The organism is Neobacillus sp. GCM10027624 (genome assembly GCF_042675345.1).
Lineage (GTDB): Bacteria > Bacillota > Bacilli > Bacillales > Cytobacillaceae > Neobacillus > Neobacillus cucumis_D.
In genome coordinates this window covers 115,343-230,685 of record NZ_JBHTHD010000011.1, presented here as the reverse complement: position 1 = coordinate 230,685, position 115,343 = coordinate 115,343, and the positions used below count along the sequence as shown (strand labels likewise).

Annotated in this window: 110 protein-coding genes, 1 tRNA gene, 1 other RNA gene, 1 riboswitch and 3 other annotated features (2 of these 116 running past the window's edge); of the genes, 15 read left to right on the top strand and 97 right to left on the bottom strand. The window is 39.4% G+C overall.

What is annotated here, in order from left to right; all coding sequences use genetic code 11:
• The 4 genes from ACFQZ9_RS17315 to ACFQZ9_RS17300 all read right to left on the bottom strand — a co-directional run.
• Positions 1-229, bottom strand: the 5' portion of a protein-coding gene (locus ACFQZ9_RS17315) for an SPOR domain-containing protein (protein WP_498944735.1). 848 nt of this gene lie to the left of the window's left edge; only the first 229 of its 1,077 coding nucleotides appear in the window; the start codon lies at positions 227-229; its stop codon lies off the left edge, out of view.
• A gap of 168 nt (positions 230-397) precedes the next feature.
• The gene (locus ACFQZ9_RS17310) at positions 398-1,156 is read right to left on the bottom strand and encodes a prepilin peptidase (protein WP_498944734.1); all 759 of its coding nucleotides are present in this window, start codon (positions 1,154-1,156) and stop codon (positions 398-400) included.
• A gap of 700 nt (positions 1,157-1,856) precedes the next feature.
• On the bottom strand, positions 1,857-3,167 hold the full coding sequence (locus ACFQZ9_RS17305; protein ID WP_498944733.1) for a bifunctional folylpolyglutamate synthase/dihydrofolate synthase: 1,311 nt from the start codon (positions 3,165-3,167) through the stop codon (positions 1,857-1,859).
• Positions 3,168-3,227: 60 nt separating this feature from the next.
• A complete protein-coding gene (locus ACFQZ9_RS17300) occupies positions 3,228-5,873 on the bottom strand; it encodes a valine--tRNA ligase (RefSeq protein WP_498944732.1) in 2,646 nt (881 codons plus the stop codon).
• A gap of 63 nt (positions 5,874-5,936) precedes the next feature.
• Positions 5,937-6,169, bottom strand: a binding site (T-box leader).
• 190 nt (positions 6,170-6,359) lie between these two features.
• Here ACFQZ9_RS17300 and ACFQZ9_RS17295 point away from each other — a divergent pair.
• Positions 6,360-6,554, top strand: a complete 195-nt coding sequence (locus ACFQZ9_RS17295) for a YszA family small membrane protein (protein ID WP_327834721.1) — start codon at positions 6,360-6,362, stop codon at positions 6,552-6,554.
• Between the two features lie 19 nt (positions 6,555-6,573).
• On the opposite strand, the gene ysxE is transcribed toward ACFQZ9_RS17295, so the two are convergent.
• From ysxE to hemA, 8 genes are all read right to left on the bottom strand, one after another.
• The gene (gene ysxE / locus ACFQZ9_RS17290; RefSeq protein WP_498944731.1) at positions 6,574-7,611 is read right to left on the bottom strand and encodes a protein kinase family protein; all 1,038 of its coding nucleotides are present in this window, start codon (positions 7,609-7,611) and stop codon (positions 6,574-6,576) included.
• 77 nt (positions 7,612-7,688) lie between these two features.
• Complete coding sequence (gene spoVID, locus ACFQZ9_RS17285; RefSeq protein WP_498944730.1) at positions 7,689-8,777, bottom strand: stage VI sporulation protein D; 1,089 nt, start codon at positions 8,775-8,777, stop codon at positions 7,689-7,691.
• A gap of 422 nt (positions 8,778-9,199) precedes the next feature.
• Complete coding sequence (gene hemL, locus ACFQZ9_RS17280) at positions 9,200-10,489, bottom strand: glutamate-1-semialdehyde 2,1-aminomutase (RefSeq protein WP_498944729.1); 1,290 nt, start codon at positions 10,487-10,489, stop codon at positions 9,200-9,202.
• A 22-nt stretch (positions 10,490-10,511) separates the two neighbouring features.
• The gene (gene hemB, locus ACFQZ9_RS17275; RefSeq protein WP_498944728.1) at positions 10,512-11,492 is read right to left on the bottom strand and encodes a porphobilinogen synthase; all 981 of its coding nucleotides are present in this window, start codon (positions 11,490-11,492) and stop codon (positions 10,512-10,514) included.
• Positions 11,493-12,266, bottom strand: coding sequence for a uroporphyrinogen-III synthase (locus ACFQZ9_RS17270; RefSeq protein ID WP_498944727.1), 774 nt, complete (start codon positions 12,264-12,266; stop codon positions 11,493-11,495).
• A complete protein-coding gene (hemC, locus tag ACFQZ9_RS17265; protein WP_498944726.1) occupies positions 12,263-13,198 on the bottom strand; it encodes a hydroxymethylbilane synthase in 936 nt (311 codons plus the stop codon). Before hemC ends, ACFQZ9_RS17270 begins: the two co-directional genes overlap by 4 nt.
• 15 nt (positions 13,199-13,213) lie before the next feature.
• A complete protein-coding gene (gene ccsA, locus ACFQZ9_RS17260; protein ID WP_026572279.1) occupies positions 13,214-14,047 on the bottom strand; it encodes a cytochrome c biogenesis protein CcsA in 834 nt (277 codons plus the stop codon).
• Between the two features lie 11 nt (positions 14,048-14,058).
• On the bottom strand, positions 14,059-15,402 hold the full coding sequence (hemA, locus tag ACFQZ9_RS17255) for a glutamyl-tRNA reductase (RefSeq protein WP_498944725.1): 1,344 nt from the start codon (positions 15,400-15,402) through the stop codon (positions 14,059-14,061).
• A gap of 215 nt (positions 15,403-15,617) precedes the next feature.
• Between hemA and ACFQZ9_RS17250 the strand changes: the two genes are divergently transcribed.
• Positions 15,618-16,106: a LiaI-LiaF-like domain-containing protein gene (locus ACFQZ9_RS17250; protein ID WP_498944724.1), complete on the top strand. Its 489-nt coding sequence runs from the start codon at positions 15,618-15,620 to the stop codon at positions 16,104-16,106.
• Between the two features lie 152 nt (positions 16,107-16,258).
• Here ACFQZ9_RS17250 and yihA read toward each other — a convergent pair whose 3' ends face one another.
• The 19 genes from yihA to ACFQZ9_RS17155 form a co-directional block, all read right to left on the bottom strand.
• Positions 16,259-16,843: a ribosome biogenesis GTP-binding protein YihA/YsxC gene (gene yihA, locus ACFQZ9_RS17245; RefSeq protein WP_198309349.1), complete on the bottom strand. Its 585-nt coding sequence runs from the start codon at positions 16,841-16,843 to the stop codon at positions 16,259-16,261.
• On the bottom strand, positions 16,840-19,167 hold the full coding sequence (gene lon / locus ACFQZ9_RS17240; protein ID WP_198309350.1) for an endopeptidase La: 2,328 nt from the start codon (positions 19,165-19,167) through the stop codon (positions 16,840-16,842). The genes yihA and lon overlap by 4 nt, the downstream gene beginning before the upstream one ends.
• Before the next feature lie 195 nt (positions 19,168-19,362).
• Positions 19,363-21,030: an ATP-dependent protease LonB gene (lonB, locus tag ACFQZ9_RS17235; protein WP_198309351.1), complete on the bottom strand. Its 1,668-nt coding sequence runs from the start codon at positions 21,028-21,030 to the stop codon at positions 19,363-19,365.
• A 172-nt stretch (positions 21,031-21,202) separates the two neighbouring features.
• Positions 21,203-22,459, bottom strand: a complete 1,257-nt coding sequence (clpX, locus tag ACFQZ9_RS17230; RefSeq protein WP_026572273.1) for an ATP-dependent protease ATP-binding subunit ClpX — start codon at positions 22,457-22,459, stop codon at positions 21,203-21,205.
• A 410-nt stretch (positions 22,460-22,869) separates the two neighbouring features.
• Positions 22,870-24,147, bottom strand: a complete 1,278-nt coding sequence (gene tig / locus ACFQZ9_RS17225; RefSeq protein WP_198309352.1) for a trigger factor — start codon at positions 24,145-24,147, stop codon at positions 22,870-22,872.
• 165 nt (positions 24,148-24,312) lie between these two features.
• Positions 24,313-25,344: a tetratricopeptide repeat protein gene (locus tag ACFQZ9_RS17220; RefSeq protein ID WP_498944723.1), complete on the bottom strand. Its 1,032-nt coding sequence runs from the start codon at positions 25,342-25,344 to the stop codon at positions 24,313-24,315.
• Between the two features lie 105 nt (positions 25,345-25,449).
• Positions 25,450-25,526, bottom strand: a tRNA-Arg gene (locus ACFQZ9_RS17215).
• A gap of 106 nt (positions 25,527-25,632) precedes the next feature.
• On the bottom strand, positions 25,633-26,151 hold the full coding sequence (locus ACFQZ9_RS17210; RefSeq protein WP_498944722.1) for a metallophosphoesterase family protein: 519 nt from the start codon (positions 26,149-26,151) through the stop codon (positions 25,633-25,635).
• Positions 26,148-26,759, bottom strand: coding sequence for an XTP/dITP diphosphatase (locus tag ACFQZ9_RS17205; RefSeq protein WP_498944721.1), 612 nt, complete (start codon positions 26,757-26,759; stop codon positions 26,148-26,150). Before ACFQZ9_RS17205 ends, ACFQZ9_RS17210 begins: the two co-directional genes overlap by 4 nt.
• Positions 26,756-27,511: a ribonuclease PH gene (rph, locus tag ACFQZ9_RS17200; RefSeq protein WP_498944720.1), complete on the bottom strand. Its 756-nt coding sequence runs from the start codon at positions 27,509-27,511 to the stop codon at positions 26,756-26,758. Before rph ends, ACFQZ9_RS17205 begins: the two co-directional genes overlap by 4 nt.
• 173 nt (positions 27,512-27,684) lie before the next feature.
• Complete coding sequence (locus ACFQZ9_RS17195) at positions 27,685-28,743, bottom strand: GerMN domain-containing protein (protein ID WP_498944718.1); 1,059 nt, start codon at positions 28,741-28,743, stop codon at positions 27,685-27,687.
• A gap of 644 nt (positions 28,744-29,387) precedes the next feature.
• A complete protein-coding gene (gene racE, locus ACFQZ9_RS17190) occupies positions 29,388-30,182 on the bottom strand; it encodes a glutamate racemase (protein ID WP_498944717.1) in 795 nt (264 codons plus the stop codon).
• A 16-nt stretch (positions 30,183-30,198) separates the two neighbouring features.
• Positions 30,199-30,648, bottom strand: coding sequence for a MarR family winged helix-turn-helix transcriptional regulator (locus tag ACFQZ9_RS17185; RefSeq protein ID WP_026572265.1), 450 nt, complete (start codon positions 30,646-30,648; stop codon positions 30,199-30,201).
• Positions 30,649-30,891: 243 nt separating this feature from the next.
• Entirely contained in the window at positions 30,892-31,116 is a 225-nt protein-coding gene (gerE, locus tag ACFQZ9_RS17180; protein ID WP_026572264.1) for a spore germination transcription factor GerE, read from the bottom strand.
• 128 nt (positions 31,117-31,244) lie between these two features.
• A complete protein-coding gene (locus ACFQZ9_RS17175) occupies positions 31,245-31,709 on the bottom strand; it encodes an acyl-CoA thioesterase (RefSeq protein WP_498944716.1) in 465 nt (154 codons plus the stop codon).
• 251 nt (positions 31,710-31,960) lie between these two features.
• Positions 31,961-32,566: a class D sortase gene (srtD, locus tag ACFQZ9_RS17170; RefSeq protein ID WP_498945181.1), complete on the bottom strand. Its 606-nt coding sequence runs from the start codon at positions 32,564-32,566 to the stop codon at positions 31,961-31,963.
• A gap of 126 nt (positions 32,567-32,692) precedes the next feature.
• Complete coding sequence (gene sdhB / locus ACFQZ9_RS17165; protein ID WP_026572261.1) at positions 32,693-33,454, bottom strand: succinate dehydrogenase iron-sulfur subunit; 762 nt, start codon at positions 33,452-33,454, stop codon at positions 32,693-32,695.
• A gap of 21 nt (positions 33,455-33,475) precedes the next feature.
• Positions 33,476-35,227, bottom strand: coding sequence for a succinate dehydrogenase flavoprotein subunit (sdhA, locus tag ACFQZ9_RS17160; RefSeq protein WP_327835543.1), 1,752 nt, complete (start codon positions 35,225-35,227; stop codon positions 33,476-33,478).
• Positions 35,228-35,282: 55 nt separating this feature from the next.
• On the bottom strand, positions 35,283-35,891 hold the full coding sequence (locus ACFQZ9_RS17155; protein WP_498944715.1) for a succinate dehydrogenase cytochrome b558 subunit: 609 nt from the start codon (positions 35,889-35,891) through the stop codon (positions 35,283-35,285).
• Between the two features lie 451 nt (positions 35,892-36,342).
• Here ACFQZ9_RS17155 and ACFQZ9_RS17150 point away from each other — a divergent pair, with 451 nt between their 5' ends.
• The gene (locus tag ACFQZ9_RS17150) at positions 36,343-36,798 is read left to right on the top strand and encodes a YslB family protein (protein ID WP_198309365.1); all 456 of its coding nucleotides are present in this window, start codon (positions 36,343-36,345) and stop codon (positions 36,796-36,798) included.
• Positions 36,799-36,888: 90 nt separating this feature from the next.
• On the opposite strand, the gene ACFQZ9_RS17145 is transcribed toward ACFQZ9_RS17150, so the two are convergent.
• The 13 genes from ACFQZ9_RS17145 to zapA form a co-directional block, all read right to left on the bottom strand.
• Positions 36,889-38,112 carry an aspartate kinase gene (locus ACFQZ9_RS17145; RefSeq protein WP_498944714.1) on the bottom strand — a complete coding sequence of 408 codons (1,224 nt, stop codon included), beginning with the start codon at positions 38,110-38,112 and terminating at the stop codon, positions 36,889-36,891.
• A 108-nt stretch (positions 38,113-38,220) separates the two neighbouring features.
• Positions 38,221-38,403: riboswitch (Lysine riboswitch) on the bottom strand.
• A 65-nt stretch (positions 38,404-38,468) separates the two neighbouring features.
• Positions 38,469-40,241 carry an excinuclease ABC subunit UvrC gene (gene uvrC / locus ACFQZ9_RS17140; protein WP_498944713.1) on the bottom strand — a complete coding sequence of 591 codons (1,773 nt, stop codon included), beginning with the start codon at positions 40,239-40,241 and terminating at the stop codon, positions 38,469-38,471.
• Between the two features lie 133 nt (positions 40,242-40,374).
• Positions 40,375-40,689 (bottom strand): thioredoxin, encoded by a 315-nt coding sequence (gene trxA / locus ACFQZ9_RS17135; protein ID WP_198309368.1) that lies wholly within the window; start codon positions 40,687-40,689, stop codon positions 40,375-40,377.
• Between the two features lie 198 nt (positions 40,690-40,887).
• Positions 40,888-41,865 carry an electron transfer flavoprotein subunit alpha/FixB family protein gene (locus tag ACFQZ9_RS17130; RefSeq protein WP_327835549.1) on the bottom strand — a complete coding sequence of 326 codons (978 nt, stop codon included), beginning with the start codon at positions 41,863-41,865 and terminating at the stop codon, positions 40,888-40,890.
• Between the two features lie 100 nt (positions 41,866-41,965).
• Positions 41,966-42,739 (bottom strand): electron transfer flavoprotein subunit beta/FixA family protein, encoded by a 774-nt coding sequence (locus ACFQZ9_RS17125; RefSeq protein WP_198309370.1) that lies wholly within the window; start codon positions 42,737-42,739, stop codon positions 41,966-41,968.
• A gap of 110 nt (positions 42,740-42,849) precedes the next feature.
• Positions 42,850-43,623 carry an enoyl-CoA hydratase gene (locus tag ACFQZ9_RS17120; RefSeq protein WP_498944712.1) on the bottom strand — a complete coding sequence of 258 codons (774 nt, stop codon included), beginning with the start codon at positions 43,621-43,623 and terminating at the stop codon, positions 42,850-42,852.
• An 18-nt stretch (positions 43,624-43,641) separates the two neighbouring features.
• Complete coding sequence (gene fadR / locus ACFQZ9_RS17115; protein ID WP_026572251.1) at positions 43,642-44,232, bottom strand: fatty acid metabolism transcriptional regulator FadR; 591 nt, start codon at positions 44,230-44,232, stop codon at positions 43,642-43,644.
• Between the two features lie 212 nt (positions 44,233-44,444).
• A complete protein-coding gene (locus ACFQZ9_RS17110) occupies positions 44,445-46,145 on the bottom strand; it encodes an AMP-binding protein (RefSeq protein ID WP_498944711.1) in 1,701 nt (566 codons plus the stop codon).
• Positions 46,146-46,403: 258 nt separating this feature from the next.
• Positions 46,404-46,811, bottom strand: coding sequence for a DUF350 domain-containing protein (locus ACFQZ9_RS17105; protein WP_498944710.1), 408 nt, complete (start codon positions 46,809-46,811; stop codon positions 46,404-46,406).
• A gap of 71 nt (positions 46,812-46,882) precedes the next feature.
• Complete coding sequence (locus tag ACFQZ9_RS17100) at positions 46,883-49,240, bottom strand: endonuclease MutS2 (RefSeq protein ID WP_498944709.1); 2,358 nt, start codon at positions 49,238-49,240, stop codon at positions 46,883-46,885.
• 21 nt (positions 49,241-49,261) lie between these two features.
• Entirely contained in the window at positions 49,262-50,980 is a 1,719-nt protein-coding gene (gene polX, locus ACFQZ9_RS17095) for a DNA polymerase/3'-5' exonuclease PolX (protein ID WP_498944708.1), read from the bottom strand.
• 240 nt (positions 50,981-51,220) lie between these two features.
• Positions 51,221-51,775, bottom strand: a complete 555-nt coding sequence (locus ACFQZ9_RS17090) for a CvpA family protein (RefSeq protein WP_198309377.1) — start codon at positions 51,773-51,775, stop codon at positions 51,221-51,223.
• A 7-nt stretch (positions 51,776-51,782) separates the two neighbouring features.
• Positions 51,783-52,043, bottom strand: coding sequence for a cell division protein ZapA (gene zapA, locus ACFQZ9_RS17085; RefSeq protein WP_498944707.1), 261 nt, complete (start codon positions 52,041-52,043; stop codon positions 51,783-51,785).
• A gap of 145 nt (positions 52,044-52,188) precedes the next feature.
• Between zapA and rnhC the strand changes: the two genes are divergently transcribed.
• Positions 52,189-53,148, top strand: coding sequence for a ribonuclease HIII (gene rnhC, locus ACFQZ9_RS17080; RefSeq protein WP_498944706.1), 960 nt, complete (start codon positions 52,189-52,191; stop codon positions 53,146-53,148).
• A gap of 24 nt (positions 53,149-53,172) precedes the next feature.
• Here the strand turns inward: rnhC and pheT are convergent, their stop codons facing one another.
• The 3 genes from pheT to ACFQZ9_RS17065 all read right to left on the bottom strand — a co-directional run bounded on the left by pheT (position 53,173) and on the right by ACFQZ9_RS17065 (position 57,832).
• Positions 53,173-55,587: a phenylalanine--tRNA ligase subunit beta gene (gene pheT, locus ACFQZ9_RS17075; protein ID WP_498944705.1), complete on the bottom strand. Its 2,415-nt coding sequence runs from the start codon at positions 55,585-55,587 to the stop codon at positions 53,173-53,175.
• Between the two features lie 48 nt (positions 55,588-55,635).
• Positions 55,636-56,673 (bottom strand): phenylalanine--tRNA ligase subunit alpha, encoded by a 1,038-nt coding sequence (gene pheS / locus ACFQZ9_RS17070; protein ID WP_026572242.1) that lies wholly within the window; start codon positions 56,671-56,673, stop codon positions 55,636-55,638.
• A gap of 95 nt (positions 56,674-56,768) precedes the next feature.
• Positions 56,769-57,014: a binding site (T-box leader), on the bottom strand.
• A gap of 62 nt (positions 57,015-57,076) precedes the next feature.
• Entirely contained in the window at positions 57,077-57,832 is a 756-nt protein-coding gene (locus tag ACFQZ9_RS17065) for a TrmH family RNA methyltransferase (RefSeq protein WP_498944704.1), read from the bottom strand.
• A 105-nt stretch (positions 57,833-57,937) separates the two neighbouring features.
• Between ACFQZ9_RS17065 and sspI the strand changes: the two genes are divergently transcribed.
• Complete coding sequence (sspI, locus tag ACFQZ9_RS17060) at positions 57,938-58,147, top strand: small acid-soluble spore protein SspI (RefSeq protein WP_498944703.1); 210 nt, start codon at positions 57,938-57,940, stop codon at positions 58,145-58,147.
• 95 nt (positions 58,148-58,242) lie between these two features.
• Here sspI and ACFQZ9_RS17055 read toward each other — a convergent pair whose 3' ends face one another.
• Both ACFQZ9_RS17055 and dut read right to left on the bottom strand, forming a co-directional pair.
• Positions 58,243-59,328: a M42 family metallopeptidase gene (locus tag ACFQZ9_RS17055; RefSeq protein WP_498944702.1), complete on the bottom strand. Its 1,086-nt coding sequence runs from the start codon at positions 59,326-59,328 to the stop codon at positions 58,243-58,245.
• Positions 59,329-59,544: 216 nt separating this feature from the next.
• Entirely contained in the window at positions 59,545-59,979 is a 435-nt protein-coding gene (dut, locus tag ACFQZ9_RS17050; protein ID WP_498944701.1) for a dUTP diphosphatase, read from the bottom strand.
• Positions 59,980-60,106: 127 nt separating this feature from the next.
• On the opposite strand from dut, the gene ACFQZ9_RS17045 reads away from it, so the two are divergent.
• Entirely contained in the window at positions 60,107-60,466 is a 360-nt protein-coding gene (locus ACFQZ9_RS17045; RefSeq protein ID WP_498944700.1) for a sigma-w pathway protein ysdB, read from the top strand.
• Here the strand turns inward: ACFQZ9_RS17045 and ACFQZ9_RS17040 are convergent.
• The 23 genes from ACFQZ9_RS17040 to ACFQZ9_RS16930 all read right to left on the bottom strand — a co-directional run bounded on the left by ACFQZ9_RS17040 (position 60,463) and on the right by ACFQZ9_RS16930 (position 83,499).
• Complete coding sequence (locus tag ACFQZ9_RS17040; RefSeq protein ID WP_232489986.1) at positions 60,463-60,738, bottom strand: DUF1294 domain-containing protein; 276 nt, start codon at positions 60,736-60,738, stop codon at positions 60,463-60,465. The genes ACFQZ9_RS17045 and ACFQZ9_RS17040 overlap by 4 nt on opposite strands.
• A 59-nt stretch (positions 60,739-60,797) precedes the next feature.
• Positions 60,798-61,157, bottom strand: coding sequence for a 50S ribosomal protein L20 (gene rplT / locus ACFQZ9_RS17035; protein WP_498944699.1), 360 nt, complete (start codon positions 61,155-61,157; stop codon positions 60,798-60,800).
• A 35-nt stretch (positions 61,158-61,192) separates the two neighbouring features.
• The gene (gene rpmI / locus ACFQZ9_RS17030; protein ID WP_026572234.1) at positions 61,193-61,393 is read right to left on the bottom strand and encodes a 50S ribosomal protein L35; all 201 of its coding nucleotides are present in this window, start codon (positions 61,391-61,393) and stop codon (positions 61,193-61,195) included.
• Positions 61,394-61,410: 17 nt separating this feature from the next.
• Positions 61,411-61,914: a translation initiation factor IF-3 gene (gene infC, locus ACFQZ9_RS17025; RefSeq protein ID WP_198309577.1), complete on the bottom strand. Its 504-nt coding sequence runs from the start codon at positions 61,912-61,914 to the stop codon at positions 61,411-61,413.
• Positions 61,915-62,061: 147 nt separating this feature from the next.
• Positions 62,062-62,194 (bottom strand) — a sequence feature (ribosomal protein L20 leader region).
• A 162-nt stretch (positions 62,195-62,356) separates the two neighbouring features.
• Positions 62,357-64,291, bottom strand: a complete 1,935-nt coding sequence (gene thrS, locus ACFQZ9_RS17020; protein ID WP_198309391.1) for a threonine--tRNA ligase — start codon at positions 64,289-64,291, stop codon at positions 62,357-62,359.
• Between the two features lie 434 nt (positions 64,292-64,725).
• Positions 64,726-65,607 (bottom strand): putative sporulation protein YtxC, encoded by an 882-nt coding sequence (locus ACFQZ9_RS17015; protein ID WP_232489987.1) that lies wholly within the window; start codon positions 65,605-65,607, stop codon positions 64,726-64,728.
• A 127-nt stretch (positions 65,608-65,734) separates the two neighbouring features.
• The gene (dnaI, locus tag ACFQZ9_RS17010) at positions 65,735-66,664 is read right to left on the bottom strand and encodes a primosomal protein DnaI (RefSeq protein WP_498944698.1); all 930 of its coding nucleotides are present in this window, start codon (positions 66,662-66,664) and stop codon (positions 65,735-65,737) included.
• Positions 66,665-66,677: 13 nt separating this feature from the next.
• On the bottom strand, positions 66,678-68,075 hold the full coding sequence (locus ACFQZ9_RS17005) for a replication initiation and membrane attachment family protein (protein WP_498944697.1): 1,398 nt from the start codon (positions 68,073-68,075) through the stop codon (positions 66,678-66,680).
• A gap of 69 nt (positions 68,076-68,144) precedes the next feature.
• Entirely contained in the window at positions 68,145-68,606 is a 462-nt protein-coding gene (gene nrdR, locus ACFQZ9_RS17000; protein ID WP_198309394.1) for a transcriptional regulator NrdR, read from the bottom strand.
• 99 nt (positions 68,607-68,705) lie between these two features.
• Complete coding sequence (locus ACFQZ9_RS16995; protein ID WP_498944696.1) at positions 68,706-69,104, bottom strand: hypothetical protein; 399 nt, start codon at positions 69,102-69,104, stop codon at positions 68,706-68,708.
• Between the two features lie 116 nt (positions 69,105-69,220).
• Positions 69,221-69,595 (bottom strand): adenosylmethionine decarboxylase, encoded by a 375-nt coding sequence (speD, locus tag ACFQZ9_RS16990; protein ID WP_026572226.1) that lies wholly within the window; start codon positions 69,593-69,595, stop codon positions 69,221-69,223.
• Between the two features lie 314 nt (positions 69,596-69,909).
• The gene (locus tag ACFQZ9_RS16985) at positions 69,910-70,941 is read right to left on the bottom strand and encodes a glyceraldehyde-3-phosphate dehydrogenase (RefSeq protein WP_198309396.1); all 1,032 of its coding nucleotides are present in this window, start codon (positions 70,939-70,941) and stop codon (positions 69,910-69,912) included.
• A 217-nt stretch (positions 70,942-71,158) separates the two neighbouring features.
• Positions 71,159-71,761 carry a dephospho-CoA kinase gene (gene coaE / locus ACFQZ9_RS16980; protein WP_498945180.1) on the bottom strand — a complete coding sequence of 201 codons (603 nt, stop codon included), beginning with the start codon at positions 71,759-71,761 and terminating at the stop codon, positions 71,159-71,161.
• A 22-nt stretch (positions 71,762-71,783) separates the two neighbouring features.
• Complete coding sequence (gene ytaF / locus ACFQZ9_RS16975) at positions 71,784-72,419, bottom strand: MntP/YtaF family protein (protein ID WP_498944695.1); 636 nt, start codon at positions 72,417-72,419, stop codon at positions 71,784-71,786.
• 90 nt (positions 72,420-72,509) lie between these two features.
• Complete coding sequence (gene mutM / locus ACFQZ9_RS16970) at positions 72,510-73,337, bottom strand: Fpg/Nei family DNA glycosylase (RefSeq protein WP_498944694.1); 828 nt, start codon at positions 73,335-73,337, stop codon at positions 72,510-72,512.
• Between the two features lie 16 nt (positions 73,338-73,353).
• A complete protein-coding gene (gene polA / locus ACFQZ9_RS16965; protein WP_498945179.1) occupies positions 73,354-75,993 on the bottom strand; it encodes a DNA polymerase I in 2,640 nt (879 codons plus the stop codon).
• Positions 75,994-76,271: 278 nt separating this feature from the next.
• Entirely contained in the window at positions 76,272-77,687 is a 1,416-nt protein-coding gene (pnpS, locus tag ACFQZ9_RS16960) for a HAMP domain-containing sensor histidine kinase (RefSeq protein WP_498944693.1), read from the bottom strand.
• Entirely contained in the window at positions 77,684-78,397 is a 714-nt protein-coding gene (locus tag ACFQZ9_RS16955; RefSeq protein ID WP_498944692.1) for a response regulator transcription factor, read from the bottom strand. Before ACFQZ9_RS16955 ends, pnpS begins: the two co-directional genes overlap by 4 nt.
• A gap of 161 nt (positions 78,398-78,558) precedes the next feature.
• Positions 78,559-79,035, bottom strand: coding sequence for a hotdog family protein (locus ACFQZ9_RS16950; RefSeq protein WP_498944691.1), 477 nt, complete (start codon positions 79,033-79,035; stop codon positions 78,559-78,561).
• Between the two features lie 78 nt (positions 79,036-79,113).
• Positions 79,114-80,052 (bottom strand): malate dehydrogenase, encoded by a 939-nt coding sequence (gene mdh / locus ACFQZ9_RS16945; protein ID WP_198309403.1) that lies wholly within the window; start codon positions 80,050-80,052, stop codon positions 79,114-79,116.
• A 94-nt stretch (positions 80,053-80,146) separates the two neighbouring features.
• Positions 80,147-81,415, bottom strand: coding sequence for an NADP-dependent isocitrate dehydrogenase (icd, locus tag ACFQZ9_RS16940; RefSeq protein ID WP_026572216.1), 1,269 nt, complete (start codon positions 81,413-81,415; stop codon positions 80,147-80,149).
• Between the two features lie 145 nt (positions 81,416-81,560).
• On the bottom strand, positions 81,561-82,679 hold the full coding sequence (gene citZ, locus ACFQZ9_RS16935) for a citrate synthase (protein WP_198309404.1): 1,119 nt from the start codon (positions 82,677-82,679) through the stop codon (positions 81,561-81,563).
• Between the two features lie 358 nt (positions 82,680-83,037).
• Positions 83,038-83,499: a DUF441 domain-containing protein gene (locus ACFQZ9_RS16930; RefSeq protein ID WP_498944690.1), complete on the bottom strand. Its 462-nt coding sequence runs from the start codon at positions 83,497-83,499 to the stop codon at positions 83,038-83,040.
• Positions 83,500-83,645: 146 nt separating this feature from the next.
• Here ACFQZ9_RS16930 and ytvI point away from each other — a divergent pair, with 146 nt between their 5' ends.
• Complete coding sequence (gene ytvI, locus ACFQZ9_RS16925; RefSeq protein ID WP_498944689.1) at positions 83,646-84,761, top strand: AI-2E family transporter; 1,116 nt, start codon at positions 83,646-83,648, stop codon at positions 84,759-84,761.
• Between the two features lie 29 nt (positions 84,762-84,790).
• Here the strand turns inward: ytvI and ACFQZ9_RS16920 are convergent, their stop codons facing one another.
• The 8 genes from ACFQZ9_RS16920 to dnaE all read right to left on the bottom strand — a co-directional run bounded on the left by ACFQZ9_RS16920 (position 84,791) and on the right by dnaE (position 95,713).
• Complete coding sequence (locus tag ACFQZ9_RS16920) at positions 84,791-85,177, bottom strand: FxsA family protein (RefSeq protein ID WP_498944688.1); 387 nt, start codon at positions 85,175-85,177, stop codon at positions 84,791-84,793.
• A 79-nt stretch (positions 85,178-85,256) separates the two neighbouring features.
• Positions 85,257-87,020, bottom strand: a complete 1,764-nt coding sequence (pyk, locus tag ACFQZ9_RS16915; protein WP_498944687.1) for a pyruvate kinase — start codon at positions 87,018-87,020, stop codon at positions 85,257-85,259.
• Between the two features lie 28 nt (positions 87,021-87,048).
• Entirely contained in the window at positions 87,049-88,008 is a 960-nt protein-coding gene (gene pfkA, locus ACFQZ9_RS16910) for an ATP-dependent 6-phosphofructokinase (protein WP_498944686.1), read from the bottom strand.
• A 308-nt stretch (positions 88,009-88,316) separates the two neighbouring features.
• A complete protein-coding gene (accA, locus tag ACFQZ9_RS16905) occupies positions 88,317-89,294 on the bottom strand; it encodes an acetyl-CoA carboxylase carboxyl transferase subunit alpha (RefSeq protein WP_198309409.1) in 978 nt (325 codons plus the stop codon).
• Complete coding sequence (gene accD / locus ACFQZ9_RS16900; protein ID WP_498944685.1) at positions 89,288-90,163, bottom strand: acetyl-CoA carboxylase, carboxyltransferase subunit beta; 876 nt, start codon at positions 90,161-90,163, stop codon at positions 89,288-89,290. The genes accA and accD overlap by 7 nt, the downstream gene beginning before the upstream one ends.
• A 187-nt stretch (positions 90,164-90,350) precedes the next feature.
• The gene (locus ACFQZ9_RS16895) at positions 90,351-90,935 is read right to left on the bottom strand and encodes a FadR/GntR family transcriptional regulator (RefSeq protein WP_198309580.1); all 585 of its coding nucleotides are present in this window, start codon (positions 90,933-90,935) and stop codon (positions 90,351-90,353) included.
• Between the two features lie 56 nt (positions 90,936-90,991).
• Positions 90,992-92,230 carry an NADP-dependent malic enzyme gene (gene ystJ, locus ACFQZ9_RS16890; RefSeq protein WP_026572206.1) on the bottom strand — a complete coding sequence of 413 codons (1,239 nt, stop codon included), beginning with the start codon at positions 92,228-92,230 and terminating at the stop codon, positions 90,992-90,994.
• Positions 92,231-92,347: 117 nt separating this feature from the next.
• Entirely contained in the window at positions 92,348-95,713 is a 3,366-nt protein-coding gene (dnaE, locus tag ACFQZ9_RS16885) for a DNA polymerase III subunit alpha (protein WP_498944684.1), read from the bottom strand.
• 191 nt (positions 95,714-95,904) lie between these two features.
• On the opposite strand from dnaE, the gene ytrH reads away from it, so the two are divergent.
• Together ytrH and ytrI are read left to right on the top strand one after the other, a co-directional pair.
• Positions 95,905-96,240 (top strand): YtrH family sporulation protein, encoded by a 336-nt coding sequence (gene ytrH, locus ACFQZ9_RS16880; RefSeq protein ID WP_498944683.1) that lies wholly within the window; start codon positions 95,905-95,907, stop codon positions 96,238-96,240.
• Positions 96,237-96,740 carry a sporulation membrane protein YtrI gene (gene ytrI, locus ACFQZ9_RS16875; protein WP_198309412.1) on the top strand — a complete coding sequence of 168 codons (504 nt, stop codon included), beginning with the start codon at positions 96,237-96,239 and terminating at the stop codon, positions 96,738-96,740. The genes ytrH and ytrI overlap by 4 nt, the downstream gene beginning before the upstream one ends.
• A 47-nt stretch (positions 96,741-96,787) precedes the next feature.
• On the opposite strand, the gene ACFQZ9_RS16870 is transcribed toward ytrI, so the two are convergent.
• Positions 96,788-97,729, bottom strand: coding sequence for a DHH family phosphoesterase (locus tag ACFQZ9_RS16870; protein ID WP_327835581.1), 942 nt, complete (start codon positions 97,727-97,729; stop codon positions 96,788-96,790).
• 100 nt (positions 97,730-97,829) lie between these two features.
• Between ACFQZ9_RS16870 and ACFQZ9_RS16865 the strand changes: the two genes are divergently transcribed.
• On the top strand, positions 97,830-98,135 hold the full coding sequence (locus tag ACFQZ9_RS16865) for a YtpI family protein (protein ID WP_198309414.1): 306 nt from the start codon (positions 97,830-97,832) through the stop codon (positions 98,133-98,135).
• A gap of 50 nt (positions 98,136-98,185) precedes the next feature.
• Here the strand turns inward: ACFQZ9_RS16865 and ACFQZ9_RS16860 are convergent, their stop codons facing one another.
• The 3 genes from ACFQZ9_RS16860 to ACFQZ9_RS16850 form a co-directional block, all read right to left on the bottom strand.
• On the bottom strand, positions 98,186-99,505 hold the full coding sequence (locus ACFQZ9_RS16860; protein WP_198309415.1) for a CBS domain-containing protein: 1,320 nt from the start codon (positions 99,503-99,505) through the stop codon (positions 98,186-98,188).
• Positions 99,506-99,791: 286 nt separating this feature from the next.
• Positions 99,792-100,028: a hypothetical protein gene (locus ACFQZ9_RS16855; RefSeq protein WP_198309416.1), complete on the bottom strand. Its 237-nt coding sequence runs from the start codon at positions 100,026-100,028 to the stop codon at positions 99,792-99,794.
• A gap of 80 nt (positions 100,029-100,108) precedes the next feature.
• Positions 100,109-100,789 carry a metal-dependent hydrolase gene (locus tag ACFQZ9_RS16850; RefSeq protein WP_198309417.1) on the bottom strand — a complete coding sequence of 227 codons (681 nt, stop codon included), beginning with the start codon at positions 100,787-100,789 and terminating at the stop codon, positions 100,109-100,111.
• A gap of 225 nt (positions 100,790-101,014) precedes the next feature.
• On the opposite strand from ACFQZ9_RS16850, the gene ACFQZ9_RS16845 reads away from it, so the two are divergent.
• Positions 101,015-102,112 (top strand): M24 family metallopeptidase, encoded by a 1,098-nt coding sequence (locus ACFQZ9_RS16845; RefSeq protein WP_498944682.1) that lies wholly within the window; start codon positions 101,015-101,017, stop codon positions 102,110-102,112.
• Positions 102,113-102,166: 54 nt separating this feature from the next.
• A non-coding RNA gene (ssrS, locus tag ACFQZ9_RS16840) (6S RNA) lies at positions 102,167-102,362 on the top strand.
• A 48-nt stretch (positions 102,363-102,410) separates the two neighbouring features.
• On the opposite strand, the gene ald is transcribed toward ssrS, so the two are convergent.
• Both ald and ACFQZ9_RS16830 read right to left on the bottom strand, forming a co-directional pair.
• Positions 102,411-103,532: an alanine dehydrogenase gene (ald, locus tag ACFQZ9_RS16835; protein WP_198309419.1), complete on the bottom strand. Its 1,122-nt coding sequence runs from the start codon at positions 103,530-103,532 to the stop codon at positions 102,411-102,413.
• Positions 103,533-103,692: 160 nt separating this feature from the next.
• Positions 103,693-103,842, bottom strand: a complete 150-nt coding sequence (locus ACFQZ9_RS16830) for a hypothetical protein (protein ID WP_165976245.1) — start codon at positions 103,840-103,842, stop codon at positions 103,693-103,695.
• A 103-nt stretch (positions 103,843-103,945) separates the two neighbouring features.
• Between ACFQZ9_RS16830 and ACFQZ9_RS16825 the strand changes: the two genes are divergently transcribed.
• Together ACFQZ9_RS16825 and ACFQZ9_RS16820 are read left to right on the top strand one after the other, a co-directional pair.
• Complete coding sequence (locus ACFQZ9_RS16825; RefSeq protein ID WP_498944681.1) at positions 103,946-104,395, top strand: universal stress protein; 450 nt, start codon at positions 103,946-103,948, stop codon at positions 104,393-104,395.
• Between the two features lie 121 nt (positions 104,396-104,516).
• Positions 104,517-104,831: a hypothetical protein gene (locus ACFQZ9_RS16820; protein WP_498944680.1), complete on the top strand. Its 315-nt coding sequence runs from the start codon at positions 104,517-104,519 to the stop codon at positions 104,829-104,831.
• A 27-nt stretch (positions 104,832-104,858) separates the two neighbouring features.
• On the opposite strand, the gene ACFQZ9_RS16815 is transcribed toward ACFQZ9_RS16820, so the two are convergent.
• The 9 genes from ACFQZ9_RS16815 to sppA all read right to left on the bottom strand — a co-directional run bounded on the left by ACFQZ9_RS16815 (position 104,859) and on the right by sppA (position 112,320).
• The gene (locus ACFQZ9_RS16815) at positions 104,859-105,374 is read right to left on the bottom strand and encodes a MogA/MoaB family molybdenum cofactor biosynthesis protein (protein ID WP_498944679.1); all 516 of its coding nucleotides are present in this window, start codon (positions 105,372-105,374) and stop codon (positions 104,859-104,861) included.
• Positions 105,355-106,212 carry an EcsC family protein gene (locus tag ACFQZ9_RS16810; RefSeq protein WP_498944678.1) on the bottom strand — a complete coding sequence of 286 codons (858 nt, stop codon included), beginning with the start codon at positions 106,210-106,212 and terminating at the stop codon, positions 105,355-105,357. The genes ACFQZ9_RS16815 and ACFQZ9_RS16810 overlap by 20 nt, the downstream gene beginning before the upstream one ends.
• 101 nt (positions 106,213-106,313) lie before the next feature.
• Positions 106,314-107,507, bottom strand: coding sequence for an acetate kinase (locus tag ACFQZ9_RS16805; protein WP_198309424.1), 1,194 nt, complete (start codon positions 107,505-107,507; stop codon positions 106,314-106,316).
• 219 nt (positions 107,508-107,726) lie between these two features.
• Positions 107,727-108,719, bottom strand: a complete 993-nt coding sequence (locus ACFQZ9_RS16800) for a class I SAM-dependent methyltransferase (RefSeq protein ID WP_498944677.1) — start codon at positions 108,717-108,719, stop codon at positions 107,727-107,729.
• A gap of 61 nt (positions 108,720-108,780) precedes the next feature.
• Positions 108,781-109,281 carry a thiol peroxidase gene (gene tpx, locus ACFQZ9_RS16795; protein ID WP_198309426.1) on the bottom strand — a complete coding sequence of 167 codons (501 nt, stop codon included), beginning with the start codon at positions 109,279-109,281 and terminating at the stop codon, positions 108,781-108,783.
• A gap of 170 nt (positions 109,282-109,451) precedes the next feature.
• Positions 109,452-109,943 carry a GerW family sporulation protein gene (gene ytfJ, locus ACFQZ9_RS16790; protein ID WP_498944676.1) on the bottom strand — a complete coding sequence of 164 codons (492 nt, stop codon included), beginning with the start codon at positions 109,941-109,943 and terminating at the stop codon, positions 109,452-109,454.
• A gap of 17 nt (positions 109,944-109,960) precedes the next feature.
• Positions 109,961-110,653: a DUF2953 domain-containing protein gene (locus tag ACFQZ9_RS16785; protein WP_498944675.1), complete on the bottom strand. Its 693-nt coding sequence runs from the start codon at positions 110,651-110,653 to the stop codon at positions 109,961-109,963.
• 84 nt (positions 110,654-110,737) lie between these two features.
• Positions 110,738-111,235: an RDD family protein gene (locus tag ACFQZ9_RS16780; RefSeq protein WP_498945178.1), complete on the bottom strand. Its 498-nt coding sequence runs from the start codon at positions 111,233-111,235 to the stop codon at positions 110,738-110,740.
• A 74-nt stretch (positions 111,236-111,309) separates the two neighbouring features.
• Entirely contained in the window at positions 111,310-112,320 is a 1,011-nt protein-coding gene (sppA, locus tag ACFQZ9_RS16775; RefSeq protein WP_498944674.1) for a signal peptide peptidase SppA, read from the bottom strand.
• Between the two features lie 163 nt (positions 112,321-112,483).
• Between sppA and ACFQZ9_RS16770 the strand changes: the two genes are divergently transcribed.
• Positions 112,484-113,284 (top strand): NAD kinase, encoded by an 801-nt coding sequence (locus ACFQZ9_RS16770; RefSeq protein ID WP_498944673.1) that lies wholly within the window; start codon positions 112,484-112,486, stop codon positions 113,282-113,284.
• 44 nt (positions 113,285-113,328) lie between these two features.
• Here the strand turns inward: ACFQZ9_RS16770 and rarD are convergent, their stop codons facing one another.
• Together rarD and mbcS are read right to left on the bottom strand one after the other, a co-directional pair.
• Entirely contained in the window at positions 113,329-114,258 is a 930-nt protein-coding gene (gene rarD, locus ACFQZ9_RS16765) for an EamA family transporter (protein ID WP_498944672.1), read from the bottom strand.
• A 358-nt stretch (positions 114,259-114,616) separates the two neighbouring features.
• On the bottom strand, positions 114,617-115,343 hold the 3' end of the coding sequence (gene mbcS / locus ACFQZ9_RS16760; protein ID WP_498944671.1) for an acyl-CoA synthetase MbcS. 857 nt of this gene lie beyond the right edge of the window; only the last 727 of its 1,584 coding nucleotides appear in the window; its start codon lies beyond the right edge, outside the window; its stop codon occupies positions 114,617-114,619.

Here is a 115,343-nt window from a genome sequence, read left to right as displayed (position 1 = left end):
CTGCGGTTTCAGGGATAATCCATTCAAAACTTTCATCCATCGACTCTTGGGCAGCAGCCGTTTCCAAGATAACATCCGTTTCTTCATTTTCAGACACTACATCTATCACTTCTGACTGTGGGTGCTGTGCTTCTATCTTCTCCTTATCTTTTACTTTTTCTTCGAACGTATGGGGTTCACCATTTAATTTAATTGTGATGGTACGGCCATTTTTATTGGGGTTGTCCACTTTTTTGTACACCTCTCTCTACCAAACTGCTAATTTGTTCCATCCTATCATATTGACACAAAAAAATAACAAGACTTTTGTCGTCTTGTTATCGTAGACTTTCGTCAAATTTTTTACTTATGTTCTGTTTTTACCAAACATGAAATTGATCGCCATTTTGAATACTCCTTACATCATGGATCGATACCAATAAAAAATTTGATTGCCAAAAAAATAAGCTGCTAATGCACCTAGTGCAATAAAAGGTCCAAAAGGTATAGGTTTTCCTTTTTTTGCCTTTCCGATTAGCATTCCAATAATACCACAAAATGCTCCAAAAAACGTTGCTAGGAAGAAGGAAATCAATACAAGCTTGACCCCCATCACGAAACCAATTACGCCAAATAACTTAATATCACCGCCACCCATACCGCCTTTACTCAAGACTGCAATAATTAAAAGCAAAGTAAACCCGACTAGCGCCCCTAAAACTGAGTCCCACCACGTTAAAAGCGGAAAAAACCCTCTCTCTAGAAAAAAAAGAGCGGAGAATACAAGGAGAACTTTATCAGGAATAATCATATAGTTAATATCTGAAACGGAGATAATAACCATTAATGAGATAAGGGTCCATGCAATGATTAACCCATATGACCAGCCCATTATAATTGGTGCACACATAAAAAGAATTCCTGTTATCATTTCAACAATTGGATAGAAGAGAGAAATGGGCGCCTTACAACGCCGACATTTCCCGCTTAATACTACATATGAGAATACTGGAATTAAATCTATCGGGGATAAAATATGATTACAATTTGGACAATGTGATCTTGGTTTTATGATTGATTGATTTAATGGAATCCGTAGACCGACTACGTTATAGAAGGAGCCAAGACATAAACCTAAGAAGAGAATATATGAATATATAAATATTTCCACTATCAATTTACTCCCCTCTCTTATTATCTGTATTAGCTCGATGTGCAGGCGATCTGGTAAAATAAGGAATCCAACGTAAATATGAAACCTACATCGGAATTACTCCCGAAGCCATTAGAAAAAAGCTTAATTTTTTTCAATGTAAGTATACTTGCCATTGAAAATCCTTGAGTCCTAATACTACTTATTGGCTATGGAACAGTTTGAATTCCTTGTGCATTTTGCCCTTGGGTTTCCACAATACACTTTGAGCATGTTTTACACTAAAATCTATATTTGGTGCAATTATTTGTGGTTTAATCAATAATTCCCACTCCACCAAGCTAAAAAATAAACACCACTACGCCAATACTCTTTCCATTGTTTTTACCCGTTTCTTTTGGACTGTTTTAAATTTTTGAATCTTGTTTTGGTTAATCTTTTTTTATTATATCAAATTACCTATTATATCAATATACAAATAATACAAAAAGAACCCTATTTTGGGTTCTTTTTGTGTTTTTTCATTTTTATCAGCACGGTTACTCTTTTCAAATATTCCCCAGAGTAAAATGCGATTCAAATTATCAAAATTAACGCATTATCTTACGGTGCTCTGCAGCAGTTGCAACCTCGATTAAAGCCACTTTGATGGCCATAAATATTTTGAACTACTTGATTCAGGGTGAAATTATTTTATTAAATCAAAATCTCATCGAAACAAAATCTACATATTTTTTAAATACTTGCATAATAAAATTTTTGCTTCTGAAATAAAGTAAAGCGAACCTGTTACTACTAACAATCCATCGAATGGCATAGCTTGAATTGCTTCGTTTAAATACTCCTGCCAATTCTCTACAATTTCCTTATTTTGCGAATTGCTTTTCTCATATAAAGCTTGGGCAGTTGCTGCGCGGGGATAATCAAAGGAAACGAAAGATATCTGGTCAGCCACCTGGTCAAGCTGTTCAATCATTTTATCAAACTTTTTATCCTTTAATGCTGCAAAGACAATGTGGATGTTTCGATTTGAGTAACGGTTTTTTAACTCGGTTACAAGCGTGGCAATTCCTTCATCATTATGCGCACCATCAATAATGACCAGCGGACTTTCAGAAAGAATTTCAAATCTTCCCGGCCAATACGCCTTTTTTAATCCCTCACTGATCGATAGCTCCGTTATTGAAATCAATCCCTTTTGATTTAAATATTGAGCTGTTGTAATAGCCAGAGAGGCATTTTCGGTTTGATGTCTGCCAATCATACTAATTTCAATTGCCTCTAATGAATCAAATGCATTTTTTATTGAAAAGATTTCTCCTTTCGATGTTGACTCGTGTCCGCTTATGCCAATTTCCTGAGCGAGACGGTAAATCGGCGCATCCTTTTTCTTCGCCTGCTCCTCAATCACTTTTAATGCTCCCGGGTGTTGGACAGCAGTAAAAATAGGGGTTTGATTTTTTATAATCCCCGCCTTTTCAAAGGCAATTTCCTCATAAGTATCCCCTAAAATATTTGTATGATCTAGACCAATATTTGTAATTATAGATGCAATCGGTAAGATGATATTCGTTGAATCAAAGCGGCCGCCAAGCCCCACTTCATAAAGGGCAATATCTACCGGATTTATTTCAGCAAAATAATAAAAAGACATGGCTGTAATCACTTCGAACTCTGTCGGACCGCCAAGCTCTGTTTCTTCCAATTCATCTGCAAGCGGGCGGATTACATTGGCAAGCTGCAATAATTCATCGTCACCGATTGGTTTTCCATTGATGCTAATCCGTTCATTAAACTGCTCAATATAAGGAGATGTAAAGGTTCCGACTTTGTACCCTTGTTCTTGGAGCATGGAACGCAAAAAGGTGACTGTTGAGCCTTTACCGTTTGTCCCGCCAATATGAATCGCTTTTAATTTATTTTCTGGATGCCCCAGCTTGTCCATCATCCATTCCATTCTTTTTAAGCCGGGTTTAATCCCAAGTCTTAACCTTGCATGGATCCAGTCAAGGGCTTCTTGATAGGTTGCAAACATTTTTGACACCCCGTTTTTGTTATGTAAAAGACGAATCCAGTGACGGATTCGTCTTATTTATTATAATCCTTTTAGTTCATTTAATCTCGCTTCAACAACTGCTCTCTTTTCAAGATAATCCTGTTCTTTTGCCCTTTCTTCGGCAATAACATTTTCAGGAGCTTTCTTAATAAAGCCTTCATTGCTTAATTTCTTTTGAACTCGGTCTACTTCTTTTGTGAACTTATCGAATTCTTTCTGAAGACGTGCGATTTCTTCCTCAATATTGATTAAACCTTCAAGCGGAAGCATGATTTCTAAACCAGTGATAACAGCTGTCATCGCTTTATCCGGTGTTTCAATTTCAATACCCATTTGAAGCTCTTCAGGATTACAGAAACGTTCGATATAAGCACGATTTTTTTCGAGCGATTTTAGAACCGATTCGTCTTTTGCTTTTACAAGCATTTTAATCTTTTTGCTCATTGGTGTATTAACCTCAGCACGGATATTCCGTACAGAACGAATCATTTCCACTAACATTTTCATTTCTTGTGCTGCTTCTTCGTCTGTAAACGATGGGTTTACCTCTGGCCACTGAGAAGTTGTAATCGATTCGCCACTGTGAGGAAGGTTTTGCCAAATCTCTTCCGTGATAAATGGCATAAACGGATGAAGTAAACGCATCGTGTTATCCAGTACATAGGCAAGAATGGATCGTGTTGTTTTCTTTGCTGCTTCATCTTCTCCATATAAAGGAAGCTTCGCCATTTCAATATACCAATCACAGAAGTCATCCCAAATGAAATTGTAAAGGGCACGGCCTACTTCACCAAATTCATAGCGTGCAGAAAGTCTTGTTACCGTTTCAATGGTTTCATTCAATCTGGTTAAAATCCACTTGTCCGCTACTGATTTTTCACCACTAAAATCGATTTCTTCAAATTTAAGACCATCCATGTTCATTAAAGCAAAGCGGGATGCATTCCAAATTTTATTGGCAAAGTTCCAGGTTGCTTCAACCTTTTCAGTGCTATAACGTAAATCCTGACCTGGTGAGCTTCCAGTGGATAGGAAGTACCGAAGGGAATCGGCACCGTATTGGTCGATCACATCCATTGGGTCTACACCGTTACCTAACGACTTACTCATCTTGCGTCCTTGTGCATCACGAACCAGTCCGTGAATTAAAACATCTTTAAATGGACGCTCTCCTGTGAATTCAATGCTTTGGAAAATCATTCTAGATACCCAGAAAAAGATGATGTCATAGCCAGTTACTAATACATCTGTTGGGAAGTACCGTTTGAAATCAACCGCTTCTTTATCAGGCCAGCCCATTGTTGAGAACGGCCATAATGCAGAACTAAACCATGTATCAAGAACGTCATTATCTTGATCCCAATTCTCGATATCAACCGGCGGCTCATGGTCTACGTAAACCTCGCCTGTTTCCTTGTGATACCAAGCAGGAATGCGGTGGCCCCACCATAGCTGTCTGGAGATACACCAGTCACGAATGTTTTCCATCCAGTTCATATACGTTTTTTCAAAACGGTCTGGAACAAAGTTTACTTTGTTTTCCTTGCTTTGTAGAGCAATCGCCTCATCTGCAAGTGGCTGCATTTTTACAAACCATTGGGTTGAAAGATATGGTTCAACGACTGCCCCACTTCTTTCTGAATGGCCAACCGAATGAAGATGGTCTTCAATTTTGAAAAGAACGCCCTGTTCTTGCAAATCCTTCACAATTTGCTTGCGGCATTCAAAGCGGTCCTGGCCTTTATACTTGCCGGCATTACCATTCATTGAACCATCTTCGTTCATCACCAAAATACGTTCAAGATTATGACGGTTGCCGATTTCAAAGTCGTTCGGATCATGTGCAGGAGTAATTTTAACCGCCCCTGAACCGAATTCCATATCAACATAATCATCGCCAACGATTGGAATTTCACGGCCTGTAATTGGCAGGATAACTGTTTTACCAATTAAATGCTTATAACGGTCATCTTCCGGATGAACGGCAACCGCGGTATCCCCAAGCATCGTTTCCGGACGGGTTGTTGCGATTTCGATATGTCCAGAGCCATCGGCTAATGGATATCTCATATGATAAAACGCACCTTGAACATCCTTATAAATAACTTCAATATCAGAAAGAGCCGTTTTTGTGGACGGATCCCAGTTAATAATGTATTCACCGCGATAAATTAATCCTTTTTTATAAAGCGTAACAAAAACTTCACGAACAGCTGCGGATAAGCCTTCATCAAGGGTAAAACGCTCGCGGCTGTAATCTAGGCCAAGACCTAATTTTGCCCATTGCTGGCGGATATGGGAAGCATATTCTTCCTTCCACTTCCAAGTTTCCTCAACAAATTTTTCACGGCCCAAATCATAACGGCTTTTGCCTTCTTCACGTAGCTTTGCTTCTACCTTTGCTTGTGTGGCGATACCAGCATGGTCCATTCCCGGTAACCAAAGAACATCGTACCCTTGCATCCGTTTCATTCGCGTAATGATGTCTTGAAGGGTAGTATCCCACGCATGACCTAAATGAAGCTTTCCTGTTACGTTTGGCGGAGGAATGACAATCGTATACGGTTGTTTCTCTTCATCATCCTTCGCCTCAAAAAATTTGCCTTTCAGCCACCAATCATAACGACCTTGTTCAATGGATTGCGGATCGTATTTGGTCGGCATTGTAATTTCTTTTGTTTCCATCTAAGTTTTGCCTCCTTTAATAACCTGTTTTGTACCGTAAAAATAAAAAAACTCCATTCGTCATAAAAGGACGAATGGAGTTGCTTCGCGGTACCACCTTTTTTCCAATCAAATTACGACTGGCTCTTCATCGGATAACGGATTTGATCCGTCTTCTACTAATGGGATATGTAAAATCCTTTCACAGAAGAAGCTCAAGGGCGACCTTCCAATGTTCGGCTTAGGAAATCTTCCAGCTATTGATTTCCCTCTCTAAAAGCAGATTGCATCGTACTCTTCCCTGTCAATGCTTACACTAATTAAATTATATTGTTATACTACCCAAAATAGGGTGATGACGTCAATAATGATTGCCTATTTTTTAAAATTTTATACTAAAATAGACCTTTTTAAGGTATTGGAAGGATTTTGGTATTTTTTTGGGGAATTTGAACGGGGTCAAGAATATACATAAAGAAAGTCAGTTAAAAAGGGAGGACTCTTTCGGTGAAAAGGAGAAAATTCAGCAAATTTACCTACCATCCCTGGTTCAGAGCCTGCCGCAGAATTGCAGCGCAATTCATTGTTCCGTTCATTATTTTTCAATTTATTCGAACACTATTCTTACCGACGGTCTTTGATGTTTTGTTATTGTCATTTTTTATCGTCGTCGGCCTTTCACTTATGTTTGAAATTATTTAAAGGAGCCTTTGTAGCAAGATTATTGCTGCTGGGCTCCTTCTTTTGCTTGTTGCTGCTGTTTATCCATTTCAAACATACTTGTCACTACATATTCCGAGTTTTTCAAATGCCAATAGCGGCGCTGCAGCTGCCTGACAAACTTTAATTCATTTTTTGCATCCTGCCTGCGATAGTAACCTTCCACACCCTGGATCATTGGGACCGGATAAGCTAAATAGCTGTAAAAAAGTAATTTTTCATCCTGTTTAAAAGGAAAATATTTAAAATAGTGCTGGACCAACTCAATTGCATCATTATTCCGTCTTGGCAAGGTTTCTAAGGATCTTGATAGGTATGGCAGCATGTCATGGATGGGCGACCCATAACGGGCATTTTCAAAATTGATAAAATGGCCATATCCTCTGTCATCATATAGAAAATGCTCTGATGATAATTTTCCATGGATAATGACCATCCTGGCTTTTTCTTTGTCCTTCGTTTCTTCATACCAATCTTCAAATCGATCCTTTGAAAAACGCAGGGCCAGACTAATTTCGTTGTAATACAGGCAATACAATAATTCAAACGGCGACATATAGGTCTTATTTTCACACTCTTCAATGAAGCCTTCTAGAAATTCCTGATGTTTTTCCAACTGCTGAATAGTCTTTTCATAATGCTCAGTTCGCTCTTCCTTGCTCACATCGATTTCTTTTGCCGATAGTGTATGAAGCCTGGCCAGTTCACGGAATAATTGCTGATTTCGGTGAACACGGTCTTCTTTTAACTCGTTTGACATCCACGGCATCAAATAATACAGCTCATCGTTATGAAGAACAGCATACCGGCCATCCATGGTTGGATAAATTGGAACGATGCGGTTATAGCCCTTTTGGTATAAAAGATGGACATGGCGGATAAAATCCGTTCCTGTTGTGGGAGTGATTTTTTTAAGGGCAAAGGTTCCTTTATTGGAATAGACCTTCAGGACACTGCCGAAATCCTCTACAAAATAAGGCTTAATCTGATAATTTTCAAGAATGGGAGAAAGCCTTTCAAGCCAATTTGAGTCATTCATGTTACTCAACTCACTTTGTTTTTCGGATTTTACAACAAGGTGAGCGGGTATAAAACCCGCTCATCTGTTAAATATTTCTAATATTTTTTTGCAAATCCAACCGGTATATATAATACCTGCCCTTCGTATACATCCTGACTTAGTTCAAGGTTGTTAACACGAAGGAGATTTTGCACGGTCACATCATAACGATCCGCAAGGCTTTCGATTGTTTCTCCTTTTTGAACAATACAAACCTTAAGTTTTGCTTGTTCTGCACCATCTTCCTTGCGTGCAAAAAATTCTGTTAACGTCATGCTTTTCTTTTTGGCAGGCTTTTTCTTTTTCGCTTGCTTTGGAGCCTGTTCAGAGGATGAGGAGCTTTCCTCAATAATGGCTACGTCTTCTTCGTATTGAGTATTTTCCGTTTGAACTTCCGTAATTTCTTCAACCACTTCAAATGGATGGTTGCCTTCACTGCGTGATTCTTGGAAGCTCCAGGAAGGCTGGTATTGCTCTACCGGCTCATAATCTTGTGCTTGGTAGGAAAAGTTCGGGAATTGCGGAAATGCTTCTGGTTTCTCTTCCTCTTCGCGTGGCTTTCTTGCTTCTGCTTCGAATAGGAAGGATTCCGCATATGGATTTGCCTGTACTGGCTGTTGGTATATTTCTTCATCCTCTTCGTTTTCATCTTGAATACGATGGAGAACTTCCAACTCAGGCTGTTCTTCCTCAATTTGCGGTTCAAGCTGCTCTTCATTGCCATATAAGCCGCTAATCGTCAGCTCAGCTGATAGTTTTAGACAACTGCGCTCTGGAAGAGAATAATCAAAGGATTCGACAAGGACGTCAATATCGTAGATGCTTTGAATCCGATTGTTTGGGATGGTAATGTCCACTGGAAAGCGGTGTGCAAATTGGCAGACGCCTTCGTCCTGTTCATCTACCCTTTCAACATATTTCTGACTGGCAGCTTGATCTTGCCCGCTTGCATCACTCTCTACGAAACTCTTATATTCGCCGGTTAATTCCAACGAACCACGGATGATTACGTATTGATCATTTTCCTGGATGGTAATATCCGGGTCTAGGGAAATCGATACAAGTTCTGCGACTTCCTGTCCCTTTCTAAACCACAAAGATTCCTCCAAGGAAAATCGTAGGCTCGATTGATTCTCCTGAGACAAAGCGACTCCTCCTTTCGTTTCCTTCACGTAAAATCACTATGTCACTTACACTCTATGAGGGATGATAAATAAATATGATAAAAAAGCGTTTGTATTACGCAAAACTTCGTCAATGTCGTTTTCTTTTCGTCTTTCTTAATAGATGTTTTTTTAGGATTGTTGTTTTTTTAATAGGTTTTGATAAGGAAAACTGTTTAGAAAGAGGGTGATTGGAGCGGAAGGTGCGAGACTCCGGCGGGAGCAGCGGGACAGGTGAGACCCCACAGGAGCAAAGCGACGAGGAGGCTCACCGCCCGCCCCGCGGAAAGCGAGCAACCTGGAGTGGAAATCAACCATTCTTGTTAAATAGCAACAAAGTTTACGAAAACAGCGCTTTAATAAGAAAACACCCACCAACAATGGTGAGTGTCCTAGAAAAAAGATTATTTTCTAAGCTTCGAAAAGGCATTTTCTGCAGCTTGGATGGTTTTTTCAATATCTTCATCCGAATGCTCTGTGGATAGGAATAGTCCTTCGAACTGGGAAGGTGGTACGAAAATTCCTTGATCCGCCATTTGACGGAAATATTCCGCAAAGAATTCTAAATTCGATGTTTTCGCTGTTTCATAATTGATAACATCTTCATTCGTAAAGAAGAAACCAATCATGGAACCTGCGCGGTTAAACGTAATTGGAATATCGTATTTTTCCGCTGCGGCTTTAAAGCCTTTTTCAAGCAGATCGCCTTTACGGATAAACTCTTCATAATGCTCCGGCGTTAACTGGCTTAATGTTTCATAGCCAGCAGTCATGGCAAGCGGATTTCCAGACAATGTTCCAGCCTGATAAATCGAACCGCTTGGAGCGATTCGCTCCATGATCTCCGCTTTACCGCCGTATGCCCCAACAGGAAGTCCGCCACCGATTACTTTACCAAGAGTCGTTAAGTCAGGAGTAATATTAAAGTAACCTTGTGCACAATTATAGCCCACCCTGAAACCTGTCATTACCTCATCAAAAATCAACAATGCCCCGTATTGAGTAGTGATTTCACGAAGACCTTCTAAAAATCCTGGTAGTGGCGGCACAAGACCCATATTACCTGCAACTGGTTCAACAATCACACAGGCAATATCCTCGCCAAATTGCTCAAATGCGTAGCGCACGCCTTCAAGGTCATTATACTGAACCGTTACCGTATTTTTCGCAATACCCTCAGGAACCCCTGGGCTGTCAGGCAAACCAAGAGTAGCCACACCGGAACCGGCTTTAATCAACAATGAATCGCCATGACCGTGGTAGCAGCCTTCAAATTTTAAAATCTTGTCACGGCCGGTATATCCGCGCGCTAAGCGTAAAGCACTCATCGTTGCTTCTGTTCCGGAGTTAACCATACGGATGATTTCAATCGAAGGTACACGTTCTTTTACAAGCTGGGCTAATTGGTTTTCCAATAAGGTCGGTGCGCCAAAGCTTGTACCCATTTCTGCTTGTTTTTTCAAAGACTCGACCACTTGATCGTTTGAGTGGCCAAGAATAAGCGGCCCCCACGATAAAACATAATCAATGTACTCATTACCATCAATATCATAAACTTTTGACCCTTTGCCCCGCTCCATAAAAATCGGATCCATATTGACCGATTTAAAAGCGCGCACAGGGCTGTTTACGCCGCCGGGCATGAGCGTTTGGGCTTCTTTAAAGGCTTCAATCGATTTTGTATACGAACGCATTGTAATCCCTCATTTCACGTGATTATTCTTCTTCTTTTAACCAGCGAATCGCGTCTTTTGCTGCATAAGTGATAATTAGGTCAGCTCCTGCCCGCTTCATGCCGTATAACATTTCAAGAACAGTCTTTTTCTCGTCAATCCAGCCGTTTAATGCTGCTGCTTTAATCATCGAATACTCACCGCTGACGTTATAAACAACCACTGGTAGATTGAAGTTATTTTTAATATCACGAACGATATCAAGGTATGGCATACCTGGTTTTACAATTAAGAAATCGGCACCTTCAGCAACGTCCGATTCTGCTTCTCTAAACGCTTCCATACGGTTTGCCGGATCCATTTGATACGTTTTACGATCACCAAATTGCGGTGCACCTTCTGCTGCCTCACGGAAAGGTCCATAAAATGCAGATGCGTATTTAACGGCATAGGACATGATTGGGATTTCTGTGAAGCCTGCTTCATCTAGCCCAGCACGAATGGCTGCGACAAATCCATCCATCATATTGGAAGGAGCAATAATGTCCGCTCCGGCCTTCGCTTGAGCTATCGCTGTTTTTACAAGTAAGTCCAGCGATTGGTCATTTAGAATTTTTTCCCCTTCGACCACACCACAGTGACCGTGGCTGGTGTATTCACATAAGCATGTATCGGCAACAACAAGTACATCAGGGTATTTTTCTTTAATAAAACGAGTTGCTTCTTGAACAATCCCATGATCATGGAATGCTTGTGTACCGCACTCATCTTTTTCAGCCGGAATTCCAAATAATAGAACCGCTTTAATACCATGAGCAACGATATCTTCCATTTCCGCTTGAAGATTGTCCATTGAAACCTGGAATACACCCGGCATCGAAGAAACCTCTTTGCGAATGTTTTCCCCTTCATAAATAAACAGTGGGTAAATGAAGTCTTCCGCCTTTAAGTGATTCTCTCTCACAAGTGCACGCATACTCGCACTTGAACGCAGGCGGCGGTGACGTGAAAATTGTAAATCCATTTATAATTCCTCCCTCTCAATATAGGCAATTGTACTTTTTATCATTTCCTTAACCGTGTATTCCTCCGGAGATACATGAACCGGCAATCCATACGAAAGTAATTTTTGTTCGGTGACAGGGCCAATACAGCCAATTAGGCAGCCCGTTAATTTCTCTCTCAATTCAAAGTCATTAACGACACTCATAAAATTGTCCACGGTTGAAGGACTGGTAAACAATAAAATATCCAATTGTTTTTCCGCAAGCATACTCGCTAACTTCATTCGGTTCTCTTTGGGCATAAATGTTTCATAAATGACGACTTCATCAACTATTGCACCCGCATTACGTAATGAAGCAGCAATATAATCTCTGGCCAAATTTCCTTTAGGAATCAGAACCCTCAAACCCGGATGAACGATCGGCAAAAATTCTTCCACAAATGTCTCCGCAACAAATGCGGAGGGAACAAATTCAGCCGTCAGTCCCTTAGCATCCAATCCCTCAGCGGTCTTTTTTCCAATTACAGCAATCTTCGGCAACCGCCGGTTTGGTAAAAACGAGAAGAATGTTTCTACCGTCACATTGCTCGTAAAAATAATCCAGTCATATGTATCAAGATCCTTCAAGCAGGCTTGGAGGCATTGATTGCTTTCAATCGGCCGAAAGGCAATCAGAGGAATTTCAACAGGAATCCCTCCATAGTTTTCGACAAGCTGTGAAAAGGGTTTTGCTTGATTTTCACCCCTTGGAACAAGAACCCTTTTTTCAAGCAAAGGGGAAGGCTCAATCATTTCCCCTCAAGCTCCCGCTTCACCCGGTCAATCAAGTCTTTAGCCCCTTTTTGAATTAATAGGTCAGCTGCGTGAACCCCTAACTCTTCCGGATTTTTTCCGCGAAGCTCTTCTTTAAATACGTCCCTTCCTTCAGGGGATGCGACTAAAACTTTTAGGACGATTTCATCGTTATCTTCAACAGTTGCAAAGCCGGCAATCGGCACCTGGCAGCCGCCCTCCATTTTTTGCAGGAAGGCACGCTCAGCGCGGACAGCAAGCTCTGTTTTTTTACAAGTGAATTTCTCAAATAATTCGAGAAGCTCATGGTCATCTTCACGGCATTCAATCGATAAGGCACCCTGGCCAACAGCCGGAATACATTTATCGGCATCCAAAAATTCCGTTACCGTTTCACTTGCCCAGCCAAGGCGGGAAAGGCCAGCCGCTGCTAGAATAATCGCATCATATTCTTCTTCCTTCAGCTTGCTTAATCTTGTATCGACATTGCCGCGAATCCATTTAATTTCCAAATCAGGGCGCTGGACTAAGAGCTGGGCACTGCGTCTTAAACTACTTGTCCCAATAATCGCACCCGGTTTTAAATCGTTTAACTTAATATGGTCTCTGGAAATGAGCGCATCGCGGTGGTCCTCACGGAAAGGAATGCAGCCAATCGTAAGTCCCTCCGGCAGCACGGCGGGCATATCCTTCATGCTGTGGACGGCCATATCAATCTCTTTGTTTAGCATGGCTTGCTCAATTTCTTTAACAAATAACCCTTTTCCGCCAACCTTTGAAAGGGTTACGTCCTGAATTTTATCACCCTTGGTCACGATTTCTTTTACTTCAAATTCAAAGGGTGCACCAAGTTTTTTTAGCTGATCGATGACCCAATTAGTTTGAGTTAACGCTAGTTTGCTTCGTCTGGAACCTACGATAATTTTTCTCATGATTGCCTCCTAAAATTACGAGTACCACAAATGAAATGATGATAATCGACCAAATAAGAAAAAATTTATTAATACGATTAAAAAGGATGCGACATTCCATAAGGCTAAATTTTTCCCATGGATGTTTTTTACAGTCCGTAAATACAAAAAGATGCTATAGGCTGTCAGCAATAAAAATGACCCGATGATCTTCATATCATACCAATCCATCCCGGGAAGCTTGAGAAACGCCCACTGCAGACCTAAAATTAAGCCTAGCAAAAGCATTGGAACACCAATAATTGCAGTTATGTATGACAGTCTCTCCAGTTTTTCCAAATCTGCAAGCCTTAATAATCGCTTGCCCCATTTCTTTCGTTTCAATAAATCATATTGAAGCAAATATAAAAGGGAGAAAACGAAGGATAATGAAAATGCACCATAAGAAAGTATGGCCATCGTGATATGAATCAGCAGCAATTCGGAAACCAGCCGATTTGCCATCACATGCGAATGGTACTGCATCGGGGCAAAGGTATGAATCGCCATGACAATAAAGCCAAGGATATTGGTAAAAAAGACGATAAAGTCAATCCGTAAAAAACGATTGATCCCAAGTGATAATGTGACTAATACCCAGGCATAAAAATAAAGCCCCTCAAAAATGGTGAGTACAGGGAATCTTCCTGTTTTAACCATATAGAAAAATAAAAAGACAGTTTGCAAAATCCATACAAACGCAAGTAACCAGAAGGCAATACGGTTTGCCTTCCGGTTATGGTGAATGAAGTCGAAAAAATATAACAACACACTGAAGGCATATAGAACAACGGTAAGTTCGTGCAGCCTTGTCATTAAGACACTAAACATCGAACGGCCCCTTAGACTTCAAAGGCAGCCTGCACTTTAGAAACGGGTGAAGGATTTGATTCAGCTGCTTTCAATTGTTGTTCCTTTGCAAGCTCTTCAATATTAAATATTTGTTTAAATAACGCCATCGCCTGTTCTGCATCTGGTCTTGCAGCCAATTCTTTTGCTGATAAAATTGGATCTTTTAGGAGCTGATTAATAATGCTCTTTGTATGCTTATTTAATACTTTTATGTCTCGGTCTGATAAGTTTGGAAGCTTTCGTTCCAAGCTAACCATTGTGTCAGCCTGAATCGCAAGGGCTTTTTCTCTAAGTGCTGAAATGACCGGTACGACACCAAGCGTCCCAAGCCATTGCTTGAATTCAACGATTTCCTTTTCAATCATCAGCATAATCTTCTCAGCAGCTCTTTTGCGCTCCTGCAGATTCGCTTCTACAATGCCTTCTAGGTCATCAATATCGTAAAGGAAGACATTTTCAAGCTCAGCAATTTGCGGATCTAGATCACGCGGCACCGCAATATCGACCATAAATAAAGGCTTGCCCTTCCGAGCTTTTTCGACCTTTGCCATCATTGACTTTGTGATGACAAAATCCTTTGCCCCTGTTGAGCTAATTAGAATATCTGCTTCTACAAGTGCTTTTTGAAGTTCTTCATGTCCTCTTGCCTCACCGCCAAAGCGTATAGCAAGCTCTTGTGCTTTTTCAAATGTTCGGTTGATTACCGTTACTTTTTTAACCCCATTGCCATGTAGGTTTTGAGCAGCTAATTCGCCCATTTTTCCCGCACCAAAAATTAAAACATGCTTTCCTGATAGTGAACCGAAGATTTTCTTCGCTAATTCAACCGCAGCATAGCTGACAGATACGGCATTTGCCCCGATATCCGTTTCAGAATGCCCCCGTTTTGCTACTGTTACTGCCTGTTTAAATAGGTGGTTAAACACACTGCCGGTAATATTTTCTTCTTGTGCAAGCATAAAGCTTGTGCGTACCTGTCCAAGAATTTGCGTCTCCCCTAAAACCATGGAATTTAATCCGCATGTTACATTGAACAGATGCTCCACTGCACCATCTTCTTCATACACAAATAAATACGGAGAAAACTCCGCTTGGTCAAGTCCGAACCATTCTGACAGAAATTCCTTTATATAATAGCGGCCTGTATGTAATTGATCGACAACCGCATAAATTTCCGTACGATTACATGTAGAAAGAATAATGTTTTCCAGGATGCTTTTCTTTGCGTTTAATTTTTTCATGGCATCCACAAGATCGGATTGATTAAATGTCAACCGCTCACGGATTTCTACAGGGGCAGTTTTATAGTTTACACCGATCACTAATATATGCATTGATTCATACACCCCCACGTAAGATTACAAAATTAACTAGTATGATTATACCATGGGTAATTTGTTTATTTACCCGAAAAATGTGAACAGAAAATGAAACTATATGATATGATTATGAATTGATAAGGATTGTATTTCGACAAATTCCTTCCTTATGTACACTATCAAAAAAACGAATGATATTCAAGTGAACCTTTCTGGAAGTGGTGGTTTAGATGAAAAATCAACGAATTTTTCCTGGAATTATTCTGATTGGCTTTGGAGCCTATTTTTTACTACAGCAATCTCATATCACACTTTTTAAACAATTTTATACGTGGCCGACCTTGCTTCTTATTGTTGGCGCAGCTTTCCTTGGTCAAGGCTATGCTGCTAAGGACCATGAGGGAATTCTTCCCGGGGTGATTATGTTTGGTTTTGGTTTGCATTTTCATCTTGTTGGACATGTATCTTTTTGGCCGCAGAACACGATTGGAATGCTAATGCTGATTATTTCATTAGGATTTTTTCTTCGTTTTCAAAAAGCAAATACAGGTTTATTTCAAGCCTTTTTATTTTTAATTTTAGCTGTTTTGCTGCTGTTTTATGATAAAATTGCCGGATATTTCGGCTTTTTGCAAAACGGTTTGTCCGTTGTTTGGAAATATTGGCCCGTCCTCTTAATCATTGTTGGTTTTTATTTTATACTGAAACGCAAAAAATAAACGCCCGGTATCGATACCGGGCGTTTGTTTTTGTCTAGCTCCAGCGCCTAGCCCCTCTAGGTTGCTTCGGCCCTGGCGATGAAGTCAAAGAACGACTTCACCGCCAGGGCCTCCAGCACTTGTCGGGGCTGAACAAGGCGCTTCCGCTTTTCTTATTTCATATAGCTTTGCAACAGCGACCAGACTTGGTCTTTTCCTAAACCAGTTTCTGATGAAAAAAGAACAATATGGTCATTTGGGTCTAGATCCAGGGTTTCACGGGTTACCTTTAAATGCTTTTGCCATTTCCCTTTTGGGATTTTATCCGCCTTCGTGGCAATGATGATGCAGGGGATTTCGTAATGCTTTAAAAAATCATACATCATGATATCATCCTGTGTCGGCGGGTGTCTTAAATCAACAATCAGCACAACGGCTTTTAATTGCTCCCGGCTGGTTAAATAGGTTTCAATCATTTTCCCCCAAGCAGCACGCTCAGTTTTTGAAACCTTAGCATAGCCGTAACCGGGAACATCAACAAAATGGAGTACCTCATTTATTATAAAAAAGTTTAAGGTTTGTGTTTTTCCCGGCTTGGAAGAAATTCTTGCTAACGCTTTTCGACCCAGCATGCGATTAATAAAGGATGATTTTCCTACATTGGATCGCCCGGCTAAGGCGAATTCTGGTATATCTGTTTCAGGATATTGCTCTGGCTTTACAGCACTAATAACAATATCTGCACTTGTTACTTTCATTTTACGACTCCTTCAAGCAGAGCATGTTTTAATACCTCATCTACATGCGATACAAGCACAAACTCAATTTCATTTCGAATACTTTCTGGTATATCCTCAATATCCTTTTCATTATCCTTCGGCAGGATGACCTTTGTTAATCCGGCTCTGTGAGCACTTAAGGTTTTTTCTTTCAATCCGCCAATTGGAAGAACACGTCCTCTTAACGTGATTTCTCCCGTCATTCCCACCTCACGGCGAATTGGTCGTCCGGATAAAGCCGAGACAAGCGCTGTGGCAATGGTGATCCCTGCAGATGGCCCGTCTTTCGGGACCGCACCTTCCGGAACATGGATATGAATATCATATTTTTCATGAAAATCTTCCTCAATGCCAAGTTCCTTCGCCTTTGACCGAACATAACTGAATGCCGCCTGCGCCGACTCCTTCATAACATCACCGAGTTTACCTGTTAAAACTAGCTTGCCTTTTCCCGGTGCTAATGAAACTTCAATTTGCAGCGTATCCCCGCCAACGGTTGTGTACGCTAATCCGGTTGCAACACCTACCTGGTCTTCAGCTTCAGCCTGACCATAACGGAATCTTGGCTTGCCTAAAAATTCCTCGATGTTTTTTTCGGTAATAATGACTCGTTTTTTCTCACCGGAAACAACGATTTTAGCCGTTTTCCGGCAAAGGGTCGCCATTTGCCGTTCAAGACTCCGAACCCCTGCTTCACGTGTATAATAACGGACAACCTTTAAAATCGCATCATCACGAACCTGAAGAATTCCCTTGGAAAGTCCATTTTCTTTAATTTGCTTTGGTAACAAGTGATCTCTTGTAATATGAACTTTTTCAATTTCGGTATAGCCGGCAATTGTAATAATTTCCATTCTGTCTAACAACGGCCCCGGAATAGTAGACAAATTATTGGCCGTGGCAATAAACATGACCTTTGATAAATTGTATGGTTCTTCAATATAATGGTCGCTGAAATTATGGTTTTGCTCCGGGTCAAGCACTTCTAGCATGGCTGCCGAAGGATCGCCGCGGAAATCACTGGACATCTTATCGATTTCATCCAGTAAAAAGACTGGGTTAATCGTGCCTGCCTTTTTCATTCCTTGAATAATTCTTCCCGGCATAGCCCCGACATAGGTTCTTCTGTGGCCGCGGATTTCCGATTCATCACGGACACCGCCAAGAGAAATCCGAACAAAATTACGATTAAGTGAGGTCGCAATCGATTTTGCCAGACTTGTTTTCCCTACCCCTGGAGGTCCAGCTAAACAAAGAATTGGCCCTTTTAACGAATCGGTCAGCTTTTGAACAGCTAAATATTCAAGCACCCGCTCTTTCACCTTTTCAAGACCATAATGATCTTCATTTAAGATTCGCTCCGCACGATTGATATCAATATCATCGTCCGTTGCCTTTGACCATGGAATCGAAATTAACCATTCAATATAATTACGGATCACAGCACTTTCAGCAGAGCTGGACGGAACCTTTTCGTAACGATCCAATTCTTTTAATGCTGTTTGTTTTACATGGTCCGGCATTCCAGCCTTTTCAATCTTTTCAGTAAGTTCGGCAACCTCACCAGTTTTGCCTTCCTTATCACCTAATTCTTTTTGAATCGCCTTCATCTGTTCACGCAAATAATATTCCTTTTGCGTTCTTTCCATTGAGCGCTTTACTCGCTGGCCGATTTTCTTTTCAAGATTAAGGACTTCTTTTTCATTATGGATGGTATCGATGACGAGGCTCATCCGTTCTTTAACGTCAATCGTTTCCAGAATCGTCTGCTTATCCTTTAGTTTAATCGGTAAATGGGAGGCAATGATATCTGCCATTCTTCCTGGTTCTTCAATATCAGTAACGGATGCAAAGGTTTCAGCAGAGATTTTTTTCGATAATTTTATGTATTGCTCGAAATAATCAAGCATTGTTCTCATCAAGGCTTGATCTTCCACATCTTTTGTATCCGGGTCATCGTATGTTTGAATGACGACAGAATAATAATCTTCTTCGTCATGGAATGTTACGATTTCAGCCCTGCTTAGTCCTTCCACCAGCACACGGATGGTCCCATTCGGGAGCTTCAGCATTTGCTTTACTTTTGTTAAAGTCCCAATCTTATATATGTCCTCTTCCAAAGGCTCATCTATTGACACATCTTTTTGGGTTGTTAAAAAAATTAAGTGGTCATCTACCATCGCTTTTTCTAGGGCTTGAACCGATCTTTCCCGTCCTACATCTAAATGAAGGACCATTGTCGGATAAACCAGCAACCCCCGAAGCGGCAGGAGGGGGACGATTATTTCATTGTTTTTCGCCAAATTACTGCACCTCCAAAAATCAAAATTTCCATTAGTGAATTAGAATTCATCTTTGTACAATTCTATCCTATTTAAAAAAAAGTGTCTAATATAAGCTAATAACTACAATAATTCTATTTTCCCCAATCCCCTAGTTTTCTTCCATGCCAATAAAAAACTTCGGTTTGTTTTGGTTTACAAACCGAAGTTTATTTTTCAAATAGATTCTTTCTTTGAAAGTTCGATGGATGCCGGAATGACTTTGTTCCGGGCTAACTCATTAACTAAGGCAATCTCAAATACTTCATGTAAATGAGTGACTGGAATTATATTGATGCCCTCAATTTCATTTAAAATCGACTGCATGTTTTCTTCCGGGATAATAACCGTTTCTGCACCGGCCTTTTTCGCTGCCTTCACCTTTGGATAAACACCGCCAATTGGTTTGACGTTCCCGTGAATGCTAATTTCCCCAGTCATGGCTACCTTGTTATCGATTGGGATTTTATAAATGGCCGAATAAATTCCGGTTGCCATCGCAATTCCCGCTGACGGTCCGTCAATTGGAACTCCACCTGGGAAATTCACATGGATATCGAAGTCATCAGCAGGAACTCCCATCGAACGTAATACGGTGATCACATTTTCAATCGAACCGCGTGCCATACTTTTGCGGCGAATCGATTTGCCTTGACCGCCAATACTTTCCTCTTCCACAATACCGGTAATATTAATCGAACCCTTTTCCTTTGCCGGAATTACCGTTACTTCAATTTCCAGGAGCGCACCGGAATTAGGGCCGTAAACAGCAAGCCCGTTCACAAGGCCAACTTGGGAATCATCATTAATTTTTCTTTCCATTCGCGGTGACATTTGACTGGAATGAATCACCCATTCAATATCTTCATCTTTTAAAAAGTCTCGATCCTCTTGGATGGCGAGCCCGGCAGCAATTTGCACCAAATTAACTGCTTCCCGCCCGTTTCTTGCATAGTTTGAAAGTGTTTCAACACCGTTTTCACTTATCGATAGCTTCACTTTATCTGCCGCTTTTTTTGAAACCAAACTAATTTCTTCCTGGCTTAATTCACGGAAAAAAACTTCCATACAGCGCGAACGAATCGCCGGGGGAATTTCATTCGGTGTTCTTGTTGTTGCCCCAATTAGCCGGAAATCGGCAGGAAGTCCATTTTTAAAAATATCATGGATGTGTGTTGGGATTTGATTATTTTCCTCATGATAATAGGCACTTTCCAGGAAAACCTTCCGATCCTCTAACACCTTTAACAATTTATTCATTTGGATAGGATGCAATTCACCAATTTCATCAATAAATAATACGCCGCCATGTGCATTTGTTACGGCTCCTTGCTTTGGCTGAGGAATACCAGCTTGTCCCATTGCCCCAGCGCCTTGATAGATCGGGTCATGGACGGATCCGATTAATGGGTCGGCAATTCCCCGCTCATCAAAACGGGCGGTTGTCGCATCAAGTTCAATAAAAACAGATGCCGGTTTGAATGGTGATTTACTATTTTTTTTCGCTTCTTCAAGAACTAGGCGGGCAGCAGCTGTTTTCCCTACACCGGGCGGTCCGTAAATGATGACATGCTGTGGATTAGGACCGCATAATGCCGCCTTTAATGATTTAATTCCATCCTCCTGCCCAACAATATCTTGAAAGCTGGTAGGACGTACTTTTTCTGATAATGGTTCGGTTAAAGAAATGGATCTCATTTTGCGAAGCTGCTCCATTTCCTTTCTTGATTCTCTATCGATGGATACTTTTTGTGTTCGCTGATTTCTAAGCAAATTCCAAAAATATAGCCCAATGATGATTCCAAAAAAGAGCTGTATAAATAAGGCAATCCCCGTCCAACTCATACTATCCCCTCCTGCAGATTAATTCTGATAGATATTTTCAGTATTTCCTGCGATTGGGTGGAATAAACCACAAATTGTGCGGTTTGGTAAGAAAAAAAGAACCTGGCGACGAGCCAGGTTCTTTGATTGTTTAGCTAAAGTGCCTGTATTTAGGTACTTCAACGCTTTTTCATTATGCAGATTTTTCGTTGGCAACAGTTCCGTCTTCTAGAATCAGTTTCGGTTCGCTGTTATCTAATACCGTTTCCTGCGTGATGATACACTTCGTGATATCATCCCTTGATGGAAGATCAAACATCACATCAAGCATGATTCCTTCAATAATAGAACGTAAACCGCGGGCACCTGTTTTTCGTTCAATCGCTTTTTTCGCGATTTCCACTAGAGCGCCTTCTTCGAATTCAAGATTTACATCATCAATTTCAAGCATTTTTTGGTATTGCTTCACCAAAGCATTCTTCGGCTTCGTTAAGATTTCAATTAAAGCACCTTCATCTAATTGCTCCAGGCTTGCAATAACAGGCAAACGTCCGATAAATTCTGGAATTAAGCCAAAGCGAAGCAAGTCCTCAGGCAATACTTTTGAAAGAAGCTCTTTTTGTCCAATTTCTTGGGTCTTAACATCTGAGCCGAATCCAATGACTTTTTGCCCTAAACGGCGTTTAATGATTGGTTCGATGCCATCAAATGCACCACCGCAAATAAATAGAATATTCGTTGTATCAATTTGGATAAATTCTTGATGCGGATGTTTTCTGCCGCCTTGCGGAGGAACACTTGCAACCGTACCTTCAAGAATTTTTAATAATGCCTGTTGAACACCTTCACCGGAAACATCTCTTGTAATCGATGGGTTTTCCGATTTACGGGCAATTTTATCAATTTCATCAATATAAATGATGCCCTTTTCTGCTTTTTCAACATCATAATCAGCAGCTTGGATTAATTTAAGCAAAATATTTTCAACATCTTCACCAACATATCCAGCCTCGGTTAATGAAGTTGCATCGGCAATCGCAAATGGTACGTTAAGAATGCGCGCTAAGGTTTGTGCCAATAACGTTTTCCCACTACCAGTTGGTCCAATCATACAAATATTACTTTTTGCAAGCTCAACATCATCAATCTTACTATTGGAATTAATCCGCTTATAGTGATTATAAACGGCTACCGATAATGATTTCTTAGCCTGATCCTGGCCGATGACATATTCGTCAAGAATTTCACAGATTTCTTTTGGCTTTGGAACATCTTTAAATTCTACTTCTTCTTCTGTTCCAAGTTCTTCCTCAACAATCTCTGTGCAAAGCTCGATACACTCATCACATATATAAACTCCTGGACCCGCAACCAGCTTTCGAACTTGATCCTGTGTTTTACCACAGAAGGAACATTTTAATTGCCCTTTTTCATCATTAAATTTAAACAATCTTTTCACCCCTTGATACTTGTTGTCACACAATTTTAAAGCTGCGAATCCCAAATAAATCCGAATCTTTTTTCTTCTATTTTTAGTGGTATGTATTGCATTGTAACACATGTTGCCGATGGACTGGAAATAAAAAGCCTTATGTTTGCTACTGTTAAATTTACTGGGATCCGCCATCATAACAGAAACTTATGTACCCATTAAGCATAACCAAAATTTTGAAAAATCAACCTTAAATCCGTTTGGTTTAATTTAATTCGATATGTAATTCCATTTTTCCTGCCCATCTGCAAAAATGTCTAAGGCTTTTCATAAGGTTTAATAAAAAGGTTTCCCTACCCCTATTATAATATGTAATCGATAAAATGTATAAAACAAGGCACGATGGAATCGTGCCTTGCCGAAATTAATTATTTTTTGTTTTCAACAAGAAAGTCAACTGCTTTTTTAAGCTGAAGATCTGCTTTAATTCCTTCAACTCCGCCAAGTGCTGCTTTGATATTGTCAACTGTCATGTTGTACATGCCAGCCATTTTTTCAAGTTCAGCATTAACGTCTTCATCAGTTGCTTCAAGATTTTCTGCCTTCGCAATTGCTTCAAGCGTTAAGTTTACACGTACACGCTTTTCAGCTTCTTCTTTCATTTGCTCGCGCAAAGCATTTTCATCTTGACCTGAGAATTGGAAGTAAAGCTCAAGGTTCATACCTTGCATTTGCAAGCGTTGTTCGAACTCTTGAAGCATACGGTTTACTTCGTTATCAACCATAACAGCTGGAATTTCTACTTCAGCATTTTCAGCCGCTTTTTCCACTACAGTATCACGTAGGTGATGCTCTGCTTCATGCTTTTTGCTGTCTTCTAAACGAGTTTTGATTTTTTCTTTTAATGCATCCAATGTTTCAACTTCATCGTCTACATCTTTTGCAAACTCATCATCCAGTGTTGGAAGTTCTTTTCCTTTAATTTCGTGAACAGTTACTTTAAAGACTGCTGGTTTACCAGCAAGCTCTGCAGCGTGGTATTCTTCTGGGAAAGAAACTTCTACGTCTTTAGATTCGCCGGCTGCAACTCCAACTAATTGCTCTTCAAAGCCAGGGATGAAAGAGCCTGAACCTAACTCAAGTGAGTGATTTTCAGCTTTTCCGCCTTCAAATGCTTCTCCGTCAACGAAACCTTCAAAGTCGATGATCACTGTATCACCGTTTTCAGCAGTACCTTCTTCTTTTACAACAAGCTCTGCTTGACGATTTTGAAGTGTTTCTAATTCTTTTTGTACGTCTTCATCTGTAACATTTGTGTCTTGTTCTTCTACTTCTAGGCCTTTATAATCGCCTAATTTCACTTCAGGCTTTACTGTAACAGTAGCTTTGAAGATTAGCTCTTTGCCTTTTTCCATTTGCTCAATATCGATATCAGGACGATCAACTGGCTCGATGCCTGTTTCATCGATTGCATTTCCATATGCTTCTGGAAGAATGATATCTAAAGCATCTTGGTATAATGATTCAACACCAAAGCGCTTTTCAAACATGCCACGAGGCATTTTCCCTTTACGGAATCCTGGAACATTTACTTGTTTCACAACTTTTTGGAATGCTGCGTCTAATCCTTTGCTTACCTCGTCGGCACTTACTTCAACTGTAAGTACACCGCGGTTTCCTTCTAATTTTTCCCACTTAGCTGTCATACCGTTTTTTCCCTCCAACATCTATTCTCATTTCATTCGTAACGAATTGTATGAATATGTCTTGTTCTATCAAGTCATTATCCACTTTTTGTTGTAAAATATCGAATTTCTACAGAATGCGACCCCTACATTATATCATAGGATTGATTTCTTTCAACACACTGCCTAAAAATTGGGGTAAGAAATTTCTTCTATTTCTCGTATTTTAACGATTGCTAGATTGATTTCTTCGCTGGAAACCCCGTATTCTTCCGCTCTATCAATTATTTCTAAATCGTTTCCCATATATTCCTCTGCTAGAACATGAAAGGCTGCTGCCCATGCTTTAGCATTCTTCGGCTCTAGCTCGAAAGGATAGCTGATAAAAAAGATTCGTTCTACCATACCTATTATATCAGCCAATAAAACCGGGTTACTATTTTCTAAATAATCTTCTAAATGTTCTATGATTTTTTCCATCCTGGGCTGGGCATGAACTTCAGGCAATTTTGTCGGGATAATCTTTATGACCTGATGAAACTTTTGAACCTCAATTTCCTTGTCATATTCCTGCTCTTTTAGAAGAGTTAGCAGGGTTGTTTTAAAAAAGGACTGTCCTGTTTCTGCGATTAAATAGGCATTAATTTCCTCTATATAAGGCCTGATGTTCCTCTCAGCCAGTTTAGATAGGAGCAGCATTTGTTCGGTTGTATTTTGTAAGGAAAAAAGGTTCAGGCTTTTGTTCGTTGGACCGGTTTCATACGAATTGTCATTTTCCACATCTGCTTGATCCTGTTCCGCCATCCTTCTGCTAAATTGCAGGATGGTGATAAAATGATCCTGTTTTTCTGGTGGGATTTCTTTTTCATCCAATAAGACTTCAATCGTTGAAACGATTTCTTGATATTCGTGCAGCTGGATCAGAATGGTCAAATATAAATCGACCATCTGATAATAATCACCGATTCCTTTTAGTAAAAGTTCGTTTGCAAGTTTTTTTGCTTTTCGGTAAGCACCTGCTTCAAAATAGGCTAAGACTAATCCCATTAGCACATCGCCATTTTCTGGGTCAAGTTCCTTCGCCCCTTCTAAAAGTTCGATGGCTTCTTCATATTTTTTTAATTGCAGGCTTTCTAAGCCCTTTTCCGTTAATCGCTGTTCAAGCCCGGGAAAGAAAATTACATTCTCTTTTCTTTTAACTCGTTCCCGTTTTTTCATAAAATTCCGCCCTTTTGGTTGATGAAAATTAGTGTAGCACGAATTAAGTAAAAAACAAAAAAACTCACCTTTTTCTGGGTGAGTAAAGTTCATTTGGTATGTAGATGGCGTCCCAGGAGAGATTCGAACTCCCGACCGTACGCTTAGAAGGCGTATGCTCTATCCGGCTGAGCTACTGGGACATAGTCATTTATCAAAGACAAGATTTATTATATAGTCCTAAAAAATAAAAGTCAATAATAAATTTGTTGTTTTTAAAAAACAAGAAATGGGAAGATAAACTCCCCATTATCTTTTCGGCAAGGTAAATTCATAACCTAAATCGACTACTTCACGCCCGTTCAATTCAAAAACGGTCATCTTTATTTTTTCATCTGCTAGGTCTAGCATAACGTACGTTTTTTCAAAGCGCTCTCGGGGCAGACGGAGGCTTCCGGGGTTCAAAAACAGCGTTCCACCGATGACTTCCGCCCCTAATATATGGGAATGCCCGAAACAAACAATATCGGCGTTTTCCTCTTGTGCCTTATACTTTAAATTCATCAAAGATGACTTAACCGAATACTTATGCCCGTGAGTAACGAAAATTTTCCGGCCATTTACCTCTTCAATTACTTCTAAAGGATAACCGCCAAAATCACAATTCCCTAATACGGTGACAAACCCTGAAATCGCTTGGTCATCCGGCATTAATTGCGAATCCCCGCAATGAATCATTAAATCAACATCTTTCATATGTCTGTCCCGCACGATTTCAAGCTCTTTTGTCATTCCGTGACTATCGCTGACAATCAAAATTTTGCTCATGATTGATTTGCTCTTTCTAAAATTGAATCCAGCACCGTATCAAGCTTCTTTATGGCGTTTGCGCGGTGGCTGATTTTATTTTTTTCCTCTGAAGGAAGCTCAGCCATTGCAAGTTTCAAATTTGGAACATAAAAAATCGGGTCGTATCCAAAGCCGTGCGTCCCTTTTCTTTCTGTTAAAATCCGGCCCTCACAAGTTCCCGAAACCGTCATCGTTTCTTGATTCGGCACAGCCACCGCCAGTGCACAATAAAATCTTGCCGTCCGCTCTTCCTCAGGGACATCCTTTAACTCAGAAAGAACTTTATCAATATTGTCCTGATCATTTTTATGTTCTCCAGCATATCGGGCTGAATAGATACCAGGTCTACCTTCTAATACATCCACAATCAAACCGGAGTCGTCTCCAATGACCATTTTATTCAATGCCTTTGAGATCGCTTCTGCCTTAAGGATTGCATTTGCCTCAAAAGTAGTTCCTGTTTCCTCTACATCAGGGATCTCAGGAAAATCTAATAGTGTTTTGACTTCGATTCCCCTTTTAGCAAAAATACTTTCAAATTCTCTCGCTTTTCCGGGGTTTTTAGTAGCAATAATAACTTCTCTCATTTATTCTTTCTTCTTTCTTCAATTTTTTCGGTTATGTCTGCACCAAGAGCAATTTTTTGATGCTCAAAAAGCTCACTCAATCCGGCTTGTGCCGCATGAAGTAATTCTTGAAGCTGGTTATAGGAAAAGGTAGCTTCCTCACCTGTTCCCTGCAGTTCAACAAATTCGCCGCTTCCGGTCATGACTACATTCATATCAACCATAGCACTGGAGTCCTCCGGATAATTTAAATCGAGGATGGTTGTGTTCTCTTCTATAATTCCGACACTGGTCGCCGCCAGGAAATCAGTAATGGGGAATTTTATCGCTCTTTTTTCGGCCAATTCATTTAAAGCAAGCGTCATCGCGACAAATGCTCCTGTAATAGCAGCTGTACGGGTTCCACCGTCAGCCTGAATGACATCACAATCAATCCAAACTGTTTTTTCTCCCAAAGCCTTTAAATCTACAATAGCCCTTAAGGCACGGCCAATCAGCCGCTGAATTTCCATTGTGCGCCCGGACACTTTCCCTTTAGAAGATTCTCGGATATTCCTTGATGCCGTCGCTCTTGGGAGCATCGAATATTCCGCTGTAATCCAGCCCTTGCCTTCTCCCCTCATAAAGTGCGGCACCCGGTCTTCAATTGTAGCCGTACAAATTACTTTTGTGTCCCCAACAGAAATGAGCACCGAGCCTTCCGGATGCATTAAATAGTTTGTTTCAATATGTATGGGTCTTAACTGCAATGGTTCACGTCCATCAACACGCACTAATCTTCCTCCTTTATAATCAAGCTCGCCTTGTTGGTATAAGCCGGCCATCTGGCAAATAGAAAAGCATAAGCGTCTTTTTTAAGGACGCTTTAGAGCCAGACAAATAAAGAAGAGGCGGCGGGAAGCCAACCTCTTTCATGGTCATTATATAGTATAACAAAAAACTTTTTTTAAAAACTACCTGTATTTACTTTTTCCGGACGAGTTACAGGCTCAGATATTTTTTTACCCTGTTCATTTTTGAGCCCTGCTTTCCCTTTCACTTCGATTGCCACTTTTTCAATTCCCGGCTGTTCTGTTAATGATAATACAAGAGTGTTTAACACGGCCTGCGAAATCTCCTTTTCTTCGAAGCTTCCATAAATATTCTCATTAAAGTTCAATGTTACCTGTCCATTTTCCACTTTTGGCGCTTCAAGAAGTTTCGCATCAGACATAAACTCTGAAAGAAGGTTTGACTTCTGACTTGGCCCTTCAATTAATTCATTTACAGCTGCAATAATATTATCGGTTACCTTATTGCTAACCCGGCGTGTTACCGGTACATAGTAGTACGAGCCTTCTTTTTCACCGCCAATATAGTATACGGTTACCGGTTTTGTATTGGTTATGTCCACAACATCCGTTGTATCAATATTGATTCCGATGGATCTCGTTAAGTGATCACTGATTGGTGTACCGTTTACCGGCATTTCGGTTAATGGATGCCCGGTCATGGATAACTGTACGGACTTAACGGAGTCAAATTGGGTTAATGTCCAAGTAATGGATTGAAGAATTTTCAACTCATCTTCAGGCTGATAGTTTTTAAATTCCTTTGAAAAATCAACATGTGCTACGCCATCCTTAATGTTAACGGACAATGAGGTTTCTGCCGGGATGACTGCTCTAAATCCGTTTGGCAGCATATCTTCAACTGGTCCGTTATCTACTAAGTATTCGAGAGCTTGTGTTGCGGTAGAGGTTTTTTTCGGCAGTGCTATTGTCTGCGGCACTACATAGCCATTTTTATCGATGAGGTATAGTTCTGTTTTGATGGTGTTTTTAGCATCTTCTGTTTTAGCCATCGTATCTTTGCTTTCCTTTTTGCCTGTGTCTACGGAAACGGATTTTGGCGGGTCGATTTTCTTTTCCGTTTCAGTATTAAATAAGCCACATCCGGATAAAAGAACGCTCGATGCAAACATAGCCGAAACAAGGATGACTGCTTTATTTTTATTTTTAGACATAAAATTCCCTCCCAAGACAGTTTGTACTACCATGTATACGAGCCATCCGGGAATTTAGACCGTCTTGAAAAAAAAATTTGGACATTCTCTAAAAAAACTTTGTTTTGGGGTAGTTGTGTGGAATCTCCTTTTACTATGAAAGGTCTATTTTTCTTATTTAGGGCAAAGGATAGGGGTTCCTTTTACCTCTTGAGTACTTTTTTCCTCCTAAAAGGGTAATGCAACGACTTTCCTTTTACCTCTTATGCGATTCTTTCCTCCCAAAGGGTAATGCAACGACTTTCCTTTTACCTCTTATGCGATTCTTTCCTCCCAAAGGGTAATGAAACGACTTTCCTTTTACCTCTTATGCGATTCTTTCTTCCCAAAGGGTAATGCAGCGTCTCTCCTTTTACCCCTTATACGATTCTTTCCTCCTAAGGGGTAATGCAGCGCCTTTCCTTTTACCTCTTATGCGATTCTTTCCTCCCAAAGGGTAATGCAGCGCCTTTCCTTTTTACCTCTTATGCGATTCTTTCCTCCTAAGGGGTAATGCAGCGCTTTTCCTTTTACCAAAAAGCTTTTTTTCCTCACTAAAGCACAGGACCCCTCACCCGATTCTTCAAAAGTACCAAAAAGAGCTCCTAGAAACTAGGAGCTCCAACTTATAATTTAATTTTTTGTACATTGTCCACCGGCATGTCTAGCCATTCGGAGGCGATTTTGGAAAAGATGCCTCTTGATCCGGTTGTAATAAACTCGTGCTCCGGCTCGTCCTCAGATTCTTCGAGCTGGCCGTTGAATTGGAGGATGGCGCTGATTTCTCTCGCAGTTTCATCACCGGAACTAATCACGTTTACCTCCGGGCCCATTACTTTTTTAACAAGCGGTCCAAGCAGCGGATAATGCGTGCACCCTAAAATTAATGTATCTAAATTTAAATTTAACACCGGCTGCAAGGATTGCGTAACAATTTTTTCCGCAATCGCCCCGTCATATTCACCGCTTTCCACAAGCGGAACAAATTTAGGACAGGCATGGGCTTTTACAAACAGCCTGCTGTTTAACGATTTTAATGCCTTTTCATAAGCACCACTTTCTACGGTAACCTGGGTGCCTATAATGCCAACCCGATAGTTTTTCGTTCGCTTAATCGCGGCCCGTGCTCCTGGATATATGACACCAATCACTGGAATTTTTAATTCCCTACGAATTTCATCCAGAGCAACAGCTGTTGCCGTATTGCAAGCGATGACCAGCATTTTAATCTGCTTTTCTAATAAAAAGGTTGTTAATTCCCAAGTGAATTTTCTAACTTCCTTTGTTGGTCTTGGTCCATAAGGACAACGTGCCGTATCTCCCAAATAAATGATTTTTTCATTTGGCAGCTGCCGCATCATTTCCTTTGCAACCGTTAAACCCCCAACACCGGAATCAATTACACCTATTGGTTGTTTCAAGCTTCTCGCCTCATTCTTAACGCATTTCCTGATGCAGTTTACTTAAATTGTTTTGGACCAGAAGAATCTCGTCTGTGGTAAAGTTTTTTAAGATTTCCTCTAAATAAACTTGACGTTTCTTGATTACCTCATTGATAATTCGTTCGCCTTCCTCGAGCAAATGAATTCTCACTACTCGACGATCATTCGGATCTTTAACCCGAACAAGGAGTTGATTCTTCTCCATGCGATCGACTAAATCTGTAGTGGTACTACAGGCAAGAAACATTTTATTAGATAATTCTCCAATTGTCATATCTCCATCTTCAAAAAGCCACTGCAGGGCAACAAACTGGGGAGGAGTAATTTTATAATTACTTAACATTTCTCTTCCTTTTTGTTTAATAATCCCGGATATGTACCGTAAATCTTTTTCAATATTCGCCACTATTTCCCCGTTCACTTTTTGTGAATTTTCGAGTTTCATGTATTATACACTCCTATAATATGCTTTCCCCTCAACTTAAAGCGCCGCTAAACGAATTGTTATCTCTAAAATATCGTTAAGCTTGTATATATTTTCTACTTTTTTCACTTAAATTTCAAGCAGGAACATGAACCGTTCGTTTTTTCACATAAAAAACAGTACGGCGTTTCACACCTACATCTACTTTGATTATATCTTTATTAAAAAATATGAACCGGCCTCCCAAAAGGATGCCGGTCATGATTAAAGTTCTAGCTCTCCCATTCGAAGGAGCTCTACAACGGCTTGTGAACGCCCCTTGACACCAAGCTTTTGCATGGCATTGGAAATATGATTCCTAACCGTTTTTTCGCTTATAAATAATTCACCAGCGATTTCCTTCGTTGTTTTGTCTTGTACTAACAGTTCGAATACTTCTCTTTCGCGTTTGGTGAGTAATGGCTTGTGAGTATAATCATTCTCCTTCAAGTATTGTGACCCTCCTTGCCTTCGCCAGTTATGAACCGTGGGGTGGGTATATATTTAGTCACCATATCTTATGTGAACTCTACAAATGTAGTGACTATAAATACTATCTGAAAAATGATTTTGTTTCGTTATATTTTAACATCGATATGCTGTACTAGCAGATTTCGCATTTCCTCTGTCCAAGGGACGCCTTTCCCTGCCTTTTTTGAGATTTGAACAAGCGTTCCTCTTCCTACAAATCCAACAGAACCGTCTTCTTTTTTGCCCATATAATGAAGATCAACAGACGAATTTCCAACTGTAGCGGCTTTTACATATATCTTTAAATTTTCACCGAAAAAAATTTGCTGTAAAAAATCACATTGGAGATCCGCAACAACCGGAAATGTCTTACTTTCAGGCTTTACCCATTCATCCATAAAACCAATGGATTTCAAAAATTCAGTCCGAGCCTCCTCAAAATAAACGAATGGAACTGTATTATTTAAATGCCCAAACATATCCGTTTCGGAAAACCTAACCCTAATTGGGAGAAAATATTTAAATTCGTCCTGCCACTTATGAAAATCATCTATATAATTTGCTTTCACCATATTATTTGTCACGCTCCTTTTCATAAAAAAATGAATTGTCATTCAGTACTCTTTAATCCTATTATAATTTAAAAGTTTGCTGTGTTAAAGGACATTGCCGATTTTTATCCCTGTTGATTGGAGCGAAGCGACGAGGAGGCTCCCCGGCACGCCCGCGGAAAGCGAAGTGCCTGGAGCGGAAATTCACTAGATATGTTTAACACAGCCTAAAAGTTAAAAAATAAAAAGTTCCGATAATGATCCGGAACTTTTTACGATTTAGGCTTGGCATAAATGATATATCGTTTTGGAGCATTTCCTACATAACTGAAAGGATAACACGTGGTCAAAATCAATTCCTCATGTTTATTTTGCAAAGTAATAATGCTAGTGTCATCTGCTTTAACAATTTTCATATGGGTGATTTCATATTTAAAATTACCCTTTGAATCGTTTACCTTTAAGGTATCGCCTTTTTTTAATTCTCCCAGATGGCGAAAAACGGTATCTCGATGTCCTGATAAAACAATCTGCCCGTGATTACCAGGCAGATAGGAACCTTTATAATGACCAACCCCTTTTGCCAGATCATCGGGGTCTGTTCCTTCAACAATCGGTAATTCCGCACTGATTTTAGGGATAGAAAGCAAGCCAATGGTATCGCCAATATTCGGAGCTTTATTTTTTTTGCTAACTTTAAGTTTATTTTTCCCATTAGATTTTTGATTTGAATCAATTGGCTGCTGTTCTGAGACGATTTCTTTTGCCTCTTTAAGTGATGCCTTTGTTTGCATTTTTACATCAATAAACTGCCAAACTCCAATCCCTATTAAAATAAGACCGACTAAAATAAACAGTAGTGGAATCTTTGACTTCACCTTTACCGTACCATCCTTTTTCAAATTTCCTTCATTATAACAAATGGAGGATGATAAAAACTCGTATTTGGAACGAAACATAAAAAAACCTTCCTTTCCGTTAAGAAAAGAAGGCTTTTAATTTGATTAATCGTTGTCGCTTCCAAAGAAGTTTCTGAATGATTGCATGGTAGCGTCACGGTTAACAGCTGCGATTGAAGTAGTGATCGGAATCCCTTTCGGACAAGATTGCACGCAGTTTTGTGAATTACCACAGCCTTGCATTCCGCCATCTTCCATAAATGCATTTAAACGCTCAGATTTATTCATCGCACCAGTTGGGTGAGCATTGAACAAACGAACTTGGTTAAAGGCAGCAGGACCCATAAAGTTTGTTTTGCTATTCACATTTGGACACGCCTCTAAACATACACCACATGTCATACATTTTGAAAGTTCATATGCCCATTGACGTTTTTTCTCAGGCATACGTGGTCCAGGACCTAAATCGTACGTACCATCGATTGGAATCCAAGCCTTTACTTTCTTTAAGGAATCAAACATTCTGCTTCGGTCAATTTGAAGGTCACGCACAATCGGGAAAGTACTCATTGGTGCCAAACGGATTGGCTGCTCTAATTTATCAACAAGCGCCGAACAAGCTTGGCGCGGTTTACCATTGATAACCATTGAACACGCACCGCATACTTCTTCAAGACAGTTCATTTCCCAAGTAATTGGGGATGTATCCTGCCCTTTTGCAGTGACAGGATTTCTGCGAATTTCCATTAACGCCGAAATAACGTTCATATTCGGACGGTATGGAAGTTCAAACTCCTCCTCAAAAGGAGCAGAGTCTGGAGTATCCTGACGGGTTATTATAAATTTTACTGTTTTTGTTTCAGCCATTTTTTCCTACTCCCCTTTCAATTAATGCTTTTTAGTATAGTCACGTTCACGTGGAGCAAGCAGCGAGATATCAACATCTTCATAATGGAATGCCGGAGCTGAAGAAGCGTCAACAAAATTCGCCATTGTCGTTTTTAAGAATTCCTCATCATTACGTTTAGGGAAATCCGGCTTGTAGTGAGCACCACGGCTCTCATTACGGTTATAAGCCCCAAGTGTAATAACACGAGCCAATTGAAGCATGTTCTGTAATTGACGTGTAAACGCAGCCCCTTGGTTGCTCCATTTAGCTGTATCATTGATGTTGATTTTCTTGTATCGCTCTAAAAGTTCTTGAATTTTTTCATCTGTTTTTAACAATCGATCATTGTAACGAACAACTGTAACGTTATCAGTCATCCATTCGCCAAGCTCTTTGTGAAGAACATAGGCATTTTCATTTCCGTCCATTGACATAATCGCATTCCATTTTTGCTCTTCCTCTTTAACTTTACGATCAAATACAGAAGAAGAAATAGCATCAGAACTCTTTTCAAGTCCCCCAATATAGCGAACAGCGTTAGGACCGGCAACAGAACCACCGTAAATAGCAGATAGTAATGAATTCGCTCCTAAACGGTTAGCACCGTGCTGTGAATAATCACACTCACCTGCTGCAAATAAGCCAGGAATGTTTGTCATTTGGTCATAGTCAACCCACATACCGCCCATTGAATAGTGAACGGCAGGGAAAATTTTCATTGGAACTTTGTGCGGATCGTCTCCGACAAATTTTTCATAAATCTCAATAATTCCGCCTAATTTCACATCTAATTCATGTGGATCCTTGTGTGATAAATCAAGGAAGACCATGTTTTCCCCATTAACTCCTAGTTTCATATCCACACAGACATTGAAAATTTCACGTGTTGCAATATCACGTGGTACAAGGTTTCCATATGCAGGATATCTTTCTTCAAGGAAATACCAAGGTTTACCGTCTTTATAAGTCCAAATACGACCGCCTTCTCCACGAGCTGATTCACTCATGAGACGAAGTTTATCATCACCAGGAATTGCAGTTGGGTGAATTTGAATCATTTCACCATTTGCATAGGAAACACCTTGTTGATATAAAATTGACGCAGCAGAACCAGTGTTAATAACAGAGTTTGTTGATTTACCAAAGATAATCCCAGGGCCGCCAGTTGCCATAATTACGGCATCAGCCACGAAAGATTTAATCTCCATTGTTTTTAAATTTTGAGCAGCAATTCCGCGGCAAACGCCTTCGTCATCCAATACCGCACCAAGGAATTCCCATCCTTCGTACTTTGTAACCAAGCCCTCTACCTCATGGCGGCGAACTTGTTCATCCAACGCATAAAGTAGCTGCTGACCAGTAGTTGCACCGGCAAATGCTGTACGGTGATGCTGTGTTCCACCGAAGCGGCGGAAATCAAGTAATCCTTCAGGGGTACGGTTAAACATAACTCCCATTCGGTCAAATAAGTGAATAATACCAGGCGCAGCTTCACACATTGCCTTAACCGGAGGCTGATTTGCTAAAAAGTCTCCGCCATAAACTGTATCGTCAAAGTGAATCCAAGGAGAGTCGCCTTCCCCTTTAGTATTTACTGCTCCATTAATACCGCCTTGGGCACAAACAGAGTGAGAACGTTTCACCGGAACTAGAGAAAATAACTCTACCGGTGTACCCGATTCTGCCACCTTAACGGTTGCCATCAAGCCAGCTAAACCACCACCGACTACGATCACCTTACCTTTACTCATCGTGACTCACTCCCTAATCCTAAATCCAATATTTTTCCGTTCATTAATTTGTTGATCACACAAATGCTAGAAGCGCTTGAATTCCAATAATGGAAAGCAACACGAACACGATCAAAGTCACATATGTAGAAATGACTTGAGAACGTGGTGAAATTGTAATTCCCCAGCTTACCATAAATGACCATAAACCATTTGAGAAGTGGAAAATGACAGAAAGAACTCCCACTAAATAAAAAGCAAACATGAATGGTGAAGATAAAATATCAGCCATCATTTGGAAATTAAGCTCAGCTCCAAATGCCTTGGCGATCCGTGTTTCCCATACATGCCATGCAATAAAGATCAGGGCAATCACCCCTGTTATACGCTGCAGAATGTACATCCAGTTTCTGAAGTACCCCATTCTGCCAACATTGCTTTTTGATGTAAAGGCAATATATAGGCCATAGATTGCATGAAATAATAATGGCAAATAAATTAATACCCATTCTAGAACGATAAGGAATGGAAGATCCTCCATAAAATTTATTGCTTTTTGAAAGGATTCTGCTCCGCCCGTAGCGGCATGGTTGACTACTAGATGCACGATAAGGAACAAACCAATTGGAATGACCCCTAGCAGCGAGTGTACTCTTCGTGAAATAAACTCTCGATTTCCCGCCATAATTTACCCCCCTTAAATAATAAGAATGATGTTAAGTTTCCTTCCTTTTTATAATCCATTTAAAAAGAAATTTCAACCTAGCATCACTATGACAAAATTGTGACATGTCCATTTTACTCCTGTCGACAAAGAGCGTCAAGAAACCGTATACAGAATTATTTTTTAAAAATACAATTTTTTTTACGATTTTGATAGTAAAAGAGAATGCTAAGCGCTTACATTTTTGAGGTTTATTTTGGAAGCGTTTCCATTATAACTACATTTTATTTATCATTATGTAAAGGATAGAAATTAAAGTAAAAAGGTAATATAGTTATGATGGTAAACAAAAAAAGTATAGTGACATAACAATCCTTGCAATTGGATTCTTTAACCGTTTTCTAATCTAAAATTCAGTAATGAAATTTAACCAATATTGTATATAATAGAATGGTAGAAAGAGGGGATACTATTGAACGATAGTACGGCAGTTAATTTAAACACGCAATCAGATGAGACGAGAACCGTGTCGATTTTTGGATATGAGCTAATCCGAGAAATTCTTTTACCCGAAATTTTAGGAAAAGACACTCCTGAAATATTATATTGGGCAGGAAAACGATTAGCGAGAATGTACCCTTTAAATCATTATGATGAACTGATTGAGTTTTTCGAGAGGGCTTCATGGGGACATTTAACGATTAAAAGTGAGAATAAGGATGAAATGGAGTTTGAACTCATTAGTCCACTAATTGTTTCCCGAGTGAAATCAAAAGCTGAATATTACTTCCAGCTCGAGGCCGGTTTCCTTGCCCAGCAAATCGAACTTCAGAAAAAGGTCATCGCTGAAACCTTCGAACATCCTGTAAAAAAATCCAACAAAGTCCTCTTCACCGTAAAATGGGACAAAAAAGATACCCTAGACTAAAAAGTGACAGGCACTATGTGAAGAATTCACATAGTGCCTGTCACCGTTTGTGGACAAATTACTTGTTTTGTCCGCCTCAGACGGACATTGTTATTCTGTTACGGCGGATAGTTCGAAGGCGTTGTGAAGTGCTTGGACGGCTTTTAGCATATTTTCTTCTTCGACAACTGCTGACACCTTAATTTCTGAGGTGCTGACCATTTTTACTTGAATTTGATTGGAAGCCAATACTTCAAACATTCTGGCAGCAACCCCCGGATTGGAAATCATTCCTGAACCGACGATAGATACCTTGGATAATTGGTTCTCTGCATCAATTTGCTCGTAGCCTAGCAATTCTTTATGATCCTCAAGAACTTTTAAAGTTTCCATTAAATCTTCTGTTTTGATGGAGAAAGAAAGATTTGCAGCTCCTGCCTCTGTTGTACTTTGAATAATAATATCAACATTGATATGATGCTGTGCAAGTGTTGTAAAGATGGTAGACAGGCTTGTTAATGAATTCGCCAGACCTAATACCGTTACTTTCGTAATTTGATCCTCAAATGCGACACCGCGGACTACTAGATTTTGTTCCATTGTTGCTTCCTCCTCAATGATTGTTCCTTCAATTTTCTCCATACTTGAACGAACTTCAAGCCGTACCTGATAATTCTTCGCAAACTCGACAGCCCTTGGGTGGAGTACACCGGCACCTAAATTGGCAAGTTCAAGCATTTCATCATAAGAAATAGACTTCAACTGACGTGCTCCTTTAATATACCTGGGATCAGTCGTATATACCCCGGTTACATCTGTGTAAATATCACATCGATCCGCTTTTAGTGCAGCTGCCAATGCGACTGCCGTAGTATCAGAGCCGCCACGCCCTAGTGTGGTAATCTCGCCGCTTTCGGTAATGCCTTGGAAACCGGCAACGATGATAACCTTTCGATGTGACAATTGGCTTTCAATTGCCTCCGTTCTAACATCGGTAATTCGGGCATTTCCGTGAACAGGTTCCGTAACAATTCCGGCCTGCCAGCCTGTAAAGGAAACAGCCTCAAGTCCTTTTTGATTTAATGCCATCGATAATAAGGCAATCGAGACCTGCTCCCCCGTTGTAAGCAGCATATCCATCTCCCGTTTACTTGGCTGTGGAGAAATTTCTTTAGCTAATTTTACAAGCTGGTCTGTTGATTTTCCCATCGCGGAAACAACCACCACCACTTGGTTTCCTAATATCGTTTCATCTTTCACTCGTTCCGCCACATTCATGATTCTTTCAACGCTGCCAACGGACGTTCCCCCAAATTTCTGTACAATTAAACCCATTTTTTCCCCTTCTTCCTGTAAGGCTATGTAGTTCTGAAAAACAAAAAAAGCAATGAGAAGAGTATCTCATTGCTTTGGGAACACAAAAAAAGTATTCTTGCGTTTACAATGTAAGATAGCTCTCCAAGACCTACTATTAGTCTTGACAATCCAGTATTTATTCAACACAGGACCAGCAAAGAAAGAAATGAGACTCTCTTCACTTCGGCGAACATCCCCTTTCATGATTCTTCCTTGAAGCTCATCCTTCTCAGAACCACTACTCTTGAAGCTCGCACCTCTACCTACACTTTACGTTGATAAAGTGTTATTAAATTTTCACTCATTATAGCATAGGACTATTCTTCTGACAACGGTCAACTTTGAAGTTTTTTCATTAATTCTTCAGCAACATTTACCGGCAGGCCAGCTTCAATAAGTTCCTCAAGATTAGCTTCTTTCATTTTTTTCACGGAACCAAAATGCTTTAATAACATTTTTTTCCGCTTCTCTCCAATACCGGGGATATCATCGAGCAGCGATTGAAAAGCTGTTTTGCCACGGATCTGGCGATGAAAGGTAATCGCGAATCGGTGAACCTCATCTTGAATTCTTTGCAGCAAATAAAACTCCTGACTGTTCCTTGCAAGCGGGACTATTTCAAGTGGATTCCCGTACAACAATTGAGATGTACGGTGTTTTTCATCCTTCACTAGGCCGGAGATTGGAATATCGAGACCAAGTTCATTTTCTAATACATCTCTAACCGCCTCGACATGTCCCTTCCCGCCGTCAATGATGATTAAATCCGGAAGTGGAAGCTCTTCCTTTAAAGCCCTTGCATATCTTCGTCTTGTAACCTCGCGCATTGACTCATAATCATCAGGTCCCTGAACGGATTTAATTTTATATTTACGGTATTCCCGTTTGTTTGCCTTTCCATCGGTAAATACGACCATTGCCGACACCGGGTCCGTCCCTTGAATATTTGAATTATCGAAGGCTTCAATCCGATGCGGCGTATAAATTCCAAGAAGATTTCCAAGGGTCTCTACAGCCTTAATCGTTCTCTCTTCATCTTTCTCAATCAATGAAAATTTCTCATTCAAGGCAATCTTAGCATTTTTAATCGCCATTTTGACGAGATCCTTTTTCTGCCCGCGCTGCGGTTTTAACACCTTTACTTCAAGAAGTTGTTCAGCCATTTCCAGATCAATTTCATCCTGAATTAAAATTTCCTTTGGCTTAAAATGATTGGTCTTCTGATAAAATTGACCCAGGTAAGTGAGGATTTCCTCCTCTGGTTCATTGTAAATCGGGAACATGGATACATCCCGCTCAATGAGTTTCCCTTGCCTGACAAAGAAGACTTGGACACACATCCAGCCCTTATCAACAGCATAGCCGAACACATCACGATCCGTAAAATCAGTCATCGTGATTTTTTGTTTTTCCATAATCGTTTCAATATGGATAATTTTATCGCGGAATTCTTTTGCACGCTCAAAATCCAATTCTTCCGCCGCTGCGGTCATTTTTTCAGTAAGATCTTTTTTGATTTCCTTATATCCGCCATTTAAAAAGCGCGTAATTTCATCGGTCATTTGCTTGTATTGTTCTTCCGCCACTTCATTCACACATGGTGCGAGGCATTGACCTAAATGATAATAAAGGCAGACGCGGTCTGGGAGTGTTGAGCATTTCCGTAATGGATAGAGGCGGTCAAGCAATTTTTTTGTTTCATTTGCTGCTCCAACATTCGGATAGGGACCAAAATATTTGCCTTTATCCTTTTTAACTTTTCTTGTAATGATTAGCTTTGGATGTCTTTCTGCTGTTAGTTTTATAAACGGATAGCTTTTGTCATCCTTTAGCATGATATTGTATTTAGGGTCATACTTTTTAATTAAATTCAATTCAAGAAGCAGTGCCTCAATATTGGAGGAAGTTACAATGTATTCGAAGTCCTCAATTTCATTTACCAGTCTCAGTGTTTTGCCATCGTGTGAGCCGGTAAAATAGGAGCGGACACGATTTTTTAAGACTTTTGCTTTTCCTACATAGATGATTGTTCCTTGGCGGTCTTTCATTAAGTAGCAGCCAGGCTGATCAGGCAGTAATGTTAATTTTTGTTTTATTGTTTCGTTCATTCCGGCCACCCCACCCCATTCTTTATATCTATATAAAAGTTTAAATTAAATTACGGTCAATGAAAAGCTGTGTTTTATAGGAAAAATAAAAACCTTAGCCGGAAAGTTCCAGCTAAGGTTTTTGGGGCTATTTTTAAACGTGTTTTTGTAACACGCTTGCTAATGCGTCTTTTGGTTGGAAGCCGACAACTTTATCGACAACTTCGCCATTTTTGAAAACAAGCAAAGTTGGAATGCTCATAACGCCGTATTTAGCTGCAGTTTCTTGGTTTTCGTCAACATCAAGTTTAACGATTTTTACTTTTTCGCCCATTTCTGAATCAAGTTCATCAAGAACAGGAGCGATCATTTTACAAGGTCCGCACCATGGTGCCCAGAAATCTGCAAGAACAAGGCCTGAGCCTGTTTCAGCCGAAAAATTTTGATCAGTTACATGTGAAATAGCCATTTATATTGACCTCCTATAAAATACTGAAATACTACCGAAAGTATACCATCGTTTGGTAAATCAAGCTAATAATATGTTTCGTAGATAATTTTCCCATTAAATCCATAAGTATTCTATAAAAAATCGTAATAAGAGCGAGCGGATCTTTCCGCTCGCTTCAATTTTCAAGCGTAAGCGCCTTCGCCTTCGCTCTTCTTATTATGAGTGAACTTTAAGCTTTTTAAACTCTTCAGTTAACATTGGTACGACTTCAAATAGGTCGCCAACGATACCATAGTCAGCTACTTTAAAGATGTTTGCTTCCGGATCTTTGTTGATAGCAACAATTACTTTAGAGTTAGACATTCCCGCAAGGTGTTGAATCGCTCCGGAAATACCGCAGGCAATATATAAATCAGGAGTTACAACCTTACCAGTCTGCCCGATTTGCAGGGAATAATCACAGTAGTCAGCATCACATGCACCACGGGAAGCTCCAACTGCCCCGCCAAGAACTTGCGCTAATTCCTTTAACGGTTCAAAGCCCTCGGCACTTTTCACACCGCGTCCGCCGGAAATAACTACCTTCGCCTCACTTAGGTCAACTCCTTCGCTTGCTTTGCGAACCACTTCTTTGATAATCGCACGAAGGTCTTTAATATCAACGGAAAGGCTGGAAACCTCACCTGTTCTGCTGTCGTCTTTTTCTAATGGAGCAATATTGTTTGGACGAACAGATGCAAAAATTAAACCATCTGTTACGATTTTCTTTTCAAATGCCTTACCTGAATAGATAGGTCTTGTAAAGACAATGTTACCACCTGCAGCTTCTACTGCAGTAGCATCAGAAACCAGACCGGATCCAAGCTTTCCAGCAATCCTTGGAGATAAATCTTTTCCAAGTGCAGTATGGCCTAATACAAGACCTTCCGGCTTTTCTTGCTCAATTGCAGCTAAAAGAGCTTGAGAATAACCATCTGATGTATATTGCTTTAATTTCTCATCTTCGACAACAACGACACGGTCTGCACCGTATTTAATGAGTTCTAAACCTAAAGCGCTTACAGCTTCGCCGACCAAAACTCCAACCACTTCTCCGCCCTCTGCCACTGTTTTCGCAGCAGCAACTGCTTCGAATGAAACATTACGTAATGATCCGTCACGGACTTCTCCTAATACCAATACTTTTCTAGACATTCCCTTTACCTCCTGCAACAATTTTGGCTAATCGTTCAACCCTGTCTTTTTCCTTGCCCAACTTACTAAGCCAATTGACAAGTCTCTTATTTTAAACCGATTAAACTACTTTTGCTTCCGTATGAAGAAGTTGAACAAGTTCTTTTACTTGGTCAGCAAGCTCTCCACTTAATACTTTTCCAGCTTCTTTTTTAGGCGGTAAATAAATTTCAATTGTTTTCGTTTTAGCTTCAACGTCATCTTCTTCAAGGTCAAGGTCATCTAATTCAAGTTCTTCAAGTGGTTTCTTTTTCGCTTTCATGATTCCCGGCAATGAAGGGTAACGAGGTTCGTTTAAACCTTGCTGTGCTGTAACAAGCAATGGAAGGCTCGTTTCAATCACCTCAGAATCTCCTTCAACATCACGGGTAACGGTTACATTGCTTCCGTCAATTTCAAGCTTCGTGATGGTGGTAACATATGGAATATTTAATAGCTCTGCAACACGTGGACCTACTTGTCCAGAACCGCCGTCAATTGCCACATTACCGCCAAGGATTAAATCCGCATCTTTGTCCTTTAAGTATTCAGCAAGAATCTTTGCTGTCGTAAACTGGTCACCATTCTCAATATCATCTTCAATGTTAATTAAAGCCGCTTTGTCTGCACCCATCGCCAATGCAGTACGTAATTGCTTTTCTGCTTCCTCATTGCCAACAGAAATAACGGTTACTTCGCCGCCATTTGCATCGCGTACTTGAATGGCTTCTTCAATCGCATATTCATCATAAGGATTGATGATAAATTCTGCACCGTCCTCATTGATTTTTCCGCCGGAAATCGAAATCTTTTCTTCAGTATCAAAGGTTCTTTTCATTAACACATAAATGTTCATGGTTTCCCTCCTAAATTTCGAGCATTCGCTCAGTTTGAAAGATTAAGAAAACTTTTTCGAAAAAAAATTTTATAAAGACTTCGATGCGCGTTCAACCACGCTAGCGAAGTTTATTCACCTTTAAAATGTGGTTCCCTTTTTTCAATAAAGGCTTGGATTCCTTCTTGGCCGTCATTTGACATAAATACTTCACCAAATAACTCGGCTTCCTTTTTTACACCTTCATAGAACTCTTCTGTTTTTGCATAATTTAATAATAGTATAGCTGACTTTAAAGAGCCATGGCTTTTCTTGGAAATCTTCTTAGCCAATTTATAAGCGTTTTCTAATACTTCCCCTTCCGGATAAGCATGGTTGGCAAGCCCATATTGAACAGCCTGTACACCGGTAATTGGTTCAGAAGTGAAAAGCATTTCTGCAGCACGGGCTACTCCGACATATTTTGGCAGTCGCTGTGTTCCTGCAAAACCTGGAATTAATCCAAGCTGAAGCTCCGGTAGGCCAAGCTTCGCCGTTTCACTGACAAGTCTGATATGGCACGCCATTGCCAGCTCCAAGCCTCCACCAAGTGCAGCCCCGTGAATTGCAGCAATAATCGGCTTTGGAAACTTCTCCATACGATCGAATACATCCTGCCCATATTTACCAAGCTGCGAAAAACCTTCTGAAGAAGAAATGGTCGTGAATTCCTTAATATCAGCACCAGCTGAGAAAAAGCGGCCCTCTCCATGAAGTACAATCACTTTTACATCAAGATTCGATTCAATTTCATCCAACACAGCCGAAATTTCCTTGAGTAAACCTGATGAAAGGGCATTCGCCGGAGGACGTTCAATCGTGATAGTTGCGATTTGGTCTTCTTTAGACCATTTTAAAAATTCCAATTTTCTCCCCCCATTTGATTAGCATTCTCGGCTCCCAAATCCATTAATTAAAAGATGATGGACCGAGGGTGCAAGTGCGTATAAATCAAACTTTTCCTCATTCATTACCCACGATGTCACGGTTTCATCAATTGTGCCAAAAATCATCTGCCTTGCAAGACGCACATCCAGGTCAATTGAAAATTCCCCTGTTTCCTTGCCTTCCAACACGATTCTCTCTATCAGCTTTAAGTATCCTTTCAGAACGTCGTTTATTTTTAAGCGCAATTCTTTATTGGATTGGCGTAATTCGAGCTGAGTAACAATTGCTAAGTGATGGTCATCAGAGAGCATTTGAAAATGAGCTTTTATCATTATTAATAATTTCTCTGCCGCTGAGTGTTTTCCTGCTATCATTTCTTCAATTTTTTCAACAAAGTTCCCCATTTTTTCTTCAAAGAGTGAGATTAGGATGTCTTCTTTGTTTTTAAAATAAAGATAAATGGTCCCATCAGCCACTCCTGCCTGCTTGGCAATTTTCGAAACCTGGGCTTGGTGGTAACCATTCTCTGCTATGGCAATCACTGCTGCATCAATAATCTGCATATATTTTGGTTTGTTTTTTTTCATCGTTGTCATATCCCCCCTTTGAAGAAAAAGTTCATTCATTTTTTATCCCGGATAGAAAATGAATGAACCATCATTCATAATTTAATAATAGATTTTATTCAAACATCTGTCAAGAAATACTATACCAATTTTTCCGAAAACTTTAAACATCAAAAGAAGACAAGCTGATATTGTCAAAAAATAAAAGACCTGAATTTCACGGCCTTTTCATGTTATGCATGCTTAGGTCGTTCCTCATCTAGTTTTTTCTTTTCTTCCTCAACCAATGTTCTTCTTAAAATTTTTCCGACAGCTGTTTTTGGGAGCTCCTTTCTAAATTCATAAATTCTTGGTACCTTATAGGCAGCTAGATATTTTCTAGTAAATTGATTCAATTCATCCTCTGTGACAGTTGAACCATCTTTTAGTACAACATAAGCCTTAACCGTTTCCCCGCGATAAGGATCAGGAATTCCTGCGGCTACAGCCTCTTGTACATCCGGATGTTCATATAAAACTTCCTCTATCTCTCTAGGATAAATATTGAATCCGCCTGCGATAATCATGTCCTTTTTACGGTCGACCACATAAAAATATCCTTGGTCATCCATATAGCCAAGATCTCCCGTTAACAGCCAACCATCTCGTAAGGTTTGTTCTGTATCCTCAGGCCGGTTCCAATAACCTTTCATTACTTGTGGTCCTTTTACGGCAATTTCACCGATTTCTCCCACAGGAAGTCTTTCACCTTCCATTGAAAAAATCGCGGCGTCCGTATCCGGATACGGAACCCCAATACTTCCTTTTACTTTTGGTCGGTCCCAAAGGAAATTTGAATGGGTAACAGGTGAAGACTCTGTTAAACCATATCCTTCTACCAATTTTCCTCCGGTTACGTCTTCAAACTTCTGCTGAACTTCAACCGGCAATGGAGCAGACCCGCTAATACAGGCCTTAATGGAAGAAAGATCGTATTTTTTCAAATCAGGATGATTCAATAAACCTATATAAATGGTTGGTGCACCTGGAAAAAGGGTCGGGCGCATTTTATCAATTGTTTTTAATGTGGTAACGACATCAAATTTGGGCAATAAAATCATTTTTTGTGCCTGCATTACGGATAAAATCAAAACAGCAGTCATGCCATACACATGAAAAAAGGGCAGGATTCCAAGGACCGATTCTTCACCCGGTTTACATTTATAAAGCCATGCCTGACACATTGAAGTATTTGAGACTAAATTCTTATGCGTTAGCATGACCCCTTTTGGGAAACCCGTTGTTCCTCCTGTATATTGGAGTAAGGCTAAATCTTCCTCAAAATTGAAGTCAAACGCCTTTAATTCCTTCGGCTGACCCTTTATAATCTCTTTTAAAAGATGGGTACTTCCTTCATGTTTTACATTGACGACAATTCCATATTGTTTTTTCTGGATATAGGGATAAACTAAATTCTTTGGAAATGGCAGATAATCTTTGATGGCGGTTACAAAAATATGCTTGAGATCGGTTCGCGATTGTACACTGGATACACGCGGATAGAGGATATCGAGGGTAATGATGGCGACTGCTCCTGAATCCTTCATCTGATACTCAAGTTCCCTTTCCGTATACAAAGGATTGGTCTGAACGACAATACCGCCCGCCATAAGAATGGCGTAGTAGGCTACAACTGACTGAGGTGTATTCGGAAGCATAATTGCGACCCTGTCACCTTTTGAAATCCCGAGGTCCTGAAGATACCCGGCAAACACAAGTGACTCTTCATAAAGCTTTTTATAAGTCATTTCCTTCCCCATAAAATGAATCGCAATCTTGTCTGGATAATTTTTGGCAGCATTGATTAAATATTGCTGAACAGGCTCTGAAGAATACTCCAATGTGGCGGGAATTTCCTCAGGGTAGTGTTTCAACCATGGTTTGAGGTCGGACATTGAACTCCTCCTTTTTTAAAAATTATTAAAAAATTCAAACTACTTATATTATAATATAGATAGATAAGTTAGACAATGAAAAGAGAATCTGTACTCAACGGATATATAAGCTAAATCAAATAAAAAATCATCGCTGAATATTTTCAGCGATGATTCTAGTTTTACTAAAAAAATATCATATAAATTAATCCGATCAGCAAGAACAGCCCGCACAATCCCATCAGTACCTTTGCTAATGTCTCCACTTTAGTTCTCCCCTTACGATATCCCTGCACCAATTACAAAAGATAAACCGATTGAAATGACCATCGAAATAAAACCAACTGCCCGATTATCGCTTTGAATCTCTTCATCAATCTTAAATTTCGGCGTTAAAAATTCATAGATAAAATAACCGGCTAAAAGAAGCACAAACCCAAAAACTCCTGAGCCAATCATCATGAGCAGCGATTCATTCTGCTCAATTGAATAGCGGAAAATATTGGCGATTCCAAATATTTTCCCCCCTGTCGCCATTGCTACCGACATATTTCCTTTTTTAATTTCTTCCCAATTTCGATATTTCGTTACCACTTCAAAAATCGCTAAAAAGACAATCATACATAAAATAACAACACTATAATTGGCTGCAATTTGAATATAGTCGTTCTCCCAAAACTGGTTCATTACGATTCTCCCCGAACATGATTTAAATTCAACCAATGTTGAATTCTATTTTAAATTCAACAAGTTGAAATCTACTTGAATTCAACCACGGTTACACCTGATCCGCCTTCACCAGCTTCTCCGAAGCGAATTTTCTTAACGGAGCGGTGATTTCGTAAATATTCTTGAACCCCTTGCCTTAAAACACCCGTACCCTTTCCATGGATAATTGAAACACGTGGATATCCTGATAATAAAGCATCATCGATATATTTCTCCACCTTTAACAAGGCATCTTCATATCTTTCCCCGCGAAGATCCAGTTCAAGTTTTACTTGCGAATCCCTTCCCCGTACAATGGCCATTGGTTTTGTATCTACTTGTTTTGGGGTGCTCAAGTATTCCAAGTCTTTTTCTTTCACCTTCATTTTGAGAATCCCAATTTGAACTTGCCATTCACCTGATGAAGTTTTTTCGATTAAAAAGCCTTTTTGATCAAAGGTTAAAACCTTTACTTCATCACCAGATGCAAATGTATGTTTTTTCGTTTTCTTCGCTGCCGAAATTGCTGATTTCTTGATTTCAGGCGCTGCTTCCTCAAGGCGTCTTTTCGCATCAATCAACTCGTGTTCCTTAATCTCGGCATGCTTATCCATGCGCATTTTCCGAAGGTCACGAATAATTTTTTCAGCCTCTCCCTTTGCATCATCAACAATATCCTTAGCCTTTTCGGCCGCTTTTTCAAGCAAGCTGTCCTTATTCTCGTAGAACTCTATCATTTGTTTTTGGAGGTCCTTATGAAGCTTTTCTGCCTGCTTTAAGTATTCGCGGGCTTCTTCCTGTTCTTTTTCAGCCTGGCGCTTACTTTCCTCTAAGGAAGCAATCATTTTATCGATTTGATTGGTATCCTCGCTGACATGGGAGCGGGCAGCCTCAATAACCCGGTCGTTCAACCCTAGTCGCTTGGAAATCTCAAAGGCATTGCTTCGGCCAGGTACCCCTAATAGCAGCTTGTACGTTGGGCTAAGTGTCTCTACATCAAATTCGACACTTGCATTTAAGACCCCTTCTCTGTTATAGCCATAGGCTTTTAATTCCGGGTAATGGGTGGTGGCAATCACCCTTGCTCCCCTTTTATGCACCTCATCTAAAATCGAGATGGCTAATGCAGCACCCTCTTGCGGGTCAGTACCGGCACCAAGTTCATCAAATAAAACCAGACTTTTATAATCTACTTTATTTAAAATATCGACAATATTGACCATATGGGAGGAAAAGGTACTTAAGCTTTGTTCAATTGACTGTTCATCGCCAATGTCAGCATATACAGCATGAAAAACAGCAAGCTCCGAACCATCTAATGCCGGCACCTGCAACCCGGCTTGAGCCATTAACGAACATAAACCTAATGTTTTTAATGTCACTGTTTTCCCGCCCGTGTTTGGTCCGGTAATCACAATCGTTGAATAGTCCGTTCCAAGGAAAATATCGTTCGCGACCACTTCCTCAATCGGGATTAATGGATGTCTTGCCTTAAATAAACGAATTCTTCCTTCATTATTCATGGTTGGCATAGACGCTTTAATTTGCCGGCCATATCTTGCTTTTGCAAAAATAAAATCCAAATCACCAAGAACTTCAACAATTACCTTTAGTTCTGACTCATGCTCAGCCACATTTGCCGATAGCTCCGTTAAAATTCGTTCAATTTCCAGCTGCTCTTTTACCCGAATATCCTGGAGCTGATTATTCAATTGAACAATTGCTTGCGGTTCAATAAATAATGTTTGTCCTGAGGAACTTTGGTCATGGATAATTCCGCCGTAGTGTCCGCGATATTCCTGTTTTACCGGGATGACGTATCGGTCATTACGAATCGTTACAATCGCATCAGACAGCATTTTTTGCGCACTTGAAGAGCGAATCATACTTTCAAGCTTTTCGCGGATCCTTGCCTCATTGGAGCGCATTTGGGATCGCAACGAACGCAATAGCTCACTGGCCCCATCCAAAACTTCACCACTTTCATCAATGGCATATTTAATTGAATGTTCAAGGTTTGTCAGCGGAATAATTTGCCCGGCTTTGTCTGCTAAAATAGGGAGATCCAATTTTTCATCCGCAATCTCCTCAATAAATCGTTTCATTTGCCGGCTTGTATAAATCGTGCTCGCAGTTTGAACCAATTCATGCGTGCTCAAGACACCGCCAATGACCGAACGTTTAATATGGGCGCGTATATCGTGAACCCCTGAGAGAGGCACATTCCCTTTTAACCTTAGTACAGCTGTCGCTTCATCCGTTTCCGCTTGGAGCTTCACGACTTCGGAAAAATCTGTTGAGGGAACAAGGTTTTTTATTTTATCTTTACCAAGTGAGGAAGCAGCATGGTTAAACAACTGTTCCTTCACTTTATTGAATTCTAATACCTTTAAGGTTCTTTCTTGCATGGAAAGAGACCTCCTTATTTCTTATGATCGATTATGCAAAAATTCCAGTAAATCATTCGTTTCCAGTGCATTTAACACCGAGGATTTTTTGATCCAGCCCTTTTTGGCAGCTGAAACGCCAATTTCCATATGGGCTAATGTATCTATTCTATGGGCATCCGTATTAATAAGAATCTTTACACCCGCTGCCTGTGCTTTTCTTAAATATTCTGCCGATAAATCAAGCCGGTTCGGGTTTGCATTTAATTCTAACGCCGTGTTCGTTTCTTTTGCGAGCTCAATGAGCAGATCCAAATCGACATCGTAGCCGGCACGGCGTCCAATTTTACGGCCGGTTGGATGGGCAATTAAATCGACATGGGAATTAGTTAAAGCTGTCTTAAGCCGTTCCATGATTTTCTCCCGCGGCTGGGAAAAAGCGGAATGGATTGAGGCAATCACAAAATCCATCTCACCGAGTAAATCATCTTCATAGTCTAATGTTCCATCCGGAAGAATATCCATTTCCACCCCGGATAGAATGAGAATATCATCATATTTTTCATTTAATTTTTTAATTTCTTCCCTTTGTTTTAAAAGCCGCTCTCTTGTAAGGCCATTAGCCACCTTGAGATACTGGGAATGATCGGTAATGGCCATATATTTATAGCCTCTGGCACGGCAGGCTTCGACCATTTCTTCGATCGTATGGGCACCGTCACTCCATGTTGAGTGCATATGGAGATCCCCTTTTATATCCTTCAGCTCGATTAGTTCCTCATTTGCCGTGAATTCTTCGACTTCTTTGCCATCCTCCCTAATTTCCGGCGGGATAAACGGGAGATCGAAATGTTTGAAAAATTCCTCTTCGGAGGAAAAAGTCAAAATTTTACCTGTTTCGAGATTTTCAACACCATACTCACTAATTTTCTCACCGCGTTCCTTAGCCAGCTGGCGCATACGGACATTATGGTCCTTTGAACCGGTAAAGTGATGTAAGGTTGTAATAAATTCCTCCGGTTTTACCAGACGGAAATCAGCGGAAACATCATAATCCAGTCCAAATACGACGGAAACCTTTGTGCCTCCAGCTCCAATGACTTCTTTAATTTTTGGAAATTTCAGCAGGGAGTCCTTTACACTTTCAGGATGGTTCGTCCCAATAATAAAATCCAAATCTTTAATCGTTTCCCTCATTCTGCGGATACTTCCTGCCCTTGAAAAGCGCTCAATATCCGGGGTGTTTGCCAAGATTGCTTCAATCTGCTCGGCAATCGGAAGCATATAGGCAAGCGGCAGCCTCTCCGGCCGATTGCCTAAGTCCGCGATAGCCGCTAAAATTTTCTCTTCTGTTTTCTTGCCAAAGCCGGCAAGCCCCTGCACTTTGCCAGATTTACAGGCTTCCTCTAAATCATTGACATCCTCAATTCCAAGCTCCTGATATAGCTTTGAAATTTTCTTGCCTCCGAGTCCTGGGATTTGCAATAACGGAATTAATCCAGCTGGAACTTCCTCTTTTAGCTCATCCAATACAGTGGATGTACCGTCTTTTATGTATTCATCAATGACAGCGGCCGTTCCTTTCCCAATACCGGAAATCGCCGTAAAGTTTTCAATCTCTAATAAACTGCGTTCGTCGACCTCCAAAGCATTGGCGGCTTTTCGAAAAGCGGAAACCTTAAACGGATTTTCCCCTTTCAGTTCCATATAAACCGCAATGATTTCTAATAAACGAATGACTTCTTTTTTATTTACTTCCATCGATTCCACCCACCTTAAAGAATAGCATTTCCTTATTGAGAAAAGCGTAAGCGCCTTGGTCAGCCCCGACAGCTGCTTGTGGTCCTGGCGGTGAAGTCGTTTTTTGACTTCATCGTCAGGACCGAAGCGACCTAGGAAAAAAGCAGTTCATTTTTTCCCTCGAGGGGCTAGGCGCTGGAGCTAGACAATTCTCGAAGTCGAAAATTTATTTACCTATCAGCCAATAGAAAAACTTCTCTGCTACAGAGAAGTTAAAGCAGTTGAATATTCAATCCATAGACTCTTAATTTGCTGCGAAAGGATTGGGGTATGCTTTACCATCATCCCGGCCAATACAGAATGATCTAATGGATTCTGTAAAACTTCCAATGGAATAAGCGCTGCAATATATAATAAAATAAAAATAAGTAAATAGACTTCTGCAAATCCAAGGAATCCCCCTGCCCAAACATTTAAAAATCTAAGGACCGGCAAATGGGCAATAAAATCAAGCATGGAACCAATGATTTGACACAGTACCTTTACGGCAAAAAAGATGATGACAAAGGCAATCGCCCGATAAAAAGCTGCTTCCATATTGCTGCTGCCCGTTAAAAGCTTTAAGGTTGTGTCCTCCCCTAATTTGGGATAAGGAATCCACAGCGTTAACCTTGAGGCCAAATCATCATAGTATAAATTTGCCACAATATATGCAATAATAAATCCTGTTAAATGTACAAGCTGAAGGATGAAACCCCTTTTAAGACCTGTAAAAAATCCAATAATTAATAAAATGATAATGGCTAAATCCAGCATTGACTTTTCAGTCCTTTTCCTTAATTAATTCAGCTTTCAGCCGCTCCAATTGATCTCTGATTTTAATATAATCATTAACGGCATTTACCGCTGTTAAAACGGCTAATTTACTTACCTCAAGCGACGGATTCCTTGAGCTGATTTCCCGCATTTTATCGTTAACTAATGAGGCTACAAGCTTGATATGGCTTGAACTTTCATCTCCGACAATGACATATTGCTGTCCGTAAATACTAACGGTTGTTCTTGATTTTTGTGAGTTTGACAACGTAAATGCCTCCATTCAAAGGAATCCTACTCTCTATCATACCATGAACGGGTATACGTGGAAAAGTTAAACCATACAGAAATGTGGAAAACTCTTGGGAATTCCACATAATCAAATCTTATTTTATAGAAATGTGGTGCAAATTTTGGGGAATGTTGTTTTAAAATGCGATCTAACTGAAATAACAAAAATGAAAAACTATTATAATTCCTTTTTGACCGATAAAACGCCTCCTGGCAGTATTTTTGCTGCCAAAACCCCAGCTTGTATGATTACTGCCTATAAGTCGGGCAAAGTACTTTTTCAAGGCAATAATTGTGAAGGAGAAGCAAGCAAATGGGGGAATTCTAACCCAAAGGCTTCTGCTCCTGTTCGAAAAAGCAATTCTACGGCGAAATCAGGTTCAGCTAAGGGCCATGTGCCAACGGGAATAGGACTTATGTCCGCCGTTGGTTCGGATGAAGTTGGTACCGGGGACTTTTTCGGCCCGATTACAGTTGTCGCTGCTTATGTTAAAAAAGAGGATATCCCGTTATTAAAAGAATTGGGTGTCCGAGATTCAAAGGATTTAAATGATGAAAAAATTATTGCGATTGCCAAAGTAATTAAGGATGTTGTCCCTTACAGCCTTCTAACTTTAAAAAATGAAAAGTATAATCAGCTGCAGCAATCGGGAATGTCACAGGGGAAAATGAAGGCAATCCTACATAATCAAGCGATTCTGCATGTGTTAGAAAAAATTTCTCCTGCAAAACCGGAGGCCATTTTGATTGACCAATTTGTTCAGGAAAGCACCTATTTTCAACATCTTAAAAACCAGAAATCCATTGCCCGTGAAAAGGTTTATTTTAGTACTAAGGCAGAGGGGATACATCTTGCAGTTGCTGCTGCCTCTATCCTCGCACGCTATGCTTTTGTACAATATATGGACAAGCTCAGCGCTGATGCCGGCTTTACTATCCCTAAAGGGGCCGGCTCACAGGTTGATGAAGCAGCAGCCAAGCTGATTTTGAAAAAGGGACAAGATGTTCTTCCTGCCTATGTAAAACTTCATTTTGCCAACACCGAAAAGGCAATGAATCTTGTGAAGAAAAAGAGGGGCTGAAGTTGATCTTCAGCCCCTTCTTCATTAACCCCGTAACACGGCTCCTGCTTTTTCTTTTAATGCCTCAAGTACTTTATTATGAACCTTTGTGACTTCTTCGTCTGTTAAAGTTCGTTCTGGATCAGCATATTTTAATGAAAACGCAATGGATTTTTTACCTGCTTCCATATGCTCCCCTTCGTATAAATCAAACACATGGGCTTCTTTAATTAAAGGAGCACCTGTTGTTAAAATAATTTCTTTCAAGGTGTTGGAAACTGTTTCTTTATTGGCTACAAGGGCAATATCTCTTGTAATCGATGGGAAACGAGGAATTGCTTGATATTGAAGTGCAGCGGTTTCCTCACCAAGAATATCTTTCAACGAAAGCTCGAACACATAGGTGTCTTTTAAATCAAGCTCTTTTTGCACATTTGGATGTACCTGCCCGATAAAGCCCACTTTTTTGTCATTCAGCTGTACTTCCGCTGTACGGCCCGGATGCATGCTGTCTACCTTCGCTTGGACAAATTTCACCTGTTCGAGCACTCCTAGTTTTGCAAACATTCCTTCTAAAATCCCTTTTAATACAAAGAAATCAACAGGCTTCTTCTCACCTTGCCATGAATGGCTATGCCATAAGCCGGTAATCGCAGCCGCTACATGTTCTTCCTCTGTTGGAAGCACTTCAGTACCATTACCTAAGAAAACGGCACCCGTTTCATAAGCCCCTAGGCTGTCGTTTTGACGGGCACTATTGTATTTTAATACCTCCAACAGCTGTGGCATGATACTTAAGCGGAGAATGCTGCGTTCTTCACTCATCGGCATCGCCAAGCGGATTGTCTCACTTTGAGTAAGTGCAAATTGGGCCGCTTTTTCTTCACTTGTTAAGGAATACGTAACTGCTTGATAAAGTCCCGCACCTTCTAAATATTGGCGGACTACCCGACGCTTTTTCTGGTAATCAGATAGTTTTCCAGGAGTGGAAGAACCAATTGGTAATGTTTTTGGAATATTGTCATAGCCGTAGAGACGTGCTACTTCTTCAATTAAGTCTTCTTCAATTTTAATATCACCGCGGCGGGTCGGAGCTGTAACCGTAACGAAATCATTTTCAATCGTCACACCGAATTGCAGACGGTCAAAAATATCTTCAACATCGGCTGCATTTAGATTTGTTCCGAGGACACGGTTAATTTTTTCAAGTGTAATCGATACAATAGCAGGCTCAACTGTAAGAGTATCCACTTCTGCAGTACCTTCTAACACTTCACCCTCGGCATATTTCGCCATTAGGTAAGCTGCCCGGTCTCCTGCAGCACGAACACGATTCGGGTCAACCCCTTTTTCAAAACGCGCACTTGCTTCGCTTCGTAATCCATGGTCTTTTGAAGCTTTTCTTACAACGCCCCCACTAAAATAAGCCGCTTCTAATAGAACCGTAGTGGTGTCCGAAATGACTTCAGAGTTGGCACCACCCATTACTCCGGCAATGGCTACAGGTTCTGAACCATTTGTGATGACAAGATGGTCAGAGGTTAAGGTGCGTTCTGCATCATCAAGTGTTACAATCTTTTCTCCATCTTTTGCTCGGCGGACAAGGATTTCTTTAGAACCTAAACGGTCGTAGTCAAACGCATGAAGCGGTTGGCCGTATTCTAATAAAATATAGTTTGTAATATCGACAACGTTATTGTGCGGACGAATTCCTGCAGACATTAATCGCGTTTGCATCCACAATGGGGATGGACCGATTTTTACATTTTTAATCATTTTCGCAACATATAACGGATTATCCTCTTTTGCTTCAACAACCACTTTTACATAATCAGATGCTTTTTCACTAGTTGATTGAAGAGCTGTTTCCGGAAGCTTTACATCTCGGCCGAGGATTGCTGCCACTTCATAGGCAACACCAAGCATGCTTAAGCAGTCGGATCGATTAGGTGTCAACCCAAGCTCAAGAACTTGGTCATCTCTGTTTAATAATGCCAGCGCATCAGTCCCGACTTCAGCATCAGCAGGAAAAACAAAGATTCCCTCAGAATATTCTTTTGGTACGATTTTTCCTTCCATACCAAGCTCGGTTAAAGAACAGATCATCCCATTTGATTCTTCGCCGCGAAGCTTTGCTTTTTTAATTTTAAAATTGCCTGGAAGCACCGCGCCAACCGTGGCCACTGCAACCTTTTGTCCTTGGGCGACATTTGGTGCGCCACAAATAATTTGAACTGGTGCTTCTTCACCAATATCAACAAGACATTTGCTAAGTTTATCTGCATTTGGATGTTGTTCACGTTCTTGAACATACCCAACTACGACACCCTTAATTCCTTCGTTAAGAACCTCAACGCCCTCAACTTCAATCCCGCTCTTTGTAATTTTTTCAGCTAATTCTTCTGCCGTTACTCCGGATAAATCTACATAATCCTGGAGCCATTTATATGAAACGAACATGTCGTTACTCCTCCTTATTGATTTACTTAAGCGACCGATGGCCGGTTTTTATTCATGCGTTGAAAATTGCTTTAAGAAACGAACGTCATTTGTGTAGAAATGACGAATATCATCAATTCCGTATTTTAACATGGCAATCCGCTCTGGACCCATTCCAAATGCGAAGCCTGTGTATTTTTTCGAATCATAACCGGCCATTTCCAATACGTTTGGATGAACCATCCCGGCACCTAAAATTTCAATCCAGCCTGTTCGCTTACATACGCTGCAGCCATGGCCACCACAAATTTTACAGGAAATATCCATTTCAACAGATGGCTCTGTAAATGGGAAAAAGCTAGGACGAAGGCGGATTTCGCGGTCTTCACCAAACATTTTCTTTGCAAAAACCTCTAAAGTCCCTTTCAGATCACTCATACGGATGTTTTCGCCGACCACAAGTCCTTCAATCTGCATAAATTGATGGGAGTGTGTCGCATCATCATTATCGCGTCGGTACACTTTTCCCGGGCAGATAATTTTAATCGGACCTTTACCTTCATTCTTTTCCATTGTCCGTGCTTGAACCGGTGATGTATGAGTACGAAGCAGGATTTCTTCTGTGATATAAAAAGAGTCCTGCATATCGCGAGCCGGGTGCCCTTTTGGCAGGTTTAATGCTTCGAAGTTATAGTAATCCTGCTCGACCTCCGGACCTTCTGCTACCTGGTAGCCCATACCGATAAACAAATCTTCAATTTCTTCGATAATTCTTGTTAATGGATGATGGTTCCCCACTTTGACCGGACGGCCCGGCAGCGTAACATCAATCGTTTCCGATGCCAATTTCTCCATTACCGCTGCTTCTTCTAAATCCTTTTGCTTTGCTTCAAGCTTTACAGAAATCGCCTCACGCACCTCATTTGCAAGTGCCCCCATAATCGGACGCTCTTCCGCAGAAAGCTTACCCATCCCGCGAAGCACCTCCGTAATCGGCCCCTTCTTCCCTAAATACGCAACACGAATATCATTCAATTCCTTCAAACTAGAAGACTGCTCAATCTTCTGAATCGCTTCCTCCTGCAACTCCTTTAAACGCTCTTGCATCAGAATTTCCTCCTTTTAATTTCGACAAATTTCAGGTGGTGACAGGCACCCGTCGGATTCTGTCGAATTCGACAAAATAAAAAAACCCCATCCCAAAAAGGGACGAGGTTTTTGTTCGCGGTACCACCCTTGTAAACACTGTATGTATAAAACATTAGCGTTCGCTTCATTCGGATAACGGCTTTTCGCCGATGCATCTTTACATTTTCTCTCGAAAATGGTCCCGATGCCAACTCAGGAGGTGAACTTCTCTTGTGTGAACACGTAAAAGTGCTTCCAGTCACGGCACTTTCTCCCTAAAAGGTTCTGTACAAGATACTTTTCTCCGTCATTGTTTTTGAGAATATCAATATTGTTCATTATTATATAATAATTTTCTTGCGGTTTCAAACCCTAATCAAGCCTATTTTTTCAAATAATAAAGAAGGATGCCGGTTGCGACAGCTACATTTAAGGATTCGCTCTTGCCGTAAATCGGGATATAGAGATTGGCGGTTGTATTGGACAGGATTTCTTTACTGACGCCAGCTCCCTCATTACCGACGATAAGAGCAAACGATTCAGATGTTTTAGTTTCTGTATAAACAGAAGCATTTTCTAGTGCAGTACCATAGACCGGGATGTTTTTTTCCTTCAGTATCTGAATCCAGTCATTTAGATCGCCCCTTACAATTGGGAGATGAAAATGGCTGCCCTGTGCGGAGCGGAGGACTTTTGCGTTAAAAATATCCACGCTGCCGTGCCCGACGATAACAGCCTCAATTCCTGCAGCATCTGCTGTACGGATCATCGTTCCCAAGTTTCCAGGGTCTTGGACTGCATCAATGAGTAGAAATGTTTTCGCATTATTTAGTGCTGTTTCGCTGCCTTCTTGACGACAAATTGCATAAATTCCCTGCGGGGCTTCTGTATCGGATAATGTATTTGAAATTTCTTCTGTTACTAGTGTAATGGATACTGCTCCTGTATCCCAGCGCGGCGGTAGCTCCGCCTTGTCTGAAATAATGATTTCTAGAACTTGTTCTCTTTGTTTTAAGGCTTCTTCTACTAAGTGGAATCCTTCTACGATGAACAATCCTGTTTTATCACGTTCTTTTTTGGTTTGCAGCTTTTTCCATTGTTTCACCTGTGGATTTTGGACAGATTGAATGTGTTTCAACAGTAAATCTCCTTTTACATGCTTTTTAATTTCCTCATTATACATAATTAAACCAAAATTAGAAATGATAATAAAGAATCGAAGGCTAAAAAGGAGTGTGTAAGGATGAACCTAAACTTAAGAAATGCTATTATTCATAATGTATCTGGAAACTCACAGGCTGAGTTGGAGGATACAATTGTTGATGCCATCCAAAATGGCGAAGAAAAAATGCTCCCAGGTCTTGGGGTATTATTTGAAGTAATTTGGAACAATTCCTCCGAGAATGAGAAAAAAGAGATGCTCTCTGCACTCGAAAATGGTTTAAAGCATTAATGGATAAAGGTAGCTGCCGATTTTGGGATCGGCAGTTTTTTGTTGAAAAGAAATCAAAATCCCCCGAGGCGAAGCCCCGGAGGAAAAAATCATCCTTATTCAAACGTAATCTTATTAACCGTTTCACGATCTAATCGCTTAATGACTTCCACAATTAATTTTACTGCATTCTCAAAGTCATCACGGTGCAGCATAGCGGCATGAGAGTGAATATAACGCGTAGCGATCGTAATCGCTAAAGTCGGAACACCTTTATGCGTTAAATGAATCGAACCTGCATCCGTCCCGCCGCCTGGAATCGCATCAAACTGGTACGGAATATTCAATTCATCCGCCAAATCCGTTACAAAATCCCGCAATCCTTTATGAGAAACAAGCGACGCATCATATAAAATGATTTGCGGCCCTTTCCCCATCTTGCTCATTGCTTCCTGCTCAGAAATTCCTGGAGTATCGCCGGCAATTCCGACATCAACACCAAAACCGATATCCGGCTCAATTTTTGCAGCTGATGTCCGCGCTCCGCGTAAGCCAACCTCTTCTTGAATCGTACCTACACCATAGACCACATTCGGATGGTCCACCCCCTGCAATTGTTTCAGTACTTCAATCGCAATCGCACAACCGATTCGATTATCCCATGCTTTAGCCAACAGCATTTTTTCATTGTTCATTACAGTAAATTCAAAATATGGAACCACCATATCCCCAGGGCAAACACCCCATCCTATTGCCTCTTCACGGCTTGAGGCACCAATATCAATGAACATATCTTTAATTTCTACAGGCTTTTTACGCGCCTCAGCAGATAAAATATGCGGCGGCTTCGAACCGATTACCCCGGTTACCTCGCCTTTTTTCGTAACAATCGTCACGCGCTGAGCGAGCATGACCTGGCCCCACCAGCCGCCGACTGTTTGGAAACGAAGAAATCCTTTATCATCGATTTGGGTAATCATAAATCCTACTTCATCAAGGTGACCGGCCACCATAATCTTCGGACCGCTTTCATTACCGACCTTTTTGGCAATCAAACTGCCAAGCCCATCTGTAGTCACTTCGTCTGCATATGGTTCTATGTATTTTTTCATAACCTCGCGAACTTCGCGCTCATTTCCGGGAATCCCTTTGGCATCTGTTAAATCTTTTAACATTGTTAATGTTTCATCTAATTTCGCCATTTATTTACCCCCTTAATATATGTACGAATTTAATTATACAGAAGTTTACAATCTAGATACAAATTAAATGGATAAACAACTCAACTAAACGATAGCATCTATAGGATGTTCACAACAATAAGTTCTCATGTATAACTATATTATATCTGGAAAATATTAAGCAAAAAAGTACCTTTTGTTAAAAGGTTTACTAATTAAAGAAGAATGACCATATTTTTATATACCGGATGAACCGAACCCGCCTTCTAATCTTACTGAATCCGATAAATTTTCTGTTTCAATAATATTAACTCTTAAAACTGGAGCAATCACCATTTGAGCAATTCTCATTTGTTTTTCTATTTTAAAATCCTCTTTTCCATGATTAATGAGGATAATTTGAATTTCTCCCCTGTACCCTTCATCAATGGTTCCTGGACTGTTTAGTACAGTAATGGCGTGTTTTAATGCTAAACCACTTCTTGGTCTAATCTGAGCCTCTGTTCCTTTTGGCAATTCAATTTGTAAGCCTGTTCTAACTAATCCTGCTTCCCCAGCTTTAATTATTTTTTCCTCAATAGAAAACAAATCTAATCCGGCATCCCCCTCATGTGCTCGATAGGGTATACGCGCATCATCATTCATTAATTTTACCTTTACGTTATATTCCATTTGAACCTCCACTAGCAAATTTTATGTAGTTTAAGCAAAATAAAACTTATGAACACTCTTGCAAAATTTGGTGAAACTTTTCCCCCTCTGTTTCGTATTAAAAGAAAATTAAGTAGGGGGCTTAACAATGGTCTGGATGCTCCGTTTCGTTCTATTGCTTTTACTTATCCTCTATTTTTATTATGTCTCAAAATCCCTTTTAGCACCTAAACGGAAGCTTAAGTCTGCCAGTAAACAAAAGCGTTTTTTGCTTCTTGATAGCGATGATGTTAGAAGGAACTTCCTGTTGACCTACAAAGGGGCTGTGTTTACAGGTGAAAAATATAACGGTAGTACCGCTATATCCATTACGATTTGGCCACAAAATAAACCAAGCGGGTTAGCAAAAGAAGACTTTATTTTTATTGAAAAAAAGATCTGTGAAAAATATCCAAATGCCGAAATCCATTGGAAAAGTCCGATTCAGGAATTCCTCAAGGACACTTAATATTTTAAAAATAAATATAGCATTAGGATAAATTCTATAACGGCTAGCAACGGAAAACCAATTTTAAACTGAACATGTTTAGTTTTATGGCGATAAAGCTGCATTCCCATCGTTGCTCCAATTGCTCCGCCGAACAGTGCCACAAGCCATAAAGTTTTTTCCTGAATCCTGTATTTGTGATGAATAGCCCTTTGTTTATCCTCCCACATGATGATTAAACCAGCGACATTCATAATTATATAGACCACTAATAATAGTGTGTTCCCCTCCACTCTCGATTCCTCCTATCAGAAAAAGCCATCCTCGATGTAGAGAATGGCTTTTTATAGAATTACTTGTTATATTGTTGTTTTGCAACGTTTGCTAATTCATTGAATGCATTTGCATCACTAACTGCTAATTCAGCAAGCATTTTGCGGTTTACTTCGATACCAGCTAACTTAAGTCCGTGCATTAAACGGCTGTAAGAAAGACCGTTCATACGTGCAGCTGCATTGATACGAGTAATCCAAAGTTTACGGAAGTCGCGTTTTTTCTGACGACGATCACGGAATGCATATTGTAATGATTTCATTACTTGTTGATTTGCAACTTTATATAAAGTATGTTTAGAACCGAAATAACCTTTTGCTAATTTAAGAACCTTTTTACGACGCTTGCGCGTAACTGTACCGCCTTTAACACGTGGCATGTAATTTCCCTCCTATATAAATCGAAAATACGAGATTATTTAACGTAAGTTAATAAGTGACGAATGCGTTTGAAATCGCCTTTTGAAACCAGTGAAGATTTGCGAAGCTTACGCTTTGCTTTTGTAGATTTGTTAGCGAATAAGTGACTTGTATAAGCGTGGTCACGCTTTAATTGACCAGAACCAGTCTTTTTGAAACGCTTTGCAGCGCCGCGGTGAGTTTTCATTTTTGGCATTGGGAACTTCCTCCTTATTACTTGTCTGTTTTAGGTGCAAGAACTAGGAACATGCTTCGTCCATCCATTTTAGGATGAGACTCGATGGTCGCAACTTCTTTGCACGATTCGGAAAAACGGTCTAACACACGCTGACCGATTTCTTTATGGGTAATTGCCCGGCCCTTGAATCGGATTGAGGCTTTTACCTTGTCGCCTTTTTCCAAAAACTTAATGGCATTACGAAGCTTTGTATTAAAATCATGCTCATCAATTGTCGGGCTTAGACGAACTTCCTTCGTGGTAATGATTTTTTGGTTTTTACGAGCTTCTTTGTCTTTCTTTTGCTGCTCGAATTTAAATTTTCCATAGTCCATAATTCGGGCTACCGGAGGCTTTGCATTTGGTGCTACAAGCACTAAATCAAGATTCACTCGTCCTGCAATCTCCAACGCTTCGTTTTTGGATTTAATTCCTAACTGCTCACCATTTTGATCAATTAGGCGAACCTCACGAGCGCGAATTCCCTCATTTAACAACATGTCTTTGCTAATAATTAGCCACCTCCAAGGTTTAATCACGAAAACAACATCCAGGTCAAGAAGGATCTTAAAAAGGCTCCTCGTTACTTATGACACTAAGCAAATCGTCAGATACTAAAACTTTTAAGCAATGCTTTGTTTTTTTAACCAAACAAAAAAGTGCGGATGAAACCACCCACACTTTACGAAACAAAAGTAATAAAACAAAAAGTTCACGTAAAACCTGCCAACTGCTAATAAGCGTCAATCAGGTGAGAAGCGGGTGCTCCTTCTTTTCCTAAAATCGTATTCTATTTTCACCTTGATTACTATAACATAAGCAAAGACGTAATGTCAAATAGACTATGTTCTTGCAACGAAATTTATTTTAGCAAGAAATAAAAAATTATTCAATAGTTTTTTCAAAAACAAAAAGGAAGGTAAATCCTTCCTTTTTTAAAAACTAACCTTTTTGCACCTCTGCCTTTAATTCATCAAGGAATGCTGCAAATGGTTTTGTTTCTGAGTTTTGCTCGCCATATTTACGGACATTGACGGCATGATCTTCGACTTCTTTGTCCCCGACAACGAGCATATATGGTATTTTTTGCATTTGAGCTTCACGGATTTTATAGCCGATTTTCTCATCGCGTCCATCTAATTCAACACGGAAGCCGGCGCTTTTTAGCTGTTCTTGAATTTTTCTTGCATAGTCATAATGTGCTGCAGGTGAAACCGGAATAACTTGAACCTGAACAGGTGCTAACCATGTTGGGAATGCCCCTTTGTATTCCTCAATTAAGAAGGCAACAAAGCGTTCCATTGTTGAAACGACACCGCGGTGAATAACAACCGGACGGTGTTGCTTTCCGTCTTCCCCTACATAAGTTAAATCAAAACGCTCAGGCAATAAGAAGTCTAATTGAACAGTAGAAAGCGTTTCATCTTTACCTAATGCTGTTCTAACCTGAACATCAAGTTTAGGTCCGTAGAATGCCGCTTCCCCTTCTGCCTCATAATACTCAAGACCCATGTCATCCATTGCTTCCTTCAGCATGCTTTGTGCTTTTTCCCACATTACATCATCATCAAAGTATTTCGCTTTATCCTGTGGATCACGGTAGGATAAACGGAATGAGTATTCTGTTAAATTAAAATCTTTATAGACATCCAAAATTAAACGGACAACGCGCTGGAATTCTTCCTTAATCTGATCAGGGCGGACAAAGATATGTGCATCATTTAAAGTCATTCCCCGGACACGCTGCAACCCTGATAACGCACCAGACATTTCATAACGGTGCATAGTGCCCAGTTCGGCAATCCGAATTGGAAGCTCACGGTAGCTGTGAATCGCATTTTTATAAACCATCATGTGATGAGGACAGTTCATTGGTCGAAGCACTAATTGTTCGTTATCCATGTCCATAACTGGAAACATGTCTTCCTGGTAATGGTCCCAGTGACCTGAAGTCTTATATAGATTCACATTCCCCATTATTGGAGTGTAAACATGGTCATATCCTAGGCTTACTTCCTTATCAACAATATAGCGCTCAACGATACGTCGAATGGTTGCACCCTTAGGAAGCCATAATGGTAATCCTTGCCCAACTAATTGAGAACTTGTGAAAAGGCTTAATTCCTTACCAATTTTACGATGATCACGCTCTTTTGCTTCTTCGAGCAGACGTAGATGTTCTGCTAAATCTTCTTTCTTGAAGAAGGCTGTACCGTAAATACGCTGCAGCATTTTGTTGTTGCTGTCACCACGCCAATAGGCACCTGCAATACTTAAAAGCTTAAACTCTTTAATTTTTCCAGTTGACGGTACGTGAACACCGCGGCAAAGGTCGAAAAATTCACCCTGCTCGTAGATTGTCACTGTTTCCTCATCAGGAATCGCTTCGATTAATTCAAGCTTATACGGGTCGCCAGCTTCTTTAAACAGTTGTACAGCTTCTGCACGACTTACTTCCTTACGAACAATCTCAAGATTTTCATTGACGATTTTCGCCATTTCTTTTTCAATCTTTGGAAGATCTTCAGGTGTTAACGAATCTTCCAAATCCATGTCATAATAAAAGCCGCCTTCAATGACTGGGCCTACTCCTAAATTTACATTTGGATAAAGCCGGTTAACTGCCTGTGCCATCAAATGAGCTGTACTGTGACGCAATACCTCTAATGCATCACTTGAATCCGGTGTAACAATTTCTATTGAACCGTCTTCTGGAATTGGACGGCGAAGATCAACTAATTTACCATTCCATTTGCCGGCAATCGCCTTTTTCTTAAGGCCGGGACTGATGGAAGCAGCAATATCTTCCGTTGTTGTTCCCCGTGGGAACTCCTTTACTGCCCCATCTGGAAACGAAATCTTAACAACGTCTGACATAATAATTCCTCCTTAATATTTTAAGTGCCCGGGATTGAATTTGATCCCTTATCACTTTTTATACAAATAAAAAAACCCGTCCCTAAAGAAAGGGACGAGTTATGATTAACACGTGGTTCCACCCAATTTTTCATTTTAAAACACTTATGCTTTTTAAAATGACTTTGGACAAATAACGGATGATTAGCCGTCAGCATTTACTAACCCTGCAAAAATAAGGTATTCACTGCCGAAGTTTAAAGGTGGTAAGTATTTTTTTCGTGATAGGAGATTTTCAGCCTGGGATCTCCCTCTCTAGAAGCCGTAAAAAAATACTGTTATCCTTATCATTACTTTTTACGCATGTACGATTGTAAGTAAACTATGTACGTAATTATAATGATTCAATTTTGAAAAATCAAGTTCCTTTTACCCATTTTTTGCATTTTTATTTTTTACCCATGATTTTCGCCCATTTCACCCCTAAACTCCTCTTGCTCCTTTACTTTTCGCAGTGCTTGAAAGGATTTGAGCGTAACCCTTTCTTCAAAAATATTTTGAATGGTTCGAACTAGCGGTGCATCGGGTTCCTTTGCATAAAGAAAAATCGTTTTAGGCGCAATCGACAGAAGCGGTGCAATCGATGCAGAGTCAACATATACCGGATGATTCACCAGTAATTTCCGGTCAATCATTTTTGTTAATTCCCCTCTTTTGATTTCTCCAAACTGGGCAGTAAAGAAAGTGATTTCCTCATCAATCAATAGATGGAGTGTGTCCATTTTCGGCTCTCGTCCGGCCAAAAATTCACGTAGGGTTTGAATAAACATTTGATATTCCTGCTCCATTTTATATTCATCAATTGAAATTTCAACATAGTTTTCAAGCATCTGCAGGTAGGGACGCAGCCGAAATTTAAGAAAGGAATCGAAGGAAAAAGAAATATTTTCTTGAAAAACTTGCTCAATTGCTTCTTTGACCTTCGGTTCTTCCGCTGTTTCTTTTAATAAAATGGCTAAATCCTGCCGATGCCCTTCCTGGATCGAATAAATAATATCGATAATTTGCTGCTGCTCTTCCGGATCATCATAATAAAATTGTTCCTTGAGAATTTCCCGATACCAGTCTTCTGTCTTTATTTTTACAATAAACCCGAAAAAGGCCTCCTTTACTTTTTTAAACGTTAAAGCAGATAATCCGCCTTCAAGAATTTTTACTATATATCGATCTTCGTGTAGAAGAATATCATGTTCAGTTAAACAATCTTTTAAATACGTCAGCAAGTGGTTATAAAATCGCTTTGCATCCATCTTGCCTTGGAAGATGATTTCCGCCAACCAAATCCCCCCTATGTCCCAAACTCTGTTTTTAATATATATGGGGGACTTGGCCAATTTAGAAGTTATCCAAAAAGAAAAAGGACTGCTAATATAATATTAGCAATCCTTTTTACGTCATCTTTACTTAATTTCGGCGGTTTGGACCATCTACCTGAACAGGTACAGTCAAACTACGGATTCTTTCCATAATCCGGCGGGCTTTCATTTTTTCTTCCTCGCCACGCTGGCTATAGGTTAAATGATGTTCCAGCCCTTGATAATCAAAATTGGAGGTAAAAAACGTCGGCAGATTTTCAAGCATCCTAAACTGCATGATTGGCCCTAATACCTCATCCCTCGTCCAGCTGGACACAGCTTCTGCACCAATATCGTCCAACATGAGGATTGGTTCTTTTTTTAATGCTTCAATTTTTTCATTTAAGGTTGAATCCGCGATGGAGCTTTTCATTTCCCTTAACAGTTCAGGAACGTAGACAATCATCGAGGAAATTTTCTTTTTTGCAAGTTCATTGGCAATTGCACCTAATAAATAGGATTTTCCAACCCCAAACTTGCCATAAAGATATAACCCTTTTTGCCTCTTATTCTGTTCATAATTCATTAAAAAGTCGGCAGCTTGATCAATTGCATCAAGTCTGCCTGAATCACCCTCATAATCCTCAAAGGTCGCTTCTAATATATCTCTCGGGACATAAAGGCTTTTAATTAATTGCTCGTTTTTCCTTTTTTCATCCGCAATTACCTTCCTTGGACATTTTTCATATACCAAGTCAATCGAATTGCGCCTTAAAACTAGAGAAGGATGATACCCTTTCATCATATTAATACAGCTGTCAAGACTTTGGCAGCGGCTGCATTCCTTACTTTGATTCGTGTACTCGAAAAGTTTGCTTAAGCTTTTTTCAATCATTGCATCGTTTATTTGCTCCCGATGCTCATTAAGAAATGCTTTAATATCCGGATGCTGAAGAAGATCCCGCCGCATCTTTTCATAGCGTTTTTGAAAGTTTTCATTTGAGGCTAACCGCTTCAAGGTTTTGTTTATTTTTTCCAATATTCGTCACCCTCTATTTGCGAAATGCCTTTAATTTTTCCTCGATGGCACGCTTTTTCGCTTCTAGTTCCTTGTTATTCTCTACAGGCGCATCTTTTGCTGTTGTCTGAGATTTTTCTTCAAACCACTCTGGAAGTACTTCAGTTCGAATTGGCTTTTGCTTTGAAGAAGATTTTCCCGTTTTCTTCGTTTCACTCCACCCAAGGTAGGTGTTATGCTCTTTCTTTGCGAGGTCCATCGCTTCTTTAACCGTTTTAACCTGTTTTCTTGCCCAGTGCCCGGCAATTTTTTCAACATACCCTTTTGTAAATTTCATATCTGTTTTTAATAATACAAATTGAATGAGTACATTCATAACTCCCGGGAGAAGCTTTTGTTTAAACATCATCTCTTCGATAATTTCTAAGTCAGCTTTTGAGGGTTCAACACCGCCGGAGGAGTCTTTAAAAACCTTCACAGGCGAAGTGGTTTCCAATGAGCGAATTAACTGCTCCTCCTGTGTTTTTGGCTCCTCAAGCTGAACGCGGTAAACGTGCGGCTGAGTTCGTTCAATTAAGGACGGCAGCTGATCATAATGGACATATTGATACCAATCACGGGCAGCCTTTCTTAATTCCTCGACATCAATTTCATTTACTTCATTAACAGCCCCTAAGACGATATTTTTCATTTGAATCGGATCAATATCATAAAGAAAACCAAGATTACTGATAACCTCTTTCACTTTTGGAGTGAGCGCCTTTTTCGGTACAAGCGAATCATTTAATCCCGCTTGTAATAAATCGAAATTAAAGGTATTCACATCAACCACAATTGGTTTCTGTTCATTCCGGCCGATAAACTGCTGGTCATTGCCGGGGTCCAGTTCACTTTGGATGTTCTGCATATACTGCAGGCTTCCGGGGGTAGCTGAGGCAAAAACATCTTGAAATGCCTTTGTAACTTCAACAAATCCCTCTTCCTTCGGCTTTTGTTGATCACTAAAAAACCGCTTAAGCCGGGCGAAATGATTCTTACCGATTTTTCGATATAAATAAATATTAAGCATTCCATCTAAAAAGAATTGTTCTGGCGTGAGCGGCGGGTGAAGTTCGTAAATAAATGAGCGCTCCTCATCCGTTTTCACGTATGTCTTTAATAAACCAATTCCCTCCAGCTTTAATCGTGCCTCATAAATATCCTTTAGATTAATCCCTAGTAAATTCATTAATAAATGATGCGTGGAGGGTTCAGACCACAATCTGTTTTCTTCAAGCTCTGCCCATAGTGTCATATATAAACTAGAGCAGGTTGTTCCAATTAATGGCTGATACAATAAGGTCAGCACTTTTCGGTCATATTCATGTAGTAACCCACTGGCCGCAACAATATAACGATCGATTGGAATAAGCTCCTGCCAATGCTGCGCCATATATTTCAAACCCTTCTTATAAAAAAATTTTCCCAGTGAAAAAATGAGAGCCAAAGTCTCTTTAGCTCCCTATGATTTCTCTTTTTTTATCAGTTCTGTTAATTCATTAATAAATACATTAATGTCTTTAAATTGACGGTAAACAGAGGCAAATCGGACATAGGCGACCTCGTCCACATTAACGAGTCTGTCCATTACCATTTCGCCAATCATTTCACTTTTAATCTCGGAAATTCCTTGACTTCGCAGTTCTTTTTCTACCCCTTGCGTGATATCCTCTAATTCTTTTAATGCAACAGGGCGCTTCTCACAAGCTTTAATTAAGCCCCTTAAAATTTTATCCCGGCTGAATTCTTCCCTTGTGCCTTCCTTTTTAACAACAATTAAGGGAATCTCTTCGATCTTCTCAAAGGTTGTAAAACGATAGCCGCATTCTTCACATTCTCGTCTGCGCCGTGTTGCCCGCCCCTCATCAACTGGACGGGAATCAAGCACACGTGTACCATAATTTTGACAAGATGGGCATTTCATTGTTAATCAGCTCCAAATCTATCCGACAAAACCCGAACAAGTGTCATCATATCTTACCTTTATCTTATAAAAAACAACCCTTTAAGACAAGTAGAACTATTAGGCGTTTTTACCTGCACCAATATATGTATGTAATTGTTTAAGCTTGTCATAATAAGAAGTGATTCTCTTCCTTAAAGCAGGGTAGGTCCCTCCGACTGAAAAATGTTCGGTTGAAAGATTAAAATCCACAGCCGTTTCCATCCCTCTAATTGAAATGACCGTAGCAATTAGAAAACAAGGAAATGGTTGCATTACCTCAACGGCTATTTCGCCTCGCTCTTTCGATACGGTTATGATCCGGCAATCCGCATCCTGCCTAAATAATTCCTCAACAGATTGGAATAATTGATTAAAACTGGATTTATAGTAATGTGTTTTTAACTGTTCTTCTGAGTGCTTATCAGAGGTTTCAATTTGTTTACTGAACCTTAAGAATATATTCCCGAAAAGAGCCATATCGATCCTCCATTAAAAAATATCTTTCCTCCTAGTTTACATCAAATATTATGAAAATAAAAAGAGGAGTACCATCGGATACGCCTCTTCTTCTGCCATTTTCACTTTTATAAGGATTAAAGAACTTTTGCCTGTTTCACTTGAACAGGACCCATACCACGTGGAATTTCAATATTTTCACGTGTTTCCGCATTTAAAGCTTCTGCGATATAGTCGGCAGCAATATTCGGATTCAAATCGCCGCAAGTATACACATCAATGCTCGCATATCCGTGTTCTGGGAAGCTGTGAATGGTTAAATGTGATTCAGAAATAATCACGACACCGCTCACGCCTTGAGGAGCAAATTTATGGAAAGCCACTTCGCGGATTTCCGCACCTGACTTAAGAGCTGCCTCAACAAAAGTTTGTTCAATAAAGTCCATATCATTCAATTTTTCAAAATCGCATCCCCATAATTCTGAGATTACGTGTCTACCCATTGTTTCCATATTCAATTTCCCCCTCTAAAGATTTTTGCTTCATTCTTGAAATCCTGTTATTGACGGTAGCAAAGTAATTACCACGGGGGAAAGTTAGTCCAGAGAGGTCCTAACCCTTTAAGTAATCGATCGTTACCTAATTTCAAGAAGTTCACGATGACTAGTATACTTTGTTTATATTTTTTTTGCAACCTATCAAAATAAAATTTTTTAAAGATTCTATTATAAATTGCCTGTTGATTTCCGCTCCAATCAAAAATCTTTAACGCACGATTATGTAAAAAAAATTGCTGCCAATTGACAGCAATTTTTTTCAGCGGGTTTTATCCCACTTTCACCTGTTTAGTATTCGCCATTTCTTGTGCAACAAATAGAGTTAAATCAACAACGCGTGAAGAATAGCCCCACTCATTATCATACCAAGCAAGAACCTTGACTTTTCTTGTGCCCATTACCATGGTAGATAGACCATCAATGATGGCTGAATGTTGGTTGGTGTTGAAATCAACTGAAACAAGCGGCTCCATTGTAAAATCTAAAATTCCTTTTAATGGTCCATCTGCTGCTTCGATAAATGCATGATTAATATCATCAACTGTAACATCTTGTTTTAAGTCAACTACTAAATCAACTAAAGAAACATTTGGCGTAGGAACACGAAGTGCCATTCCATGCAATTTGCCCTTAAGCTGTGGTAAAACTAAGGATAATGCCTTAGCAGCGCCAGTTGTTGTTGGAATGATAGATTGTCCACACGCTCTAGCCCTGCGTAAATCTTTATGTGGGTTATCGATATTCTTTTGGTCATTTGTATAGGCATGAATCGTTGTCATTAAACCGGATTCAATTCCAAACTTTTCATCCAATACTTTTGCGACTGGCGCAAGGCAATTTGTTGTACATGATGCATTTGAAATGATGTCATGCTCGTTAAGGTCGAGCATTTCATCGTTTACCCCAACAACAATCGTAACATCCTCATTTTTACCTGGAGCAGTTAAAATTACCTTTTTAGCTCCTGCATCCAAATGTAATGCTGCTTTTTCACGGGAATTAAATTTACCTGTTGCTTCAATTACGATATCTATATTAAGCTCTTTCCAAGGAAGTTCTTCCGGATTTCTGCTGCTTAATAATTTCACTCTTTTTCCATTTACGATTAACTCATCATCTAAGGCAATAACTTCCCCTTGAAAAGGTCCGTGATTTGTATCATATTTAATAAGATGAGCTAATGTCTCAGCCGGATAGCTCGCATTAATCGCTACAACTTCAAGCTTATTTTCAAGGATCGCTTTTCTAAAAACCATCCTTCCGATTCTCCCAAAACCGTTAATTGCAATTCTTGCTTTCATTTTACGGCCCCTTCCGCATAAGTGTTATACTGTTAACTTGTTTTCTTGTAATTAGTATAACATATTAATCCGTAATTGTGATGAATAATATGCGGATTTTATTAATGTTTTATTTTTCAGATAATTCATTCAGGTGGAAATCCCTTGATTTAACGCCAAAAACTAGCGATTCCAATAAAAAAAGAGAAGGGGAATCCCTTCTCAAATAGGTTATACATTATAGATTTTCTCCCCATTTTGCTAAAACTTCTAGGAGTTGTTTTTTTGTTTCTATTAGTGTCCCATTATTATTGAGCACTGCATCAGCCAGTTTTACTTTTTCTGCAAGCGGCATTTGTGAATGGATTCTAGCCTCCGCTTCATCCATAGAAAGCTGATTTCTCTCCATCAACCTCTGCAGCTGAACCTCACGATCTACATAAACAAGAATTGTTTTTTGGACCATATAGGTTAGCTTACTCTCAAATAATAATGGGATATCGAGAACGACGATTTTTTCCTGATGCGAAATGGCCGCTTCCATTTGCTGTCTCATTCGCTTTCGCACTTCAGGATGAACAATCTCATTTAAGAGCTGTCGCTTATCTTCATGGTGAAAAATAATGGAACCTAATTTTTGACGATCAATTTCTTCATTCGGAAGTAAAATATCGCTGCCGAAGGATTCAATAATTTTTTTATAGGCAGGTTCACCTTTTTCCACTGCAAGGCGTGCTTCGATATCTGCATCAATAACGGTGATATCCATTTCCTTAAACATATTGGATACCGTGCTTTTTCCACTGGCGATTCCGCCTGTTAATCCAATAACGAGTGACATGCTCTTATCCTTTCTAAGTTCATCATAATTTCCATATTCCAATTAAAATCAACATTACTCCCGGTAAGAAGGTAAATTTCTGAATCCATTCATACTTGTGAAAGAATGTTCCAATTTTAATTCCAAAAAGGACAAAGGATGGGCTCATAATTGCTACCGCTAACGCTAAATAGTAAGGGGAAAACCCGAGCATAGCAGCCCCAATTCCTGCACCAAAAGAATCTAATGACAAAGCAAACCCCAGCGCTAATGCCTCAATTCCTGTAATGGTACCAGATTGGTCAAAATCGGCAGACATTGGTTTTTTCAAAATATTTATGGCTAAACCGAGAGAGCGAATTTCAAAATTCACAATTGTTTTTTCTTGTTTTTGAACTTCTTTCTCTTTTTCCGGCCGAAAATATTGATAAATGACTCCTGCGCCCAAAGCAATAAGAATGAATCCCCCAAGCCCTGCCGTTATACTTGGTGATAATATTTTCGCAAGACCATGTCCGATTGACACAGCGAGCAATAAAGATAATCCCGCACAGCTAGCAATGATAAGAACTGATTTAACTGGCATGACCATTTTTCTTAATCCATAGGTAAATCCAACGCTAAAGCTGTCGAGACTAAGAGCAAGAGCTAGTAAGAGAAGTGAGAACAATTGAACCATTGATGTAGGGCTCCTTCCTGTCAATCACTACGATAGTATATGGAAGGAGCCTATCCTATGTGTGCCTTTAAACCGGCTTTTACATCATGATTAAATCTTTTGGCAGCTTGGACAAAAATGTGTTCCGCGGCCGCCGACCGTTATTTTTTCAAGCGGTGTACCGCATCGTTTACATGCTTCGCCTTTGCGTCCATAGGCATATAATTCAAGCTGAAACATTCCAATCTCTCCTTGAGAGTTGACATAAGAACGTATCGTACTTCCGCCCTTTTTCACTGCTTCACTTAACGTATGAATAATTTCTTGATGAAGAATTGTGGTTTCTTCCTCAGTCAAGGTATTCGCAATCCGTTCCGGATGAATCCCTGCCCGGAAAAGTGCTTCATCTACGTATATGTTTCCAAGCCCAACGAGGACCTTTTGATCTAAAAGTGCCGGTTTCACTTTCCTTGTTGTCTTTTTTAACATCTCACTTAAATAATTCCTTGTAAAGGTTTCATCAAAGGGCTCTGGTCCAAGATCAAATAATGGCGGCCGGAAAAATTCTTCCCCTTTTTTATATAAATGCATTGTTCCAAATTTACGAACATCACGATACCTTAAATCAGTTTCATCGGTAAAATGAAAAATCACATGGGTATGCTTATCATAAGGCTCACTTTTTGGATAAAGTCCGTATTTTCCTTCCATCCTTAAATGGGAAACAAGCGCATAATGGTTGGTATATAGGATTAAAAATTTCCCCCTTCTCCCCACATCTAAAATGGTTTCCCCTTTTAGGGCATCAATGAATTGCTCGATTTCTACAGGATTTTTAATGATTTTCGGCCAATGGACTGTGATATCTTTAATTTCCTTATGAAGAACTAAATTTTTTAACGTTTTTCGCACCGTTTCGACTTCTGGAAGTTCAGGCATTCAAATTCACCTCATTTTACTTGGCATCAAACCAGGTCGGCCCATATGCATAGTCTACTTTTAATGGCACCTTCAGTTCCAGTGCATGTTCCATTACTTCCGGTACCAACGTTTTTAAAATTTCAATCTCATCCTGTGGTGCCTCAAAGATCAATTCATCATGGACCTGAAGCAATAGCCTTGTTTTTAAGTTATGCCCTTTCAGCGCTGCATCCATCTCAATCATGGCTTTTTTAATAATATCAGCCGCACTCCCTTGAATCGGGGTGTTCATCGCCGTTCTTTCCGCAAAGCTGCGAATATTAAAGTTACGGCTAGTGATTTCAGGGATATATCTTCTGCGCTGCAATAATGTCGTAACATATCCCTTTTGTTTTGCCAGTTTAATGATATCATCCATATAATCTTTGACACCCGGATAGCTGTTAAGATAACGTTCAATAAATTTTCCGGCTTCTTTACGGGTAATTCCTAATCCCTGTGATAAACCATAATCGCTGATTCCATAAACAATTCCAAAATTTACAGCTTTTGCCTGACGTCTCATATTAGATGTGACCTCATCCGCACTGACATGAAATACTTCCATCGCAGTTTTCGTATGAATATCCAAGTCTTCTTTAAAGGCTTGAATCAGTTTTGCATCACCAGCAATATCCGCTAAGACACGCAATTCAATCTGCGAATAATCCGCAGCAAAAATCACCCAGTCTCTTTCGGATGGAACGAAGGCCTGGCGAATTTTTCGTCCTTCTTCTAAACGAATTGGAATATTTTGCAAGTTCGGATCAATAGAACTTAGTCTTCCTGTCGCCGTTAAAGTTTGTTGAAACCTTGTATGGACCTTACTATTTTCAGGATTAATGACCTTAAGTAATCCTTCAATATAGGTTGACTGCAACTTACCTAATTGCCTGTAAAGCAGAATATATTCAATGATTTCATGATCAGGCGCCAGTTTTTCTAACACATCTGCAGAGGTTGAATATCCCGTTTTCGTTTTCTTGAATGAAGGCAGACCCAGTTTCTCAAATAGGATAATCCCTAATTGTTTAGGAGAATTAATGTTAAACTTCTCACCTGCTAATTCATGGATGACCTTTTCGATGTCGATTAAACGGTCGTTAATCTCCTGCCCCATCAGCTGCAGCCGCTCGCTGTCCACCTTTATCCCACATGCCTCCATATCTGCTAAAATAAGCGATAACGGCATCTCAAGATCAGTGAACAATTCATATTGTTCATTTTGTCTTAAATCATGTTCCAGTTTTTCCTCTAAAACAGACATTGCCAAGCCTTTTCTGACTAAATGGTCCGCAAGCAGCTGGGTATCGGGAATTTTCCGTTTCGCTCCTTTTCCATAAAAGGCTTCATCAGATTGAATATTATGTACATCATTTCTTTTTGCTATTGATGCAAGATCTTCAATGCTTTCAGTCGGGTTGATGATGTAAGAAGCAATCAAAGTATCAAAGTGGACACCTTTTAAATGAATCCCATATCTTCTTAAAGAAACCTCTGAACGTTTTGCATCATAAACAGTTTTCTTTTTATTTTCATCTTCTGCCCATTTTTTAAATTCCTCTGATTTTGTCGCTAATTCCGTTGGAAAATAAAAATTCCCGTTTTCATTTACCAGTGAAAAACCGATAATGTCAGCATAATGGTAATTGTCATCGAGCATTTCGACATAGAAATAATTATGATTGGCAAATAAATCCGCAGTGATTTCTTCCGGGATCTGAAACTCGATCTCTTCCATATCCTGCTGAACTTCGTCTACTTCAGACTCTCCGAGTTTATCCAGCAATGAATTAAAGCCTAATTCTTTAAAAAATGCCACCACTTTTTCTCTGGTAAACCCTTCATAAGAAATTTCATCTAGTTTTATTTCGACCGGAGCCTTCCTTTCAATCGTGGCTAACTCTTTGCTCATTAACGCTTGGTCTTTAAATTCTTCGAGCTTTTCCTGCAGTTTTTTACCACTGACTTGTCCGATAGAATCCAGCAGATTTTCAAGTGTTGAAAATTCCTTAAGTAATTTAATTGCCGTTTTTTCACCGACTCCCGGTACTCCGGGGATATTGTCAGATGCATCTCCCATTAAACCCTTCATATCGATTATTTGCACAGGGGTAAGACCGTATTTTTCTTGGATATGCTTTGGAGTATATTCTTCAATATCTGTAATCCCTTTACGGGTAATTCCGACTGTAGTGGTATTCGAAGAAAGCTGTGTTAAATCCTTATCTCCGGAGATCACTTTTACATCATAACCATTCTCTTCTGCATTTAGTGAGAGTGTGCCGATAATATCATCTGCCTCATAATTGTTGAGTTCATAACGTGAAATCCCATAGGCATCTAACAGTTCACGGATAAACGGAAATTGTTCTGATAGTTCTGGAGGTGTTTTTTGCCTGCCCCCCTTATATTCCTCAAACGTTTTGTGACGGAAGGTCGTTTTTCCGGCATCAAAAGCAACTAGGATATGGGTCGGTTTTTCATCTTCAATAATCTTCATCAACATCATGGTAAAACCATATACTGCATTTGTATGAATTCCTTTATCATTATTCAGTAGCGGCAACGCAAAAAATGCCCGGTAGGCAATACTATTCCCGTCTATTAATACCAGCTTTTTCTGATCCATCAGGAACCTCCTCATATTACACTTATTAACGATTATGTATATATCTTTTTAAAAAACATAATTTCCTTTTCTTATTTTATCATGACTGGAAAAAGAAAAGAAAATAACGTTGACGTCGTAAAAAAAAGAAAAGGTGAAAGCGGGGTAACTTTCACCTTTTCTTTGGTTCCCTTGGATTGGGGGCTTGTACAATTATCATATAACGACAATGTTAACTAAATATATAGAAACTATTAAGTTTATGTAAATTTATTACACCAACCAACCCAAGGCTACTTTCACTATTTACTAAATTCGATAATAAATTCACTGCCTTCGCCCACACTACTTCTAACACTTATTGTTCCATGGTGAGCCTCAACTAAATGCTTCACGATGGCTAATCCTAGCCCAGTTCCGCCGGAATTCCTGCTTCGAGCCCGGTCTACACGGTAAAAACGCTCAAATATCCGAGGAATTTCATCCTTTTCAATTCCCACTCCAGAATCTTTCACATGAATTCGAACATTTTTTCCATGTTCTAGTAAAATGACCTTAACCTCTCCTTCAGGAGGTGTATAGGTAATCGCATTTGCAATCAAATTAATAAACACTTGCTTTAATCGATTCACATCGCCCTTAATCAAAACCTGTTCCTGGTTTGGATAAAAATCAATGTTCATTTTCTTTTCTTGAGCTTTGCCACTCAACATTGTGATCACTTCATTAAGTAATAATGTCAAATCTACATCTTGCAAAGCCAATTTAAATCCTTGCTGTTCAATTTTTGACAGGTCCAATAAATCCTGAATCAGCGTTTGCAGCCTGTCACTTTCTTTTAAAATAATCGAGAGGAAAGCTTCCAATGTTTCTTGGTTATTCATCGCCCCATCTAAAAGTGTTTCAGTAAATCCTTTGATTGATGTGACCGGTGTTTTTAATTCATGCGAAACATTGGCAACAAAATCCTTACGCATTTGCTCAAGTTTTTTTATTTCTGTTATATCATGAAAAGCAAGCAAGATGCCTTTCCAAGCATTGTTTTTTCCAATGATTGGCACCCCATAGACATCAAAGTACTTTCTTTCAATAAATAATGGAAGCAGCATTTGTTTTCTAATCTTTTGCTCAGTTCTGAAAACCTCTGTAACTAAATTACAGATTTCTTCATGATCCATCACTTCAAAATAACGTTTAAACAAATAATCTGCAGGATCCACATGAAATATTTCACCATAGCCCCGATTAATCAAATTTATAAAACCACGGCTGTCAATTAAAATTAAGCCAGCCCCAATATTTTCAATCAATGCCGTCAAACGATCCTGCTGCATTTCCTTGGATTTAACCATTTCTTCAATGTTCTTTGCCAAAATGTTTATCGACTGGTTTAGCATTCCTGTTTCGTTAAATCCACCTACAGTAGTCCTTGCCCGATAATTTCCTTTGGCAAGCTCCATTGCCACTTGTGTAGCAGCTTCAATCGGTTTCGTGTATCTTGCTGTAATCAAATATCCAAGAAAAAGAATAATGAGTAAGATAATTCCCAGGCTAAATAATAAAATCCACCCATATTGTCCATATTCCTGTTTTAGCTGGTAAAATGATTGAGAATAATAACCTTTCAATAACTGACTAACCAATATTCCTAATCCAGTTAAGACAATCACTATGGTAGCAATTAGTGCAATTAGAAGCCTTTTACGAAAATTTGTCATTCTCCTTTTGGCCCCTCCATTTTATACCCCAGTCCGCGAATGGTTTTGATATAGATTGGCTTCTTGGTATCATCTTCAATTTTTTCCCTTAAATGCGATATATGGACATCCACAATCCGTGTATCTCCGGCAAAATCATAATTCCAGACGGCACTTAATAATTGATCCCGGGTTAAAACCCTTCCACTATTTTGTGCAAGATGCAGCAAAAGTTCAAATTCCTTTAATGTTAGCTCTAATCGTTCCCCTCGAAAATAAGCTTCATGTTTTTCGGAATAAATTTTTAAATCCCCGATTATAATTTGCTCGATATCTTTTGTATTTTCATTAGATTCGGGCTGTACTTGTGTTCTTCTTAGAATGGCTTTCACTCTAGCAATTACTTCTCTTGGGCTGAATGGCTTAATCATATAGTCATCTGCACCCAATTCAAGGCCCAAAATTTTATCAAACTCATCATCTTTTGCTGTTAACATTAGAATAGGGGTCATGACTTTGTTTTGGCGAAGCTGTTTGCAAACATCCATTCCATCTAGTTTGGGCAGCATAAGGTCTAAAACGATGATATCAGGCGACTCTGTTTCAGCTAATCTTTTTCCCTCTTCACCATCCATTGCTGTAAGACACTCAAATCCAGCCTGCTCAAAATTATATTGAAGTAAGGTTACGATTGATTGCTCATCATCCACAACAAGTACTTTATTTTTCATAGAATCCTCCGCTTTTATATAAATTTGCCCCTATTTTATTGTCCTATCCAAGTTTCCAATTTTCATTATAATATAAACCTTAAAGAAATTCCTTCAATAACCTTTAACCTCGGTAAAAAGAAAAAAGGAATGTGCAGACCACATTCCCTTAACTGTTCTTATTAAAAGTTTTCCAATGCCTGTCCATCCAAACCTTCGAGCGGGTATGGCGGACATACCTTTACTTTTCCTTGGATGACCACTTCATTTTTTTCATTGTGACCCAAAACATGAATTATGACAAAATGATTGGGTTGATCTACTTCGATTACCTCAAATAAAAAATGAACGGTTCCATAGTGGTAAACCGGTTTCGGAAACTCAATTTCCTGGCTAAGAATATGACTTCCGGGACCTGGTAAATACTTCGAAATAGCGGAAGTGAGGATTCCTGTAAGCATAATAACCGGGACAATTGGTTTTTTAAACGGTGTTTGTGATGCATAGTCATGTTGAATATAAAGGGGATTGGCATCATCTGTTAATCCTAAATAGAGTAATAAGTCCTTATCTTCAATTTTTTCCGTCAGCGATAATTTTTCTCCGACGGTCATTTCTTTAATTTTTCGGCCCAGTTTTCTCTTTTTTCCTAAAAGCATTTTTTCTCCCCTCTTATGTAAACGGTTTCAATGTAATTCGAAAAAAATTCGGGGCATAAACCCCGAATCTCAAATTTATTAAGCTAGTACACCCATAACATTGCGAACAGATTCAGCAGATTTATCTAATGCTGCTTTTTCGTTAGCAGTTAATTCAAGTTCAATAATTTTTTCAATTCCATTTGCCCCAAGGATAGTTGGTACGCCAAGGTAGATTCCATCATATCCAAATTCACCTTCAAGGTATGCGATAGAAGGAATGACACGGCGTTGGTCTTTTAGAATTGTTTCACACATTTCCACTAAAGAAGCCGCAGGAGCATAGTATGCGCTGCCATTTCCAAGTAGGTTAACGATTTCACCGCCGCCTTTTCTTGTACGTTCAACAATTGCTTCCAAGCGATCTTTCGGAATTAATGTTTCAAGAGGAATACCGCCTGCATAGGAATAACGAACAAGTGGTACCATGTCATCCCCGTGTCCGCCTAAAACAAAACCTGTAATATCTTTTACAGAAAGGTTTAATTCTTGGGCAACAAATGTACGGAAACGAGCTGTATCAAGAACACCTGATTGGCCGATTACGCGATTTTTAGGAAAGCCAGATTCTTTAAAAACAGTGTAGGTCATTGCATCAACAGGGTTTGTTAAAACAACGATTGTACAATTTGGTGAATACTTAACAATCTCCTGTGTTACACTTTTCATTACTTTTTGGTTTGTTTGGACTAAATCATCTCGGCTCATGCCTGGTTTACGAGCTATGCCGGCTGTAATAACAACGATATCCGAGTCAGCCGTATCTTCGTAATTGGAAGTGCCTGTGATGTTTGCATCAAAACCTTGAACAGGACTTGCTTCAAGCATGTCTAATGCTTTGCCTTTAGTTGGATTTTCCATTTGAGGAATATCAACTAAAACCACATCTGCAAGTTCTTTTTGTGCAAGTAAGAATGCAGTAGTTGCTCCAGTGAAACCGCCGCCGATTACAGAAACCTTTTTACGTTTTAATGACATTTTGACTCTCCCCTTTTTTTAAAAAGTATAAAATCTAAAATGCATAACCAACAGGGGCTGTTTATAAAACAGCCCTTAACTGAAGGAAATAAACTTATTCCATATTTTTGATTAGCTCGTCGGCAAACTCAGATGTTTTTACTTCTGTTGCTCCGTCCATTAAACGGGCAAAGTCATATGTTACAACTTTAGAAGCAATGGATTTTTCCATTGATTTCGTGATCATATTTGCTGCTTCATTCCATCCTAAATGTTCTAACATAAGAACACCTGATAAGATAACAGATGAAGGATTTACTTTATCAAGACCTGCATATTTTGGTGCAGTTCCATGAGTTGCTTCAAAGATTGCGTGTCCTGTTACATAGTTAATGTTTGCTCCAGGTGCAATACCAATACCGCCGACTTGTGCTGCAAGCGCATCGGAGATATAATCACCATTTAAGTTCATTGTAGCAACAACATCAAATTCTTTAGGACGAGTAAGGATTTGTTGTAAGAAGATGTCAGCAATTGCATCTTTCACAATAATTTTACCTGCAGCTTCAGCATCAGCCTGTGCTTTATTCGCAGCATCAGTACCTTGTTCAGCTTTAATGCGGTCATATTGATTCCAAGTGAAGACTTTATCGCCAAATTCTGTTTCAGCCACTTCATAGCCCCAGTTTTTAAATGCGCCTTCAGTAAATTTCATGATATTACCTTTGTGCACAATTGTAAGAGATTTACGTCCCTCTTTAATGGTATAGTTAAGAGCTGCGCGAACAAGACGTTTTGTTCCTTCTTCAGAAATTGGCTTAATTCCAATACCTGAAGTTTCAGGGAACCTGATTTTCTTAACGCCCATTTCATTTTGAAGGAATTCAATCATTTTCTTAACTGCATCTGAACCTTTTTCATATTCAATACCAGCATAGATATCCTCAGTATTTTCACGGAAAATAACCATGTCTGTATCTTGAGGACGTTTAACTGGGGAAGGAACCCCTTCAAACCATCTTACAGGACGTAAGCATACAAATAAATCTAATTCTTGGCGAAGTGCAACGTTTAATGAACGGATTCCACCGCCAACAGGTGTTGTTAATGGGCCTTTAATAGCAATTAAGTATTCATTGATTACATCAAGAGTTTCTGAAGGCAGCCATTCCCCTGTTTGATTGAATGCTTTCTCACCTGCTAAAACTTCTTTCCAGACAAGTTTGCGTTCTCCCTTATAGGCTTTTTCAACCGCTGCATCTAATACGCGATACGAAGCTGCCCAAATATCAGGACCAGTACCGTCTCCTTCGATAAACGGGATAATTGGATTGTTTGGTACATTTAATACGCCATCTTTAACAGTAATTTTTTCGCCTTGCATAGATGTTCTCCTCCTAATATGTATAACTGTCGGGTAAAAGTTTTATAACCCGTTTTCTAGGACCGAATCAAAGGTTAGAGGGTTACCCCTAACCTTTTCCCTACAATCCTATTACACCAATTTTTGAGCAAAAAGTAAAATGAAATTATCCTCTTTGTTCAATTGGAATGTATTTTTGCATTCCAGGACCAGTATATTCAGCGCGCGGACGAATTAAGCGGTTGTTTTCATATTGCTCCAGAATATGAGCAAGCCATCCGGAAACACGGCTGACAGCAAAGATAGGTGTGAATAAATCATGATCAATACCAAGGCTGTGATAGACAGATGCTGAATAGAAGTCAACATTTGGCGGTAATTTCTTTTCGCCTGTAACAATGCCTTCAATTTTAACAGACATGTCATACCAGAATGGTTCGCCGGTAAGTTCTGTTAATTTCTTTGACATTTCCCTTAAGTGCTTTGCACGCGGGTCTCCTTGCCTGTATACTCTGTGACCGAAGCCCATGATTTTTTCTTTTTTCTCCAGCTTGCCGCGAATATATGGTTCAACATTTTCAATTGTACCAATTTCAGTAAGCATCTTCATAACAGCTTCATTTGCTCCACCATGAAGCGGACCTTTTAATGCTCCGATTGCAGCTGTAACTCCGGAGTAAACATCTGATAATGTAGCCACACAAACACGTGCAGTAAAGGTAGAAGCATTTAATTCATGGTCTGCATGTAAGACAAGTGCTTTATTAATTGCTTCCACCGCAATAGGCTTAGGCTCATTTCCTGTTAACATGTAAAGGAAATTAGCTGCAAAGCTTAAATCCTTTTTTGGTGCAACAGGTTCTAGACCTTTTCTAACCCTCGCAAATGTTGCTACAATTGTAGGCATCTTTGCTTGCAGACGAACCGCTTTTTTATAGTTTGCTTCTTCATTCATTACATCGGCTTCATCATCATATAACCCTAATAGAGAGACGGCTGAGCGGAGCGCTGCCATTGGATGAACCTTTTGAATTGGATACATTTTGAAATGTTCGATTACTTCTTGAGGAAGTGCTGCATTTTCAGAAAGTTCTTTTTTAAGCTCTTTCAATTGCTCTGCTGTCGGCAGCTGACGATGCCACAACAAATAAATAACTTCTTCAAAACTAGCATTTTTTGCTAAATCATCAATGTCATAACCCACGTATGTTAGTGTGTCATCGATAATTGAGCTGATGGAGGAGGTTGTTGCTACAATCCCCTCAAGTCCACGTGTTACCGTCATCGTAAATCTCTCCTTTGCTTTCTAAAATTCCCCATTACCCATTTGTTTATTATATCTTTCAATAAAAGTTAGCTAAAGCTATCCTGGATGAAAAAGAATAAAATAGGTTGTATTTCCCCATTCATTGTGTTACCCATCTCACGCATATTTCCAATAGATTGAAATAGAGTGAGCGCTTGCTCGGAAAAAAACAAAATCTTTCCTTTATAATAAATTGCTTATTATAAAGGTATTTTATCATATATGAGTGAGATATGTAAAAAAGGATACGCTTACACGTTCTATTATAAACAATTATCAGAGTTTTGTGAATGAGAAGGACTTGAAAAAATAGAAAAATATTATTTTTACAAAATTTCTAAGTGAAAAAATCAACAACTTTCATCACTGTATAGGCAATACCTGCCCCAATAAGCGGTCCCACTGCCACACCTTTAAAAATTGAAACAGATAAAATGGTTCCTAATACAAGTGCTGTCGTAATTTGAGGATCATTCGTAAGTAATGATACCCCCCCTTTTGCTAATAAGGCAACGGCCATACCGGAGATAAGGGCAATCCAGGCAAATGAGGATTTAAATGCGCCGGTTAAATCCTTAAAACCAATTTCTCCACTTGCAATCGGAGCTAGTACTGCAATTGTAATAATTGTAACACCCCAATTGATTCCTTTCGATTGAAGCATGGTGAACGATTTTGTCCCTAATCCGCTAAATTTTAGTAAAAGCAAAACTGCAATCGCAACCATTAAGGAGTTATTTTTAGCTATAAAACCGATTCCGAGTAATAACAATAAAAATAATAATGATTGACTCATCATTTGTTGTGCACCTCCTATTATAAATATATCAGTATAACATTGTAAAAAGGTCCTTAAAAATAAGATTGGAAAAATATGCAGTTTCAATCAAAAATGTTAAAATATATCTAATTAAAATAGATCCATTCTAGAGAGGAGGTTTAAGCTTGAATCTAAAGTATTTATATAGAACGTTAAGATTCCTTTTAGTAGTAGGAATTGTGGTTCTTGGATTTTTATCTTTTTATTATGTATCAAAGGTTACCTATCCATTTCTAATTGGGCTCGTTATTGCTTTTATGATTAATCCTTTGGTTAATATATTGGAGAAAAAAGCAAAAATGCCGAGGGTACTAGCTGTTTTCCTATCGCTAATCTTTATTTTTGCTCTATTTGCGGGATTGATTACATTATTAGTTGCAGAAATTGTTTCTGGAGCAAATTACCTTGCCGCAGTAGTACCGGAACATCTTGATACATTAATTGATTATATTGAAAAAGTCGTCACCGCCCAGATTATTCCCTTCTATAATCAATTAACAAGTGTTTTTAACAAGCTTGATGCCGGACAGCAGGATACCATTATCGGAAATATTCAGAATGTAGGGAAGAATATTGGTACCACTGTCGGTTCATTCATCCAAAACCTTTTCGGGATTATCCCTAACATTTTATCATGGTTTCCAACTGCCGCTACCGTCTTAATCTTTTCTTTACTGGCAACCTTCTTTATCAGCAAGGATTGGTATCGTCTGTCAGCCCTTGGTGGAAAATTATTACCTGAAAAAGCAAAGTCCAGTGGAAAAACTGTTTTTATTGATTTAAAGAAAGCCTTATTTGGGTTTATCAAAGCACAATTAACGCTCATTTCCATCACTACTGTTATTATTTTAATCGGATTGCTTATCCTTCGTGTCGATTATGCAATCACGATTGCGCTTGTCACTGGGATTGTCGATGTACTTCCTTATCTAGGGACAGGGGCTGTTTTTGTTCCGTGGATTATTTATGAGGTCATTTCCGGAGATACAGGACTTGCTATTGGGTTAGGTGTTCTATATGTGATTGTTTTAGCCCAAAGACAGATTATGGAGCCGAAAATTCTATCTTCTAATATTGGCCTTGATCCGTTAGCAACCCTAATTTCTTTATTCGTCGGATTTAAATTAATTGGGTTTTTAGGATTAATCCTTGGACCAGTTACCCTTGTCATTATCAGTACACTTTACCGTGCAAATGTCTTCCATGATTTATGGGGATTCATTGTGGGAAAAGAAGCATAAAAAACGTCAGCTCCCCTGCTGACGTTTTTTTATTTTATTATTTTAATATTGCCTTTATTAATCCATTTGCGGAACGAATTTTTCATTAAGAATTTAAATGGTTTTCTAGTTGGTGGGAAAAGCATGAGAAATCCTAGGATATCGGTAATAAATCCTGGTGTAAGAAGGAGCGTTCCTCCAATCAGAATACACACACCATCTAGTACTGATTCACCAGGAATCTGTCCGTAGCGCAGCTGTTCCTGTGCTCTTCGAATGGTTTGTAAGCCTTCTTTTTTTGCCAAATAGGCACCTAGGACCCCTGTTAAAAGGATAAAGAGAAGTGTTGGTAATACTCCAATTGTTTTGCCTGAAAAAAGAAGTAACCCAATATCTGCCGCCGGTATAATGATAATCAATAAAAATAAGTAACGCATTTTCCCTCTCCCCCTTATACCTAATAAGACAATCATACCATTGAAAAAGAAAAAAGAAGAGCAAAAGCCCTTCTTTTAATTATAGAACACTAGCGTGTCCGTTATAAATAACGCCTCTTGCTGCGTCCACGGTAATTTCTTGACCATCTGCAAATAGATTTAACGCATTGTCGACACCGACAATTACAGGAATCCCTAAATTTAAGCCTACTACAGCACCATGGCTGGTTAAACCGCCTTCTTCGGTAATAAGTGCGGCACTTTTTTCAATCGCAGGCATCATATCGCGGTCAGAGCCAATTGTAACTAAAATGCATCCGGGTTTTACTTTTTCCATAGCTTCCTTTGCATTGTGTGCAATCACTACTTTACCAAAGGCAGACTTCCGTCCAATACCTTGTGCCTTTGTGATGATATCACCAACAACATGAATCTTCATTAAATTGGTCGTACCAGCTTCCCCAACAGGAACACCAGCCGTAATCACCACTAAATCTCCGTGTTTGACAATACCGCTATTTACACTCTCTTCAACAGCAATTTCGAGCATTTCATCCGTCGTTGCACACATTCTTCCCAACTGTGGGTACACGCCCCAAACAAGGGATAAACGACGGGACACCGAATCATTTGATGTAACAGCAACAATTGGTGCTTTCGGACGATACTTCGAAATCATCCTTGCCGTATGACCACTCGCCGTTGGAGTAACAATCGAGTTTACATCAAGATTAAGTGCGGTATGTGCTACTGATTGCCCAATCGCATCAGTCAGATTGTGTTCCGTATCCTTGCTGCGGGTTGAAAGGATTTCTTTGTGGTCTAGTGCCTGTTCAGCTCTTGAGGCAATATTATGCATGGTCTGTACGGCTTCTACAGGGTACGTGCCGGCAGCCGTTTCCCCTGAAAGCATAATAGCATCTGTTCCATCGAAAATGGCATTAGCAACGTCACTAGCTTCTGCACGTGTTGGTCTTGGGTTACGCTGCATCGAATCCAGCATTTGCGTTGCCGTAATAACTGGTTTACCTAGTGCATTACATTTTTTAATTAACATTTTTTGTACCAGAGGAACTTCTTCTGCAGGAATTTCGACCCCAAGATCACCGCGTGCGACCATCAAACCATCGGAAACCTCCAGGATTTCATCAATGTTATCAACACCTTCTTGATTTTCAATCTTAGGGATAATATGAATATGGGCTGCATTATTTTCTTCTAAAAGCTGGCGGATTTCCAAAACATCTTTGGAACGCCGAACAAAGGAGGCAGCGATAAAATCGACGTCCTGCTCAATCCCAAAAAGGATATCTTTTGTATCTTTTTCTGTAATTCCTGGTAAATTAACAGAAACTCCCGGTACATTTACACCCTTTTTATTTTTTAATGTACCGCTATTCAAAATTTTTGTATGAATTTCATTTGCAGCTTGATCTATTTTTGTTACTTCAAGACCAATTAACCCGTCATCCAATAAAATTTTCGAACCTACGTGAACATCTTCAATTAGCCCGGCATATGTAACGGAAAATTTTTGCGGTGTACCTTCCACTTCTGTCATCGATATAATTATATTTTCCCCGGACTTTAATTCAATTGCACCGTTTTCCATATTATTTGTACGGATTTCAGGGCCCTTAGTATCAAGCAAAATAGCGACTGTTTTATTTGTCTCTTTTGCGGCTTCACGAATATTCTTAATCCGTGCACCGTGTTCTTCGAAATTTCCATGGGAAAAATTCAATCTTGCTACATTCATTCCCGATTCAATTAATTGTGTTAATTTTTCAACCGACTCGCTTGCGGGACCGATTGTACAAACAATTTTGGTTTTCCGTAACATCCTTTATTTCCTCCTAGATCGAGCATGATTAAATGGATAATTCTTTTGAAAGGTTATAAAGCTGCAGGTCTAATGTGTGTTTCTTCCCTAACGCTTCAATGATATCATAATCAACAAGCCGATTATTTTCGATTCCGACTGCACGTCCACCCTTACCTTCAAGTAGTAGCTCCACAGCCCTTGCTCCTAAACGGCTGGCAAGGACACGATCGGCAGCACTTGGTGATCCACCCCGTTGAATATGTCCTAAAACGGAAACCCTAGTATCAAAGCCTGTCGCTTCCTCTAGTTTTTTAGAAAATTCAACGCCGCTGCAAACACCCTCAGCCACGATAATAATACTATGTTTTTTACCACGCTCTTGACCCTTGCGAAGACGGTCAGCAATTTCATCCATATCAAAATTTTCTTCAGGAATTAAGATGGTTTCGGCTCCGCCGGCAAGACCTGCCCAAAGAGCAATATCACCTGCATTGCGACCCATTACTTCAATCACAAACGTTCTTTCATGGGATGTAGCTGTGTCACGGATTTTATCTAAAGCATCAATTACCGTATTGAGCGCCGTATCGAATCCAATAGTAAGCTCTGTGCCTGGTATATCATTGTCAATCGTTCCTGGTACACCTACACAAGGAAAACCTTGCTCAGTCAAAGCTTTTGCTCCGCGGTACGAACCATCTCCTCCGATTACCACTAACCCGTCAATTCCATGAGCCTTTAATTGCTCAATTCCTTGAAGCTGACCTTCTTTTGTTTTAAATTCCAGGCAGCGGGCTGAATGAAGCATGGTCCCGCCTCGATGAATGATATCTCCAACTGAACCTAGTTCAAGTTTTTTTATATTACCGCAAATCAATCCTGAATAGCCACCATAGATACCGTAAACTTCAAGATTATGATAAATTGCTTTTCTAACAACTGCACGAATTGCCGGATTCATACCGGGTGAATCTCCACCACTCGTAAGTACCCCAATTTTTTTCATGGTAATCACCCCATTATAAAATAACTAAATTTATGTATTGCAAAAAAAAATTAGACTCTCAGCCTATTTTGTTGATAACTGCTTTTAGTATTCGCATAAAACACTTGAATATTTATAAAATAACATGAAGAAATAACGATAACAACTGATTCATAATGCAAAAATAAATAGACGGAATAGTCAGTCAACTGCAAACGGTTTAACTGGAAATGCAACCGTTATCATTGTCTTTTTCAAAAACTTTTAATGAATATTATGTTACAAAAAAATGACCATGATATAAAAAACGTGCCTAAAAAAGACACGTTTTACTGAACACCAATATAATCCTTTGCAAGTGAAAACTCACCTATTGTCCTGAATCGATTATACCGGTCTGCAATCAATTCATCCTCTGAAAGTTTAAGAAGTTCTTGTAAAGAAGTCTTTAAAATGTTTTCAATTTCCTCTGCCTGCTTTTTAACATTTTTATGGGCACCGCCCTTAATCTCAGGGATAATATCATCGATTACACCCAGTTCTTTTAAGTCTGGTGCGGTAATCTTCATCGTTTCTGCCGCTTTCTTTGCAAGAGCGGCATCCTTCCACAGAATAGCTGCTGCCCCTTCGGGTGAAATAACCGAATAGGTAGAGTTTTCCAGCATATAAATCCGATTGCCGACACCAAGTGCGAGGGCTCCACCGCTTCCGCCTTCTCCAATAACAATACAGATTACAGGTACCCGCAGACCAGCCATTTCAAAAAGGTTTTTCGCAATCGCTTCACTTTGCCCCCGTTCTTCAGCGGCTTTCCCGGGATAGGCACCTTTTGTATCAATAAAACAAATAATCGGCCGTTTAAATTTATCTGCCTGCTTCATTAAACGAAGTGCTTTTCTGTACCCCTCCGGATGGGGCATTCCAAAATTCCGGCGGATATTTTCCTTCGTATCCTTACCCCTTTGATGGCCAATGATGGTAACAGGTAATCCCTTAAATTTAGCAATACCGCTGACAATAGCCTCATCATCCGAAAAGGTACGGTCTCCGTGACATTCAAAAAAGCCTTCAAAGATTTCCGCAATATAATCAAGTGTTGTCGGTCTATTTGGATGGCGGGCAATCTGCACACGATCCCACGGCTTAATATTTTCGTAAATATCTTTTTCAAGTTTCTCTAAACGAGACTCCAATTTTTCAATTTCCGAGCTTAGATCAACATCAGCTGTTTTCGTAAATTCCCTTATTTCGCTGATTTTCTTTCTTAGCTCAATAATTGGCCGTTCAAATTCTAGTTCTCCTACCATTCAAGCTCACCTCCAGGTTGATGGATTTCGAGAATGTTAGTAATTTGATCCACTAAATCCAAACGAGAAATAATTGCATCAAGCTGCCCATGTTTTAGAAGGAATTCCGCTGTTTGAAAATCCTCCGGCAATTCTTCACGGATAGATTGTTCAATAACCCTTCGGCCTGCAAACCCAATCAAAGCTTCAGGTTCTGCAAAATTAAAATCACCTAGCGATGCAAAGCTTGCGGAAACACCGCCAGTAGTTGGATGTGTCATCATTGAAATAATTAAACCGCCATTATCACTAAACCTCTTCAAGGCAACACTGGTTTTCGCCATCTGCATAAGACTTAGTGCTCCCTCTTGCATTCTGGCACCGCCGGAAGCAGTAAAAATAATAAATGGTACGGATAGCTCATCCGCTTTTTCGATCGCAAGTGTTATTTTTTCACCAACAACCGACCCCATACTTCCCATTCGGAAGGTGGCATCCATAATAGTTACAACAATTTTATGGCCATTGACAGTTCCAATTCCAGTTACAACTGCTTCATTCAGTTTACTTTTTTCTCGGTCTTTTTCCAGTTTCTCCAGATAATCAGGAAAATTCAAAGGATTTTTTGAAATCATATTTTCATTTATTTCTTCAAAACTACCTTCATCCAGAAAACTTTCAAGCCGTTCTTTTGAATTCATTTGGAAATGGTGCCCACAATGAATACACACCTTTAGATTTTTATTTAATTCCTTTGTGTACATTATCTTTTTACATGAAGGACACTTTGTCATTATTCCTTCAGGAACATCACTTTTTACCGTTTCAGTTGGAATGGTTGCATATTTTCTCTTCTTAGTAGTGTTTTTTGTAAAAAGGTCTTTAAGCAAAAAATAACCTCCCTCGTTGTAGTTCTTAGGCCAACCGGCAAGACCTACATCTTCTAATCAAAAGTCTTTCTATTCTTTAATCACTTCATACCTTTGCGGGTTTATAAAAGTGGTCAGACCACCCACATATCAAAAATCCCATAATCCGGGCATCGCTTGTCTGTATCCACTATAAAGGATTTGGGGTTCAAATTTTGTTAGTATTTGTCGCTGAAGAAGACAATTTTCGCAGATTCCGGTAGGCTGAAAGCGCTTTTTGCTCATTTTTTTCCGCTAACGCTTCGAGTAAAATAAGGTAATCTTCCCGTTTATATTCAACTTTTCTTAAATGGAGTGAGTTGTAATAATCCTTTAAAATTAACCACATTCTTAAAAATAAATGGTTATCAGCGTTTTCAATGATTCGGTAAAAAAACTCATCATCATTCAATTGACCGGATTTAACCTTTTCAATGAGTTTCAAAATATTTTCTTTACCCATTCGTTGAATGGCTAATCGGAGACAATCCATTTCAATTAAATTTTTTGTTTCAAAAACATCTTGTTTCGCTTTTTCATCCTGTAAAATAAAGGTACTTAAAAGCTGTACAAGCTGGTTCCCGCGGAAATCTCTGATAAAGGTTCCTTCCCCGCGTCTCGTTTCAATTAGCCCCAGCAATTCTAATGCTCGAAGGGCCTCTCGAACGGAAGAGCGCCCGACATTCAGGCGCTCTGATAATTCCCGTTCAGATGGTATTTTATCGCCGGACTCAAGTCCGTCAGCAGTGATCATTTCTCTCAACTGCTTTACAATTTCGAGGTAAACTTTCGTATTTGACACTTACGATCTCACTCACTTTTTCCAATAATAGCAAGTCTCATCGTTTTTTCTTTTACTTCTTCAGGGTCAACTTTAATACGTGCAACTCCTGTTTCCATTGCAGCTTTTGCAACAGCTGACGCTACTGCAGGTGCAACACGGGGATCAAATGGTCCCGGAATGACGTAATCCTCATTAAGCTCAGCTTCTGAGATTAATCCAGCAATCGCCTCAACAGCAGCCACTTTCATTTTTTCATTGATATGTGTCGCACGAACATCAAGCGCTCCACGGAAAATCCCAGGGAATGCAAGAACATTGTTTACTTGGTTTGGGAAGTCTGATCTTCCTGTCCCAACAACCTTTGCCCCGGCTTCTTTTGCTACATGTGGCATAATTTCCGGATCAGGGTTAGCCATGGCAAAAATAATCGCATCATCGTTCATGGAAGCAACCATTTCTTTTGTAAGGGCACCAGCAACAGAAACCCCAATAAAGACGTCTGCGCCTTTAATTACATCTTCAAGACTTCCAGCTAAATTATCATGATTAGTGAATTTCGCCACTTCAGTCTTAACGGCGTTCATTCCGACAGGACGGCCTTCATAAATGGCACCCTTTGTATCACACATGATAATATCTCTTACACCATAATGATATAACAATTTAATGATTGCAATCCCGGCAGCACCGGCTCCATTCGCAACCACTTTAATTTCAGTCATCTTTTTACCAATTAACTTTAAGGCATTGACTAGTCCCGCAGCCGTAACAATCGCTGTACCGTGCTGGTCATCGTGGAAAATTGGGATATTGGCTTCTTTTTTTAGTCTTTCTTCAATAACAAAGCAATGTGGAGCAGCAATATCTTCAAGATTGACACCGCCAAAGGTTGGTTCCATTAGCTTAACGGTTTCAACGATTTTATCAACATCTGTAGTATTTAAACAGATTGGGAAAGCATCCACTCCGGCAAAGCTTTTGAATAGGACTGCTTTTCCTTCCATAACAGGCAATGCAGCTTCAGGGCCAATATTTCCAAGACCAAGTACAGCTGTCCCATCGGACACAACGGCAACCATATTCCCCTTCATTGTATAGTCGTAAACAGTTTCGGGTTTTTCATAGATATCTTTACAAGGCTCCGCTACACCTGGTGAATATGCTAAACTCAAATCCTTAGCATTTCGAACTTGAACTTTTGATTTTGATTCTAATTTCCCCTTGTTAATGCGGTGCATATGTAATGCTTCTTCACGTAAAGTCAAGCTAAGTCACCCCTTAAATTATCACCAAAAAGTTTTTTTGAAATCTCTCCGACTATGAGTGGTCTGACCACACTCGTCTCTTTATCACTATAACATATCTGCGAAAGTTGTAAAGAATTATTCTTTCAATACGACATTATCGGGACCAAGAAAGTCCCCCAAGTTTGTCAATAATTTAGAAGTGGGATGTACATTATATTCACTTGCTAATCGGACAGTTTTTCGGGTGGATTCATAATGTAAGACAACACTAGTATCCCCCTTTTCCTCTTTTAAAAAATAATATAATTTCCTTAAAGAAAGTTCATCTTGTTTTCCCTCGACAATTTTAATATATAACACAGAGGCTTTTTGCTTTTTTTCCTGAAGCCAGTGCTGCATTTCTGCTGCCTGCTGGATAATAAATTGACGTTTCCCTTCCCTTTCTTCTACCTTTCCCTCGACGACGGCAAATTTCCCTTGGTCTAAAATTGATGAAAAGCGCTTATAAACTGCAGGGAAAACCACTGCCTCCATTTCACCACTTGAATCACTAATGGTAAGAAAGGCCATCGATTCACCTTTTTTCGTACGAATTTTTTTTGAGACAGTAACATAAATTCCTGAAATTGCCCTGTTCCTATTCATAGTAAGCTCAAATATCGCTTGAGCTCCCTTTTGTTTTAACTCCTGTTCATAAGTGGAAACAGGATGATTGGAAAGGTAAAATCCGAGTGCTTCTTTTTCAAAGGAAAGCTTGTCCTCGGACCTAATGGGATCAACCTGTACATACATTGGTTTCGGAAAGTACTCTTCACCGGAAAAAAAGTCAATTTGGCTGGAGTCATCCGGATTCACCAGCTGGGCATGTTCAATTGCAACATCTAAACTGGCGAGCAGGATGGCACGGTCTTCCCCAAATTCATCAAAGCTTCCGGAATGAACCAGGGTTTCAAGCTGTTTACGATTAATTGCTTTCGATGAAATACGGCTGCAAAAATCAAATAAATCTTCAAATTTTTTCTTTTTCCTTGCTCCAAAGATTTCTTTCAAGGCAGCTGCGCCGACACCCTTGATTGCCGCTAAGCTATAACGAATCCCTTCCGGTTCCACTTGAAATGAATACCCGCTGTTATTTATGGAAGGAGACAGTACTTTAATCCCCTTTTGCCTAGATTCCATAATATATTGCGATATTTTTGATTCATTTCCAATTGAAGCCGTTAATAACCCCGCCATAAAATACAATGGATAATGTGCTTTTAAATAAGCAAGCTGATAGGCAATCATACTGTAGGCAACTGCATGGCTTCGATTAAATCCATAATTGGCAAAGCGGACAATCAAATCGTATATTTCATTCGCCAAACTCTGTTCATAATCCTTTTTTAAAGCCCCTTGGACAAAATGGTTTCGTTCACGGTCTAGTGTCTCTTTTTGCTTCTTCCCAACAGCTCTTCTCAATAAATCGGCTTCTCCCAACGAGAATCCGGCCATTGTCGAGGCAATTTGCATGATTTGCTCCTGATAGACGATGACTCCATATGTATTCTCAAGAATGTTTTTTAAATCCGGATGTGGATAACTAACGGGCTTTATTCCATGCTTGCGATCAATAAACAGCGGGATGTTTTCCATTGGACCTGGCCGGTACAACGCATTAACCGCCACAATATCTTCGAATCGTGAGGGCTTTAATCGGACTAACACCTTTCTCATTCCCTCCGATTCCAGCTGGAAAATTCCTGTGGTTTCCCCGCTCGCTAACAGTTCAAACGTTTCAGAATCGTTTAGTGATATGGAACCGATCTCTACTTTTTTACCGGTTTTTCTCTTTATGGAAGCTAAAATAGATTCAATCAGCGATAAATTTCTTAATCCAAGAAAGTCCATTTTTAACAGACCAATTTCTTCAAGGTACTCCATTGAATATTGCGTTAAATAAACATTTCCACTTCCCTGTTGAATGGGAATTAAATCAACAAGCTGCTTTTCACTGATTACTACTCCTGCCGCATGCGTGGATGTATGCCGCGGGAGCCCCTCAAGTTTCAAGGCAGTTTCATAGAGACGCCGGTTCAATTGATTTTCGTGAATAAAATTTCTAAATGCATCTGATTCGTTATAGGCAGCATTTAGACTTATTCCTAATCGAGAGGGAATAAGCCTTGATAGATGATCCAATTCCTTTGAATTGAATCCAAATGCCCTACCGACATCCCGCAATGCTGCTTTTGCCGCCATTGTTCCGAACGTGACAATCTGAGCAACATGCAAATCCCCATATTTATCTGCAACATATTCAATGACTTCATCGCGGCGATGGTCCGGAAAATCGATATCAATATCAGGCATGGAAATTCGTTCCGGATTCAAAAAACGTTCAAATAATAAATGATGCTGAATCGGGTCTACATCCGTAATGTACAGTACATACGCAACAAGAGAACCTGCTGCCGACCCCCGGCCCGGCCCAGTCAAAATCCCATTCTCACGGGAATATCTCATAAAATCCCAAACAATTAAAAAATAGTTGCTAAACTTCATTCGTTTGATGACCGATAATTCGTAAGCAAGCCTTTTTTGATATTCTTCTGAAGGGTTAGTTATACGCTCAGCTAATCCCTTTTTACAAAGCATGTCCAAATAATCTTCTGCTTGCATACCATTTTCTGTTGGATAAACAGGTAGAAAAGTCTTGTTTAATTCAATATTTACCTGACAGCGCTTTTCAATGGCGATTGTATTTTCTAAGGCTTCCGGTATTTCAGAAAAAGTCTCAACCATTTCTTCTGGTGTTTTTAAATAAAAATGGTCACTCCCCAATTTTTCATGATTTTCATCATTTACTTTGTCACCATTTTTGATGGCCAGCATGACTTCATGTGCGAACGAATCATCTTTTTCTAAATACTGAACGCAGTTTGTTGCAACAATAGGTATATTTAACTTTTGGGAAAGTGATAGAATTCCATCTCTTATCAATCTTTCTTTCTCCAAATGATGATCTTGAATCGAGAAAAAAAGATGGTCATTACCGAAAATCCCCCTCAACTTTCTGGCAGCAGTTTCTGCTAATTCTTCCTTCCGTTCTGCTAGATATTGTTCAATTTCCCCTTCGATTCCCGGGGTAATAGCAATTAACCCTTTTGCATAGTGTTTTAACCACTTGAAAGGAATACCACTTGGTGATTTTGTTTGAACCGCACTTGATATTTTTAAAAGGTTTTTAAAGCCTTGTTCATTTTCTGCCAGTAAGACAAGCGGAAAAGACTCCGCTTCTGCTTCTTCACTCTGAACATCTATGGTTAAACCGATGATAGGTTTTATATCAAATTTCTTACACAATTTATAAAATTCGATTGTTCCGTACATGACATTTCGGTCTGTTATCGCTATGGCGGAAAACCCCTTTTTCTTTGCGTTTTCTACCAAATTAGGAACAGATGCCGTACTCGTTAATAAGCTGTACGCGCTATATACATGCAGGTGAATAAAAGACATTAGTCATCACACCCTTAAAACGATTATCTATTTCTTATTATAGAACTTCATTGAAAAAAAGAAAATATGTTCCCATAATTAAGGCAGGAATATTGGTATTTTCAAATTTTAGTGCAAAAAACATATTCGTTAGGCTTTGTCCATATAAATGAGTAAGGGATTACTGATTTTGTGTAAGGGCGGTTGAAAACATGAAAGATATTGGTTTTTTTCCTACTTTTATAGAAAGCTACTTTATTGCCTTAGGCGTTTTACTTGGCGGGTCATTAATTGGAGGAATTGCTTCTTTCCTAACTGGACAGCCGCCGCTGACAGCCGTTGCTCGTTTGTCTTCAGCACTTCGAATATGGGCAATTGTAGCAGCAATTGGTGGAACCTTTGATGCTGTGTATAGCTTTGAGAGAGGAATTTTTAATGCTGAGACAAAGGATGTATTTAAACAGATACTCTTAATTCTTTCCGCACTCGGCGGTGCCCAAACGGGTGCTCTGCTAATCAATTGGTTGACACAGGAGCATTTATCATGAGAATCCCGCCTTACTATAGAAGGCCCGCATGGCAAAGATTTTTTTCTGGCATGGCTGTTGGCGGTGCGATTAGTTGGGTCATTTTTTTATATATTTTTGGAGTGTGGCAAGAAAAGCATACGCATAAAATCCGTCTTCAGGAGGATGAAATCCTGGAATTGAAAAAGGATATTAATATTTGGCAGCAGGAATATAAAGAGAGTAATAAGCGCAATATTGAACAAATTACAGTTCAAAAAATAAATGTTCGGATTACAAATTGGGAGAAATATAAGCTTGATCAGCTTGGTACTTTTGAAACTGAGGAATCCGTAAAGGACGATATTAGCATGATGCTGGCCAAGGACCTAGAAACGGTTTATAAAAGTAAGGATTTGATTAAAAAAATCATTGAAAATAAAAGAGTGAAAATTAACAATAAAAGATATAAGCTGGAAGTGAAAGAAATGATTGTTTATACCACTCTTTCCATTGAGCTTGAAATTAATTTTGATGAATAATATTCGGCCCTAATAATAAAGGGCCGAATTTTTATTAATTTTAATGATTAGGAGTGTGATTTACAAACCTCACGTAGTTCGTTTAAAACTAAGTCCACTTCATCCCAGGAATGAATGGATGCACCTGCAGCAAGGGGATGACCGCCGCCTTTAAACTTGCGTGCTACTCCATTAATTACCGGTCCTTTTGAGCGGAGGCGAAGCCTAATTTGGTCATCTTCTTCAATGAAAAAGACCCAGGCTGTAATTCCTTTAACGTCCCCTAATGTACTAACTAATAAGGAAGCTTCCGGCGGCTTCGCTCCAAATTCCTCTAAAAGCTCCTTTGAAAGGATAACCGAGGCCACTCCATATTCCTGTAGTTCAAAGTTTTGCAAAATATAGCCATTTAATTTTATGATATTTAAATCCAGCTCATACATCTTGTCATAGAGTTCTGTTCGAGAAAAATTATATTGGATTAATTCTCCTGCATGCGAAAAAGTCTTTTCTGTTGTACTTGGATAAAGAAATCTGCCGGTATCGCCAACAATCCCTCCATACAAGAGTCTTGCAGCTTTATCATTCATTTTCAGACCTTGCTCTTTCCCAAATAAATAGAAATCATAAATCATTTCACTGCATGAGCTTGCACTCGTATCCACCCATAAAAGGTCTCCATACGGGTCTTCGTTTGGATGGTGATCAATTTTTATCAGCATATCACCTAAAGTATACCGGCTGTCGCAAATTCTTTCCGTGTTAGCTGTATCACATACAATCACAAGTGCACCGTTATAAACTGCATCCTCAATGGTATCCAATCGCTGCATAAAATGAAGGGATGGTTCTTCGCGGCCCACAGCATAAATCTTTTTCTCCGGAAAAGATGCCCTCAACATTTCGACAAGTCCGCATTGGGAACCATATGCATCAGGGTCTGGACGAACATGGCGATGAACAATAATGGTTTCATATTTTTTAATTGTTTCTAAGATTTTTTCCTGCATGGCGTCTCCTTTTTCTGTTCATTTTGAACCGGTTCTGGCATTTTTTGATGATAACCTGTACAATAGTAGATGATTTTTTAAAAGTTCGGAGGAGCTAAAAATGTCAGTACTCGTTATTTTAATTGTCCTATTATTTGTACTATACTTATTTTATAAAACAAAGTACTTTAGAAGCAACCGTCCTGCTGAAAAGAAATGGCTTTCGGCTAAATCGAGTATTGCCCTTGGTCTTTTTGTCTTCTTTTTCGGTATTAATACTGTATATTTATCGCAAACAACCGTTACCATTATTGTTGCTGCTGTTTTTATTATCATTGGCGGCATAAGCTCTTGGACTGGATATAAAGCTTATAAACATTACCTGCCATTTGCTGTTAAAGAAGCCGAGACCCTAAAAAGACAGTAAATAAATCAAAGGCCGCTCCATTGATATCAGGAGCGGCTTTTCTTATTGTTTTAGGTTCGATCAATCAGCTGACACATCATCATTGCTTTTCCGACTAATATGCCGTCATTAAATACCTCAACGTCTACCTTTCCAAACTTCCGCCCTACTTCAAGTACTTTTGGATAAATTTCTAGTGTACTTTCCATTTGCACGGGTTTAAGGAAATAGATGGTCATATTTTCAACGACAAGATCGCCTTTTTTATAGCTTCGTAAAATTCGATTTGCTGCATCGGAGACAATCGTGGTGAAGACACCATACGAAATGGTTCCAAGATGATTCGTCATTTGCGGGCTGACTTCACAGGAATAAACCTCTTCACCTTTTGCCTTCCCTGGAATTAATTCCATCTGGTTGGTTACGATATCATCAATCGTTTCACCGACCTGAGGCTGCCGTTGATTCATTTGCAGCGTTTTTAATACATCCTGCCTGCTGATAATTCCTTCTAAGCGGTTCGAATCATCTGCCACTGGAAGAACCTCTATGCCCTCCCACACCATCATATGGGCTGTGGAAGCAACACTTGTTTTTCCGCTTACAGTCATTGGATTTTTCGTCATAATCTTATCAATAGTTGTTTCAAAATCCTGCCCTAAAATATCCTTTGAAGTAACCATCCCTTGTACCTTCATATTATGGTCTACAACCGGATAACGGCTGTGGGTGGTTTGTTGATTTAATTCATGCCATTTTGAAACCTTATCTGATGTTTTTAGAAAAAATGTTTCAGACAAAGGAGTTAAAATATCCTCCACCAAGATGATTTCTTTTTTTATTAATTGGTCATAAATGGCACGGTTAATCATCGTTGCTACAGTAAACGTATCATAGCTCGTTGAGATGACTGGCAATTCTTGATTATCTGCAAGCTTTTTGATTTGGTCCTCGGCATCAAATCCTCCAGTAATCAGGACTGCCGCTCCTTCTTTCAAGGCAAGTTCATGAGCTTGTGTCCGGTTGCCGACGATTAATAGGTTGCCCGCTTCGGTATAGCGCATCATTGCCTCTAATTTCATAGCCCCAATGACGAATTTATTCAGTGTTTTATGGAGACCCGTTCTTCCCCCTAAAACTTGACCATCTACAATATTTACAACCTCGGCGAAAGTAAGTTTTTCGATGTTTTCTTTTTTCTTCCGCTCTATTCTAATAGTCCCAACACGTTCAATAGTGCTGACATATCCTTTATTTTCAGCTTCCTTAATGGCTCGATAGGCTGTGCCCTCGCTGACATTCATCGCCTTTGCGATTTGGCGGACAGAGATTTTTTCGCCTACAGGAAGTGTATCAATATATTGTAAAATTTGTTCATGTTTTGTAGCCAAGACCGTCACCCTTTATTTTAAATTCCCATTCATCCAGCAATGACTTTCCCGGATTCGTTGTAAATTCAATTATAGAGTTAAAAAAGCCTTGAAACAATAAGAAAAGCGGAAACGCCTTGTTTAGCCCCGAAAAGCGCTGGAGGGCCTGACGGTGAAGTCGTTCTTTGACTTCATCGTCAGGATCGAAGCGACTCGAAGGGCTAGGCGTTGGAGCTAGACATGAGGATTGTTACTTTTATACGAAAAAGCTCCGGTATCTGGTTGTACCGGAGCTTTTTTATACTCTTTAATGAAACATGCGGGATTTTCTTTTACTGCGATTTGTTTGCAGTTTTTGGACTGCCTTTTTCGGGCTATAAAGAATTCCCGTTAAATTACCGGCAATCACCATTAGAGCAAAAGCAAGCCACGCTATAGAAAAAATCCCTTTCTGCCCCGGTGCGGTTACAGATAATTGAGGCACTGCATAATAAAGCATTGCTCCGCAAAGTAAAAGGCATAAAAAATATCTGTTTTTCTTCACATTTTTTCCTCCCTTAAAAAACTGCTTGTTTCATTTTTATGCTAGAAGGAAGAAAAAAAGTAGACAAATGCCTTAATTCTTTATAATTCTATAGCTTCTCCTGGCTGTAGAACTTTACCGTTTTGTTCCTCAAGTAGTTCAATAAATTTATTCGGATCCTGTTTAATTGGCGGGAAGGTATTAAAATGAATCGGCACAACTGTTTTCGCGTTTAATAGTTTGGCAGCATAGGCCGCATCCTCCGCTCCCATCGTAAAATTATCACCGATTGGCAGGAAGGCAATATCAATTGGATGACGCTCACCGATTAATTTCATATCGGAGAAAAGCCCTGTATCGCCGGCATGGTAAATTGTTTTGCCCTCATTGCTAAACAAAATACCCGTTGGCATGCCGCAGTATACGATCTCATTGTTAACTGTTGCATAACCTGATCCATGAAAAGCCTGTGTCAGTTTGACTTTTCCAAAGTCAAATTGATAGGCACCGCCTATATTCATCCCATGGGTTTGAACTCCTTGCCAGCTGAGATAAGTGGTTAGATCAGCGTTGGCAACAACAAGGGCACCAGTTCTTTTTGCAATTTCAACCGTATCGCCGACGTGGTCATTATGACCATGTGTTAAGAGGATAACATCGGGATTTACCTCTTCCACATTTAGATCGGTTAAAGAGTTTCCTCGAATGAACGGGTCAATTAATATTGTTTTCCCCTCCGTTTGAATTTGGACAATGGAATGGCCATGATAAGAAATTTTCATTGTTTTAACTCCTCTCAAAAAATCATTTTATAATTACTTCCATGCAAAAATTAGGAATTCCTTCCTCACAAAATAACTTTACCCAAAAGATAACGCTTTTAGCAAAAAAATGAACTATATCATGTCTAATTATAAACCTATCGCTACCAAAGTTCAGTTTGTTTACATTTAGCCTTTATATTGATAATCTCAAAGGTGGAAATGATTTTTAGGGGGATATCTAACATGAATCAACGTGTCGAAAAGCTTCAAGCTTGGATGAAAGAAAACGAAATCGAAGTAAGCTTCATCACCTCTTCTGAAAATGTTTTTTATTTAAGCGGATATTTTACGAATCCGCATGAACGCCTATTGGCTCTCGCTGTTTTTCAACAAGAAGAACCATTTCTTGTTTGTCCGGCCATGGAAGTTCATGATGCGAAACGCTCCGGATGGGACCATGAAATCATTGGATATAGTGACATCGAAAACCCTTGGGAAATGATTCAAAGTTCTATTCAAAAAAGAATCAGAATTGTATCAAAAACTGCGATTGAAAAAGAACATATGAATGTGGAACGGTACGAACTACTTTCGAGTCTTTTCCCAAAAGCTGCTTTTATTTCTGCTGAAGAAAAATTACGTATTCTTCGAATGATTAAGGATGCTAAGGAATTAAAAGTTATCGAGGAGGCTTGTGCACTCGCAGACTATGCTGTCGAATTCGGCGCAAGTGAAATCAAAGAAGGCAAAACAGAATTAGATGTTCTTAATGCAGTCGAATATGCATTAAAACAAAAGGGCGTTACCGAAATGTCCTTTGCAACCATGGTTTTAACTGGTGCAAATGCTGCATCTCCGCATGGCAACCCGGGCTTAACAAAAATTAAAAAAGGCGATTTGGTTTTATTTGACCTTGGTGTTGTCGTTGATCGCTATTGCTCTGATATCACTAGAACTGTTGCATACGGAGACATCAATGATAAGCAAAAAGAAATTTATGACACAGTCTTAAAAGCACAGCTTGCCGCAATTGAGGCGAGTAAGCCTGGTGTGACAGCAGCAGAGGTTGACCTAACTGCCCGCAGAATTATTGCTGATGCAGGATATGGAGAGTATTTTCCACACCGTTTAGGACATGGACTTGGAATTAGTGTTCATGAATATCCTTCCATGACTGAAACAAATCAGTTGATCATCGAAGAAGGCATGGTATACACAATTGAACCAGGAATTTATGTACCTGAGGTAGCTGGGGTTCGAATTGAGGATGATCTCTTTATTACCGCGGACGGTGCTAAAGTATTAACAAACTTCCCAAAAGAATTACAAATTATTAAATAACCATATGGAATTTTTATCTATTGAACAATCGAGTATTCTGCAGTAAAATAATAATACAAGCTGCATTGTACGTAATGATAATAAAGTTTTAACCTTTAAGCTGTAAAAGGGAGTTTTAACATTGAAACTGAAATGACATGCCTCTGTCTATAAGACATGGAGGACAGGCAGGAAGGTTTCTGCGAACACCCACTTTGAGGAGTGGTGGTTTAAAACTTTCTTATATGAATACGGCAATTGCGGCTACATATTAGTAACTAAAAACCAGCTTCGAATTGAAGCTGGTTTTTTATATACCTTATGCCTTTTCCAACAATGTCTTTGTATCTTTAAATTGAAGACCATGTGCTTCTGCCACTGCCTCGTAGGTTACATAGCCGCCAAGTGTATTAATTCCTTTTAACAATGCTTCATTTTTAAGGCAAGCCGCTTTATACCCCTTATTCGCTATATCTAATGCATACGGAACCGTTACATTTGTTAAAGCAATGGTGGAAGTGCGCGGAACAGCCCCTGGCATGTTTGCAACAGCATAATGGACCACCCCATGCTTTACATATGTTGGATTATCATGAGTCGTAATCCGGTCCGTAGTTTCAAAAATACCACCCTGATCAATGGCGATATCTACGACAACACTGCCCGGTTTCATTGACTGAATCATTTCTTCCGTAACAAGTTTCGGTGCTTTTGCTCCCGGGATTAAGACAGCTCCAATTACAAGGTCTGATTCCTTAACAGCTTCCGCAATATTATAATGGTTAGACATTAACGTAGTCACGTCTGAACCAAAAATATCATCCAATTGACGAAGCCTGTCGGGATTCAAATCAATAATCGTAACCTTCGCACCTAATCCAATAGCCATTTTGGCTGCATTGGTACCAGCAACCCCGCCACCGATAATTGTCACATTTCCTCGATGAACCCCCGGTACTCCGGAAAGCAATATTCCTTTACCACCATGAACCTTTTCAAGGAACTGAGCACCAATTTGTGCTGCCATTCTACCAGCTACTTCACTCATAGGAGTCAATAATGGCAAACTTCTATTTGCCAGCTGCACAGTTTCATAGGCAATTCCAATCACCTTTTTATCGATGAGAGCTTTTGTTAATTCCGGTTCAGGGGCTAAATGTAAATATGTAAATAGTATTAGCCCTTCACGAAAATAGGAGTATTCACTTGGGAGTGGTTCCTTCACCTTCATAACCATTTCCATCGACCAAGCTTCTTTAGCCGATTCTACTATCTTTGCCCCAGCTGAGGCATAATCTTCATCGGAAAAACCAGACCCATGCCCCGCTTCTTTTTCGATATATACTTCATGACCAAATTTTAATAGGTTTACTACCCCTGCAGGTGTCATTGCAACACGATTTTCGTTATTTTTTATCTCCTTAGGTACCCCAATCCGCATATCTTTACCTCCATTTAAAATCATCCATATTTACTATTATATCCACCCGTAAGCTTAATAATGTCAAAGCCCGTTATGAATATAGATTGCATTGATTGATTGAAAATAGAATAAAAAACAAAAAAAGACTGCCCTCATGCGGACAGCCTTTCTTCCCTGCCTAACCTTCTGTACTACTGCTTTCAGTCTGCTCGGTTCCCTCTCCGATAAATCCGCTATTATACGAATTCAAGATTTGCTCGCTTACCTCATTTGTCCCCTGTTCATCAAACTCAAAAATATTTTGCTTATTCGGATTACGCTTGCTCATGTGCCTGCCCCCTTCAATAATTAATACCTCATTATTGTTCGAAAAATTGGCACATCTATGCATTTCCAATTGTTGTATAATTTAAGTAAGGAGATGATGAATCATGGGACTTAAATATCAAAATATTTTGGTCGCTATTGATGGTTCAAAAGAAGCAGAATGGGCTTTTAAAAAAGGGATTGAAATCGCTAAGCGAAACAATTCCAGCCTTCTCTTAACTCATGTCATCGACACAAGAACCTTTGCAATGGTTGAAGCCTATGATCGATCTATAGCTGAAAAAGCTGACACTTTGGCATCTGAACTACTTCAGGAATACCAAAGGATTGCTTTAGATGAAGGTGTTATTAAGGTTGATTATGTAATTGAGTTCGGTTCACCTAAATTAATTATTCCAAAAGAAATTGCAAAAAAACACAAAGTAGATTTAATCATTTGCGGTGCTACAGGTATGAATGCAGTAGAACGTTTCTTTATCGGAAGTGTCTCTGAACATATTACCCGCTATGCTCCATGTGATGTCCTTGTTGTCCGTACGGAAAAGGATTCCTAATATAAAAACCCACACTTTGTAGGTTTTGTTTACATTTATATTTTTAGATTAATAGTTTTCCAGTGAAAGCTCTGATGATGTGTAGTAAAATAAAAAAAACTATACATGTGGAGGCAAATGTATGGAAGAATATTTTTCTTTCGATCAACGGCTGGGAATTCAACTCCCTGACATTCAACTAGATTGGGACCAACATTCCCGCCAGACCCAGGCTGCTATCTTGTTCTATTGGGAGCAAATTCGCGGGACCATTCCTGATAGAATTGCAGAACTTGAACATACGATTAATCAAAAACAAGCACAACTTTCAGATGAAAGCGACTTCCCTCGTTCCTGTGAACTAAACAGTGAAATCGCAGATCTTGCTTCCATTATCAATGATTTATGGATATGGTATCGCGCGAACCAAACTGTTTCAGTAAAAATGCACCATTAGAAAAGGCTCCCACTTTTGGGAGCCTTTTTATTTCAAGTCCTTTTTCAATTCTCTTACCACATGGCCTATTTCGGGAAGAATGAGTTTTTCCATCGCGAGCTTTACGGCACCTGAAGAGCCAGGGGTAGAAAAAACGGCTTTATCTTTCACAACCCCGGCAATGGCTCGTGAAAGTATGGCTGCAGATCCTATATCCTCCTGGTAGCTTACCATTCTAAACAATTCTCCAAACCCAACAATCTCTTTTTCAATTAGCTCCTGGACAGTCTCAATCGTCACATCCCTTTTGGCAATTCCTGTGCCTCCATTGGTGAGAATAATTTCGATATCCTCTCGTTCACAGCCCTTTAAAATTTCTTCTTGAATAGGGGACTTTTCATCTTTTACTATACAATAATCAAGGACCTTATGACCTGCTTGCTCTAGAAGGTCAATCATCAATCTCCCGCTTTTATCACTTTCTTCATTTCGTGTATCACTAACCGTAATTACTTTACAATGAACGGTTTTCGGCGCTTCTATTTTATGCTCTTTCGTACTCATCCGGATACTCCTCTTTTTCTTTTAAATAACGAAGCTGATAATATTTGTGGGCAACTTCCGTAACTTTCCTTGTTAACTGATAATTTGCCCCTGCCCCAATCGCCATGCTGACAAGCGGAATACCCTGAATCAATTTTTTTCGAAATAAAGCAATGACCATTGCCTTTAACAGCTGTTGGACAGGCTGCTCCAGCCAGGTAATATCCGTTATTTCTTCATTCCCTTGATAAAAATAAAAATCATCGTTTCCGTCTAATTCATTCATGAGCGCCGCCCATCCATCCTTTTGAATTCTAGGAGGGAGTGTAGCAGTATGAAAAACCTTCAGTGAAGTCATCATTTCAAAAGGAGTATTGACCTCAAATCCATAAGTCATAGCAATTAATTGCACAGCTCGTAAATTAATCACGGCCATTGCCGGAATATCCATTCCTAAAAGCAAGGTACCACCTGTTCCCGAGATTCCCCCTTGCGCCAAGGAATACAGCCGATGCTTGGCAATTTGCTGCTGGGCTATGTATTGCAATTGGTTGATATCTAATTTTTTTAGATCATCTATTTTTTCTAACTCCTTGTAAAAAATCCTTCCGGAAGAAAGAATTCGTTCCTTCGCATCCATCTGAAGCTGGGAACCCTGAATCATGCCATGTAAATGAAACAACCAGTTGTCGACTAATAGAAAAAACCTTTTTTGAACTGTTTTGGGTAAAAGTAAAAAGGCACGCTCTAAGTATTTTTCATAGGTCAATTGAAAGTCATTTGCTTCATAGCTGAATAAATGATTTTCCCATTCCCTTATTTCCTTCAAGACGTTTTTCTCCCTGTCTGAGAGCGGCATGAAAACACTCCTCCTGCTTACAATTCTTTCTTTAAGTATAGCATAAAGCAACGGATGGATTAAAAAAAGGCAAAATCCCTTTAGAGACTTTGCCTTTTGTATTAAATCCTATCTGTCAAACGAACAACGTCCCGGGCAATCATTACTTCTTCATTTGTCGGGATGATTATTACCTTAACAGGTGAGTGAGGATAATTAATGAAAGTTTCTTCCCCTCTAACCTTATTAAGGGAAGGATCCCAATAAACTCCCATGAATTCTAACCCTTTAAGAACATTTTCTCTAATCACATCGCTGTTTTCACCGATTCCCGCAGTAAAAATAATCGCATCTACACCATACATACGGGAAGCATAGGAACCAATGTATTTATGAATTCTGTTTGCGAATACATCTAATGCAAGCTTTGCCCGGGCATTTCCTTGTTTCGCTTGAATTTCAATATCCCTTAGGTCACTTGAAAAACCGGAAACAGCCAGCATTCCACTCTTTTTATTTAAAATATCAAGAACTTCTTCAGCTGTTTTATTCGTTTTTTCCATAATATATGGGATCAACGCCGGGTCAATATTTCCTGAACGAGTTCCCATTGTAACCCCTGCAAGTGGTGTAAAGCCCATTGAGGTGTCAATCGATTTTCCGCCTTCGATGGCAGCAATACTTGCTCCATTTCCTAAGTGGCAGGAAATAAGCCGGAGCTGCTCAATCGGACGGCCTAATAGCTCGGCAGCCCGCTGTGAAACATACTTATGTGATGTCCCATGGAAACCGTATTTCCGAATTCCATAATTTTTATAATATTCATATGGAAGGCTGTATAAGAATGAGCTTTCCGGCATGGTTTGATGGAAAGCTGTGTCAAATACAGCAACTGCCGGAACATTCGGCAATACTCCCTGAAATGCTTGAATTCCCGTAATATTTGCCGGGTTATGCAGTGGCGCTAATTCCGATAGTTCCTCAATTTTTGCCAATACTTCATCGGTAATAAGAACAGAATCATTAAAGGCTTCTCCACCATGCACTACACGATGTCCGATTCCTTCAATTTCATCCAGTGATTCAATAATTCCGAGCGTTGTTAGTTTATCTAACAGCATTTTAACGGCCACATCATGATTTGGAATATCAATGATTTCTTGAATTTTTTCACCATGTGCAGTGATATTAAAAATAGAATCTTTTAAGCCGATTCTCTCAATTAACCCTTTTGTAATAACATTCTCACTTGGCATTTCAAATAATTGAAACTTTAAGGATGAACTGCCGGCATTAATTGCAATAATTTTAGACATTTTGCTACAGCTCCTTTTATATAAAAACATCGGTTTTAAAGGACTCTTTTTACACATCTTTAGCCTTAGAAAACCGAAATTGAATATATCTCTCAATTACTCATTTAAACACTCGATTTGTCACATTTCAAGGAGTAATTTACGTGTCAGCGGTTACATCCAAAATATAATTTTATTCAAATTTTTTGTACTATTAGTAAAAAACAAAAAACCGATATTTTATCGGTTTTTCGGTTTGTTATCTTGGAACCATTTGTCCATTTTCAATAAGATTTTATCCATTTCTGCAGCATTTGAGAGACTTGGCAGGTTAACAAGTAAAGCCTGCTTTGGAGGCTGAACTTCCTCACCTTTCTTCTGCAAAACTAGAATACTTTTTGCTGTACTCTTATTTTTAAACATACTATTTGGTAATTGAAGGAACCCTTGTATAATAACATGTTCCTTTATAAATTCGTGAAGCCCTCCGGCCTGGTCACTTTCAAAAAGTGTATTTGGCACCAGGAAAAATAGATACCCTCCTGGTTTTGTGTGCCGGACACTTTGTTCAATAAAAAGATGGTGTGAAAAGGAATGTCCTTCTTTTGCCTGTAATTGATAGTCGGCGGCCCGAACATCATTCGGATAGTACCCAACAGGTAAATCTCCAATTACCACATCAACTGGATCGATAAATAATGGCTCAAGGCTATCCTGATTAAAAAGCTCTACGGGATGCTTTTGCAAATTCGCATTCACATAAGCCAGCTTTATTAAAAGGTCATCAACCTCAACGCCGATGGAAACCACTTCCTTTTGTAAATGGTTTAATACAGTCGTTAATAAATTACCTGTTCCAATTGCCGGGTCAAGCAAGCGCATGGATGGCTGTACGCCAAACTTTTGAACTAAATAACCAACGAGCATTCCAATCGAATCAGGCGTCATTTGATGGTTCGGCTGCACATTTTCCTGCATCCCTTTTAAAATCACAAGCTGGTACGCTTTTCGAATTTCTTCATTCGAATATTTATTAAGCTGAATTTCTTCATAATGTTTTTTTAATCTTTTTACGGTTAATTCACTTAACTCCTCCTGAAGGATTGAATTGTGAAAAAGGTTCTCCCCTGTTTCAGCTAATGCTTCTAAAAAGCTGCATTCCAATTCTTCTTGGATCACCAGTGCCGTTTGATTGAATACCGTAAAAAGCTCTTCAACTGGAGAAACTTTCATCCTATAACCTCCATATAATCAAAAAAGACCCCGCCATTGACGAGGCCTCCTTTACATTTAATTATTTCGCACTTTTAGCTGCTTCGATTGCTGCTTCATAATTAGGGTGATGAGTTGCTTCACTAACATATTCAACATATGTCACGGTATCGCTGGAATCAACCACGAATACTGCACGTGCTAATAATCTATGTTGCTGCATAGCAACACCATATGCTTCACCGAAAGAAAGGTCACGATGATCGGATAATGTCTGTACGTTTTCGATTCCGTTCGCTCCGCACCAACGCTTTTGTGCAAATGGAAGATCGCAGCTGATTGTTAGGATTTTTACATTCCCTAAATTGTTTGCTTCTTCATTAAAACGACGTGTTTCTGCATCACATACACCTGTATCCAAAGAAGGTACAGAGGTAATTAAACGCACCTGTCCCTTTGTATCATTTAAAGTAACCTCTGAACGATCATTTGCAAGTACAGTAAAATTAGGTGCCTTTTCCCCTACCTTTACCTCACTGCCTAATAATGTTACCGGATTACCGCCAAATGTCACGTTTGCCATCTTTACATCCTCCTTTTGATTTTTATCAAATTGAGCGGCAATTTAATTTCATACCGCTACTATGTACAGTGTAAATATATCTTTTCAGAATCTTTTTTGCAATTATTTCAACCTGAAACTAATCCATGAAAAAAGTTAATCCTCCTTTACTCGGAAGATTAACCTTTTCATTATAAATCAAGATCATGTTTTTCTTGGGACTGATGGATATTTTGCTGGTGATCTGAATGGTGTTGATCTCTTTTCGAAAACATTTGCTGGATTTTATCCACAGCCTGTGGTGCCAGTTCTAATATTTTCTCGTATAAATGAGTACTTTCGTCCAAATGGAGCATTTTCACGCCTTGAGAATTTACAATTAAAAAGGCAATAGGTGTAATAGAAACCCCGGCTCCGCTTCCTCCACCGAATGGGAGGCTTGACTGATTTTGGCTCTGCCCTTGATTTTGGCCCTGACTTTGCCCCTGGCCTTGTTGACCTCCGCCGCCGCCTTTAAATTCACTTCCACCGGCCGCAAATCCAAAACCAACCTTTGAAACTGTTAAAATAACACTTCCATCTGGGGTTTCAACAGGATCTCCGATAATTGTATTTACATCAATCATTTCTTTTAAGCTTTCCATTGCGGTTGTCATCAAACCTTGAATTGGATGGTCAGACATCGTTGTTTCCTCCTCTTTCAAACGGATTTAGTTTTTTCCTTTGAAAAATTTGTGTTTGATTTCAAATTCGGGCTTCCGCCCTTCCAGAATCTCATTAATTTTAATCCTGCTAAAATAGCTTGCCCGATTCGAAACTGAAACATACATGAAATTTGTGTTTGGATAACGGTTGCTTGAAAGTGTGGTGTAACTGTTAAAATAGGCATTTCTTTTAAATTAAAATAGTTACTTAATAAACCGGCAATACCTCCTTTAATGGTCCAAAGTCCTCCACATAATACCCCAGTATGCGCGGCATCCCCAACCCCAAACATCGTATGCCATTCAAATTGTTTTATAGAGACCTTCTTTAAAAACTTACGGATGATTATATGCATATGAATTACATGGTTAAGGATTTCTTTTGTATTTTTAAAATTCGTCATCATATCATCGGGGGTAATATGGTGTACCTCTTCATTTGAAGACTTTTTAGAAGAATGGTCTTTTTTCTTTTTCCCTTTGACAACAATACTTGGTGAATTATCATCAACTTTAATTAATGGAATATGTTTTTTAAATTTAATCAGGCCAAACCAAATTCTAAACTCAATCTTTAAGTCATCATTGTCGTTATGGTGATAATAATTCACTTTAATGGTCAGCTTTGTAAAAATAATCAGCAAGAATAAGAGCAAAAGAATCAAAAAGATTAGAAGGACCCAGATCAATTTTATTCACAGCCTTTCAGCCTATTAGTATGGCTTTAAGGAAAAAAAATAAACCCTTCAACCAAAAGTTGAAAGGCTTAAAAATCACTTTTCTATATGGATTACCGAAGTATCCGAAAAGAGATCGTGCAATCCTTGCTTTTTCGGGAGAAAGGCAGCAATTACATATCCGACAATGATTGTCGCCGATATAAAGCGACCGATCCATTCACGGAATAAAACAGTTCCCCAAGTTAATTGATCCTTTTTCAAATCAACTACTTTAATCCCAAATACCATTTTGCCAAGTGTCTGCTGGAAATATTTTGTCATCAAGACAAAATATAAATAAAAAATAACCGCTGAAGCAATAGAAATTGGAGCAAACATATTAAATTCAGCTAAAGAGATGTCAAGTATGCGAAATACAGGCTTAATCAACAGCCTGACTAGGCTCCCAACTATAATTAAGTCGATTAGATATGCCCAAAAACGCATCCAAAATCCGGCATATCGAATTGGATATCGCGGTATTTCCTCTATCGTTCCCTTTTTTAGTTGAACGTTGTTTTCGCTGTTAACCTCTTCTTCTTGATGTATCATCATTTCTTCAGAGTGGGGATCATCTATTTGGTTTATGTTTTCTTGATTATGATTGATTTCCATCTACTTCGCCCCTATTCCGCATAAAGATACATAAGCCTAGGTGAATTTGGTTTAGAGAGAATTTTTAACATTCCGGCCATTTCCACATTTTCTCCCATCCATTTATGAACCTGCATACTAAATAATGAACCAAATCCAAGGTCATCTGAATAGCGAATAACCTTTGCTCCCTTCAAATTTTCATCTTTTTTCATTTTCTTAATAACATCATCCAAATATCCATAGCCATCAATTAAATTCAATTCTTTCGCCTGCCGGCCGTCATAAACTCTCCCGTCCGCAATCTTTTTCACCCGGTCGATACTTAAATGGCGGCCCTCAGATATAACCTTGACAAATCCCTGATACGAATTATTAATCATCCGTTGAAGAATTCGCCGCTCTTCTTCGGTCATTTTTCTAGTTGGACTCATAATGTCTTTATATTTACCACTTTTAATCGTGACAAAATCGACGCCATATTTCTTCGCTAATCCTTCATAATTGACCCCTTCCATAATAACTCCAAGAGACCCCGTAAGCGTTTCTGGACTTGCATAAATCCTTTTAGCTGCTGTTGAAATATAATATCCTCCTGACGCTGCCATTGCCCCCATTGAAATATAGACCGGTTTTTTCGTATCTTTTTGAATCTCCACTAGTTTATCATGGACCTCTGCACTTTCGACGACTCCGCCCCCGGGAGAATTAACCTTTATGATGATACCCTTGATTGTATCATCCTCCTTGATATAGTTTAATTTTTTCATAAAGTCCTGATGGTTATAGCCTGAACTTTGTAATAAAGAGGCTGTTTCACCCGTATCTTGAATAACCCCATCTACATCTAGGACCGCAATTTTTTTTAGCTCGCTTCCGTCTTTAACTACCTCTTCAGTAAAAGGCTGCTCACTTGTTGATAAAAATTCACCTATATCCGTCTCAATACTTTTAAAGGCAAAAGCTGATAAAAAATTAATAACCACTGAGACAAAAAATAGTGCTGCTGCAATTCCGAGTGCTGCCCAGCGTTTTCCATTCATATTGTTTTCCCCCCACCTGTGTCAATCCAGTTAAATTTACGTCCGTATTTTCATATTGTTTCAAAAAAATGCTAAACTAAATAAGATTATCATCATTTTATTAAAAGATATTTTTAAAAAGGTTAAAAATTGGAAATTCATTTTGTATGTAGGAGGTTCATTAATGGAAAGTCGCCGCAATATTTACTTTTACCACGCACGTGATGCCGATACGCGTTCAAAAGCTTCGCATATTTATGAATTAGCTGAACAATATGGTTTTACGATTGTTGATGATCAACTGAAAGCAAATATTATTGCCAGCATCGGGCATGACGGTACTTTCCTGCAAGCTGTCCGGAAAACAGGTTTTAGAGAGGATTGTCTTTACGCTGGTATTTCGACTACTAGAAATTTAAGTATGTACTGTGATTTTCGGATTGATGACACCTCAAAAATGGTTGAAGCTTCAGTAAATGAACAATTTGAGGTCCGTCGTTACCCTCTTATTGAAGTGAAAGTGGATGGACAAGGAATGTTCCCATGTTTGAATGAGTTTAGCATCCGTTCCTCCATTATTAAAACGCTGGTAATTGACGTGTTCATTGACCAGCTGCATTTTGAAACCTTCCGTGGAGACGGGCTGGTTGTGGCCACACCTACCGGCAGCACAGCCTATAATAAATCGCTAAATGGTTCCGTTGTTGACCCGTTAATTTCCTGTATGCAAATCAGCGAGGTTGCTTCGTTAAATAATAATCGGTACCGCACACTTGGGTCTTCATTTATCATAGGGGAGGAACGTACGCTGACACTTAAAGTGATTTCAGAAGGAAACGACCATCCCGTAATGGGCATGGACAATGAAGCATTAAGTATTCGCCATGTAGAAAGAATTCAAATAAAAATGAGCAATAAAAAAATTAAGACGCTTAAATTAAAAGACAATTCGTTCTGGCATAAAGTGAAGAGACAATTTCTATAAAAAAGCAGCCACCCTAGAATTTAAAACTCGGGTGGCTGCTTTTTTTAAACGTTTAATTTTTCTTTTTGGATGTTTAATCTTCTCTGATGAAATAGTTTGGTCTTAGATAGAGAATAAATGGTTAAAGCGGACCAAATAAAAATAAAGGAAAGCAGCTGTATTTTTGAAAAATGTTCTTTATAGACAAACACGCCTAAAATTAAAGTTAAAGTCGGCGCAATGTATTGCAAGAATCCAAGTAAGGATAAGGGTATTTTTTGTGCTCCTTTAGCAAAATAAAGCAGTGGTATAGCCGTTGCCGCTCCGGCACCTACTAACAATAAATCGGTTACCGCACTTGCTGATAAAAATGAATTCGTACCATTAATAAATAGGAAACACATATATATTGCTGCAATCGGTGCAACAACTAATGTTTCAAGGGTTAATCCCACGGCTGACTCTACATTGATTAATTTTTTTGCGAGACCGTATAACCCAAAAGTAAGCGCCAAGCTGATGGCAATCCAAGGAAATTTCCCATGGGAAATTGAAATGATCAATACCCCAATAGTGGCTAGGCCAAACGATATATATTGTGCAATTGACAATTTTTCTTTTAAGACAATCATTCCCAATAGGACACTCACAAGCGGATTGATATAATAGCCTAGGCTTGCTTCAAGCATATGACCGCTGTTAACTGCCCAAATATAGACAAACCAATTAATACTTATTAATAACGAGGCGATCGCCAGGGCATATAGCTGTTTTTTATTTTGTGCAAATCCTTTAAGGGTTTGCATAAATAATCTCCATTTTCTCGTTAATAAAAGTACTAGTACCATAAAAATAAACGACCAAAAAATTCGGTTCGCAAGAATTTCAAAGGCACTTACTTGATCGATGAGCTTCCAATAGATGGGCAGCAGCCCCCATAAGAAATAGGAAAAACCCGCATGGAAGGTTCCCTTTTTTATCTCTGATTTATTCATTGTTGTTCTGTTCCCCAATCTTTCTAGTTTCGAAATATTATTTATTATAACGTGAAACGGAAGGAAAAGGGGGAATTTTAATTCACCAATTTTTGCCCAAATAAAAAAACAATCGGGATTTACCGATTGTCAGATTGTCGTGAAAGGGTATTTTTCTCACCAATTTTTTAATTTGGCAAAATCTAAATACCAATTTAATTGATTGTCCCTGCAAAAGGGCCTGTTGTACAGACTAAACTCTTATATTTTTATAATGAATTAATTCGGTGAATCATTAAAGAGGGAAAATAGAATAAAAGGCTATCGAAAGATTTTCGACAGCCTGACAATCAGTATACCGATTGTCTTTTTTTGTTTATTATTTTTTTAAAGCTTCCATTTCTTTTTGGCGAAGTTCAATACGGCGGATTTTTCCGGAGGTGGTTTTCGGAAGATCCGATACATATTCAATCTTTCTAGGATACTTATATGGCGCTGTAAGCTCCTTTACATGCTCTTGAAGATTCTTTGTTAATTCAGGATTGTTCGAATCAACCCCATCTTGTAAAACAACAAACGCTTTGACAATATACCCGCGAATTTCATCAGGACTTCCCACTACTGCACATTCTTTGACAAATGGATGTTTAACAAGGGCATCCTCTACTTCAAATGGTCCAATTGTATAGCCGGAACTAATGATAATATCATCGCCGCGCCCTTCAAACCAGAAATAGCCTTCCTCGTCCATTTTCGCTTTGTCGCCCGTTACGTAGTAATCTCCACGGAATTGCATCGCTGTTCGTTCCGGGTCTTTATAATATTTTTTGAATAGGGCAGGCGTTTCAACATGAACGGCAATATCGCCCACCTCACCTACTTGACAAACTTGTCCTTCTTCATTGATGATTTCAACACGGTTTCCCGGAGTTGGTTTGCCCATGGAACCAGGTTTTAACTGCATTCCCTTCGTAACTCCCACAAGCAGAGTGTTTTCTGTTTGACCATAGCCATCCCGAACATCAACACGGAAGTATTTCCTAAAGGTATCAATTACCTCGCGATTTAGTGGTTCCCCAGCGGATACTGCACTATGAAGGTTTGGC

Excerpts from the sequence above, each read along its gene's own strand:
- hemA (WP_498944725.1), bottom strand. The coding sequence starts at position 15,402 with ATGCATATATTAGTGATCGGTGTAAACTATAAAACTGCCCCTGTAGAA.
- ACFQZ9_RS17305 (WP_498944733.1), bottom strand. The coding sequence starts at position 3,167 with ATGTTTGCAACCTATCAAGAAGCCCTTGACTGGATCCATGCAAGGTTA.
- tpx (WP_198309426.1), bottom strand. The coding sequence starts at position 109,281 with ATGGCAAACGTGACATTTGGCGGTAATCCGGTAACATTATTAGGCAGT.
- ACFQZ9_RS17090 (WP_198309377.1), bottom strand. The coding sequence starts at position 51,775 with ATGCTGGATTTAGCCATTATCATTTTATTAATTATTGGATTTTTTACA.
- ACFQZ9_RS16815 (WP_498944679.1), bottom strand. The coding sequence starts at position 105,374 with ATGAGTACGAAAGAGCATAAAATAGAAGCGCCGAAAACCGTTCATTGT.
- infC (WP_198309577.1), bottom strand. The coding sequence starts at position 61,914 with ATGTTGTTAAATGAGGGAATTCGCGCTCGTGAGGTTCGCCTAATTGAT.
- ACFQZ9_RS17125 (WP_198309370.1), bottom strand. The coding sequence starts at position 42,739 with ATGAACATTTATGTGTTAATGAAAAGAACCTTTGATACTGAAGAAAAG.
- nrdR (WP_198309394.1), bottom strand. The coding sequence starts at position 68,606 with ATGAAATGCCCATCTTGTCAAAATTATGGTACACGTGTGCTTGATTCC.
- ACFQZ9_RS16955 (WP_498944692.1), bottom strand. The coding sequence starts at position 78,397 with ATGAAAAATAAAGTACTTGTTGTGGATGATGAGCAATCAATCGTAACC.
- ytfJ (WP_498944676.1), bottom strand. The coding sequence starts at position 109,943 with ATGTCTGACCATCCAATTCAAGGTTTGATGACAACCGCAATGGAAAGC.
- ACFQZ9_RS16950 (WP_498944691.1), bottom strand. The coding sequence starts at position 79,035 with ATGCTTTTAGGAAAAAAGAGAAAACTGGGCCGAAAAATTAAAGAAATG.
- ACFQZ9_RS17145 (WP_498944714.1), bottom strand. The coding sequence starts at position 38,112 with ATGGGTTTAATTGTACAGAAATTTGGGGGAACGTCCGTTGGCAGCGTT.
- ald (WP_198309419.1), bottom strand. The coding sequence starts at position 103,532 with ATGCGGATTGGGGTACCTAAGGAGATAAAAAATAACGAAAATCGTGTT.
- ccsA (WP_026572279.1), bottom strand. The coding sequence starts at position 14,047 with ATGTTTAGTGTCTTAATGACAAGGCTGCACGAACTTACCGTTGTTCTA.
- ytrH (WP_498944683.1), top strand. The coding sequence starts at position 95,905 with ATGAAAGATATTGGTTTTTTTCCTACTTTTATAGAAAGCTACTTTATT.
- ACFQZ9_RS17205 (WP_498944721.1), bottom strand. The coding sequence starts at position 26,759 with ATGAGAGAAGTTATTATTGCTACTAAAAACCCCGGAAAAGCGAGAGAA.
- ACFQZ9_RS17155 (WP_498944715.1), bottom strand. The coding sequence starts at position 35,891 with ATGGCGGGAAATCGAGAGTTTATTTCACGAAGAGTACACTCGCTGCTA.
- pnpS (WP_498944693.1), bottom strand. The coding sequence starts at position 77,687 with ATGACAAATTTTCGTAAAAGGCTTCTAATTGCACTAATTGCTACCATA.
- ACFQZ9_RS16985 (WP_198309396.1), bottom strand. The coding sequence starts at position 70,941 with ATGAAAGCAAGAATTGCAATTAACGGTTTTGGGAGAATCGGAAGGATG.
- dnaE (WP_498944684.1), bottom strand. The coding sequence starts at position 95,713 with ATGTCTTTTATTCACCTGCATGTATATAGCGCGTACAGCTTATTAACG.
- ACFQZ9_RS17045 (WP_498944700.1), top strand. The coding sequence starts at position 60,107 with ATGGTCTGGATGCTCCGTTTCGTTCTATTGCTTTTACTTATCCTCTAT.
- pyk (WP_498944687.1), bottom strand. The coding sequence starts at position 87,020 with ATGTTACGGAAAACCAAAATTGTTTGTACAATCGGTCCCGCAAGCGAG.
- ysxE (WP_498944731.1), bottom strand. The coding sequence starts at position 7,611 with ATGAATGACTCAAATTGGCTTGAAAGGCTTTCTCCCATTCTTGAAAAT.
- uvrC (WP_498944713.1), bottom strand. The coding sequence starts at position 40,241 with ATGAACGAAACAATAAAACAAAAATTAACATTACTGCCTGATCAGCCT.
- pheS (WP_026572242.1), bottom strand. The coding sequence starts at position 56,673 with ATGCAAGAGCGTTTAAAGGAGTTGCAGGAGGAAGCGATTCAGAAGATT.
- dut (WP_498944701.1), bottom strand. The coding sequence starts at position 59,979 with ATGGAATATAACGTAAAGGTAAAATTAATGAATGATGATGCGCGTATA.
- accA (WP_198309409.1), bottom strand. The coding sequence starts at position 89,294 with ATGGTAGGAGAACTAGAATTTGAACGGCCAATTATTGAGCTAAGAAAG.
- sspI (WP_498944703.1), top strand. The coding sequence starts at position 57,938 with ATGAACCTAAACTTAAGAAATGCTATTATTCATAATGTATCTGGAAAC.
- ACFQZ9_RS16800 (WP_498944677.1), bottom strand. The coding sequence starts at position 108,719 with ATGAAAGTTTCTCCAGTTGAAGAGCTTTTTACGGTATTCAATCAAACG.
- sdhA (WP_327835543.1), bottom strand. The coding sequence starts at position 35,227 with ATGAGTAAAGGTAAGGTGATCGTAGTCGGTGGTGGTTTAGCTGGCTTG.
- ACFQZ9_RS17105 (WP_498944710.1), bottom strand. The coding sequence starts at position 46,811 with ATGAACCAGTTTTGGGAGAACGACTATATTCAAATTGCAGCCAATTAT.
- rarD (WP_498944672.1), bottom strand. The coding sequence starts at position 114,258 with ATGAATAAATCAGAGATAAAAAAGGGAACCTTCCATGCGGGTTTTTCC.
- yihA (WP_198309349.1), bottom strand. The coding sequence starts at position 16,843 with ATGAAAGTAACAAGTGCAGATATTGTTATTAGTGCTGTAAAGCCAGAG.
- ACFQZ9_RS17100 (WP_498944709.1), bottom strand. The coding sequence starts at position 49,240 with ATGCAAGAAAGAACCTTAAAGGTATTAGAATTCAATAAAGTGAAGGAA.
- ytrI (WP_198309412.1), top strand. The coding sequence starts at position 96,237 with ATGAGAATCCCGCCTTACTATAGAAGGCCCGCATGGCAAAGATTTTTT.
- citZ (WP_198309404.1), bottom strand. The coding sequence starts at position 82,679 with ATGACGGTAACACGTGGACTTGAGGGGATTGTAGCAACAACCTCCTCC.
- ACFQZ9_RS16865 (WP_198309414.1), top strand. The coding sequence starts at position 97,830 with ATGTCAGTACTCGTTATTTTAATTGTCCTATTATTTGTACTATACTTA.
- hemB (WP_498944728.1), bottom strand. The coding sequence starts at position 11,492 with ATGGATTTACAATTTTCACGTCACCGCCGCCTGCGTTCAAGTGCGAGT.
- polX (WP_498944708.1), bottom strand. The coding sequence starts at position 50,980 with ATGGAAGTAAATAAAAAAGAAGTCATTCGTTTATTAGAAATCATTGCG.
- hemL (WP_498944729.1), bottom strand. The coding sequence starts at position 10,489 with ATGCGTTCGTATACAAAATCGATTGAAGCCTTTAAAGAAGCCCAAACG.
- ACFQZ9_RS17270 (WP_498944727.1), bottom strand. The coding sequence starts at position 12,266 with ATGATTGAGCCTTCCCCTTTGCTTGAAAAAAGGGTTCTTGTTCCAAGG.
- ACFQZ9_RS17250 (WP_498944724.1), top strand. The coding sequence starts at position 15,618 with ATGAAAAATCAACGAATTTTTCCTGGAATTATTCTGATTGGCTTTGGA.
- ACFQZ9_RS16920 (WP_498944688.1), bottom strand. The coding sequence starts at position 85,177 with ATGCGTTACTTATTTTTATTGATTATCATTATACCGGCGGCAGATATT.
- ACFQZ9_RS16870 (WP_327835581.1), bottom strand. The coding sequence starts at position 97,729 with ATGCAGGAAAAAATCTTAGAAACAATTAAAAAATATGAAACCATTATT.
- ACFQZ9_RS16830 (WP_165976245.1), bottom strand. The coding sequence starts at position 103,842 with ATGAGCAAGCGTAATCCGAATAAGCAAAATATTTTTGAGTTTGATGAA.
- ACFQZ9_RS16825 (WP_498944681.1), top strand. The coding sequence starts at position 103,946 with ATGGGACTTAAATATCAAAATATTTTGGTCGCTATTGATGGTTCAAAA.
- sppA (WP_498944674.1), bottom strand. The coding sequence starts at position 112,320 with ATGAATGGAAAACGCTGGGCAGCACTCGGAATTGCAGCAGCACTATTT.
- thrS (WP_198309391.1), bottom strand. The coding sequence starts at position 64,291 with ATGTCAGACGTTGTTAAGATTTCGTTTCCAGATGGGGCAGTAAAGGAG.
- ACFQZ9_RS16805 (WP_198309424.1), bottom strand. The coding sequence starts at position 107,507 with ATGTCTAAAATTATTGCAATTAATGCCGGCAGTTCATCCTTAAAGTTT.
- hemC (WP_498944726.1), bottom strand. The coding sequence starts at position 13,198 with ATGAGAAAAATTATCGTAGGTTCCAGACGAAGCAAACTAGCGTTAACT.
- ACFQZ9_RS16895 (WP_198309580.1), bottom strand. The coding sequence starts at position 90,935 with ATGATCACTGCTGACGGACTTGAGTCCGGCGATAAAATACCATCTGAA.
- ACFQZ9_RS16845 (WP_498944682.1), top strand. The coding sequence starts at position 101,015 with ATGAATCAACGTGTCGAAAAGCTTCAAGCTTGGATGAAAGAAAACGAA.
- ACFQZ9_RS17130 (WP_327835549.1), bottom strand. The coding sequence starts at position 41,865 with ATGTCTAGAAAAGTATTGGTATTAGGAGAAGTCCGTGACGGATCATTA.
- fadR (WP_026572251.1), bottom strand. The coding sequence starts at position 44,232 with ATGAAAAAAAACAAACCAAAATATATGCAGATTATTGATGCAGCAGTG.
- tig (WP_198309352.1), bottom strand. The coding sequence starts at position 24,147 with ATGACAGCTAAGTGGGAAAAATTAGAAGGAAACCGCGGTGTACTTACA.
- pheT (WP_498944705.1), bottom strand. The coding sequence starts at position 55,587 with ATGTTCGTTTCATATAAATGGCTCCAGGATTATGTAGATTTATCCGGA.
- sdhB (WP_026572261.1), bottom strand. The coding sequence starts at position 33,454 with ATGGCTGAAACAAAAACAGTAAAATTTATAATAACCCGTCAGGATACT.
- coaE (WP_498945180.1), bottom strand. The coding sequence starts at position 71,761 with ATGTCACTCGTTATTGGATTAACAGGCGGAATCGCCAGTGGAAAAAGC.
- ACFQZ9_RS16820 (WP_498944680.1), top strand. The coding sequence starts at position 104,517 with ATGGAAGAATATTTTTCTTTCGATCAACGGCTGGGAATTCAACTCCCT.
- ACFQZ9_RS17195 (WP_498944718.1), bottom strand. The coding sequence starts at position 28,743 with ATGTCTAAAAATAAAAATAAAGCAGTCATCCTTGTTTCGGCTATGTTT.
- ACFQZ9_RS16770 (WP_498944673.1), top strand. The coding sequence starts at position 112,484 with ATGGAAAGTCGCCGCAATATTTACTTTTACCACGCACGTGATGCCGAT.
- icd (WP_026572216.1), bottom strand. The coding sequence starts at position 81,415 with ATGCAAGGCGAAAAAATTACTGTTAAAGATGGCGTATTAAATGTACCA.
- ACFQZ9_RS17185 (WP_026572265.1), bottom strand. The coding sequence starts at position 30,648 with ATGAAACTCGAAAATTCACAAAAAGTGAACGGGGAAATAGTGGCGAAT.
- ytaF (WP_498944695.1), bottom strand. The coding sequence starts at position 72,419 with ATGGTTCAATTGTTCTCACTTCTCTTACTAGCTCTTGCTCTTAGTCTC.
- ACFQZ9_RS16850 (WP_198309417.1), bottom strand. The coding sequence starts at position 100,789 with ATGAAAATTTCTTATCATGGCCATTCCATTGTCCAAATTCAAACGGAG.
- ACFQZ9_RS17210 (WP_498944722.1), bottom strand. The coding sequence starts at position 26,151 with ATGAGCAAAATTTTGATTGTCAGCGATAGTCACGGAATGACAAAAGAG.
- mdh (WP_198309403.1), bottom strand. The coding sequence starts at position 80,052 with ATGTCATTAAAACGTAAAAAGGTTTCTGTAATCGGCGGCGGTTTCACT.
- mutM (WP_498944694.1), bottom strand. The coding sequence starts at position 73,337 with ATGCCTGAACTTCCAGAAGTCGAAACGGTGCGAAAAACGTTAAAAAAT.
- ACFQZ9_RS17055 (WP_498944702.1), bottom strand. The coding sequence starts at position 59,328 with ATGGCGAAATTAGATGAAACATTAACAATGTTAAAAGATTTAACAGAT.
- ACFQZ9_RS17005 (WP_498944697.1), bottom strand. The coding sequence starts at position 68,075 with ATGGCGCAGCATTGGCAGGAGCTTATTCCAATCGATCGTTATATTGTT.
- pfkA (WP_498944686.1), bottom strand. The coding sequence starts at position 88,008 with ATGAAAAAAATTGGGGTACTTACGAGTGGTGGAGATTCACCCGGTATG.
- ACFQZ9_RS16930 (WP_498944690.1), bottom strand. The coding sequence starts at position 83,499 with ATGATGAGTCAATCATTATTATTTTTATTGTTATTACTCGGAATCGGT.
- ACFQZ9_RS17110 (WP_498944711.1), bottom strand. The coding sequence starts at position 46,145 with ATGTCCGACCTCAAACCATGGTTGAAACACTACCCTGAGGAAATTCCC.
- rplT (WP_498944699.1), bottom strand. The coding sequence starts at position 61,157 with ATGCCACGTGTTAAAGGCGGTACAGTTACGCGCAAGCGTCGTAAAAAG.
- ACFQZ9_RS17175 (WP_498944716.1), bottom strand. The coding sequence starts at position 31,709 with ATGGTGAAAGCAAATTATATAGATGATTTTCATAAGTGGCAGGACGAA.
- lonB (WP_198309351.1), bottom strand. The coding sequence starts at position 21,030 with ATGAGTTGGACGGGGATTGCCTTATTTATACAGCTCTTTTTTGGAATC.
- ACFQZ9_RS16995 (WP_498944696.1), bottom strand. The coding sequence starts at position 69,104 with ATGGCTCTTTTCGGGAATATATTCTTAAGGTTCAGTAAACAAATTGAA.
- ACFQZ9_RS17300 (WP_498944732.1), bottom strand. The coding sequence starts at position 5,873 with ATGGAAACAAAAGAAATTACAATGCCGACCAAATACGATCCGCAATCC.
- ACFQZ9_RS17220 (WP_498944723.1), bottom strand. The coding sequence starts at position 25,344 with ATGAAAAAACGGGAACGAGTTAAAAGAAAAGAGAATGTAATTTTCTTT.
- rpmI (WP_026572234.1), bottom strand. The coding sequence starts at position 61,393 with ATGCCAAAAATGAAAACTCACCGCGGCGCTGCAAAGCGTTTCAAAAAG.
- speD (WP_026572226.1), bottom strand. The coding sequence starts at position 69,595 with ATGGAAACAATGGGTAGACACGTAATCTCAGAATTATGGGGATGCGAT.
- ACFQZ9_RS16780 (WP_498945178.1), bottom strand. The coding sequence starts at position 111,235 with ATGATACATCAAGAAGAAGAGGTTAACAGCGAAAACAACGTTCAACTA.
- trxA (WP_198309368.1), bottom strand. The coding sequence starts at position 40,689 with ATGGCTATTTCACATGTAACTGATCAAAATTTTTCGGCTGAAACAGGC.
- ACFQZ9_RS16810 (WP_498944678.1), bottom strand. The coding sequence starts at position 106,212 with ATGCCGCTCTCAGACAGGGAGAAAAACGTCTTGAAGGAAATAAGGGAA.